Origin of the sequence: Streptomyces sp. NPDC018833 (assembly GCF_044390825.1) — a bacterium.
GTDB lineage: Bacteria > Actinomycetota > Actinomycetes > Streptomycetales > Streptomycetaceae > Streptomyces.
The window spans coordinates 114,023-224,754 of record NZ_JBIRZM010000001.1; the positions used below are offsets into that span (position 1 = coordinate 114,023).

Genomic DNA, 110,732 nt, shown 5'->3' on the forward strand with positions numbered 1-110,732 from the left:
CGGCAAGCTCAACGCCCGCCGCACCCCGGCTCTCGGCATCGCCGTCTCCGTGACCCTGATGGGCATCGGCGTGGTCCTCAACTACATCGTTCCGGAGAAGGCCTTCGGATACGTCGTGTCTGTTGCCACCGCGGCCGGCATCTGGACCTGGATGATGATCCTCGTCAGCCACATCCGCTACCGCTCCGCGGTGGACGCCGGACGGCTGCGCGCCTCGTCCTTCCCTGCACCGGGCGGCGCGCTCTTCAGCTGGGTCGCCCTGCTCTTCCTCGTCGGCGTGACCGGCATGGTCGCGCTCGACGAGGCGGGCCGGATCTCGCTGTACGTGGCGGCCGTCTGGGCCGTCGGCCTGGCCGTCGGCTGGCAGGTGCTGAAGCGGAGCAACCCGCGGATCACCGAGCAGACGCAGCGGGAGTACGCGACGAAGTAGCACTGACGCGGCGGTGGTTTCCACCACCCGTCTCACTTGATGGCCTCCGGATCTCGGATCCGGAGGCCGTCTGCCTATCCTGTGGCCCATGCTGACCATCACCCGGGACCTGTTCGACCAGATCGTCGCCCACGCCCGTGCGGACCACCCCGACGAGGCCTGCGGCGTCGTCGCCGGACCGGAGGGCTCCGGCCGTCCCGAGCGCTTCATCCCGATGCTGAACGCGGCCCGGTCGCCCACGTTCTACGAGTTCGACTCGGCCGACCTCCTCAAGCTCTACCGCGAGCTGGACGACAACGACGAGGAGCCGGTGATCATCTACCACTCGCACACCGCGACCGAGGCGTACCCCTCGCGCACCGACATCAGCTACGCGAACGAGCCCGGCGCCCACTACGTCCTCGTCTCCACCGCCGACACCGACGACGCGGGCCCCTTCCAGTTCCGCTCGTTCCGCATCGTCGATGGCGAGATCACCGAGGAAGAGGTCAAGGTCGTCGAGGCGTACTGAGGTCGGGCCGCCCTGGGTGCGGCGGCCCCTCCTGCGGTGCCGCCGCGGGCCCTGTGCCCGCATTCCGAGCGGAATTCGTCCATCATGCGAGATCACACTCCGGGATCCGGACCGGGAATCGATACGATGACCGCATGGTTCTCCACGACGTGAGCGACAAGACGCCGAGCACCCTGCTGCTCGTTGCGCGGCTGCACGTCGACCTGTGCCGCCTCGCCAGCGCGATGTGTACGGCCCGCGCCGCGTTCTGACGCACGAGCGCACCACGCCAGCAGCACCCCCTCGCGCGGGGGCCACAGCCGCGCGCCCCTACGCCACCTTTCCGACAGGAGCCCACGTCATGGCCATCGAGGTCCGCATCCCGACCATCCTCCGCACCTACACCGGCGGAGCCAAGGCCGTCGAAGGCAACGGAGACACCCTCGCCGAGCTGTTCGCCGACCTCGAGACCCGGCACAACGGCATCAAGGACCGCATCGTCGAAGGCGACCAGCTGCGCCGCTTCGTCAACGTCTACCTGAACGACGAGGACGTCCGCTTCCTGGACGGCATCTCCACCAAGCTGTCCGACGGCGACAACGTGACGATCCTGCCGGCCGTGGCCGGCGGCATGGTCTGATCCCCGTGCGCTACGACTCCCCGCTCGCGGCCGTCGGCAACACGCCGCTGGTCCGGCTCCCGCGGCTGTCCCCCTCCGAGGAAGTCCGCATCTGGGCCAAGCTGGAGGACCGCAACCCGACCGGCTCGATCAAGGACCGTCCCGCGCTCCACATGGTCGAGCAGGCGGAGAAGGACGGCCGGCTCACGCCCGGCTGCACCATCCTGGAGCCCACCAGCGGCAACACCGGCATCTCGCTGGCGATGGCGGCCAAGCTCAAGGGCTACCGCATCGTCTGCGTCATGCCGGAGAACACCTCCCAGGAGCGCCGCGACCTGCTCGCCATGTGGGGTGCCGAGATCATCTCGTCCCCGGCGGCGGGCGGCTCCAACACGGCGGTGCGCGTGGCCAAGGAGCTCGCCGCGCAGAACCCGTCGTGGGTGATGCTCTACCAGTACGGCAACCCGGACAACGCGGGCGCGCACTACGCCACCACCGGGCCCGAGATCCTCGCCGACCTGCCGTCCGTCACCCACTTCGTGGCGGGCCTCGGCACCACCGGCACGCTGATGGGCGTCGGCCGCTACCTGCGCGAGCAGAAGCCGGACATCAAGATCGTCGCCGCCGAGCCGCGCTACGACGACCTCGTATACGGCCTGCGCAACCTCGACGAGGGGTTCGTCCCGGAGCTCTACGACGCGTCGGTCCTGACGACCCGCTTCTCGGTGGGCTCCGCGGACGCGGTCACCCGCACCCGTGAACTCCTCCAGCAGGAGGGCATCTTCGCGGGCGTCTCCACGGGCGCGGCGCTGCACGCCGCGATCGGCGTCGGGAAGAAGGCGGTGAACGCCGGGGAGCAGGCCGACATCGTGTTCGTGGTGGCCGACGGCGGATGGAAGTACCTGTCGACGGGCGTCTACACGGCGAAGACGACGGAAGAGGCGATCGAGACGCTGCAGGGCCAGCTCTGGGCCTGACCCGGGCCCTGGTTCATCCGGTCAGGTGCCTTGTGCAGCCCGGGCCGTGGTGTCCCGGGGCAGGTCCTTGTGCAGCCCGGGCCGTCGTTCACCCGGGCCAGGGCCGTTGACGGTTGCTGCCGGGGGGTGGCTCCTCGGGGTCGGCCGCACGGGGTGGGCTGCCCCGTAAGCCCCCCGGCGTCTGGTGCACCACCCCTGGTCAGGCAGCGAGGTGCCGGACCTGGTCCCAGACCGTCGGGTCCACCGTGCCCACCCTCCGGCGGAATTCGCCCACCCGTACGTCCCGCAGCTCGTCCGTCTCCAGGTAGCTCGGGCGCCCCTGTGCGTCGCCCACGGCGCCCGGCGGCAGCGCGATCACCCCGGGGCGCTCGTCGTGGTACCGGCTGGTGATCTTCGCGACGAGGACCGTCCGGCCCCGTACGGACAGCACCAGGCACGGGCGGTCCTTCGACCCCGGCCCGTCCTCGTAGGGCACATCGGCCCACCAGATCTCGCCCGGCGACGGCAGCCGCTGCGGCCCGCCTCCGCGCCCGCGCTCACCCGGCCGCGCCGGTGGCCGCCTGCGCCCGCCGGGCCGCCGCAGGCCCCGGCCGAGGCCGTCGGAGACCGCGGCGACGAGAGCGAGTGCGACGACGGGGATCACGGCGAGCCACCAGGACGTGTCCATAGCGCAGACGCTACCTCGGCCTCCCGTGCCGCCGCGCAGCCGGACGGCGTCCCACGGCGGTGACCCGCTCCCCGCAGCGGCAGGGTGAGTTCTCCCACAACACACCGCTGCTGAGGAGCGACCTGCCCTTTCGCGCCTTACGCTCGACGGACCGCACGACCTTCCCCCAGCCCTCCTTCGTTCACGGAGGTTCCCGCTCAATGAAGCTCACCGTCGTCGGATGCTCGGGGTCGTTCCCTTCCGCGGATTCGGCCTGTTCGAGCTACCTCGTAGAGGCCGACGGCTTCCGGCTGCTCCTCGACATGGGCAACGGAGCCCTGGGCGAGTTGCAGCGACACTGCGGTCTCTACGACATCGACGCCATCTTCCTCAGCCACCTGCACGCGGACCACTGCATCGACATGTGCGGATACTTCGTGGCCCGTTACTACCGCCACGACGGCGGCCGTTGCGCGCCCATCCCGGTCTACGGCCCCGAGGGCACCGAGCAGCGGCTGACGACGGCCTACGCGGACACGCCCTCGCCGACGTCGATGAGCGAGGTGTTCGACTTCCACACGCTGAAGCCCGGCGCCTTCGAGATCGGCCCGTTCTCCGTGCGCACGGAACGGGTGGCCCATCCGGTCGAGACGTACGGCATCCGGGTGGAGCACGGCGGGAAATCGCTGACGTACTCGGGCGATACGGGCGTGTGCGACGCTCTGGACGAACTCGCCGCCGGTACGGACCTCTTTCTGTGCGAGGCGTCGTTCGTGCACGGCAAGGAGGACATCCCGGGCCTCCACCTCAACGGCCGCGAGGCGGGCGCGTGCGCGCGGCGGGCCGACGTGGGGCGGCTGGTGCTGACCCACATCCCGCCGTGGACGGACGGCGGGCAGAACCTCGCGGACGCGCGCGCGGTGTACGAGGGGCCGTCGGATATCGCGGTAGCGGGCGCGGTCTACGAGCTCTGAGCCGGTGCACGACGAAGCCCCCGCCCTGACAAGGGCGGGGGCTTCGGTGCGGGCGGGGCCTACTTCGCCTCGGCCTTCTGCAGCTCGGCGAGCTCCTCGTCGGACTCGCGGCCCGGCGTCGGAAGGTTGAACTTGGTGATCGCGAAGCGGAAGACCAGGTAGTAGACCGCCGCGAAGCAGAGGCCGACCAGGGCCAGGCCCCACGGGTTGGAGGCGATGCCCAGGTTGAGGAGGAAGTCGATGGCACCGGCGGAGAAGCCGAAGCCGTCCTTCATCCCGAGCGACCAGGTAAGGGCCATCGAGACACCGGTGAGCACCGCGTGGATCGCGTAGAGCACGGGCGCGATGAACATGAACGTGAACTCGATCGGCTCGGTGACACCGGTGACGAAGGAGGTCAGTGCGAGCGAGAGCATCATGCCGCCGACGACCTTGCGGCGCTCGGGCCGGGCGCAGTGGACGATCGCGAGGCAGGCCGCGGGGAGGGCGAACATCATGATCGGGAAGAAGCCGGTCATGAACTGTCCGGCGGTCGGGTCACCGGCGAGGAAGCGGGCGATGTCGCCGCTCTTGCCCTCGTAGGAACCGGCCTGCAGCCAGGGGAAGGAGTTCAGGAGGTGGTGCATGCCCACCGGGATGAGCGCGCGGTTGGCAACACCGAAGATGCCCGCACCGACGGCGCCGGAGCCGACCAGCCACTCACCGAGGTTGTGCAGACCGGCGCCCAGGACCGGCCAGATGTAGCCGAAGACGACGCCGATGATCAGGCCGGCGAAGGCGGAGAGGATCGGGACGAGACGGCGGCCGCCGAAGAAGCCGGCCCAGTCGGGCAGCTTGGTGCGGTAGAAGCGCTGGTAGAGCAGTGCGACGACGATGCCCATGACCACGCCGCCCAGGACACCGGCGTCGACGGCCTTCTCGGCCATGACGATCTTGCCGTCGACGACGGTCGCTTCCTTGGGCAGGCTTCCGTCGGTGAACGTGCCCAGCACGCTCTTGAAGACCAGGTAGCCGGTGACTGCGGCGAGGGCGGTGGATCCGTCGGACTTCTTGGCGAAGCCGATCGCGATACCGACGGCGAAGAGCAGCGCCATGTGGCCGAGGATGGCGTTGCCACCCGCGTACATGAAGCCGGCGATCTTGTTGATGAAGTCCGGGAGGGACTCCTTGCCGAGCATGTCGTTGTTGCCGAGCCGGATGAGCAGCGCGGCAGCCGGCAGCACCGCGACCGGCAGCATCAGGCTGCGGCCGATGCGCTGCATGACAGCCATCGCACCGGCGCCCGTCTTCTTCTTGTCCGCCGCGGGGGCGGCACTGGCCGTGGACATCAACTTCCTCCAGGGGGCAAGGCGCCGCAGGGGAAAAAGCACGGGGGAGGGCGGCGTCTCAAGGGGATGCGGCCGGTGGTACGGACCGCATGGTCTACACCACTCAGTGGTGTAGACCTGTTGTAGCACGGTGAGTGTTGGATAAGGAACCTGCGAATTTCCGGGGCGGGATAACGATCCGGTCAAAGCGAACGGACGGCCTCCGGGACCACAGGTCCCGGAGGCCGTGTCCGACCAGGTCGGCGCCGGTCTACCGCGTCGCTTCGCGCTCGATCTCCTCCTGGACCTCCTCCGGCTCCCGCCCAGGTGTAGGAATGTTGAAGAAGGTGATCAGAAGCCGGAAGAGCACGTAGTAGACCACCGCGAAACAGGCGCCGATCGGCAGGATCAACCACTGCTTCGTGCCCAGGTGCCAGTTGACGACGTAGTCGATCAGGCCGGCCGAGAAGTTGAAGCCCACATGCACCCCCAGCGCCCAGGTGATGGCCATCGAGGCGCCGGTCAGCAGCGCGTGCAGCCCGTACAGCAGGGGTGCCACGAACATGAAGGAGAACTCGAGCGGTTCGGTCACTCCGGTGACGAAGGAGGTCAGGGCGACCGAGAACATGAGTCCTGCCACCCGCTTGCGGTGCTCGGGGCGGGCGCAGTGGGTGATCGCCAGAGCTGCCGCGGGGAGACCGAACATCATGATCGGGTAGAAGCCCGCCATGAACTGGCCGGCCTCCGGGTCCCCGGCGAGGAAGCGCGTGAGGTCGCCCTGCACCACCGTGCCGTCGTCGTTGTACTCGCCCGCCTGGAACCAGAAGAACGTGTTCAGGAACTGGTGCATGCCGATCGGGATCAGCAGCCGGTTCGCGACGCCGAAGATGCCCGCGCCCCATGCGCCCAGATCGATCAGCCGCTTCGAGAAGGCGGTCAGCGCGTCACCGACCGGATCCCACAGGAGCCCGAACAGCACGCCGAGCACGCAGCAGAGGAAGGCCATGATGATCGGGACCAGCCGTCGGCCGTTGAAGAAACCCAGCCAGTCGACGAGCTTGGTGCGGTGGTAGCGCTGCCAGATCACGGCCGTCAGCAGGCCGATCAGGATGCCGCCGAGCACCCCCGGGTTCTGCGGTTGGCCCTCCGGCATGGACTCCGTCACCGAGCCCGCGACCGGGAACGCCTTGAGCGTGCTGAAGTAGACGAGGAAGCCCGCGACCGCCGCGAGCGCGGTCGAACCGTCCGACTTCTTGGCGAAACCGATCGCCACGCCGATGCAGAAGAGCAGTGGCAGGCCGAGGCTGCCGTCGAGAATGCCGCCCCCGCCCTCCATCAGCACCTTGGCCGTCCTGTCCCAGAACGGCCCGTCCAGAGTGGCTTCGAACAGGTTCCCGAGGCTGACCAGGAGGCCGGCCGCAGGCAGTACGGCGACCGGGAGCTGGAGGCTGCGGCCGACCTTCTGGAGTCGCTGGAAGAGGCTGTTCCGCCACGTCTTCCGCGGCGCGGCCGCGCTCTCGGAGCTCATCGGCGTCCTCCTGGAACAGGCCTGGTTTGGCGCATGCTGCAGACTGGTGTAGACCAGTCGCGGTACGGTCTTGGGGCCCGGTCGCACGACAAGGCGCCGGTGATCGTCATCTTTGGGTACAAGACGGTTACTCGCCCGTGAAGATGGGCCAACCGTGCGTTACCGTGACAAGCCGGACCTACGGTGGGCCGAGGCGTGGGCCGAGGCGGTGGGCCGGGACAGCGCTCAACGCTCAGAACGCAGGGAGAACGACATGGCCAGCAAGGCTGAGAAGATCGTCGCCGGGCTCGGCGGGATCGACAACATCGAAGAGATCGAGGGCTGCATCACCCGCCTCCGCACCGAGGTCGCCGACCCCAGCCTGGTCGACGAGGCCGCGCTCAAGGCCGCCGGTGCGCACGGCGTCGTGAAGATGGGTACCGCGATCCAGGTCGTCATCGGCACCGACGCCGACCCCATCGCTGCCGATATCGAAGACATGATGTGAGCGGCGCGCGCGAGGCTGCCGGGCCGCGGGTGCCGGCGATGCCCGGGGCTTCGCCGAGGGGGCGGAGAAGCGAGCCGGAATTGCCGTGAGCGACGCGCGAGGCTGCCGGGCCGCGGGTGCCGGCGACGATGTGAGCTGCTCCCGGCCCGCTCCGGCGCCGACCCCCCGAGGGGCCTGATCCGTACCACCGGAACGGGCCCCTCCCCCATCTGCCGATAGGCTCGTTCCCATGTCACGCATCGACGGCCGAACCCCCGAACAGCTCCGCCCCGTCACGATCGAACGCGGCTGGAGCAAGCACGCCGAGGGCTCCGTCCTCATCTCCTTCGGCGACACCAAGGTCTTCTGCACCGCCTCCTTCACCGAAGGCGTGCCCCGCTGGCGCAAGGGCAGCGGCGAAGGCTGGGTCACCTCCGAGTACTCGATGCTCCCGCGGTCCACCAACACCCGCGGCGACCGCGAATCCGTACGCGGCAAGATCGGCGGACGCACCCACGAGATCAGCCGGCTCATCGGCCGCTCCCTGCGCGCCGTCATCGACTACAAGGCCCTCGGCGAGAACACCGTCGTCCTCGACTGCGACGTCCTCCAGGCCGACGGCGGCACCCGTACCGCCGCCATCACCGGTGCTTACGTCGCCCTCGCCGACGCCGTCGCCTGGGCCCAGGGCAAGAAGCTGATCAAGCCCGGGCGCAAGCCGCTCACCGGCACCGTCGCCGCCGTCAGCGTCGGCATCGTCGACGGCACTCCCCTCCTCGACCTCTGCTACGAGGAGGACGTCCGCGCCGAGACCGACATGAACGTCGTCTGCACCGGCGACGGCCGCTTCGTCGAGGTCCAGGGCACCGCCGAGGCCGAGCCCTTCGACCGCAAGGAGCTCAACGCCCTCCTCGACCTCGCCACCGGAGGCTGCGCCGACCTCGCCGCGCTCCAGACCGAGGCACTCGGAACCGCACTGCCCGCTTAGGTTAGGGGTGTTCGCGGACCCGGGCCGAACACCTGAGGCCGCGCAGCAACCACAGACGCCCGTGGGGCGTCGTTATCGTCACGGGCGCACGGGCCGAACCGTGCGCCCGTCCGTATCCCGGGAGGACCTTCCATGTCTGCGCGCCGCCGCATAGCCCTCACCATCGCCGCAGCCGCCCTGCTGGTGCCCGCAGCCACCGGCTGCGCCGCCCTCGACAAAGCGCTCGACTGCGTCGAAACCGCTGAGGCCATCGCCACCAGCGTCGACAAGCTGCAGCAGGCCGTCTCCACCGCCGCCGACGACCCCACCCAGATGCGCGAGGCCCTCGACGAGATCGACCGCGAGCTGAAGAACCTCGGCGACAAGACCGACAACGCCGACCTCAGCAAGGCCGTCGACGACCTCGCCAGTGGCGTCGACAGCGTCCGCAAGTCCATCGACGGCGGCGACACCACCCCCGACCTCAAGCCGGTCACCGACGCGGCCGGTGAGATCGGCAAGGTCTGCACGCCGTAGATACTGGGGGCCATGACGCGCCTGATCCTCGCCACCCGCAACGCCGGGAAGACCAACGAACTCAAGACCATCCTCGCCGAGGCCGGTATCACGCACGAACTCGTCGGAGCCGACGCCTTCCCCGACGTCCCCGATGTGAAGGAGACCGGTGTCACCTTCGCCGAGAACGCCCTCCTCAAGGCCCACGCGCTCGCCCGTGCCACCGGTCTGCCCGCCGTCGCCGACGACTCCGGCCTCTGTGTCGACGTCCTCGGCGGCGCGCCCGGCATCTTCTCCGCCCGCTGGGCCGGCACGCACGGCGACGACAAGGCCAACCTGGAACTGCTGCTCGCCCAGCTCATCGACATCGACACCCCCCACCGCGGCGCCCACTTCGCCTGCGCGGCGGCGCTCGCCCTCCCTGACGGGACGGAACGCGTCGTCGAAGGCCGGCTCAGCGGCACCCTGCGCCGCTCCCCGCACGGGACGAACGGCTTCGGCTACGACCCGATCCTCCAGCCCGAGGGCGAGATGCGGACCTGCGCGGAGCTGACCCCACAGGAGAAGAACGCGATCAGCCACCGCGGCAAGGCGTTCCGCGCGCTGGTGCCGGTGGTGCGTGAACTCCTGGGCTGACGCCGGGAGTCGATGGTGCGGTCGGAGGGACTCGAACCCTCACGGGAGTTACCCCACTGGGACCTAAACCCAGCGTGACTGCCAGTTCCACCACGACCGCGAGTCGCCCGGCCATGGTACTGGCCGGGCGCCGGGCCTCAGATACCGAGGTCCTTGATGATCTTCGCGACGTGACCGGTGGCCTTGACGTTGTAGAGCGCGCGCTCGACCTTGCCGTCCTCGTCGACGACGACCGTCGCGCGGATGACACCCGTCACCGTCTTGCCGTAGAGCTTCTTCTCGCCGAAGGCGCCGTACGCCTGAAGGACCTCCTTGGAGGGGTCGCCGACCAGCGTGACCTTGAGGGCCTCCTTCTCGCGGAACTTCGCGAGCTTCTCCGGCTTGTCGGGCGACACGCCGATCACGTCGTAGCCCGCGCCGGCCAGCACCTCCAGGTTGTCGGTGAAGTCGCAGGCCTGCTTGGTGCAGCCGGGCGTGAGCGCCGCCGGGTAGAAGTACACGATCACCTTGCGGCCCTTGTGGTCGGCGAGCGACACCTCGTTGCCGTCGGCGTCGGGCAGGGTGAAGGCCGGGGCGGTGTCGCCGGGCTGCAGTCGCTCGCTCATGGTTCTCCTCGAAGGCACGTGGGTGTACGCCGTCGAGCGTAATAGGGGTGCCGTGGGGTGCGGGCGCGGCCGAGCTGACAGACTGTCCATGAAGGATTACCGGACACGACGACGGAGGCGGCGCGGTGTCGGACACCAGGACCCCAGCGCAGATCGAGGCGGATATCGTCCGCCGACGCGAGCAGCTCGCCGAGATGCTCGACGAGATCGGTGTGCGTATGCACCCCAAGACGGTCATCGGCGACGCGAAGGCGAAGGTGGCCTCCAATGTGGACCGGACCGTGGGCCGTGCCTTCGTCGCCGTGAACCGCACGGTGTCGGACGTGAAGGCGCAGTTCGTGTCGGAAGACGGCGCGCCACGGCTGGAGCGGGTCGTTCCGGTGGCGCTGGTGGCCGTGGGGCTGGTGGGGCTGCTGGCCGTCTCGGCGCGCAGGCGACGGGCGTGACCCGGCGGCGCGGGCAGGGCTGAGGGGCAGGTAAGTTCGTCGCGTGAGCACCAGAAGTCATCAGCACAGCACCCAGCACGACAAGCTACCGATCCGGATGCTGCACGACCGCGTGCTGGTCAGGACCGACATCCCCGAGGGCGAGCGGCGCTCCAGCGGCGGCATCGTGATTCCCGCGACCGCTGCGGTGGGCCGGCGGCTGGCCTGGGCCGAAGTCGTCGCGGTGGGGCAGAACGTGCGCACCGTGGAGGCGGGAGACCGGGTCCTGTACGACCCCGAGGACCGGGCCGAGGTCGAGGTGCGGGGCGTGGCGTACGTCCTGATGCGCGAGCGCGATCTGCACGCGGTGGCGGCGGACCGGTTCCAGGGGTCCGAGGACTCCACGGGCCTGTACCTGTAGGCGCCCCGGAGGAGTTGGCAGCAGCCCTGGACGGGCCGCGGGGCTGGTGGCAGAGGTCACCGGCCCTTTTCGCGTCCCGTTTGCTACGTTGGAGAAACCCGACGAGACGCGCCGTACCGGGATACGCGAAGACGACGCACCCCGTGTTGTTCCGCGTCTCGGAGGTGCCGTCATGGCCTGGGTTCTGCTTGTTGTCGCCGGTCTGCTCGAGGTCGGCTGGTCGATCGGGATGAAGTTCACCGACGGGTTCACCAGGCTCTGGCCGAGCGTGTTCACCGGTCTCGGGATCGTCGCCAGCATGATGCTGCTGTCCCACGCCGCGAAGACGCTGCCCATCGGCACCGCGTACGGCGTCTGGGTGGGCATCGGTGCCGCGGGCGCGGCGGTGGTGGGCATGCTGGTGCTGGACGAGCCGGTGACGGCGGCCCGGATCTTCTTCGTGTGTCTGCTGCTGGTGGCCGTGGTGGGCCTGAAGGCGACATCGGGTCACTGAGGTCACAGGCTCAGGTCACACGTCTCTGAGGTCACTTGAGGTCACTGAGGAACGCCGGTGGCGGATGCCGACGGGGGCGGCGTGGCGGCGGGAACGGGTGTACCGCTCGGCGCCCCGCCGGGGCTGCCCGTGGTGCCGCCTGGCGTCCCCTGCACGGTCCCTGCGGTACCGGCCCCGCTGCCCGTCCCTCCGGTTCCTCCCGTTCCGCCCGTTCCTCCGGTTCCGCCCGTTCCTCCGCTGACCGTGGCGGTGGGTGCCGTGGTGACGGGTCCGCCCGTGCCGGGGCCGCCCACCGTGGGTGCGGGCCCGGGGCCCTGCGGCCCGCCCGGCCCGCCCTGTCCTCCCGGCCCTTGCGGTTCCCCGGTGCCGCCCTCGCTCCGGCCGCCCGTGCGGCCGGAGTCGCCGCGGTCCTGGGGCCGCGTCGGGTCCCCGTTCTCCCGCGGGTCGAACGGGAACCGGCCCTCGTCGATGTCCTCCACCACCGAGAGGTCGAAGTCCTTCACCGGGCTGCCCTTCAGCGCGGCCGCCGTGTACCGCGCCCAGATCTCGGCGGGCGCGCCGCCGCCGTTGACCCGGGCCAGCCCCATCGCCCCGTACAGCGGGGTCTGCGCGCCGGTGGCCGGGTTCTGGCCCATCACGGCGACGACGGTCACCAGGTCGGGGGTGTAGCCGGCGAACCAGGCGGCCCGGTCCTCTTCGGCCGTGCCGGTCTTGCCGGCCGCGGGCCGGCCGACCGCACTCGCGGCGGCCCCCGTGCCGCCGTCGACCACGCTGCGCAGGACGGCGGTCGTGGTGTCGGCGGCCTCGCGGGAGACGACACGGCGCATCCGCTGCGCGGGCAGCGCGATCTCCGTGCCGTTCCTGGTGACCTGTTCGACCAGCGTGTACGTGCCGTGCCGGCCGTGGTTGGCGAGGGTGGCGTACGCCTGCGCCATGTCGAGGACGCTGGCGGTGGCCGTGCCGAGCGCGATGGAGGGCGAGGCCGTGAGGTCCGGGGTCTTCGCGGGCAGGCCGAGGGCGACCGCGGTCTGCCGCACCTTGCCCGGACCGACGTCCACGGCCATCTGCGCGTAGACGGCGTTGACGGACTCGTCGGTGGCCCGGCTGACGCTGATGGGGCCGTAGGAGACGTCGTCCTCGTTCGCGGGCGCGTACGGCGCGCCGCTCCAGCCCTGGACGCGCCGCTCGGTGGTGCCGTCGTAGACGGTGTTCGGGGTGATGGGGCTCCCGTCCTGGGTGGTGGAGCCGTGCTCGAGGGCCGAGGTGAAGACGAACGGCTTGAAGGACGAACCGACCTGGTAGTCGCGCCGGGTGGCGTTGTTGACGTACTGCCGGGTGTAGTCGACGCCGCCGTACATGGCGAGGACCTTGCCCGTGGCCGGATCGATGGAGACGCCTCCGACACGGACGTTGCGGTCGACCTTGCGGGTGGCGTCGAGCTGCGAGGTGACCTCCTCGTCGACGGCTTCGGTGAACGCGTCCTGCTTGGCCGGCTCCAGGGTGGTGGTGATCCGGTAGCCGCCGGCGGCGAGGGTGTCCCCGTCGACGATCCCGTTGGCGGCGAGGTACTCCTCGACCGCCTGGACGATGTAGCCGCGCTGGCCGGACAGGCCGCCCGCGGCCTTGGCCGGCCGCGGCGCGGGGAACTCCATGGCGGCGCGCTCGGCCGGGGTCAGCCACCTCTCCTTGACCATGCCGTCGAGCACGTAGGTGAACCGGCCCTGTGCCGCGTCCCGGTTGTCCGGGTGGCCGGCGACGTCGTACGCCCCCGGGGCCTTGAGCAGCGAGGCGAGGTAGGCGCCCTCGGCGGTGTCGAGATCGGTGACGTCCTTGCCGTAGTACGCCTGCGCCGCGGCCTGGATGCCGTAGGCGTTGCGGCCGAAGTAGCTGGTGTTGAGGTAGCCCTCGAGAATCCGGCTCTTGCTCACCTCGCGGCCGAGCTTCACCGCGATGAAGAACTCCTTCACCTTGCGGGTGAGGGTCTGTTCCTGGCCCAGGTAGTAGTTCTTGACGTACTGCTGGGTGATCGTGGAGCCGGACTGCTTGCCCTTGCCGGTGACGGTGTTCCAGGCGCCGCGGAGCATCGCCTGGGGGTCGATCGCGGGCTTGGAGTAGAAGTCGCGGTCCTCGGCGGCGAGGACCGCGCGCTGCACGCCCAGCGGGATCCGGGAGAGGGAGACGTTCTCCCGGTTGACCTCGCCGTCGCGGGCGATCGGCGTGCCGTCCTTGTAGAGGTAGACGTTGCTCTGGGCGATCGCGGAGGCGTTGGCCGGGGGGATGTCGACGAGCAGATAGCCCGCCAGAAACCCGCCGATGAGGACGAGCGCGCCAATTAGTGCGGCACCCAGGGTCATGCGCCATGTGGGGATGACGCGGCGCCAGCCGGTCCGGTTGCGGCGGCCCTTGCCGTCCTTCCTCCCCTCGTCGGCGGGTGCGGCCGACGCCGGAACCGCGGCCGTGGCCGGCGTCGGAACTGTCGCGTCGCGGGGTGTCCAGCCCTGCTGCGAATCGTCACTCATGTCCTACATAGTGCACTTTGTGACCTCATAACCCTTGCATCCCGATACCTCGGCCGGAAAATGCGCTCGCGACCCGGCATCGCGCTCCGTTAGGGTCGTGCGCTTTGGTGCCCGGCCCCGGCCGGACCCAACGTCCGTGTGGGAAGGAGCGGTTGTGCGGCTGTACGCGGTCGTCGCGGCGGGTGGGTTCCGGCGCTATGCGACGTACCGGGTGGCGACGGCGGCGGGGGTGTTCACCAACACCGTCTTCGGCTTCATCGTGGCCTACACCTATATCGCTCTGTGGGACGAGCGTCCTCAGCTCGGCGGATACGACCTCTCCCAGGCCCTCACCTATGTGTGGCTCGGCCAGGCGCTACTGATGACCTGCGCCATGATGGGCGGCGGCTTCGAGGACGAGCTGATCGAACGCATCCGCACCGGCGACATCGCCGTCGACCTCTACCGCCCCGTGGACCTCCAACTGTGGTGGCTCGCGGGCGACCTGGGCCGGGCCGCCTTCCACCTGCTGGGACGCGGCATCGTGCCCATGGTGCTGGGCTCGCTCGCCTTCGACCTGGTGATGCCCGCGTCCCCGCTGACCTGGCTGGCCTTCCTCCTCGCGGTCACGCTGGGTGTGATCGTGAGCTTCGCCGTCCGCTTCCTCGTGGCCCTGTCCGCGTTCTGGCTGATGGACGGGGCGGGGGTCATGCAGATCTGCTGGCTGGCGACGCTCTTCTTCTCCGGGATGCTGCTGCCCCTCAACCTCTTCCCCGGCGTCCTCGGCGAGGTGGCGCGGGCCCTTCCCTGGTCCTCGCTGCTCCAGGTCCCCGCCGACGTCTTCCTCGGCAGGCACACCGGCTGGGACCTGCTGGGCGCGTACGCCTTCCAGGCCGGCTGGGCGATCGCGCTGCTCGCCGCCGGACGCCTGCTGCAGTCGGTCGCGACCCGGCGGGTGGTGGTCCAGGGTGGCTGACGCCCTGCGGGCGTACGGGCTGATCGTCGCGATGTGGATCCGCTCCACCATGACCTACCGGGTGTCGTTCGCCATGACGGCGTTCGGCAACTTCGCCGCCACCGGCTTCGACTTCGTGACGATCCTGCTGATGTTCTCGCACATCGACGCGCTCGGCGGCTACTCGCTGCCCGAGGTCGCGTTCCTGTACGGGACCACCAGCACGGCCTTCGGCCTCGCAGACCTCGTCATGGGGTCCATGGACCGGCTCGGACGGCGGGTGCGCGACGGCACGCTGGACACCCTCCTCGTACGGCCCGTCCCCGTGCTCGCCCAGGTCGCCGCCGACCGGTTCGCGCTGCGCCGGCTCGGCCGCGTCACCCAGGGGCTGCTGGTGCTGAGCTACGGGCTCGCCTGCCTGGACGTCGAATGGACGGCCGTGAAGGTGGCGATGGTGCCGCTGATGGTACTCAGCGGCGGGGCCATCTTCGCGTCGGTGTTCGTGGCGGGCGGGGCGTTCCAGTTCTTCGCACAGGACGCCTCCGAGGTGCAGAACTCCTTCACGTACGGCGGGAACACCCTGCTCCAGTATCCGCCGTCGATCTTCGCGAAGGACCTGGTGCGCGGGGTGACGTTCGTCGTGCCGCTGGCCTTCGTCAACTGGGTGCCCTCGCTGTACGTGCTGGGCCGCGAGGACCCCCTCGGGCTGCCGGGCTGGCTGGCGTTCCTGCCGCCCGTGGTGGCCGCGGGGTGTTGCGCGCTCGCGGGACTGGCGTGGCGGGTCGGCCTTCGTTCGTACCGCAGCACGGGAAACTGAGGGGCTGGTCAGGACATGGATTTCATCGAACTCGACGGGGTCGAGAAGGTCTTCGACGTACGCCGCAGGACCGGGCGGCTGCGTCGCGAGCGGCACCAGGTGCGGGCCGTGGACGGCATCAGCTTCACCGTGCCGCGCGGCGAGATGGTCGGCTACATCGGCCCGAACGGCGCGGGCAAGTCCACCACGATCAAGATGCTGACCGGGATCCTCACCCCGAGCGGCGGCCGGCTGCGGGTCGCGGGCATCGACCCGTCGCGCGAGCGGACCCGGCTTGCGCAGCGCATCGGCGTGGTCTTCGGGCAGCGCACGACCCTGTGGTGGGACCTCCCGCTGCGCGACTCCTACCGGCTGATGCACCGCATGTACCGCGTCCCCGACCCCGTCTTCCGGGAGAACCTGGACCGCTGCGTCGAACTGCTCGACCTGGCCGAGCTGCTGGACGTGCCGGTACGCCAACTGTCCCTCGGACAGCGGATGCGCGGCGACATCGCGGCCGCCCTGCTGCACGACCCCGAGGTCCTCTACCTCGACGAGCCGACCATCGGGCTGGATGTGATCTCCAAGGCGAAGGTGCGCGAGTTCCTGCGCGATCTGAACGCCGAGCGTGGCACGACGGTGCTGCTGACCACGCACGACCTGACCGACATCGAGCAGCTGTGCAAGCGCGTCATGGTCATCGACCACGGGAAGCTGATGTACGACGGCGCGCTCGCCGGACTGCACGAGGTGGGGGAGAGCGAGCGGACGCTGATCGTCGACCTGGAGCGGGAGATCCCGCCCATCGCCCTGGACGCGGCCCGGACGGTGAAGATCGAAGGGCCCAGACAGTGGCTGGCGTTCCCCGCCGCGATGTCCGCGGCCCCGCTGGTCGCGGCGCTGGCGGAGCGGTATCCGCTGGTCGACCTGTCGGTACGGGAGCCGGACATCGAGGCCGTGATCGCGAAGATGTACGCGGATCGATCGGCCTGACTAGGCTGGCGGTATGACCAACGAGCTCCCCGAGATGCGAGCGTCCGACTCCGAACGGGAGCGCGTGGCCGAGCGGCTGCGCGACGCCGTGGCCGAGGGGCGGCTGGACATGGAGGAGTTCGGGCAGCGTCTGGAGGCCGCGTACACCGCCCGTACGCACGGCGAACTGGCACCGCTGGTGCGTGACCTGCCGCCGAGCGGGACGATCGCGCCGGTCGGCGCTCCCGCCCCGGCCCCGGCGGGCCGCTGGGCGGAGCGCATCGGCACGCCGGCGACGTCGAAGGGGGCGTTCGCCTTCTGGGGCGGCTTCGGGCGCAAAGGCACCTGGACGATCGGCCGCCGGTTCACCGCCTTCACCCTGATGGGCGGCGGGGAGATCGATCTCCGCGAGGCGCGCTTCGAGGACCGCGAGACGGTGATCACCTGCGTCGCCGTCATGGGCGGCGTACAGGTCGTCGTACCGCCCGACCTGAACGTCGAGGTCAGGGGCATCGGCCTGATGGGCGGCTTCGGCGAGCACGGCAGTGTCGAGGGCGAGCCGGACCCCTCCGCACCGCGTGTGATCGTCAACGGCGTGGCCCTGATGGGCGGCGTCGGGGTGGAGCGCAAGCGAACCAGGGCCGAGAGGCAGCGCCTGAAGGCGGAGAAGGCGGAGAAGGCGGAGCGGGCGCGGCTGGAGAAGCGGGAGCACTCGGGAAGGAAGGACGGCGACGGCAGCAAGGAGCTGGGCTGAGGGCGGGTGGCCGGCCGCGGGCGCCGGGCTTGCGGGCGGGCCGGGCCCCGGCGGGCGGGTTCGCGGTTGCGGGCGCCGGACCGTCGTGCCCCCGCGGGCAGGTTTGGCGGGCCGTGTCGGGACCCCGGGGCAGGTTGGCGGGTTGCGGAGGCCGGCGGGGCCGGGTCGCGTTGGGCTCCAGGGGACAGGGTGGCGGGCCGGGCCGGGCGGCAGTGGCGGGCTGCCGGGGGCAGGGTGGCCGGCGCACCGAGTGCGGGCCAGGCTGTAGTGGTTGGGCCGCCGACCGCGGGCGGCGGGCTGGTGAGCCCCCGGCGGGGCCGGGTTGGCCGGGTCGCGTTGGGCTCCCCGCGGCAGGTTGGTGTCCGACGGGCTGGCTGGGGCGGTTGCCGGCTGCCGGGGCAGGGTGGCAGGCGCGCCCGGTGTGGAGCCGGCTGTAGTGGTTACGGGCCGTCCGCCGACCGCGGGCGCCGGGCTTCTGGGCCGTGTCGCCCCCGAGGGCAGGGTTGGCGGGTTGCGGCAGGTTGGCGCCGCCGGGCCGGCTGGTCCGGTGGCGGGGCTGCCTGGACAGGGTGGCCGGGCGCCGGTGCGGAGCCGGCTGTAGTGGGTGCGGCGGGCCGCCGGGCAGGGTGGCCAGCGTGCCCGGTGCGGGGCGGGGTGGCCGGAGTGCCGGGTGCGGGGCCGGGGCTGGATGGGGCGGTGGCGGCCCGGACCGGCTGCGAGGCGCGGCGCGCCGCCCGCGCGCTCAGAGCGCCTTTGTGTCGACCGACGCGCCCATCCGGGCGTAGCCCGCGTCGCTCGGGTGCAGATGGTCCCCGGAGTCGTACACCGTACGCAGCCGCTGGGGTGCGTACGGATCGCGCAGCGCCCGGTCGAAATCGACGACCGCGTCGAAGATCCCGCCCGAGCGGATCGCCTCGTTCACCTCGATGCGCTCGGCCTCGACGGCCGGGGTGCAGCGCAGATGTCCGCCGCACGGCAGGAGCGTCGCGCCGACCACGCGCAGCCCGTGCGCACGGGCCCGGTGGCTCAGTTCCGTCAGACCGGTGACGACGCCTTGGCCGGTGGTGGCGTACGGCGCTCGCAGCAGGTCGTTGATGCCGATGGCGACGATCACGGTCCTGACGCCGGAGCGCCCGAGCACGTCGCGGTCGAGGCGGTCGAGCGTGCTGGGGCCGCGGTCGTGGCTGAGGAGCCGGTTGCCGCTGATGCCCTCGTTCAGCACGCCGTAACGGCCGGCGAGCCGGTCGGCGAGGACGTCGGGCCAGCGGCGGTTGGCGTCCGGGGTGGAGGAGCTCCCGTCGGTGATCGAGTCCCCGACGGCGACGACCGCGCCGCGGGCCTCCGAGGTGAGCACGTCGACGGCGGTGATGTGGTGCCAGGAGCGGATCTGCCCGGTGTACGCGTCCCCCGCCTCGTCGCGCGTGTGGTCGCCGTCGGCGAGGTAGGAGGTCTGGCGGGCCTGGGTGTGCGTCGTCACGGGGCCGCCGGGAGCGGGCGTGTGGACGGTGACCAGCAGATCGCCGTCGTACGGGATGCGGAGCACGACCGGGTCGCTGACCAACTGCCCGCCAGGGGCGACGGTGGCGCCCGGTGTCCTGCCGAAGGTGACCTGGCGCAGCGTTCCCCGCACGGCCTCCGGGCCGCTTCCCGCGCGCACGGCGAGGGAGACGGCGGATATGCGCAGCGGCAGGGCTCCGTGGAGGTTGGAGACGGTGACGCGGGCGGCTGTGCCCCCGATGCTGGTGTGCACGACGTTGCGTACGGAACGGCCGTCCCGGCTGGCGGGCGCCCTGGTGGCGGTGGCCGGGGGCACGACGCCGACGGGGCTCGCCGACCAGGTGCCGATCCACACGGGGGCGGCTGCCGGGGGTGTGCGAAGGGCCGGCTTCTCCTTGACGGCGCCGACACCGAGATAGATACCGCCGCAGATCAGGGCGACCGCGGCCATGAGGGCAGCGAGACTCGCATACCCCTGACGCTTGCTCATGGACACATCATCGGGCATGCCGTGGGAACTCGACGTGCCGCCCAGGAGTACACGAGGGAGGGACAATGCGTACGGTACGCAAGCGCGGACGGGTGGAGCGGGATGGAACGCACAGAACCGGATGAGCCGGACCTGCCCTCGGGGACGACGTCCGGCACCACGGGCACCGGTGGCCGCGCGGACACGGTCAGCCGCCCGGACCCCGGCGGGGTCGGGGGCACCGCCGGGAGCAGGGCCGTCGGCCGGGCCGGGGGCGTCGGCACAGGCGCCGGAGCGGCGGTGACGGCCGGCGGAACGGCCCCGGCGCGCGCCCTCACCGGTGCCGCGCTGCCCGGATTCGCGTATACCGAGGCCGACGAGGAAAAGCGGCAGGGCGTACGGCGCATGAAGACCACCGCCACCGGCCTGCTCCTGCTGGTCGCGCTGATCTTCGTCCTCGCCACCTGGGCGAAGAACGCCGGCCTGGGTGCCTGGGCCGGATACGTCGCCGCCGCAGCCGAGGCCGGCATGGTCGGCGCGCTCGCCGACTGGTTCGCCGTCACCGCGCTCTTCCGCCACCCCCTTGGCCTGCCCATCCCGCACACCGCGATCATTCCGAACAAGAAGGACCAGCTCGGCACCTCGCTCGGCTCCTTCGTCGGCGAGAACTTCCTCTCCCAGGGCGTCGTACGCGCCCGCCTGCATGCCCTCGGCATCGGCGGCCGCCTCGGCGCCTGGCTCGCCGAGCCCGCCCACGCCGACCGCGTCACCGCCGAACTGTCCACCGCCCTGCGCGGCGCGCTGACCGTGCTGCGCGATGCCGACGTCCAGGCGGTCGTCGGCGAGGCCATCACGCGCCGCGCGGACGCCGCCGAGATCGCGCCCGGCGTGGGCAAGACGCTGCAGAAGATCGTCGCGGACGGCGCCCACCACCGGGCCGTGGACCTGATCTGCGCCCGCGCCCACGATTGGCTGATCCTGCACTCGGACTCGGTCATGGACGCGATCGAGGGCGGTGCGCCCGGCTGGACGCCGCGGTTCGTGGACCGCAAGGTCGGCGATCGCGTCTATCGCGAGCTGCTGCGCTTCGTCACCGAAATGCGCGACATGCCCGGCCACCCGGCGCGCAGCGCGATCGACCGCTTCCTCGGGGACTTCGCGGCGGACCTCCAGTCGGACAGCCAGACGCGCGAGCGCGTCGAGCGGATGAAGTCGGAGTGGCTCGCGCGCTCGGAGGTGCAGGACGTCATCGCGTCGGCCTGGTCCTCCGTACGCGGCATGATCATCTCTGCGGCGGAGGACGACCGCAGCGAACTGCGACTGCGCGCCCGGGCCTCGCTGCTGTCGCTGGGCGCCAGGCTGGCGACGGACAGCAGGCTGCAGGCGAAGGTGGAGGGTTGGGTCGAGGACGCGGCCGTGTACGTGGTCACCACGTACCGCACCGAGATCACCTCGCTGATCTCGGACACGGTCGCGAGCTGGGACGCGGAGCACACCTCGCGCAAGATCGAGGCGCACATCGGCCGTGACCTGCAGTTCATCAGGATCAACGGCACGGTCGTCGGCGCGCTGGCCGGTCTGCTGATCTACACCGTCGCGCATGCGCTGGGGGCGTGAGGCCCCCGGCCGGGCCAGGGGCGTGCGCTGGAGGTGCTGGCGGCGGCCGGCGGGGGCTTGCGCTGGTGTGATGGCGGGGGCGTGCGCCGGGCCTGACGGCGGCGGCCGGGGCGCTTGCGCTGGTGTGATCGCGGGGGCGTGCGCCGGGCCTGACGGCGGCGGCCGAGCCGGGGGGCGTGCGCTGGGCGCGTGACCGGTCCCTGCCGACGGTCACGCGCCCAGCGCCTCTAGGGGAGGTGTCATGGAATACGTACGGCGGACCCGGAGTGTTCAGCGCCGGCCGGAGGATGCCCGAGGCGGTTGACCACCGCTGAATCGGACGGGCTCAGCGGCTCCGGCGGGTGACCGCGACGGACGCCAGGGCGACGCCGGCCGCCACCGTGAGGACGGCCGGCCACGCGCCCATCTTCTTGGCCAGGGGATGCGACCCGGCGAAGGCGGCGACGTACGCGGCGCTCAGCCCGGCCGCGGCCTTTGGCCCGGCGTCCTGGTGCCACTGACGAGCGGCGACGGCGCCGGCCGCGGCGAGGGCGACCCCGCCGAGGGGGCGCTTCTTGGTGAAGCGGGCGACGGAGTACCCGCCCACGAGTCCGCCTGCCGCCACCGCTGCCGCGGGAATCTTGGCCATGGTGCTGCCGCCTTTCACTGCCGAACGTCGACCTGGTGAGCCGTAACGAGCTGTAACGAACTCCGAAATCAGCCCCGTAACGAGCCTAGAGCGCCGGTGAGCGGCCCCGGCCCTTGCCCCACGCTCCCGTCCCTCGGTGCGCTGAGCGCGCTCAGCGCGCTCAGTGGAAGAGCTGACCGCGCACCGCGCCGTCGGGGAACTTCTTGGTGTGGATGTTCGAGTAGAACCCCCACGGGTTGTGCCGTATCTCCTCCAGCAGCCCCTTGTGCTGGTGCTCCAGCCGCCCGGATACGGCGAAGAGACCCTCGGGTACGGGCTTGTTGAGCAGCCCGAGCACGACGTCGCCGTTCTTCCCGAACCCGCCCTTGTGGATGTGAGCGGCCTGGGGGGCCTGGATGTTGACCCAGGCGAGCGAGAAGTCCACGTTGCGGCCGGCGGGGTGCAGGAAGGTCACCGCGTACCCGTCGTCGTCCCCCACCTTGTGCGCGTCGGTGACCGGGACCTCCTGTTCGCCGCTCGACAGCGCCCGCAGCTTGCCGCCCTTGATGATGTGGAGCGGGTTGATGTTCTTCTTCAGACGTTTCAGTTGCCCGCGTACGGCGCCGCCCGGGAACTCCTTGCTGTGCAGGTTCAGGTAGAAACCGGACGGATGCTCGCGGATGCTGTCGGCGAGCTTGGCATCGGTGAGAACCGTGTGCCCGGCCGCCGAGTGGATGGTGTCGGGCATCTCGGTGCCGAACAGCGGGACCTTCACGTCGCCGTTCTGTCCCGCGGCGCCCTGGTGGATGTGTCCCTGGCTCGGCACGAACCCCTGCCACTGCATCGCGAAGACGACCCGGTCGCCCTTCACCTTGACGAGGGCCACGGCCTTGCCGTCGGGGTCGTTGACGGCGGGCCCGCCCTCCACGGCGACCTCGTGCGCGCCGGTGAGGACGGCGGCGAAGGTGACGGCGTGGCCGTGGGCCGGTTTGGTGAACGTCGTCGCGCCGCCGCTCGCCGCCGTAATGTGCCCCCCTCCGTGGCTGTCGCTCGCGGACGCGGGAACCGCGCCCACCGTGGCGGCGAGCACGACGGCGGCCGACACGGAGACGTGACGAACGGAGACGTGGCGACGCACGGAGACGTGACGCGAGACGTGGCGCTTGTGCATGGCGGATGAACCTCCCGTTGGGGGCCGACCCGGTCGTGGCCGGTCGGCGTCAAGTACGGGCCCTCCCGTCGCCCCGTTCAAAGGAGATTTCCGCGGATCCGGTTGAACGACCGGTCAGTCGGTCCCGTACATCCCGCCGTACGTTGCTTCCCGCCAGACCGGAATCCGAGGGGATCTCACCATGCGCGGCACCCGCACCGCAGCGACCACAGCGACCACGGCGACCACAGCCCGGACCAGAAGCCTCCTCGCGGCCCCGCTGATCGCGCTGGCGCTGCTCACGGTGACGTCGTGCGAGGACTCCGGCGGTTCCGGATCGGGCGGATACGGCGCGGGGCCGGCCTCTCCGAGCGCCGAGCAACCCGCAGCGGGGCAGCCGAAGCAGCCGGAGGCCGAGGCCCCCGCCGATGCCGATGCGCCGGCCGGGGACGCCGCCCCGGAGCCCGCTGCCACGCCCGCGACCGTCACCGTCGCGACGGCGGAGTCCGAACTCGGCACGATCCTCGTCGACGGCAAGGGCCGTACGCTCTACGGCTTCACCAAGGACAAGCCCGGCCAGGCCAACTGCGACGCCGACTGCATCGCGGTCTGGCCGGCCCTCACCTCCGTGAACGACGTGAAGGCAGGGCCGGGCGCGCAGGCCGGGCTGCTGAAGGAGGCGAAGTTCGGCGCGGGCGCGGAGCAGGCGGTCTACGGGGACTGGCCGCTGTACTACTACGTGGGCGATGTGGTGCCCGGGGACGTCAACGGCCAGGGTCTGGACGGCGAGTGGTTCGTGATCGCGGCGGACGGCAAGCTGATCAAGAAGGAGGCGGAGACGGTGGTCTGAGGCTCCTGCGCTGCCTCATCCTCATCGTTCGTCCGTCACTCGCAGCGATGTCGTCGCGATCCCGGTCGAGGTGGCGTCCGTATCCGGGGTCGCCCGCTGGCCGGGTGCGTCCGGGCCGTGCGAGTCCCGGAATCGGCCCCAATAGGATCAGATCCCTGTGGACTCAGGGGGAGTTGTGCACGGGCAGCACGGGAATGGACCGGCTCGGCTGCTGCGTGCCGTGACGGTGGCGGCGGCCTTCGCGGTGGCGCTCGCTCTGCTCGCAGCGATCGTGTGGTTCCTGCCGGGCGTGGTCGTGGACCACGACCTCGCGGGGGCGAACGTGGAGCCGAAGGAGCGGCTGAGCGCGGTCAACAACGTCCGCGCCACCCTGTTGCAGGCCGTGGGCGGACTCGCCATCTTCGCCGGTGCGTACGTCACTTGGCGCCAGATGCGGGTCGGGCAGGAGGGCCTGCACGCCACGCGCGAGGGGCAGATCACCGACCGCTTCGGCCAGGCGGTCGACCAGACCGGGAGCGACAAGCTCGACGTTCGGATCGGCGGCCTCTACTCCTTGTGGCGGGTGGCGGAACACTCCCACCGGGACCGGCAGGCGGTCATCGCCATCATGGCGGCGTTCCTACGGATCCACCTGCCGTGGCCGCCCTCGTCGCCGGACGCGCCTGCCGCCGACGCGCCCATCAACTCCGTACCACCCCTGGAGACCAGGGCCCCCGACGCCCAGGTCGCGTTGACCTGCCTCGGCGTACTGAGCGAGGGCCGCCGCCCGGAGTGGCTCAACCTCATCGCCACCGACCTCCGGCGGGCCGACTGCGACGGCCTCCACCTACAAGGAGTCATCCTCGACCGCGCCTGCATGGCGGCGGCGAGCGTTTTCCGCGTCGACCTGACCCGCGCCTCCCTGGCAGGAGCGATCCTGCGCCAGGCCGAACTGGCGACATCGATCCTCCGCGCCGCCCGCTGCGTGGAGGCTGATCTGCGCGGCGCCCGGCTCGTCGAAACCGACCTGGTGGAGGCCGACTTCAGGAGAAGGTGCCGCGCGTAGTCGGGTGTCTGGAACAGGCCCGGGATCACGGTCGCCTCGTAGCCGCGCATCGTCGCCGTACGCTGATACTCCACGACGTACCGGTCCTGCACCGGCCTGTGCCCGGCGGCGAGTTGCCGTCGCCATGACCGCTGTTGGGACTCCAGCCCGCGCAGGCGGGACTTCAGGTCGCCGGCTTGCCCGGGTGCGCAGACAGCGATGGCCCACGCATCGAGGTCGGCCTCGCTCGCCGTCTGTTTTCCGGTCTCCAGCCGGGACACCTTCGACCGCTGCCAGCCGAGTCGCTCCGCAAGGTCCTTGCCGGTCAGGCCGGTGTCCTCGCGGAGCTCACGCAGGCGTGCGCCGAGGGCGACGCGGGCATTCTGGAAGTCCGTGCTGCTCACACGGACGAACGTACCCGGGCCCAGACCTCGTCAGTAGGGGTGGCTGCTGCCCAGCGGAACGCGGTGTGCTTGAACTCGGTGAACAGGTGGGCAACCTCGGGGAACGGCACCGTGGCATTTGGCTCAGCCTGTGAGGCGAATCGGACGAGGGGGCCGGTGTTTCCTTCAACCTCGTGCAGTCTGGGGCATTGGCCCCGGTCGCTGGTTGCGCCGACGAAACGGAGTGTCATTGCGCCCTCCCTGGTGGATGGTCAGCACTAGCCCGGTGATGCGAGGTCTGGAATCCTGCGGCGGATCGCGAAGAATTGGACGGTCCTGTGACGGTCATGGTCGGCTGCGCACAACCGACCATGACGCGCGCCCGAGGCAGGGCGGTGCGAGCTCAAAACCGGAGAGAGACTCCCTTAACGAAGGTCCGCCAGGCATCGGTCGCCACGGCGACCACCGGTCCCGTCGGCCGCTTCGAGTCGCGTATCAAGACGCCAGCGTCAGCTTGCGCGCACTCCACGCACTCACCGCCTGACCCATTGCTGCGGGAGGACTTGAACCACTGAGGGCCCCCGGAAGAGGTCGGATTTGGCTTGGTCATCGTACGTAGTCCTTCAGCAATGACTTGATCAGTTGGACCGAGCGATGAGGGCTCGCGGCCGCGGCCCTGAGATTGTCGAATGCTCGCGTGTACTCACGCACATCGTCCGCCCCCTCCAAGTAGATGGCGTCGGTGATGCCATCCCGGTACACGATGTCCGGATCCTCGGGGTCAGGGAAGCCCATCAGCGTAAACGAGCCCGTCGCAGGGTAGGGACCGGCGTCGAACGACAGCACCTGCAGCGTGACAGCGGGAAGTTCAACCGCGTCCAGGATGCGTTCGAGCTGCTCACGCATCAATGCCCGATCACCGATCACGTTTCGCAGGGTGCTCTCATGTACGACAAACCAGGCGTCTGGAGCGTCCTCTCGGGAGAGCATTGCCTGACGTTCCATCCGTACATGGACTGCCCGCGCAACATCCTCAGCGGTCATCTGGTTGGTGGCGCGGTGCAGCGCGGTGGCGTAAGCAGGCGTCTGCATCAGCCCTGGTAGGAACTCGCACTGGTACTGCCGGAAGGTTGAGATGTCCTGCTCCAGCCCGATGTAGATCGAGAACCAAGATGGAACGCCACTTCCGTGGGCCTGCCACCAACCTCGTGTCTTGGCCTGCCGTGCCAGCGATTTGAGGAACTCGCGAAGCTCGTCGTCCGTCCCGTAGAAGCGGCACAGCGCCTCAACATCTGAGGGCTGTACGCGTCCGGTGCCAGTCTCCATGCGATTGACCTTGGACCCACTCCAGTCCAGTGCCTCTCCCACCTGCACGCAGGTGAAGCCGTTTGTCTCGCGCAGCTTCTTCAGCTCGATCGACAGACGTCGGCGTCGCGCCGTTGGTGAGCCGGCCATCCCAACCCTCTTTTCAGTAGCGGGTGTTCAGTCTCTGCACCAGGGAGTGTGCTTGCCAATCACTCGATGGTGGGAATCCCTTCGTGCACATTGCATGGAGGGATGTGTAGCGCAATGCTTGCGAGTCGTAGCGTTCCGTCACAGGTGTGGGGCTTGGAGGACTGAAATGAACGAAGACGGGTGCATGATTCGGAAGCCGTGGGAGCTACCCTTCCTGGCTGAGCCGCAAGAAGTGGCCGCGCTTCGGCGCATTGTGCGGCTCCACTTGAAGGCGTGGGGCTTGCTACGACAGACAGACGTAGCTCAGGTCTGTGTCAGCGAACTCATCGCGAACGTCATCCGGCACGTGGGCGCGGGGACGCCGACAGCGCTCCGTCTCTCCATGAGCGGCACACACCTGCGAGTTGAAGTGCGCGATCCCGACGCCCGGGCGCTGCCGACGTTGGTCGCGGTTGGCCCTGACTCGGAGTCTGGACGCGGGATGGCGCTGGTGGACGCGATGGCTGACCGCTGGGGTGTTCTGCTCGGTTCGGATCACAAGGTGACCTGGTGTGAGATCGCAACCGATCTGCCGACGCCGAACGGACACGCCGGAGGCATCCGCGTCACACGGGCGGAAGCGGTGATCTCCCTTTACGGGGCGGTGGCAACTCCTCGCACGGCGAACGAGAGTCCACTGAGCGTTGCCATGGCCAAGGACGCGGCGATCGATGTGATTGTGGATCTCCTTCACTGGATGGTTGCCCACGGGTTCGACGCTGATGATGTGCTGGACATGGCTCAAGCCCGATTCGAGTCGGGCGTGTGAGACACATGCGTGACTTGACCGGATGAGTTGAGACCAGTGTGTGGCGCGTGTACCTGATCTAGATTCTTCTCATGGGGATACGAGACATGCTCAGCGAGGTCGCGAACACATACGACCGCACCGCCGGTTCGAGGCGCGATGTGAAAGGGCAGCAGGTATTGCGTCGGGTCGCGAGCCGTACTGATCTCGCCCTTCCGTCGGGCTTCAGCGCCAAGGGGCACGGGGGACAAACGACTCCCGCGGCGACCCCCTGGATCGGCATCTTCGATGAGCGTGGCCAGAGTGATCCGAAGAAGGGCCTATACCTCGCCTATATCTTCAGCGCCGATCTCAAGAACGTGACTCTAACCTTGCAGCAAGGGATTACCTGGCTGGAAGAGCGCTTGGGCAAGGGCATCGCGCGCGAGGCGCACCTTCGCCGTCACGCGGCCCGGCTCCGCCGGTCTGTGAAGCGGCAGGAACGGCAGGGGTGGGTAGACGAGCCGGAGCTTCGCGACAAGGCGGCGCGACCTCGGGCCTATCAGGCAGCCAGTGTCATCGCCAAGTCCTACGACACGGCCGCCCTGCCGAGTGATGTCACATTGATGGAGGACCTCCTGGTCGCCATTGAGTCACTACGGCGAGCGGAAGAGGCGGACCGTGTCTGGTGGATGAGCGACGACGCGGACGCCCTTGAGATGTCGTACGAGCCTGGCGGCCACGTCCACCCGGTCGCCGACCCGCTCGCCGGCTTCCAGCCGAAGAACAGCAGCGAGTATGTGGCGCAAATCATGGCCCGACAGCAGGTCAAGCAACGAAGCCACGAGAAGCTGATCGAGGACTTCGGCATCTATGTCGCGGACCGCGGATACGCCCCCATCACGCGAGGGCAGCACCCCAAGGACTTGGTGCTGCGGCGTCCCGGAGCCGAGGCGGAGACTGGCGATGAGTGGTTGATCGAAGCGAAGGTCGTTCGTAACGGAAACCCGACCACGGCGGTCCGTGAGGCAGTCGGGCAGCTCTACGAGTATCGCCACTTCCTTTATCAGCAGCAGTCTGAGCCCTTCCTCATAGGGCTGTTCTCCGAGGAGATCGGCGTCTACGCCCCATACCTGGAGGAGCGAGGAATCGCCTCGATCTGGCAGCACGGCGCCGGATGGGGCGGCTCCTTCATGGCCCGGGAATGGGGCATGACTTCGGGGTAGCCCAATTTAGGGCGTCGGACCCCCGTGACACTCCCTGTACACCCGCCCCGACCCGCACCAGCACGCAGCCCCCCGCGCCGGCGGCCACGCCGTCGCCCGGCCGCGTGCCGCCAGGGTTGTCGCGTACTGGGGGAGCAGGGACGCGTTCGACGGGGAAGAGGCCTCCGAGGCGGCGAAGGCCTCGTAGGACGGGACCGTCGCCGTCACGATGCCCAGGTTCTCCGTGCCCGTCGCCGCCAGGTCGCGCAGTGACGACTCGATGGACGCCAGGTGCTCCTTGTGGCTCGGGTACTCGGGGGTCAGCTCGGGGTAGGCCTCCAGGAGTTCGGCGAGCTCCCGTTCCGGCCAGTGCAGGACCGCCACCGGGAACGGGCGCGAAAGGGCCGAGCGGAACGAGCCCAGTTCCGAGCGGAGGCGGGTGATCTCGGCCTTGAGTTCCGCCGGGTTGTCCGAGCCCAGCATCCACAGGCGGTTCGGGTCGTGGAGCTCGTCGAGGCTCACGTCCGGCGTGTGGGCCGCGTGGACCCGGTCGGCGAGGGCGTCGCGGTCGTCATGGGGAAGGCCCAGGAGGCGGCGTACGCGGTGGCGGCCCGTGAGGAGGGACCGGGTCGCGTACGGGACGTCGTCGTCCTCCGACAGCAGCAGGTCCAGCGCCTCGGTGAAGCACTCGAGGGACGCCTCCAACTCGTCGTGGGTCTCCAGCGTCTCGGCGATGATCTCCCACGGCGCGGCCTCCGCCGGGGCCGCGATGCGGATGCCCGCGATCAGGGCGCGTGCCTCCGCCTCGTGGCCGTACTCCCACAGGTTGGCCGCCTGCAGCGCCTTGATCAGCTGCGGGTGGTCCGGCTCGGCTGTCAGCAGGCGGTCGTAGAGGCCGGACGCGCGGCCGCGGTCGCCGGCCAGTTCCAGATGGGCCGCTGCCTGCAGCAGCAGCTGTTCGTCGTCCTCCGGATACTGCGCTGCGGTGCGCAGCAGGCGCTCGGCTTCGGCGGTGTGGTCGGCAGGCGTGTCGGGGCGCATGCACCACACCGTACTGCGGCACGGGGTACGTGCGGGGAGGCCGTATCCCGGCAACCGTACTGAATCGCTTCCGGTACTGGTGAGTTGAGGCGCCGGGTCCTACTCTGCGCCCGTGCGCAGCGGGCGGCGGAAAGGGCACCGGACACGGCGCGGGCGGGCGCGGGCGGCGCTTGCCCGTGGGCTGTGGGCCGTCGCCGAGGTCACCGTCACCCTCGGGCTGATCGTCCTTCTTCTCGTCGTCCACCAGCTGTGGTGGACGAACCGGCAGGCGAGGGAGGGCGCCGAGCGCACGGTCCACGCCCTGGAGCGGACATGGGGGACGGAGCGTACGGCACCGGATGACGTGGCGACGCGTATACCGGATCAAACGGACGAAACGGTTGAACGGGCAGTGGCACCCGCCGCGCCCAGGCCCGCGCCGCCCCGCTGGGAGCAGGCTTACGCGGTCCTCCGCATCCCCCGCCTCGGCGTCGTCGCCCCCGTCGCGCAGGGCATCGGCAGGCGCGGCGTACTCGACAAGGGGTACATCGGGCACTATCCGGGGACGGCGCAGCCCGGTCAGGCCGGGAACTTCGCCGTCGCCGGGCACCGCAACACCCATGGCGAGCCGTTCCGGTACATCGACCGCCTGCGCTCCGGCGACACCGTACGGATCGAGACCCGTGAGGGGATCTTCGTCTACGCGGTGGACAAGACGCTGGCGCAGACAACATCCCGCGACACCGGGGTCATCGCGCCGGTGCCGCGGAGCCTGGTGCTGCCCACCGCCGGGTACGGCGAGCCCGGCCAGTACCTGACCATGACAACCTGCACCCCCGAGTTCAGCTCCCGCTACCGGCTGGTGGTCTGGGCGAGGTTGGCGTCGGTGCAGCCCGCTGAGGGGGCGGGCCGGACATGGGCTGCTCGCCGACCGCATGGCCGGCGGGGGAGTCGTAGAGCACCGTCCGGACCGGTCCGTTCACGCTGCCGGTTCGTTCGCGCTAGCGGTCCGTCCGGGGCCCGTTCGTCCGGCCCGTTCGGACCGGTTCGTTCGCGCCGTCGGCCCGTTCGACCGGCCCGGTCGTGCTGCCGGGCCGGTCCTGCGCCCGTACCCGTGGCGTCAGGTGAGGCCGATCTTCGCGCACGCCGCCGCGTACTTCGGGGTGCAGATCTCCGCGACCGTGAAGATGCCGTCGCTCACGACCGTTTCTTTGATGTTGGCCTTGGTCAGCGGGATGACCGGGACCAGGACCGCCGGGATGTCCCTGGCCGTCGGACTGTCGACGGCCGTCTGGGCAACGGTGTGGAGCGACATCCCCTTGGCGAGCTGGACCGCCATCTCTGCCGCGGCGGCGGCCTCCGGTGCGTACGGCTTGTAGACGCTCATGTACTGCTCCCCCGAGACGATGCGCTGCACGGCGTCGAGTTCGGCGTCCTGACCGGTCACCGGCGGCAGCGGTGTCACGCCCGCGGACTTGAGCGCGGCGATGACCCCGCCCGCCATGCCGTCGTTCGCGGAGTACACGCCCGCGATCCTGTCCGAGCTGAGGGCGGTGATCGCGGTCTGCATGTTGGCCTTGGCGTTCTCCGGCTTCCACTCCTCGGTGTCGTACTCCTTGGCGATGTCCACCTTGCCGTCGAGCTCGGCGTGCGCGCCCCGCTTGAACATCGCCGCGTTCGGGTCCGTGACGGCGCCGTTCATCATGACGATCCGGCTGTCCCCGGCCTGGTCGCCCAGCGCCTTCAGCAGCGCCTTGCCCTGCACGTGGCCGACCTCCTCGTTGTCGAACGAGGTGTAGGCGTCGATCGGGCCCTCGGCGAGGCGGTCGAAGGCGACCACGGGTATGCCCGCGTCCTTCGCCTTCTCGATGCTGCTGGCGATGGCCTTGGAGTCGACCGCGTCCACGATCAGGACGTCGACCTCGTCCTCGATCATGTTCTCGAGCTGCCGGGCCTGCAGTGCGGCGTCCTGGTTGGCGTTGGCGTACACGACCCTGCCCTCGCCGATGGTCAGGCGGTCGACCTTGTCCACGATGACGGGCCGGTCGAACTTCTCGTAGCGGGCTGCCTGCCTCTCCGGGAGCAGCAGACCGACGACGATCTCGTTGCTGATCACCCCTGAGTGGTCCTCGCCGCCGCAGCCGGTCAGCGAGAAGGTCAGTACACAGGCGGAAGCGGCACCGACCGCGCTACGCAGAAGTGTGTTCATTTGTGGAACTCAACCTCCCTGGGGGCCGCATCATTTTCGGCCGAGGTGGCGCAAATCCAACTCTGCTGTGAGCGGAGCGTCAAGACCTTGCCTCTTAACGTGATGGCAACGGTGTTGCCTGTTGAACAAATGGTGAAAGCGCTGTCCGCCGCCCGAGTGCCGGCCGAGTCCGGCCGGGGAGCCGGCCCGCCGGCCGGGGGAACCTATCGGGCTCCGCCGCTCGTGTACAAGGACGAAGCAGTCGAACGCGGGTGCGCGGTAGCGCGGATGCGCAGGAGAGGGGAGGGGCACGTGCTCGGTCGAGTGAGTCGCCTGCTCCGTCCCGCCGTTCTCCTGCTCGTCCTCCTCGTCGAGGTCGTGCTCATCGAGGCCGTCCTCGTCGACGGCGCCGGTCTGACCGCCGCCGTGGCCCTCGCCGCGACCGCCACCGCCGCCGCCGGTTCCGCGCTCGTCGTGTGCGCTGTGATCAGTGCGCGCTGTGCGCCGGTCGTGCCGCGGACGCGTGTGCGGACGGCGATACGCGACCGTGAGAAGCGAACCGCTTTCCTCCCGCAGCGCGACCCCGACGCCCGGGGCCGTACGCGCCCCCGAGCCCCCGGCCGTCTCCTCCTGACGGCCGCGTAGGGATCTCCGCCGGTCCCTCCTGAAGGGCCGTCATGCCGCCATGTCCTTGATTCCGGCACGACGAGACCCTGAAGGGCTCACCCATGTCCGTCTTCGCTGATCTGGTCGCGCGGCTCGCCGACCTGCTCCAGCCGCTGTGCGCCGCCTCGGCCACCGCCGCCGCCATCGTGGTCTTCACCGCGCTCGTACGCCTCGCCGTCCATCCGCTCTCCCGCGCCGCCGCCCGCGGTCAGCAGGCCCGCGCCCGGCTCGCGCCGCAGCTCGCCGAGCTGCACGAGAAGCACGCGAAGGACCGGGAACGGCTGCAGAAGGCCACGATGGAGCTGTACGCGCAGCAGAAGGTGTCGCCGTTGTCCGGCTGCCTGCCGTCCCTTCTCCAGCTGCCCGCGTTCTTCCTCATGTACCACCTGTTCTCCAGTGCGCGGATCGGCGGCGAGCCCAACGGGCTGCTCGATCACACCCTCCTCGACGCCCCGCTCGGCGGGCGCTGGACCGATGCCCTGTCCGACGGCGGCGTGCTCGGCGGCGCCGGGCTCGTCTATCTGGCCCTCTTCACGGTCGTCGCCGCCGTGGCGACGTTCACCTACCGGCGCACCAAGCAGCAGATGGCGGCCGCGCCGCCCATGGCCGGGGAACAGGTGCCGGGCGTGGGCGCGATGCTCAAGGTCATGCCGCTGATGTCGTTCGCGACGCTCGTCACCGTTGCCGTCGTGCCGCTCGCGGCCGCGCTGTACGTCGTCACGAGCACCACCTGGTCCGCGGTCGAGCGCGTGCTCCTCTACCGGGACGTGCCGGTAGAGGCCCGTGGCAATCCATCGCGGGGAGCAACCACCAGCGCCCCCTGATCCGGTCGACAACGACTCCGGTGAGCCCGGCCGCGGGGCGCTTGCTACCGCTCGTAAAGGTCCAGGTTGTGAACAGGGTCTTGCGGGCTGGTCTGCTCTCTTGGAGGATCAGCCAACCCTCCGATCCTCCGACGGCCGCACCTGTCGGGCCGGGTCCGCACTCGAGGCACTCGACCAGGGGAGAGAAACATGAAGCTGCTGCGTGTCGGTACGACAGGCGCCGAGCGCCCCGCTCTGCTCGACGAAGACGGGATGACCCTGCGCGACCTGTCCGGTCTCGTCGGGGACATCGACGGCCCGCTGCTCGCGGACGCCGCCGCCCTCGGCCGGATCCGCGCCGCGGCCGACGCCGGTGACCTGCCCGTCCTGGATGCCGCCGGGCTCCGCATCGGGCCGCCGCTCGCCCGGGTCGGCAAGGTCGTGTGCATCGGGCTGAACTACCACGACCACGCCGCCGAGACCGGTGCCGAGCCTCCGGCCGAGCCCGTCGTCTTCCTCAAGGCTTCGGACACGGTCGTCGGCCCGGACGACACCGTGCTCGTGCCGCGAGGCAGCCGCAAGACCGACTGGGAGGTCGAGCTCGCGGTGGTGATCGGACGTACGGCGCGCTACATCGCCGACGACGAGGACCCGCTGTCGTACGTCGCCGGGTACGCGGTCGCCCACGACGTCTCCGAGCGCGAATTCCAGATCGAGCGCGGCGGCACCTGGGACAAGGGCAAGAACTGCGAGACGTTCAACCCGCTCGGCCCCTGGCTCGTGACCGCCGACGAGGTGGCCGATCCGCAGGCGCTGCGCCTGCGGCTGTGGGTCAACGGCGAGCTCAAGCAGGACGGCAGCACGGCCCACCAGATCTTCCCGGTGGCCGATGTCGTGCGCTACCTCAGCCGGTTCATGACCTTGTACCCGGGCGACATCGTCAACACCGGTACGCCGGCGGGCGTCGCGATGGGCCGGCCGGAACCGAAGCCGTTCCTGCGCGCCGGGGACGTGGTCGAGCTGGAGATCGAGGGCCTCGGGCGGCAGCGGCAGGAGCTCAGCGACGCCTAGCGGCCCGGGGCCGTGGCCGATCAGGCCGGGGGCGTTGGTGGTTGCTGTTGGTGGTGGGTTTCCTCGGGGTTTGGCGGGTTACCGGGGCGGTGGCGGTTCTGGCCGGGGGCGTTGGTGGTTGCTGTTGGTGGTGGGTTTCCTCGGGGCTCGCCCTGCCGGGGCGGGCGCGGAAGCGCTTCTACCGGCCTGCGGCTCCGGGGATACGGCGGGTCAGGAAGGCGGCCCGGCCGTACCGCTCGAACCGTCCGCGTGCGCGGCGAACCGCTCCAGCGCCTCGACCACCATCGCGTGGTCCTCGGCCTGCGGCAGGCCCGAGACCGTCACGGTGCCGACCACACCGACTCCCTCGATGATGATCGGGAAGGAGCCGCCGTGGGCCGCGTAGACGTCCGGGTCCAGCCGCGAGGACTCCTCGAACGTCGTGCCCTTGGCGCGGTGCCGGGCTCCGACGAGGTACGAGCTCTCGCCGTACCGCTCGACGACCCGTCGCTTGCGGTCGATCCACGCGTCGTTGTCGGCGCTGGAGCCCGGCAGGCCGCAGTGGAACAACTGCTGGGCACCGCGGCGGATGTCGATCGCGACAGGCGCGTCGCGCAGATGCGCCATCTCGACGAGCAGGCTGCCCAGCTTCCATGCGTCGTCGTGCGAGAAGTGGTGCAGGGTCAGCCGCCGCTCCTGCTCGAGGATCTCGTCGACGGTGAGGTGCTTGGGGGTGGTGCGCTCGCTCATGCGGTGATCTCCACGGTGACGCCGTCGCGTGCGGAGCGGCGGGCGGCTTCCAGGATGTCCAGGGCGGCGGCCGCCTCCAGCGCGGTCACCGGCGGGGTGCTCTTGTCGCGGACGGCCGCGGCCACCGCCGCGTAGTACGCGGGGTAGTCGCCCGGCACGGTCTCGACCGGGGTGCCCCCGCCGGTGACCGGGGATTCTCCGGAGCCGATACGGCCCCACAGCCCCTCGGGCTCCACGCCCCACGGCTCGCCCGCCGCCGGGCGCCGGCCGTCGCGCAGGTCCGCCTCCTGCGGGTCCAGCCCGTACTTCACGTACCCGGCCCTCGAGCCGAGAACCCGGAAACGGGGGCCGAGCTGGGCGGTGGTCGCGCTCATGTACAGGTGCGAGCGGACACCGCTCGCGTGTGTGACGGCGATGAACGTGTCGTCGTCGGCCGCGGCGCCGGGGCGGCGTACGTCGGATTCCGCGTACACCCGCACGGCAGGGCCGAAGAGGGTCAGTGCCTGGTCGACGACGTGGCTGCCGAGGTCGTACAGCAGGCCGCCGAACTCCGCCGGGTCGCCCGATTCACGCCAGCCGCCCTTGAGCTGGGGGCGCCAGCGCTCGAAGCGGGACTCGAACCGCTGCACCTCTCCCAGCTCGCCGTCCGTGACGAGCCGGCGGAGGGTGAGGAAGTCGTTGTCCCAACGGCGGTTCTGGAAGACGGAGAGCACCAGGCCGCGATCGTCGGCGAGGGCCGCGAGGGCGCGCGCCTCGGCGGCGGTGCCGGCGACCGGCTTGTCCACGACCACGGCGAGACCGGCTTCGAGGGCTGCGGTGGCGATCGGCACGTGCGTCCTGTTCGGCGAGGCGACGACGATCAGGTCGAGCTCGTCCGCCCGCTGCCACAGCTCCTCCGGGGCCGCTGCGAAGCGCACGCCGTCGCCGAGGTCGGCCCCCGCCTGGGCCCGGCGCTCCTCGTTCGAGGTGACGACCGTGTCGATGACGAGGCCCTCGGTCGTGGCGATCAGCGGGGCGTGGAAGACGGAGCCCGCCAGGCCGTAGCCGACGAGTCCGACGCGGAGGGGGGAGCCGGAACCAGTCATGGTTCCACTTAAGCAACGCTGTTGCCAAAGTGCAACCGCTGGGGAGAATGGGAGGGTGACGAGGGTGAGGCGGGCATGAACGAGGGCGGCGCTGGTATGGGCGGGACCGGAGTCGGGGGCGGCCTCGCGGCCGGCAGCGGAGCGGTGGGCGGTGCCGGGACCGGGGTCGGTAGCGGGGCGGTGGGCGGTGCCGGGACCGGGGTCGGTAGCGGGGCGGTGGGCGGTGCCGGGACCGGGGTCGGTCCTGCGCCCGGTGCGAACCTCCCCGCCCTGCGCAGCCACAACGCGGCGCTGGTCCTCGACCTGCTGCGTACGGCGGGGAAAGCCGGCATCAGCCGTATCGAGCTCGCCGAGCGCACGGGCCTGACACCGCAGGCCGTGAGCAAAATCGTCGGGCGGCTGCGCGAGGAGGGCCTCGCGGCGGAGGCCGGCCGGCGAGCCTCCACGGGCGGCAAGCCGCGCACCGTGCTGCGGCTGCTGCCGTCGGCGGGCCACGCGGTGGGCCTGCACCTGGATCGCGACGAGCTGACAGCGGTCCTGCTGGACCTGTCGGGCACGCGCATCGCGACCCGTACCGCCCCGCTGGACCTCGGGGCCGGCGCGGACGCGGTGCTCGCGGGGGCGGCGGCGGAGGTGTGGAAGCTCGTGGCCGCGGCGGGGGGCGGCGGGGGTCCCCGGGTCCTGGGCGTAGGCGTGGCCATGCCCGGGCCGCTCGACCACAGCACCGGTGTGCCGCATCGCGTCACCGGATTCCCCGAATGGGACGGCTACCCGCTGCGCGACGCGCTCGCCACGCGGCTGAGGCTTCCCGTGGTCCTCGACAAGGACACCAACGCCGCCGCACTGGGCCTGGCGCTGCGCGGACCCGGCGACTCCTTCGCCTACCTCCACCTCGGTACGGGACTCGGCGCCGGACTCGTCCTCGGCGGCGAGCTCTACCGCGGCGCGCGCACGGGGGCGGGGGAGTTCGGGCACCAGGTCGTCCAGCTCGACGGGCCCGTGTGCGACTGCGGGAACCGCGGCTGCATCGAGGCGCTGTGCCTGGCCGCCGTCGCCCGCGGCGACATCGCGGGCGCGGCCCGGGTGCTCGGCGTCGGCGCCGCCAACCTGGTCGAGCTGCTCGACATCGACCGCGTCCTGCTCGGGGGGCGGGTCGTGGCCGCGGTGGAGGAGGACTTCGTACGCGGAGTGGCCGCGGTCCTCGCGGTGCGCAGCCGGGTGCCGGTGGCCACGGCCGGGGGCGGGACGCACGCGGTCGCCGAGGGGGCGGCGCAGTTGGTGCTGGCTCCGGTGTTCGGCCGTGCGCGGGCGGCCTTCGCCGCCGACCGGGGTGAATGAGAACGCGCTGACGGGAGGGGTGGTGCGCCGCTGTTCGGCGGTACGCGACCGTACGCCATCGGGCGTCGTGGGAAACGATGACAGGATCCCGCGGCCACGGCCCGGGCGTCCCTCCGGCGGTACGCGAGCCAGCAAAGGCCACTCATGCGACTGCGCAATGCCCTTGCCCTGACAGCCACGACGGCGGCCCTGACGAGCGCCCCCGCCGTGATCCCGCCGGCGCTCGCCGCGCCGGCTCCCCTCGCGGCGGCCGTGGCCGCGCCGGCCGGCCCTGCCGCCCCCGCCCCTCTCGCGCCGCCGCTCGCCGCGCCGGGTTTCGCCCCACCGGTCGCTGCCGTGCGGCCGCGTGCCGCGGCGGCCGTGGCTCCGGCTGCGCCTGCCGCGCCGGGTTTCACGGCACCGCCGCTTGCCGCGCCGGCGGTTTTCGCCGGGCCGCCGTTTGCCGCGCCGGGTTTCACGGCACCGCCGTTTGTTGCCCCGGCGGCTTTCGCCGCGCCGCCGCTCGCCGCGCCTGGTTCGTCCGCCGCGTCCGCGGGCGGCGTCGCCGGCGGGAACGCCGTGCGGTCCATGGCGCCGTGGGCCCTGGGCGGCCCCCCTTCCCTCGCCGCGGCCCATGGTTCCTCCGCCGCGTCCGCGCGCAGCATCCCCGGTGCGGGCCTCGTGGGGTCGGTCGTGCAAGGGGTCCCGGTCGGGAACCCGTCCACCGCCGGAGCGCGTGGCGGTCCCGGCGCCGGCGTGGTCGACCGGTCCACGCACGGCGGTCCCGGCGTTGCACGCCAGTTGCTCGGTGTCTCCGGCGATCCGTTCGCGCGCAGCACTCCCCGCGTGGACGATCGGCCCGAGGAGCCGGTTGGGGAGGTGGTGCCGGCCGATCAGCAGCCGACCTGTGGCAACGCCGCCGATCCCGACTTTCCCATCCGTACCCGGATGCACGGCGGGCCGCGCACCGTCCACCCCGGTGCCGGCTTCCAGAGCGTCGGTCTCGATCTCACCAATACCACCGAGGAGTTGTGCCACCGCATCCACCCCGTGGTCGTCCTCACCGGCCGCCCCGGGCTCGCCGCCGACAAGGTGACCGTCGAGTTCCGCGACGAGGACGCCGGACGCTGGCGGCCCGTCTCCTTGGAGCGGACCAGCGAGGACGAGATCGTCGGCGCCTTCGACGACGGCTTCCGCGGCTTCGTCGTACCGGCGGGCAAGACCCTCACCGTCAAGGTCCGGCTCGCGCTCGCCGCCGGGACCGCGCCCAACACCGTCACCGTCAACGCCGCCGTCGTCCAGCGCAAGGGCAACGACGGCGACTGGGTCGGCGCGTCCGGCGACTACCGCTTCGACGTCACCGAGGCGCCCGAGGACTCGGCCCTCGCCCGTTCCCTCGACGAACTCGCCACCACCGGCACCGGGACCGTGGCCCGCCTCGCTGCCGCGGGGGCCGTGACCGCGGTCGCGACCGGGCTGCTGGTGCTGATGTTCCGCCGTATCGGAGCCCGCCGACGCTGACCGTCCACCCACGTCCGCCGACGCCCTCCGGTGGACTGCCCGAACGACCAGGCCCGGCACCCCGCGCGTGGGCGCGATCGCGCCGTGCACCACGAGGTCCTGACCACACTCCGGTCCTCGCTCCCGCAAGGGACCGGCGAGACCGGCCTCCCTGCCGGGGTCCTAGGCGACTGGTACGTGAGCATCGACGGGGTCGAGATCCAGGCTTCCTGATTAGTCTTGGGGCGTCGCCACAGTGCTGTCGCGGCGCCCCAGCACGCACGTATGCACGGCAGGAGTCCGCCACATGGCAGAGCGCAAGCCGATCGAATCCTGGCTCACCGACATGGACGGTGTGCTCATCCACGAGGGCGTACCGATCCCCGGCGCGGACGCCTTCATCAAGAAACTGCGGGAGACCGGGAGGCCGTTCCTGGTGCTCACCAACAATTCCATCTACACGGCACGCGACCTGCACGCCCGTCTCGCCCGTATGGGGCTCGACGTGCCGGTGGAGAACATCTGGACCTCGGCGCTGGCGACCGCGCAGTTCCTCGACGACCAGCGGCCGGGCGGCACTGCGTACGTGATCGGCGAGGCCGGCCTGACGACGGCGCTGCACGACATCGGCTATGTGCTCACCGACCACGCCCCGGACTACGTCGTGCTCGGCGAGACGCGCACCTACAGCTTCGAGGCGCTGACCAAGGCGATCCGGCTGATCAACGCGGGCGCTCGGTTCATCTGCACCAACCCGGACGAGACCGGCCCTTCCGCCGAGGGCCCGCTGCCCGCGACCGGCTCCGTCGCCGCGCTGATCACCAAGGCGACCGGAAAGGACCCGTACTTCGCGGGCAAGCCCAACCCGCTGATGATGCGCACCGGGCTGAACGCGATCGGCGCCCATTCCGAGACCAGCGCCATGATCGGCGACCGTATGGACACGGACGTGCTCGCGGGCCTGGAGGCCGGTATGGAGACCTTCCTGGTGCTCACCGGTCTCACCACGCCGCGCGACGTCGACCGCTATCCGTTCCGGCCGTCCACGGTCGTCGACTCGATCGCCGATCTCGTGGAACGCATTTAGGGTCCTCTCGTTTTTAGGGTCCTCTCGTTACGACCTTCCCCCTATGGGGGCACTCACTGATCCGGCCTGATCCCCGACGAAAGGCTCCAGGCAGCTCAGCGACCCCTTCGAGGCCTTGGCGGACACCTCTGCGGATGCGGAATCGGCCTGCGCGCGTGACTCTGGCGTATCAGGAGGTTCACGATGCGTGCAGGTTCGATTGCTCTCCGTTCCGCAGGAGTGGCCGCCGTACTGATCCTGGCTCCCGCCACGGCTGCTGCCGCGGACGACTCCGCCAAAGCGGTGCTCGCCCCCTCCACTGCCGCACCCGGCGACGATGTCGGGATCAGTGCCACCGGCTGCATGGCCTCGATCGCCACCGCGAGATCCGACGCCTTCGTGGCCGACGCCCAGCTGACGGCGCGGCGCGGTTCACGCGGTCTGACCGGTGAGGCGAGCCTGCGGTCCGACGTCCTGCCCGGCACGTACGACGTACGCGTCCGGTGCGACGGCCGGGAACACTCCCGCTCCGGCCACCTCGAGGTGGTGCGCGAGCTGACGCATCAGCTCCGGCCCATCGCCTCGGCGCCCGAGTCCCCCGTGGCGCCCGTCCGTGCGGGCGGCGGCGGAACGGTGGTGATCGCCGCCCCCGTCGCCGCCGTCGACCCCGAGGACGCCGGTCCCAGCACCACCCAGACCGTCGTCGGTCTGGTGCTCGCCGGAGCCGCGGCCGTCACGGTCGCCGTCCGCAGCGCACGCCGCCGCCGGGCCGGCTCCGACTGAGATGTCCGGCATACGCGTACGACAGCGCACCCGGCAGCGCACACGCCCGCTCACGTCCGTCCCCGGCGCCGGCCTTGGGGTCGTCGGCGTGCTGTGGGCGTTCCTCGTCATCGTCCTGTGGCTGTGGGGCGGCGGCGCTCCCGGCGGAGCGGTCGGCAGGCCGGCGCTCACCACCGGCGACATGGCGGCGGTCGGCCGTCCGCCCGGCGTCCCGATGCCCGCCGCGCACGCCCCGTTCGACGCCTCTGAACCGCGCCGTGTCGAGATGGCCGCCGTGGGCCTCGCCGCTCCCGTCGTGCGCGGGCTCGACGAGCGTGGCGCCGTCGCTCCGCCGCCCCTGGAGACGCCGGACACCGTCGGCTGGTACGGCGGGGGCTCCCGGCCCGGCGAGCCGGGTGCGGCGCTGCTCGTCGGCCACGTCGGCACCGAGACGCGGCCCGCCGTCTTCTACGACCTGAGCACCGCGAGGCCCGGCCGGCGGATCACGGTGACCGGGGCTGACGGCAGGGTTGCCGAGTTCACCGTGGACGACGTGCGTGTCGTCGGCCGCGAGCGGTTCGACGCGCGGGAGGTCTACGGCCCCGGCGAGGAGGGCCGTGCCGAGCTGCGCCTGATCACCAGTGGCGGCGCCTTCGACAGAGCGAGCGGAAGCTACACGGCGAGCGTCGTCGTCTCCGCGTATCTGACGGGCATGCATCAGGAGGCGCCTGACGGATCGGGGCCGGCCACCCCCTGAACGCGACAGGCCCCCGGCGGCACACGCCGGGAGCCTGCGTTCATGCGTTCAGTGCGTTCATGCGTTCATGCGTTCAGCGCGGTCACGCGTTCATTGCGGTCACGCGGTCACGCGGTCACGCGGTGCGGACGGTGAAGTCGCACCATGCCGTCCACTCGGAGACCGCGGCACCGTCCTGGACCCGTACCCGCCAGCGGTAGGCACCGTCGGCGAGCTGGTTCTCGGGCAGCTGGAGGGCGGCGTTCTGGCTGGTCTCGCTGACGGTCTGCTTGCGCAGCACCTGCTTTCCGTCCGCCTCCTCGACCTCGAAGACGACCTTCCGGCCGGGGGCCGACTGGCCGGGCTTCTCGACGGTCCCCGGCGGGGACACCGACTCCAGGGTCGCGGCGAGCGTCGCGGAGCCAGAGGCGACCAGCGGCGGCTGCGGCGCGCCACAGAACTGGAAGCCCGCGTACGGGCCGTCGGATATGCGCGGGTTGTCAGGAGTGCCCAGCAGGGTGTCGGGCGTACCGGCCGCGGCGGCCGCGGCGGTGGTCCGCGGCTCCGGGTTCGGGTCGGCCATGGACAGGGGCGCCGCGACCGCGGCGGCGGCCAGCGCCGCCACGACCGCTGTGACGAGCCGGGTGGGCCGCAGACCGGACCCTGTGTTGAACAGACGCATCGCTTCCGTCTCCTCCTCGGCTACTTGACGTAGAGCACGTGGTCGGGGCTGGTGGCGGGAGAGACCGCCACACACTGGTACGCGTTCCAGCGGTGCTCGGCCACGAGCCGCTTGCCGGCCGCGTCACAGCCGCCGAGGTTGTGCAGCTCCTCGAACTTCACCCAGTCCGCGGCCGCGTTGGGCTTGAGCTTCGTCGCCGCGACGTGCTCGCCGACCTGCCGGCCGGCGCTGACGCCGTCCGTGCCGTCCCACTGGTAGTGGACACCGAGCCAGACACGGCCGACCGCGTTCTCCTCGGCGGCTGCGGAGAAGCTGCTGAAGGTACGCGTCACACCGAGGGCGTGCGGGTCCTCCGTCGTCGCGGTGAAGGTCATGCTGTCCGTGCCGAACCACTTCTCCATGGCCTTCGCCCAGGCGCCGCCGAACGTGGCGTGACCGGAGACGTAGGCCGGGAAGTTGGGGGAGAAGTGGGTGCCGGTGCGGTCCTGCGAGAGGGGCTGCCAGTTGGGGTCGCCCGTCGTCGCCGCGTTGCCGTCCCCGTCGACCCTGATCGCGGACTCGGGCCTCCACAGGTCGATGTCGGTCCGGTACTTGGCGTCCCAGGCGGTGACACCGGCATCGGACATCGCGAAGGCGGCGAGCGCGAACAGCTTGGCGTTGCCCACTACGGTCAGGCGCTGGTCCCGCGAGAGGATCTGGGTCAGTTCGAAGAGCTGGCCCGGCGGCTTGTAGGTGCCGTCGAGGTCGTTGGCCCAGAACAGCGCCGCCTCGCGCTGGTCGGCGGTGCGGAGCGTGGAGTCGCTCTTGCCGAGATCCTTCACCTCATTGACCTGCGTGGCGTACGCCGAGCTCTTCACCAGGTTGTCCATGACGGTGTGCCCGGCAGGCCCGGCGGGCCGGAACTGCGTACCCGAGGTCAGGGCGAACGGCTTCACCAGGCCCCAGTCGGGCGTGGCCCCGGGCTTGCCGTCCGTCGGACGCCAGTAGCCGGGTGTCTGGCTGCCGGTGTAGGAGGTGGTCGACGCCGCCCCGTCGCCCTGCCGGGCGCTGATCATGGCGGCGGCGGCTTGCTGTCCGACAGACGTGCCGGCCGCGCGCTGCTCCGCCGTCACCGCGGCGGGGATGGTGGAGCGGGCCGTGGCGATCTCGTCGTCGAAGTTCGCCCCGGGGAAGACGTTGCGCAGCACGTCGAAGGCCGCGTGGTCGATGGCGCTGTTGACGTCGGGTACGGCGCCGTTGCTCGCGGTCGCCTTGATCAGGTACGGGGCGCCGAGGCACTTGACCGTACCCTCGGCGCACTTGGCGGAGTTGGCCGCGTCGTAGATCGCGCCGTGCATCATGGCGCCGGCCCGGGCCAGCGGACCCGGGGCGCCGCCGACTTCCCGGAAGGTCTGCTGGAGGACGTCGTTCCAGTACACGACGTGGTCCTTGACCGGGTCGGCCGGGGTCTCGTACGTGACCAGGATCGACGGTGCGTGGGCGGAGTCGTCGGCCGAGGCGAAGATCTTGAACGCCTTGTAGTCGGCCTCGTCCGTGGCGCGCAGACCGACGGTGTCCACCGCCCTGTCCACCTGGGCCCACTGCTTGACGATCGAGGTGATGTCCTGCGAGACCCAGCGCGGCCCGCAGTCGGTGTTGCCATGGGTCGCAGTCGAGGTCGCCGCCCTGGTGCGCCAGGCGGGCTGGCTGCTCCAGCGGGTCGCCGTGGAGACCGTCCCGGTGTCCCAGACCTCCCAGGCGCGGGCCTCGCAGGAGTCGGACCAGGTGGCGAAGAGGTTCAGTTCCGCGTTGAGGACGTCCTGGCCGGTGACCGCGGCGTCGCGCGGGAACTGGATGAACGAGCGCGCCTCGTTCTTCTGCCATTCACGGCCGACGCGCAGCCCGGCGTCGCCTGACAGGTCGGCCGTTCCGCCGTTGACGACGGTCGTGTCGAAGTTCGTGCCGAAGTAGATCGCGGGGTCGATGGTGACCGGGTACTTCGTGTCCTTGTCGGCCAGGAAGCCGCGGTCGGCGGAGACGTCGAGCGTGTACCCGCCCTTGTCGGCGGTGACATCGAGGCCGACCGGCGCCCGGTTGGTCGCGGCCAGGCCGCGCGGGTCGCGCGAGGCGTCCCACATCGCGGGCGTCGGCAGCTTGCCCACGGTCCGGTTCGTGGCCGTGTCCGTGAAGGTGAGCGTCGTGTCGGCGCCCTTCACGGCCTTCAGGCCCTCGGCCCGGAGCGGCATGCTGACGTCCGCGGCGCGCTGGGCCGCCGCTCGGGTCTTGACGACCAGGAACTGCTCGAACCCGGTCCTCGTGGCCTCGATCACGAGGTCGGTGCCGGGCAGTGCGTCGACATAGGTGGCCTTGTTGCCCTTGAGCACCGGACGGGGGAGAGCGCCCTGCCACCCGAGGGCGACGGAGCGGTCCGAGCCGCCGAGGGTGACGAGGGTGCCGCCCTTCTCGCCCGCGCCGCCCGCGAGCCGGAGCCCGCGCGGGTGGGCCTTCGGGCCGACCGAGCCGTCGGCGTTCCTGACGAGTGTGGTGTCCACCGCGATCCAGGCGCCTGCCTTGCGGAAGCGGACGGGTCCGGAGTGGGTCTCCAGCGACATGGTGCCGTCGGGGTTGGCCCACAGCGTGGTGTTCTCGGTGCGGGCGCCGATCACCTCGATCCGGCGGTCCTGGGCCGCCGCGGTGAGCCGTGCCGCGGCCTCTTCGGTGATCGTTGCGTTCTTCTCCGCGGCTGTGGCGGCCGCGGCTTGTGTCCGGGGTGCGGCGGCCCCGGCAGGAGAGACGGTCGTGGCGATCAGCCCCGCCTCGGCGACCAGGAGCAGGGACAGCGGGACGGCGAACCGTCCGCGTCGCGAGGGCGAGCCCGATCGCCGGCCTGATCTGCCGTGGGGCAGGTGGGTCGATCTGTGCACGTGGTTCAGCCTCCAGAACAGTTGCTGCGTGAGAACTGCCTTAGAACTGGCATGCGAATTGTGACAGCCGGCAACGCACCGCGTCCAAGATCTTTCATGAGTTGGGCACGTGATGGTGATCATTGCCGGAATGTGGAACTCCGGTGAGCAGTACGCCGGTTGAAGGTGGATCTCTCTTGGCGGCGGTGGTGTCCCGGAGCCGGCTGCGGCCCCGAGTCGCGCCCCCGAGTCGCACGCCCGGCAGGGCGGAATGCCCGGGAATGCGCGAGGCCCCTCGTCCGTCGGACGGGGGGCCTCGCGTGTGTCTGTGCGCCGCCAGGGACTCGAACCCCGGACCCGCTGATTAAGAGTCAGCTGCTCTAACCAACTGAGCTAGCGGCGCCTGCTGACCTGGAGAACTCTACCGGATCCGGAAGGCTGCTCCGCGCCGGGCCCGTGTCCGCCCAGCGCCGCGCCCGGGTCTCCAGATCATCGCTTTTGGCTGTACATCGGTCAAAATGCGCAATGTACCGATAGTTGAGACACTGGCGCCCGTGAAACAGCGTCAGAAGATCTTCCCGAGTGGTCCTGCGGAGGGGACGCGTATGGACGTGCCGGTCTTCGAGGAGTACGAGCCCGCCGGTGACTGCGACTGCGCCGGATGCGCGCAGCAGCGCCGAGCGCTCGCCGCCCGAGCTCACCCGTCCGCACATGTCTGCCGCCGGGCGCTGGTGCTGGTCACCGCCGCCGGCGTGGTCTTCGGCGGCGGGGGAGCGGGGACGGCGGCGGCCGCCGTCCCCGTGCCCGTGCCCGGGGCCGAACGGGCCGCGCCGGTCCTGGACCCCGATCCGTCGACCGAGCAGGGTGCCGCCGGTCCGCTGCACGGCCCCTCGGGAGGGTCCGACGTGGATCAGTCCGCCCTGCGGCCGTCGACCCGGTCCCAGATCATCAAGCGCGCGAAGAAGTGGGTCCGCGCGAAGGTGCCGTACAGCATGTCGAAGTACTGGACCGACGGCTACCGGCAGGACTGCTCCGGCTATGTGTCGATGGCGTGGAACCTGGCGACCAACGAGTGGACCGGCAGCCTCGCCGAGTTCGGCGACCGGATCCGCCGCGAGGACCTCCAGCCCGGCGACATCCTGCTCTTCCACAACCCCGCCGACCCCACCAAGGGCTCGCACGTCACGATCTTCGGCGGCTGGACCGACTACACGCACACCTCCTACGTCGCGTACGAGCAGACCAAGCCGCACACCCGGAAGCAGGCCACGCCCATGGCCTACTGGAACCACTCCGCGAGCTACGTCGCCTACCGCTACAAGGGCGTCGTCACCTCGGCAGGCGGGCGCGGCGAGAGCAGCGTCACGCCCTACCCGGGGATCGCGCTGTTCGGGCCCGGAGCCGCCAACAAGCACATCACCCGGCTCGGCGAGCTGCTGGTGGCACGCGGCGGCAAACGCTTCTACGCAAACGGCCCCGGACCGCGCTGGTCCGATGCCGACCGGCGCGCCACCAAGGCCTTCCAGCTGGCTCAGGGCTGGCGCAGCACGGAGGCCGACGGGCTGCCCGGGCCCGACACCTGGCGGCTGCTGGTGAAGGGCAAGGGCAAGGACATCCCGGCCGCGGGGACCGGCCGCCGAGCGGCGCCTCGGTCCACGGAGCAGCCGCCCGCCTTCCCCGGTCGCGACCACTTCCGCCCCGGCCGGGCCGGCGACCACATCACCCGGCTCGGCCGGCAGTTGGTCGAGCGCGGCTACGGCAGGTACTACACCTCGGCCCCCTCGCCCCGCTGGAGCGAGGGGGACCGGCTGGCCGTCCAGGCGTTCCAGCGCGCACAGGGCTGGCGGGGCGGCGCGGCGGACGGCTACCCGGGCCCCGAGACGTGGCGGCGGCTCTTCGCCGCCCGCTGACCGGGCGGGCCGGCGGCCCGCCCCCGCATCGCGTCACGAGTACGAGCCGACACGAGCAACGAGCGAGAGACGAGGCGGCATGAACACCACGACGTCGGAGCCGGAGGGCACCGGGCCCTCCGACACCCAGCGGCGCAACGCCGTGATCGCGAGCGAGACGACGGCCGAGATCCCGGTGCACCTGCTCTTCCGGGACGACAACGGGCCCCTCGCGCCGCCCCCGGCCCTGCGGCCCGCAGTCGTCTCCCGGTGGCAGGGCACGGGCGAGCAGCCGAGGATCGGGCCGACCGCCGCGCCGCCGGCGGCCGCCGCCTCCGCGGGGTCGGCGCCGGCCGACCCCGCGCTGATCGAGCGGCCGGCGCCCGTGCTCCCCGGCTGGACCGGGCTCGTCGCCGGGGCCTGCTCGCTGGCCGGGATCGGTGCCCTGGTGTGGGGGACGGGGGCCGTTCCGGACATGGTCGCGGCCCTGTTCCGGGTGACCCCGCCGCCGTACCACGGCATCGGCATCGGACTGTGGTGTCTGCTCGCACTGGGCGTCCTGCTCGCCCTGTTCGGACTCGGCGGACTGGGCCGCGGAACCGTGGGCCACGCCTGGGTCCTCACCCTGTGCGGCGACTACCACGGCAGCGTGCGGCGTACGGGACTGGTGTGGATGAGCCCGCTGGTGCTGCGCCGCCGGGTGGACGTACGGCTACGGCACTGGCGCAGCAAGCCGATGCCCGTCCACGACGCCGAGGGGACGGCCCTGCGGGTGGTCGTGCTCGTGGTGTGGCGGGTCAGGGACACCGCGCGGGCCGTGCTCGGTGTCGAGGACCACGAGGCGTACCTGGGTGAGCAGGTCGAGGCGGCCACGGCCCGGGTGTTCTCGCAACTGCCCGCCGACGGTCCCTCGGTCTTCGACGGTGGGACCCCCGTCGGGGAGTCGCCCCCCACGCTGCGCGACGCCGAGGCGGTGGGCGCCACGCTGACGAAGACACTGGCCGCCGAGTGCGCCGCGGCGGGCATCGAGATCTTCACCGCACAGCCGACGGCACTGGACTACGCGCCCGAGGTGGCGGAGGCCATGCAGCTGCGGCGGCTCGCGGCCCTCGACGCGCGCCATCGCGACAGTGTCCTCACCTCGGTGGTAGACGCGGTGGACGACACGGTGAGCCGGCTGACGGACCGTGGGCTGATCGAGCCGGACGACTACGAGCGCAAGGCGCTGGTGAAGGATCTGACGGTTGCGTTCTACACGGGCCGGGCCGGCGGCGCGGACACGGGGAACCGCTCCTCGTGATTGGTCTGGACATGATGAACTCGCGTCAATACATTGGAGCTTGGTCTAGACCGGAATAGGCACTACCGCACGGGTGCAGCACATCCCACGGAACTCCCCCACGTTCTTCCTGGAGCCAGCATGCGAAAGAAGATAGGTGCGGCCGTGGTCGGCCTCGCCGTGACGGGCGCCACCCTGCTCGCCACCGGCAGCGCCAGCAGCCACGGCTACACCGACTCACCCATCAGCCGCCAGAAGCTCTGTGCCAACGGCACCGTGAGCAACTGCGGCCCCATCCAGTGGGAACCGCAGAGCGTCGAGGGCCCCAAGGGCTTCCCCGCCGCCGGTCCCGCCGACGGCAGGATCTGCTCGGCAGGACTGTCCCAGTTCGCCCAGCTCGACGACCCACGGGGCGGCGCCTGGCCCACGACCAGGGTCGGCTCCGGCCAGAACTACACCTTCCGGTGGCAGTTCACCGCCCGGCACCGCACCACCGACTTCAAGTACTTCATCACCAAGGCGGGTTGGAACCCCAACCAGCCGCTGACCAGGGCCGCGCTGGAGTCGCAGCCCTTCCTGACCGTCCCGTACGGCGGCCAGCAGCCGCCCGCGACGCTCTCGCACTCCGGCCACCTGCCGCAGCGGTCCGGACGTCATCTGATCCTGGCGGTGTGGACCGTCCACGACACGGCCAACGCGTTCTACGCCTGCTCCGACGTCCAGTTCTGACGTTCGCGGATCCCCCAGGCGCGGTTGCGTCCGGCTCGTCCGTCGCGGGCCGGGGCCACACCGGCGGTCGTTCACGGGGGTAGGGCCCGCCCTACCCCCGTACACCCCTCGTCACATGACCGGTGCCGCGCCGCCGCTCCTGCCGTGTGCGCCATGGGCGGCCCGCGACGTAGCGCAGGCCCTCGCCCGGCCGGGCGCGCTGGGGAGTGGGCGGCCCCGGCGGGCCGCCTCTCGGCAACATCCTCGCCCAGCTCGACCTGCCTCGGCCGAGGACGCCCTCCGCGGGGGGTGCCCGCCCCAGTGCTCGCGCACCTCCGCCGAGGCCTCGGCCCAGTCCGTACGCATCCGTCGAACAGCCCTCGAACGAGGGCCCGTCGGGGAAAGTTCACCCTCCGATCGGCGCGCTGACGCTGTGCGGGACGCGCGTCGAGCGGGATTCTGGAGCCGCCGTGGACAGGCCACGTGCGTGCACCAACTCCCCGCTCGAAGCCTGGAGGTTCTGCATGCGTCGCCGACTTGCCCTTCCTCTCGCAGCCGCCGCTCTCGCGCTCCCCGCCGTCCTGGTGCCCGCCGGCATCGCGTCGGCCGTGCCCGCCGACAAGCCCCGGGTCCTCAGCTCCTGGACACGGACCGGCGTCACCAGCCACCACGCCTGGGCGGCCGCCCGCGCGAACCGGAGCGCCTGGAGCGCCTACGGATTCGACTGGTCCACGGACTACTGCTCCTCGTCCCCGGACAATCCGTTCGGCTTCCCGTTCAGGATGTCCTGCGCCCGGCACGACTTCGGCTACCGCAACTACAAGGCGGCCGGCACGTTCGCCGCCAACAAGTCGCGGTTGGACTCGGCGTTCCACGAGGACATGAAACGGGTGTGCGCCCGGTACTCGCGCGGGATGCGCACCTCGTGCAACTACACGGCCTGGACGTACTACCGGGCCGTGGTCGTCTTCGGGGTGAGCGCCCCGGCCGGCACGGCCGCGGCCTGAGCATGACGAAGAAGACCCCCTCGCCGAGGCGAGAGGGTCTTCCCTGCGCGTGCGCCGCCAGGGACTCGAACCCCGGACCCGCTGATTAAGAGTCAGCTGCTCTAACCAACTGAGCTAGCGGCGCCTCTTTGTCTGCCGCTCGGCGGCTGACCCATTAATAGTACCTGGCCCCGGGGGGTGCTCCTGACCACCCGGAACCGGAGGGCCGACAGGGCCCCCGGGGCGTCCGGCGGATCGTGGCCGAGGCCGCGACGTTCCCCCAGTCACTGGGCGACGGCCCTCCCCCGCAGCCCTTCGGGCGCGGGAGGGCGCCATGCCGTGCTGTTGAAATACCCGAAAGCTCCGCTATGGGCACATCTCGGCGCCTTGGAATGCCTCCCCGGACCCTGGCGGGTCCGGGGAGGCCCCGTGCACCAAGGCGGCCGCGGCCTGTCCGCGCCTGATCCGCCGGACGTCCCTAGATCGCCAGCGAGAGCACCACCGGAGCGGCCTTGCGGTTCAGTGTGTCCGCCGCCGCGCGCAGCCGGTGGGCGTGCTCTATCGGCAGGGACAGGGCCAGGCAGCCCACGGCCGAGCCCGCCGTCAGTGGGACCGCGGCGCAGACCGTGCCCACCGCGTACTCCTGCAGGTCCAGGACGGGGACCGTCGGCGGCTGGGCGTCCAGCTTGGAGAACAGCAGCCGCTCGCTGGTGATCGTCCGCGAGGTCAGGCGCGCGATCTTGTGGCGCGAGAGGTGGTCGCGGCGGCCGTTCGCATCGAGCTGGGTCAGCAGGCATTTGCCGACCGCGCTGGCGTGGGCGGCCGAGCGGAAGTCCACCCACTCGTTCACCTTCGGGGCGCGTGGGCCGTCGGCGAACTGGGTGATCTTGACCTCGCCGTCGATGTACCGGCTGATGTAGACGGCGGCGCCCACCGAGTCGCGCAGCTCGGTCAGGGTGTCCTGGAGCTTGGCCTCCAGGGCCTCCTTGCGGGTGGCGCCCGAGCCGAGCAGGACCAGGGAGTCGCCGATCACATAGGCGCCGTCGGCGACCTGCTCCACGTATCCCTCGCGGCGGAGCATGGCGAGCATGGGGGCGAGATGGCCGGTCGGCAGGCCGGTCTCGCGTGCGATCTGGGCGTCGGTGACACCGCCACCGTGCTTGGAGACCGTCTCCAGTACGCGCAAGACGTATTGCACCGAGTGGAACGGCGCGGTCGGCTCGGGCTTCAGCGCCACGGTTTCCCCCTAGCAGGTTGTGACCGCAAGCTTTCGTACCACGATAGCGGCCAAGAGCCGTCTGAAGGCGGGCTGTTGGCGCAAATGACAAAGCGCCCCAGCGGGCTGCGCTGGGGCGCCCCGTCATTGGCATATGCCAAGGACACGCCTGCTCGGCGGAGTGAGTGGTCAGAGCACCGCGCCGAGGAACTCGCGCGTACGTTCGTGCTCCGGGTCGGAGAAGATTTTCTCCGGCGGACCCGACTCGATGACCTTGCCTGAATCGAACATCAAGACATCGTCCGAGATGTCCCGGGCGAAGTTCATCTCGTGCGTGACGCACACCATCGTGATGTCCGTCGTGCGGGCGATGTCCCGCAGCAGGTCCAGCACGCCGGCCACGAGCTCGGGGTCGAGGGCCGAGGTCACCTCGTCCAGCAGCAGCACCTGCGGCCGCATCGCCAGCGCGCGGGCGATCGCCACCCGCTGCTGCTGGCCGCCCGACAGCTGTGTCGGCTTCGCGTCGGCGCGGTCGCCGAGGCCCACCAGGTCCAGCAGCTCCCTGGCCCGGGCGTCGGCCTCGTCCTTGGACAGGCCGAGCACCCGCACCGGCGCCTCGGTGATGTTGCGCAGCACGGTCATGTTGGGGAACAGGTTGAACTGCTGGAAGACCATGCCGATCTTCTTGCGCGCCTCACGGCGCTCCTTCTCGGCGGCCGGGAACAGCCGGTTGCCGTTCACCCGGATCGAGCCCCCGTCGGGCGACTCCAGCGTCATCAGCAGCCGCAGGATCGTCGTCTTCCCCGAGCCCGACGGGCCGATCAGGGTGACGTGCTTGCCGGGCCGCACCGAGAAGCAGAGGTTGTCGAGGACCGTGTTGTCGCCGAATCTCTTGGTGACGTTGTCGAACCGGATCAGGTCCTCGGTCGTGGTGTCGTTGATGTCAGCGGACAAGGCGGCGCTCCAGGGCTCGTACGAGAAGAGAAGCCGGGTAGGCGATGAGGATGAAGGCGAGGCCGATCACGGTCAGCGGCTCGGTGTACTGGAACGTCGACGCGCTCTCCAACCGTGACTGCTGCAGCATCTCCAGCACGCCGATCGCGGCGAGCAGCGGCGTGTCCTTGAGCATGGCGATCACGTAGTTGCCGAGCGCCGGGGTGATCCGGCGGATCGCCTGCGGCAGGATCACGGCGAACCAGGTGCGGTGGGCGGGCAGGCTCAGGGCCGTCGCCGCCTCCCACTGGCCGGGCGGTACGGCCTCGATGCCGGCCCGGTAGACCTGTGCGGTGTACGTCGAGTAGTGCAGCCCGATCGCGATCGTGCCGGTGGTCAGGGCGGAGAACTGGATGCCCCACTCCGGCAGCACGAAGTACAGGAAGAACAGCTGTACCAGCAGCGGGGTGGTGCGGATGAACTCGGTGACGACGTTCACCGGCCACCGCACGAAACGGCTCTGCGCGCGGAAGGCGATGGCCCACACGAGGCCGAGCGTGAAGGAGATCAGCGAACCGAGCACCAGCACCTGAAGGGTGACCAGCACACCGTCCCAGAAGCGCGGCATGAAGTCCGCGACCGCGGACCAGTCCCAGGTCACTTCGACGCACCCCCCGTCACGGTGGTGCCGGCGATCTCCATCGCGGCGCGTCGCCGGGAGCCCATGCCCGCGAACAGCCCGGGCTCTGTCTCGATGCCGACGTTCCGCTTGGTCCTGCGCTCGAGCACCTTCATGGACCGGGTCACGGCGAGCGCGAGCAGGAAGTAGATCACCAGGCTGATCGTGTAGATCTGTGCGCTCTCCTGGGTGGCGAGCCGCACCAGATACGCGGCGAAGGAGACGTCGCCCACACCGAGCAGCGACACCAGCGCGGTGCCCTTGAGCAGCTCGACCAGCAGGTTGCAGAACGGCGGGATCATCTCCGGCACCGCCTGCGGCAGCAGGATCCTCCGCATCCGCTGCCAGGGCGTGAAGCTGAGGGCGACACCCGCCTCACGCTGGGCCTTGGGCACCGAGTTCAGCGCGCCGCGCACGATTTCGGCGCCGTACGCGCCGTACGACAGGCCGAGCGCCAGCACCGCTGCCCACATGGGCACCAGCTGCCAGCCCATGAGCGGGGGCACCACGAAGAACAGCCAGAACATCAGCACCAGCGCCGACGTGCCACGGAAGATCTCGGTGTAGGCGCCCGCCAGGAAGCGGACGGTGCGCGAGCGGTGGGTGCGGGCCATGCCGATGCCGAAGGCGACGGCCGCGGCGAGGGCGGCGCTGTAGACCAGCAGCTGCACGGTGATCCAGATGCCGGGGAGTACCCAGTTCTGCCAGAGTCCGGCTGTCATCGGCACAGCTCCTCGGCAGTGAGTGTGGTCATCTCGTTCTCCGTGAAGCCGAAGGGCTTCAGGATGCGGAAGAGCTCGCCGCTCTTCTTCATCTTGTGGATCTCGACGTTGAAGGCGTCGCGCAGTTCGGTGTCGGTGGGGCGGAAGGCGAAACCGCCCCCGTCTATCTGCTTCTCTCCGTCGACGACGGCGGCGAAGGGCGCGGTCGCCTCCGCCCGCCTGCTCTTGCGCACCACCTCGCGGGTGGTGAGCGCGGTGCCGGCGAAGACGTCGACACGGCCGGACTCGACGGCGTTCAGCCCGGCCACCTGGTCCTGGAGGATCACGATCTCCTTCTCCGGGATGCCGGCGGAGACCGCGTATCCGAACTCCGCGTAGCCCGTGCCGGTCGCGAGCCTCGCCTTGGTCTTCACCACGTCCTCGTAGCTGCGCAGGTTCTTGGGATTGCCCTTGCGCACGATGAACGAGTCGAGCATCTGGTACTCGGGGTCGGCGAAGATGACCTGGGCGCACCGCTCCTTGTTGATGTACATCCCGGCCGAGACCACGTCGAACTGCTGGGAGTTCAGGCCGGGTATGAGGGAGGCGAAGTCGGTGGCCACCGGCTGGACCCGGTCGATGCCCAGCCGCCGGAAGATCACCCGGGCCAGCTCGGGAGCCTCGCCGGTGAACTCGCCCTGGTCGTCGACATAGCCGTACGGCACCTCTCCCGCGATGCCGAGGCGCACCGTGCCCTGGGACTTCAGCCGGGCCAGTGCGTCGCCGGAGGGTACCCTGCCGCATCCGGCGGCGCCGACGGCGGTGAAGGCGCCGGCGGCTGCCGTGCCGAGCAGCAGGGAGCGTCTGCTCATCGATCCTGGTTCTCTTCTACGAGCCATGGGCGCGCGGCTACCCGGGTCCGTCCCGGGTATGCGTACGAAATGGCCGACCGATACCTGACCGTTGCCCTGGACCGGCGCGGGGTGCAGTGCACCGCCCGGCTCCTCACCGACAAGGCGCCGCTGACCTGCGCGGCGGTGTGGGACGCGCTGCCGCTGTCCGCGGACGTGTACCACGCGAAGTATGCGCGCAATGAGATCTATGCCCTGTTCCCGGCTTTCGCCGTGCAGGAGCCGCCGTTGGAGAATCCGACAGTGACGCCGATTCCTGGCGATCTGTGCTATTTCACCTTCAGTGATGTGCAGCTCGGCACATCGTCGTACGGCTACGAGGACCGGGCCGCGGTCGCGTCCCGGTCCGTGACGGTGGATCTGGCGCTGTTCTACGAACGCAACAACCTGCTGCTGAACGGCGATACGGGCTGGGTGCCGGGCATCGTGTGGGGGACGGTGGTGGAGGGCCTGGCGGAGATGGCCGAGGCATGCCAGGACCTCTGGCGCGGCGGTGCGGCGGGGGAGACGCTCTCCTTCCGGAGGGCGTGACGTTTCCCCTCCCCGCCTTTCCCGAAACCGGGCAAGCCCCGGACCCCGTACCGCGCTTCGCGCGGTGTCCTCAAGCTCTCCCACGGCCTGGCGGCCGTGGGAGGGACCCTGGACGGGCTGATTTCGCGCAGCGAAATCCAGCCTTGCCGGCGCTTGAGGCGCGGGGGCTCGGGGGCGTGGCCCGCGGCACGGGTCCGGGCGAAGCCCGGTTCCGGGAAAGGGCGGGAGGGGACAAGCCCGCCGCAGGCGCCACGCCCGCCCCGCCCTACCCCAGCGCCCCCGGCCCCGGGATCCTCGCCGCTCCCACCTCGTACAGCGCGTGCGCCACCCGCAGCACCAGCCCGTCCGCGTACCGCGGGCCCACCAGCTGCACACCGATCGGAAGTCCGTCCGGGTCCGACCCGCAGGGGACCGTCGCCGCCGGCTGCTGCGTCATGTTGAACGGGTACGTGAACGGGGTCCACCCCGTCCAGCGCCGGTGGCCCGAGCCCGCCGGGACCTCGACACCCGCCTCGAACGCGGTGAGCGGCAAGGTCGGGGTGACCAGCAGGTCGTACGTCGTGTGGAACCGCGCCATCCGCCGGCCCAGCTCCGCCCGCACGTCCACCGCCGCCAGGTACTCCAGCGCGCTGCGCCGTGCGCCGATGCCGCAGATCTCCCGCAGCCCCGGGTCCAGTTGCTCCCGCTGCCGCGGGCCGAGGGGCTCCACCAGCCGGGCAGCGCCCGTGAACCACAGGGTGTGGAACGCCTCGACCGGCTCCGTGATGTCGGGGTCGGTCTCCTCGACGTAGGCGCCGAGGTCCGCCAGCGCCCCCACCGCCCGCCGCACCGCCGAGGCGACCGAGGGACGGACCGAGACCTGGCCGCCGAGCGTCGGCGAGTACGCGATCCGCAGGCCCTTCACGCCCTCGCCGAGCCCCTGCCGCACCTCTTGCGCGGGCCCCAGATGGGACCAGTCCCGCCAGTCCTCGCCGCTCATCACGTCCAGCATCAGCGCCGCGTCCGCCGCATCCCTCGCCATCGGCCCGACGTGGGACAGGCTGCCGAAGGGGCTCGACGGATACAGGGCCACGCGTCCGTACGTCGGCTTCAGCCCGAAGATCCCGCAGAACGATGCCGGGATGCGGACCGACCCTCCCCCGTCGGTGCCGACCGACAGGGCGCCCGCGCCGAGTGCCACGGCCGCCGCGCTGCCTCCGCTGGAGCCGCCCGCCGTGCGCGAGGGGTCGTACGGGTTGCGGGTCACACCGTGCCGCGGCGAGTCCGTGACCCCCTTCCAGCCGAACTCGGGCGTCGTCGTCCTGGCGAGGAACACCGCCCCGTGCTCGCGCAGCCGGGCGACCGACGGCGCGTCCTCGTCCCAGGCGCGGTCCGCCCGTACGGTCCAGGAGCCGCGCAGCGTGGGCACGCCGCGCTGGAGGATGAGGTCCTTCACGGTGACGGGCACTCCGTCGAGCAGCCCCTGCGGCTCGCCCCGGCGCCAGCGATCCGCCGAGGCGGCGGCCTCGGCGAGGGCCGGCTCGGCATCGATCCGGACGAAGGCGTTCACCAGCGGCTGCACGCTCTCGGCCCGGTCCAGCGCCGCGCGGGTCGCGTCGACGGGTGAGAAGTCGCCCTGTGCGTAGCCTGCCAGCAGTTGACGTGCGGTGAGGTCAGTCAGGCGAGTGGTCATGCATGGGGACGTACCCACGTTTCTTGTCCACCACGTTCGGCAGCGGCTCTCCGGCCGCCCACAGGTCGTACATCTCGACGAACTGCTCACCCAGCCGGTCGCGCCAGCCGACGGTGTCACCGCTCATGTGCGGGGAGACGATGAGCCCCGGAACGTCCCACACCGGGCTGTCCGGCACGAGCGGCTCCGACTCGAAGACGTCGAGGGCCGCGCCCGCGATCCACCGCTTGCGCAGGGCGTCGACGAGGTCGGCCTCGACGACCAGCGGTCCGCGGCCGACGTTGACGAACCGGGCCGACGGCTGCATCAGCCCGAAGCGGCGCGCGTCGAACATCCCGAGCGTCGTCGTGGTCAGCGGCGCCGCGCACACCACCCAGTCGGCGCGCGCGAGCAGCGGGTCGAGGTCCTGGTCGCCGTGGATGCCGGGCCGGGCCCGACGGCCGACGACCGCTGTGGTGACGCCCAGCGCCCGCAGGGCCCCGGCGACGGCGCGCCCGATGGGGCCGGCGCCGACCACGACACCGCGGCTGCCCGCGACCGGGAGGGTCTCGCGGTGCCGCCATTCGTGCCGGCGCTGCAGGTCCAGCGTCTGAGGCAGGTCCTTCGCCATCGCGAGCACGAGTGCCGCCACGTATTCGGCGATCGGCTGTTCGAAGATTCCGCGGGCGTTGGTCAGGACGGTGTCGGAGGCGGCGAGTTCCGGACAGAGCACGCGGTCGACGCCGGCGCTCGCGGTGTGCACCCACCGCGGCCTCGGGCCCTCGCCGGGCCAGACCCGACGGACGGCGTCGGAGGTGAAGTCCCACACGAGCAGCACGTCGGCACCAGGCAGTCGGTCCGCGAGAGTCACCTCATCGGCGTACTCCACCCGGGCTCGTCCGGTCAGGTGACCGAGGCGTGGCGGGGGGTCCGCGGCCAGCACGAGCACCGTGGGTTCGGACATCGGTCGGAAGCCACCTTGTCACGTCGCAATGTACGGATTGACCCACGCTCGCACTGGAACCTACCGTCGTCAACAAGACGCCAAGGGGGCTGAGTGCATGGACGTTGTCTCCTTTCTCGGCGGGCCGGACCCGGAGCACGGCATCGGTGTGGTGGCCCCCTTCGATTTCGCTCTGGACCGGGAGCTGTGGCGCTGGGTCCCCGACGACGTCTCCCTGCGGCTGACGCGTACTCCGTTCGTGCCCGTGGGTGTCTCCCTCGACCTCGCGCGGGTGGTGAGCGAGCACGAGACACTGGGGGAGGGGGTGCGGGCGCTGATCGCGTCCGAACCGGAGGTCGTCGCCTACGCGTGCGCATCGGGCAGTTTTGTCGGCGGCCTCGCCGGGGAACGCGCCCTGTGCGAGGTGATGCGCACGGCCGGTGACGTGCCGGCCCTGACCACGTCCGGCGCCCTCCTCGACGCGCTCGGCGAGCTGGGGGCCCGGCGGATCGCGCTGCTGACGCCCTACACGGAATCGGTCACCCGGTCATTGGAGGACTTTCTGGCGGAAGCGGGAGTGACGGTGGTCGGACGGGCCTTTCTCGGACTGACCCGGCACATCTGGAAGGTGCCGTACCGCGCGGTGGTCGACATGGCGCGACAGGTGGCGGTGGAGGGCGCCGACGCGCTGTTCATCAGCTGTACCAATCTGCCGACGTACGACGTGATCCCGCAGTTGGAGGCCGAGCTGAGGGTGCCTGTGGTCTCCGCCAACCAGGTCACGATGTGGTCGGCCCTGCGCGCCATCGGCGCCCGTGCGGTCGGCCCCTATCAGGCTCTGCTGATGGACGCCGCGGAGGCGTCGGCCGAGCCGGAAGGACAGGAGGGCGTGACATGACGACGGTGGGCTTGCTGTATCCCGGGCATTCGGCCGAGGACGACTACCCCCGGATCGAGACGCTGCTGACCGGAGTCAATGTGCCGATCGTCCACACCGACATCGGTGAGGACGCGCACCGTGTGGACGCGCTGCGGGAGATGGGATCGGCCGAGCGGCTCGCGGCCGGCGTGGAGCAGCTGCGCCTGTCGGGCGCCGAGTCGGTGGTCTGGGCCTGCACCAGCGGTTCGTTCGTGTACGGGTGGGAGGGCGCCCATGAGCAGACCCGGGCCCTGGCCCTCGCGGCCGGGCTCCCGGCGTCGAGCACGTCGTTCGCGTTCGTCCACGCCGCGCGGGAGGTCGGGGCCACGCGGGTGGCGGTTGCCGCGACGTACCCCGAGGACGTGACGGACCTGTTCGCCGACTTCCTTCGGGCGGCCGGGATCGAGGTGTCGGCCACGCGGGCCGGCGGGATCGTGACGGCGGCCGAGGTGGCGACCTGGGGGCGCGAGCAGGTCCTGGACCTGCTGCGGAAGGCGGACGACCCGCGGGCCGACGCGGTCCTGCTCCCCGACACCGCGCTGCACACGGTGGCCCACCTCCAGGAGCTCGAGGAGGTCGCGGGCAAGCCGGTGCTCACGGCCAACCAGGTGACCGTGTGGGAGGGCCTGCGGCTGGCGGAGCGCAGGGGCGCCTGGTCGGAGGAGCTGGGCACGCTGTTCGCCCGCAAGGACTGACGCAGCGGGGTTCCCCGCGAGGACTGGCGCGGCGGGGTTGCCCGCGAGGCGTGGCGCGGCGGGGTCGCCCGCAAGGACTGACGCAGCGGGGTCGCCCGCGAGGACTGACGCAGTGGTTCGCCCGCAAAACCTGCCGTACCGGGGCGGGGAGGACAGCCGTCGGCGGCCGGGAATAAAGCGGAGATTGCCTCCTGTTGTGGCTCGGCGTACGTACGACTCACCCAGGAGGGCCCCACCCGTGAACGCAGTGGACGAGATCCGAGGCGCGGCGCTCGGCACCGCCCCCGTCCCCCTGTCCGTGCTCGACCTGGTGACCGTCGGCAGCGGACGCACCGCCTCGGACGCCCTGCGCACCAGCGTGGACATCGCCCGCCTGGCCGAGAGCCGCGGCTATCACCGGCACTGGGTCGCCGAGCACCACTCCATGCCCGGCGTCGCCTCGTCCTCCCCGGCCGTCATCCTCGCCCACCTCGCCGCCTACACCGAACGCATCCGCCTCGGCTCCGGCGGCGTGATGCTGCCCAACCACGCCCCCCTGGTCATCGCCGAGCAGTTCGGCACGCTGGAGGCGCTCGCCCCGGGCCGCGTCGACCTCGGCCTCGGCCGCGCGCCCGGGACGGACGGCGCCACGGCAGCGGCCCTGCGCCGCACCGACACCCTCCACGAGGGCGCCGACGACTTCCCCCAGCAGCTCGCCGAGCTGATCCGCTTCCTGGACGACGACTTCCCCCACGGGCACCCCTACTCCCGCATCCACGCCGTGCCCGGACCGGTGCAGGCCACCTCGCCCGGCGGCGTCCAGTCCCCGGCCCGCCCGCCGGTCTGGCTGCTGGGCTCCTCCGGGTTCAGTGCCCGGCTCGCGGGCGCGCTCGGACTGCCGTTCGCCTTCGCCCACCACTTCTCCGCACAGAACACGCTCCCCGCGCTGGATCTCTACCGGGAGAGCTTCCGGCCCTCGGCCGTGCTGGCCACGCCCTACGCCCTGATCGGCGTCTCGGCGCTGGCCGCGGACGACGAGCGGGAGGCCCGCCGTCAGGTGCTGACCGGAGCGCTGTCGATGGTCCGGCTGCGCGGCGGCAGGCCGGGGCTGATCCCGACGCCGAAGGAGGCGGAGGAGTACGCCTTCGGCCCCATGGAGCGGGAGTTCGCCGACGGCTGGCTGAAGAACGTGATCCATGGCACGCCCGACGCGGTCCGGGCGGGCCTGGACGACCTCCACAAGCGCACCGGCGCGGACGAGTTGATGATCACGGCCAACGCGCACGGCGGCGATGTGCGGTTGCGCAGCTACGAGTTGATCGCCGACGCGTACGGCTTGCCCGCCTGAGTGGTTCGCTCGTGAACTTCTCTTCCGTGGCGCATTAAAGAGGGCTTAAGCCGCTCGTCACCCGTGGTGACGGGCGGTTTTTCGCAACATGTGTGGGTCGCTGCCGAGTCGATTCAGGCCGAAATTGGTCTAGTCCTCATTTGGTTCAGACCATTGACGCGGCTTCCCGAGGGCGGCTATCACTGCTCCAACTCCTGTACGTACCCCCCTCGGAGGCCGCACGTGCCCGTCCGCAGAACCTTGCTCGCCGCACTCGCCAGTGCGGCGCTCGCCGCCGGCGCGCTGACCGCCGTCGGTGGCTTCGGCGCCGCCCAGGCGGCCGACACCGCGCCCGCCGCCTCCACCGGGGGTGTGAAGATCGCGTACTACGACCAGTGGAGCGTGTACGGCAACGCCTTCTACCCCAAGCACCTGGACACCCGGGGCATCGCGCGCGAACTGGACGTCCTCAACTACTCGTTCGGCAACATCCACCCGACCGACCACACCTGCTTCATGGCGAACAAGGCCGCCGGTGACGACGCCAACCCCAACGCCGGTGACGGCGCGGGCGATTCGTACGCCGACTACCAGCGCAGCTTCGCCGCGGCCGACAGCGTCGACGGCGTCGGCGACACGTGGAACCAGCCGATCGTGGGCGTCTTCAACCAGTTCAAGGAACTGAAGGCCAAGTACCCCAAGCTGAAAATCAACATCTCGCTGGGCGGCTGGACCTACTCCAAGTTCTTCCACGACGCGGCGAAGACGGACGCGAGCCGCAAGAAGCTGGTGTCCTCCTGCATCAAGCAGTACATTGCCGGTGACCTGCCGGTCGAGGGCGGCTACGGCGGTCCGGGCACCGCGGCCGGCATCTTCGACGGCATCGACATCGACTGGGAGTACCCCGGCTCGCCCGACGGGCACCTCGGCAACCACTACGGCCCCGAGGACAAGCAGAACTTCACTCTGCTGCTCGCCGAGTTCCGCAAGCAGCTCGATGCGTACGGCGCCGCTCACGGCGGCAAGAAGTACCTGCTGACCGCGGCACTTCCGGCCGGTCAGGACAAGATCAAGCACATCGAGACCGACAAGATCGGCGCGTACCTCGACTACGCGAACATCATGACGTACGACATGCACGGCGCCTGGGACGGCGACGGGCCCGCCTACCACCAGTCCCCGCTGCACTCCCCGGCGTCGGACCCGACCGACCCGATCAAGCCGGGTACCGAGAAGTACTCGATCGCGGGCGCCATCGACGCGTGGATCGACGGGAACGCGGCGTACGGCATCACCGGCGGCTTCCCCGCGGGCAAGCTGACGCTCGGCTACGAGTTCTACTACCGCGGCTGGAAGGGCGTCCCGGCCGGGACGAAGAACGGTCTCGGTGGCAGCGCGACCGGCGCCTCCGCCGCCCGTCCCGTCAGCCAGCAGGCGGGAATCGCGCACTACAAGGAACTCGGCGGCATCGTCGACAACCCGGCGACCACCTTCTGGGACGACGAGGCGAAGGCGGCGTACTTCTACAAGGACGGCGAGTTCTTCACCGGACTGGACCGGCGGGCGATCCAGGCGCGGGCCGACTACGCCCACAGCCGGGGTCTCGCGGGCGCGATGATGTACTCCCTGCTCGGACTGGACGCGAACGCCACGCTGTTCAAGGACATCGTCGCGGCGGTCGGCTCCTCGCCGACTGACCCGGCCCCGACGCCCACGCCGACGGACCCGACGCCGGCCCCCACGGAGCCGACGCCCTCGCCGTCGGAGCCGGACACCGGCTGCACGGCCCCGGCCTGGTCCGCGACCCCGGCGTACACCGGCAGCACGCAGGTCTCCCACGAGGGGCACCTGTGGCGGGCCAAGTGGTGGACGCAGGGCGAGGAGCCCGGCACCACGGGTGAGTGGGGCGTCTGGGAGGACCTCGGCGCCTGCTGACCCCTGAGGCGGGGTGCCTTCCCCCACCCCACCCCGCCTCCCCGGGGAACGAGGACCCTCCCCCTCTGCGCCCAGCGGCGTGGGGGAGGGTCGTCGGCGTTTCAACCTCCCCGACAAGGGCCGGGGTTCGCTGCGCGGCACCAGCCGGTCGGGGCGTCTCCCGGGCGAAGCCAGGGGCTCTCAGGCGGTGCTGCCCCGGGGCTTGCTCCGGCCCCGTTTCCGGACGGGCCTCCCGGGGCCGGCAGGCTGGGGAGGCGCGGCAGCGGCGAGCAGCCCGCAGGCGCCACACCCCTCAGCCCGATGCTCCCGCCGGCTGCGCGCGCGGTCCCGCGCCGAGCATCTCCGCGATCCGCTCCGGCGCCACCGCCCGCGAGTACAGCCACCCCTGGCCCGTGTCGCAGCCGATGTGCCGCAGCCGTGATGCCTGTCCCGAGGTCTCGACGCACTCGGCCGTGACCGTGAGCCCCAGCCGGTGCGCGAGTTCGACCAGCGCCTCGACGATCGTCTCGTCGGCAGGGTTGGCGTGCGCCTCGTCCTGGAAACCGCGGACAAACGTTCCGTCGAGCTTCAGTGCGGACACCGGCAGCCGGCTCAGGTACGCGAGGTTCGAATAACCGGTGCCGAAGTCGTCGATCGCGATCTGCACACCCATCTCGCTGAGCGCCCTCAGCGCCTGGAGCGGCCGGCCCGCCGAGCCCATCACCGCCGACTCCGTGAGCTCCAACTGCAGCAGATGCGGCGGCAGTCCCGTCTCGGCCAGGATGTCGGCGACATCCGCCACCAGGTCGGAGTCCCACACCTGGCGTACGGCGACATTGACGCTCACGAACAGCGGTTCCACGCCCGGGTGGTCGAGCTGCCAGCGGCGCGCCTGGCGGCACGCGGTGCGCAGCACCCACCGCCCGAGCTGCACGATCGAGCCGTCCTCCTCGGCGATGGCGACGAACCGATTCGGCGTCAGCGTGCCGAACTGCGGGTGATTCCAGCGCACCAGCGCCTCCACACCGCGTGTCACCCCGTCCGCGAGCCCCACGAGCGGCTGGTACTCCAGCGTGAACTCACCGCGCTCCACGGCCGGGCGGAGCGTGGAGGAGAGCGCCTGGCGCGTCATCCGGTGCGCGTTGCGCTCGGGGTCGAAGAGCGTCCAGCGGGCACGGCCGTCCTCCTTCGCCCAGTACAGCGTGGTGTCCGCGGCCTGCATCAGCCCGGTCGCGCTCGTCCCGGCCGCCGCGCGCTCGACCACGCCGATGGACGCGGACACCGACAGTCGCTGGCCGGCCAGGTCGAACGGCTGCTGCAGCGCCGCCAGTACGGACCGCGCCAGGTCCGCCAGTTGCTCGGTGCCCGTCGATTCCTCGACCAGGATGGCGAACTCGTCCCCGCCGAGGCGGGCGACGAGATGACCGCAGCCCTGCGCCCCGCTGTTGTCGGCACACTCGGTCAGCCGGGTCGCGACGGCGGCGAGGAGCCGGTCGCCGATCCGGTGCCCCAGGGTGTCGTTGACGGCCTTGAAGCCGTCGAGGTCCAGGTAGCACAGGCCGATCCGCCCGGTGGAGCCGTCATCGTACGGCGAGGACTCCAGTGCGGCGGTGAGCCGTTCGAAGAACAGCGTCCGATTGGGCAGCCGGGTCACCGGGTCGTGCAGCTGGAGATGGCGCAGCCGCGCATGGAGCTCGCGCCGGTCGCTGATGTCGGCCACGGACAGCAGCACGTCGCCGGTGCCGGGCACGGGCGCGACGGTGACCTCGGCCCACAGGGGGCGCCCGTCCGGGTGTTTGAGGCGGCGGGTGCAGCGGAAGCGGGAGCGGCGGCCGCGCAGGACCTCGCGGTAGGCGTGCCAGGTGCGGGCGTCCGAGGCGAGGTCGATGAGGTCGGCGGCGCAGTGCGCGCGCAGGTCGGCGGCGCCGGTGCCGAGCAGCGTGGCGAGGGCGTCGTTGGCGCTGACGACGAGCCCTTCATGGTCCACGACCGCCATGGCGAGCTGGGCGGCGTTGAACGCGGCGCGGTAGTCGCGCAGGTCGGCGGAGCTCGGGCCCATGCCGTCACGTTCAGTGACGGACGGTCGGACGTTTCCGGGGACTGCGACGCCCGCGGGCCCTTGTCCTTCGGAGGTTCCGCTCACCGCTCACTCCCGCATGCAGTGTGTCGATTCAGGTCGTGCAAATGTGGTCGGGGGGTGGCCGCCCGAGACATTCACCGAAGAAATCCCGCAAGAACTCGGGGAAAGTGTGCCGATCATAGAGGCAGGCGCGGCGGCCGTTCCAGCGTCACCGACCCGGGGTGGGCCGCCCGTGCACCAAGGTCGATCGTTTCTGCGCGGGTGGCGTCCGGGGTCGCATCCAAGCTGACCGGATGTGACGTTCCGTGAGCCTTCGGAGTGTCGCCGCATCTCGGGTCGGCATCGGGTCGGTGTCGACCCGGTCACCCGAGTGGGGCACCGGAACAGTGCAAACCACTGCAAAGCATCACAGGGTGGGTGGGGCATCCGTCATTCCCGAGCCGGAGGTCCACGTGGAGGGTCAGCAGTCGCCCGAGGGAACACCCGGGAGAGTGGAACGCGTGCGCCCGCGCAGCGCCGCCGCCGCGTTCACCTCCCTCATGGCGTTCGCGGCGACGTCCCTCGTGGCCGGGCCGGCCGTGGCCGACCCCCCCGGCGGACCGTGCGCCCTGCCGCGGACCGCGGCCCACCACTCGCTCGGCCTGGACTCCTGGAACTCCGCCTACCCCCGGCCCGGGAACCGGCTCGACGCCGTCATGGTCTTCCTGTCGTTCCCGGACTCCGTCCCGATGAACAGCCCGCGGGAGCTCGCCGCCGACCACTTCCCCGCCACCAGCGACTTCTTCCGGCGCGCCTCCTACGGCGCGTTCGTGCTGCGCGCGCACCCGCAGACGGAGTGGGTGCGGATGCCCCGTGCCTCCGTCACCTACGACATAAGGCGTGACTGGGATCCCGAACGGCGCCTGGTCTACCTCAGGGACGCGATCGACGCGGCCGACGACGACGTCGACTTCTCGCGCTACGACGTGGTCTATCTGGTCGCGGACCCGGACGCCCCCGGAGTCGATTCCGACGCCACCAAGGTCGTCAACTTCGACCGCCCGCTGACCGCCGACGGCGCCGAGATCCGGCGTGTCGTCACCGTCTTCGAACGCCATCCGCCGGACCGCAATGTCCTGGCCCACGAGACCGGCCACGTCTTCGACCTCCCGGACCTCTACCACCGGCCCGAGGACGGCAACGGCGACTGGGACACCCACGTCGGCGACTGGGACGTCATGGGCAGCCAGTTCGGCCTCGCGCCCGATCTGTTCGGCTGGCACAAGTGGAAGCTCGGCTGGCTCGGTCCCGCCGAGGTCCGGTGCGTGAACGGCGGCGGCCGGTCGCCCGTCTCGGCCGGCCCACCGGGCGGCGGGGAGCTCGTCACCCTGGAACCGCTCGCCGCCGCGCCCGTCCGCGGCGGCAGCGTCGGTACGCGGCTGGCGGTGGTGCGCACCGGGCACAACAGCGTGCTCGCGATCGAGGCGCGCGGTGCCACCGGCAACGACGCGTCCACCTGCACCGAGGGCGTGCTGCTCTACCGCGTCCAGGGGGAGGCTGCCTCCGGGGAGGGGCCGATCGAGGTGGTGGACACGCATCCGGAGACGGAGGCGTGCGCGGACGAGTCGGTCTATCCGCCGCTCGCGGACGCGCCGCTGCAGGTGGGGGAGACGTTCACGGTGCCCGGCCCGCCAGGTGGGCGGACGCGGGTGGAGGTGGCGGACCGTACGGCCACAGGGGCGTGGACGGTCAAGATCACGACGGCATGACGGGCCATTTCGGGCGGGCGTGCGGCGGGGATGCGGTGGGGATGCGGCGGGCACGGAAAAGCCCCCTCGCTGTCGCGAGGGGGCTTTTCCCGTCTGTGCGCCGCCAGGGACTCGAACCCCGGACCCGCTGATTAAGAGTCAGCTGCTCTAACCAACTGAGCTAGCGGCGCCTGCTGACGTCGTAGACCTTAGCACCCTGATCCGGGGGAGGAAAAATCGATATGCGGACACCTGGACGGACCTGGTCGCGGGCGGCCCGCACACAGGCCCACAGCAGCACCTCGGGTGCCGGCAGCCAGGGGTGACGTGTGTCGGGGGCCACAAGCCAGCGGGGCGCCGAGGTGGTGTCCGAGGGGGTCAGGGGCGGGACGGTCACGGCGTCGCCGCTGCCGTGGCAGATGAGCGGCGGGACGGCCTCACCCCTTCCCCGAGGACTTCGTCCTGGGCGGACCCCCACCTCCCACTCGAGCAGTGACGGCAGGCGCTGGGCGGCGCCCCGGGCGGCGAAGAGCATCATGCGCCCGCGGTGCATGGCGACGGGCCCCGAGCCAGGCCCCTCGCTCCAGAGCCGGTCGAGCATCCGGCGCCCGAAGACGGTGGGCACGTTCACCACGTCGAAGACGGTGCCGCAGGGGAGTACGGCGGGGGCGGTGGGCCGGTCCTTCCACTGGGACAGCGCCGACCTCGGATGTGCCTGGGCCGACGCGAGCCACTCGGCGCCGGGGGGAGTGACCTCGGCGACGCGATCACGGCTCTCCTCGCCCAGGGGGGTGACGATGTCCGCGGTGTGCTCTCGGTCTCGCAGCCATGCACTCATGCGCCCAAGGTCTACCGGCAGTAACGATTCGGTTTCCCAGGGTTGGCGAAAATGCGCACGTGGCGGGGCGGAGGGGAGTATCTTGCGCCGGCCACGTGTGGTCGGCATATGCGGGGCCCTTGAGCGGGCGGCGTACCGGGTCACGTCTCGGGGGGCCGCCGATCCGGTGCGCGCAATGCCCCTCGTGCCGGCCGGGTTCCTCGGGTTGGATCGCCCCCGCCGCGCGGCACCGTGCCTCTCGGGCCGGGTCCGGGCGCGTGGCACCGGGCTCCTCGGGCCCGTCGGTCGCGGCGCGTGGCACCGGGCTCCTCGGGCCCGTCGGTCCCGGCGCGTGGCACCGGGCCTCCGGTGCCGTATCGGGGACTGCTTCCTGGCTGCCGGGCCGGTCCCTGTCCCGCCACGCCTTACGTCCCGAAAACGACTCCTGCGCGTCCCTGCCCGGACTCGCCCCCTGCTGACGTGCATGGGCACCCAGCACCCGGCACCACTCACCCCCGCGCGCCCGCCTCGGATTGCCTGCCTCGATGGCCGACGCCATTGCCGCCGGATTCGCTTGACCAGAGAGGACAACCCGCCATGTCTGCCCGTGGGTGCCTCCACTCCGTGATGCGGATCTTCCCGGTTCAGGTCGGCACCCACTGCGACCGGCACGGACGTACCAAGCACGCCGCCATGTGCACCGCCGACCGCTGTGGCTGGTCCTCGCACTACACAGGGCCCGGTAGGCGAGCGTCAGCCAGCCCCGCGCATGAGGTCGCGGCCGAAGTCGATCATCTTCTTCGCGTAGTCCTCGGTCCAGCCCGCGCGCTCGCCGATGTCGGCCGGCGTCAGCCGGTCGAAGCGGCGCGGGTCGGCCAGCTGGGCCGCCGCGATCGCCTGGAACTCCACCGCGCGGTCCGTCGCCGCCCGGAAGGCCAGCGTCAGCTCCGTCGCACGGGCCAGCAGCTCCTGAGGGTCTTCCATGGACTCCAGGTCGAAGAAGTGCTCGGGATCGGCGGCAGCCTCCGACGGCTCGAAGAGCAGCGGGGCCGGCCGCATCCTGCGCTCGGTCGTCCGCTCCGGTTCTGCCATGTCCGTTCTCCTCCTCGCACCCCGGTCCGGCCCGGACCGTCATCCATTGTCCCGCGCGCCGCAAGAGGGCCTCACGGCCGCCAGCTCACCCGGTGCTCGGCCAGGTGGGCGAGGACCGCGTGGTTCGCCTCCCAGCCGTCCGGGAACTTCACCGTCACGCCGAGCTGGACCGGATCCGTCGAGGGGTGCTCGTCCAGCAGATCGCCCACGCCCGCGCGGCACACCACGATGCAGGCGTGCCGGTGGCGCGACGCCAGGACGCACAGGCGGCCCGTCTCCAGGTGGAAGGCCGTCGCGTCCGGGCGGCCCGACAGCGGGTGCAGCACGACGGTCACGTCGTACTCACGGCCCTGCAGCCGGTTCGCCGTGTCGACCGTGACGCCCGCGACCCCCAGGTCCGCCAGCGCAGCCCGGACCGCCGCCGCCTGGTCGCGGTGGGCCGTGCCGACCGCGATCCGGTCGGCGGTCAGGGGCGCCGGCTCCGCCGAGCGCTCCGAGACCGCGGCCCCGCCCCGGTCCAGCAGCCGCCGTACCACCAGTGCCACCGCTCCGACCGCCTCCGGGTCCGTACGCGGCGTGCGCCGTGCGGGCAGCTCCAGCAGCCCCCACCCCGACTCGGCCGCCTCGTCCAGCACCCGGTCGGGGCCCGAGCCGTCGGACGGGACGCCGAACGTCAGCCGCCGGTCGGCCGCACCCGTGCCGCTGCGGAAGGGGGTGTACGGGTAGAACGCGTCGGACACCAGCGGCGCCGCCGAGGCCGGGAGCCGCCACGAGACGGGCAGCCGGTGCTGCGGCAGATCCGGATTGTGGGCCAGCAGCGTCGAGACCGCGCTCGCCGACGGGTCGTACGAGAGCCCCGCCCACTGCTCCGAGCCGACGATCGAGAACGGGTCGAGCTGCCCCGGATCCCCCACGAACAGCGCCCGCTCGAACAGCCCGGCGACGGCCAGCAGCGCGTCGGAACGCATCTGGTACGCCTCGTCGACGATCGCGTGCCGCCACGGCTCCACGTTCTGCACATGGGCCCACTTCGCCGCCGTCGAGACGACGACGTCCAGACCGGCGAGATCACCGGCCTTGGCCGACGTACGCACGTTGTCCAGGACGTCGAGCGCCTTGTCGTACGGGTCGGAGTCGTTGGAGTGCAGACGGCCGACGGGCAGCTCCGGCTCCTTCTCGGCGAGACGGAGCACGAGGTCGTCCACCTGCGCGTTGGTCTGCGCGACGACCATCAACGGGCGTCCCGCTGCCGCCAGTTCCAAGGCGGCGCGCACCACGAGCGTCGACTTGCCCGCGCCGGGCGGCGAGTCGACGACGACGCCCCGGGCGCCCCCGTGGAGGGTGTCGTGCAGGATGCCGGCGGTGGCGCGCGCGGCCTCCGCCGAGGGGTCGAACGTCACAGGAGGTCCTCCGGGGTGACGGGATCGGGGCTCTCGGCGGTGTCGGAGCCGGGGGTCCCCCCGGCGAAGCCAGAGGGAGGGCCGCCGTGTGTCCACGGCGTCTCCTCGGGGTCGGGCAGCTTCGGGCCGCCCCGCTGGTCGTGCTCGAACAGGGTCCAGTCGATCAGGTCACCCTTGTCCGGCACCGACCCCTCGGCGGGCTCCTTGGCCCGGCCCATACGGTCGGTGATGCGCAGGACCAGGACCCCGTCCCCCTCGTACCGCACGAACTCGGCCGTCTGCGGCTTGCCTTCGAGCGAGCGGTACACCTTCGCCCTCTCGCCCAGGTGCGGGCGGTCCTCCGTACGCACGGTGACCAGCGGGCGCGGGCTCGGGCGCTTGGACTCGGACCAGGCCATCTCCACGTCGAGCACCTCGGCGGTGAACGCCTGGCCCGCGAGCCTGAACCCCGCCAGCACCAGTGGATCGTCCAGCGCCTCATGGGCGTCCAGCTGCGCCTGGGCGCTCTCCCGCGCGGCGAGCTTCTGCGCGGCCGTGACCGCGTCGTCGCGCCGGGGCTGCGGCGGCTCCCCGGCCCGCACCCGGTCCCGGTGCGCGGTGAACGACCAGCGGTCCCTGGTCCAGCGGTCGGCGACCCGGGAGCCCTCGGGCTGCTCACGCATCAGCGCGACCGTCCGCCACACCGCCTCCCAGGTGGGCCGCAGCACGCCCGCGACGAGGCGGCGGATCTCCCGCTCGGCACCGTGCAGTTCGCCCAGGCGCTCGTCCGCGCTCGCCCCGTCCTCCGCGGCCGCCAGCAGCTGACGCGCCCTGTCGAACCGCTCCATCGCGGGCGCCAGCAGCCGGTTGTCGAAGGCCGGGTCGGTCGCGGGACCGGCCGGCGGGCACAGCAGCTGCCCGTCCCGGCCGCGCGCCAGCTCCGTGCGCAGCGCCGCCTCCGCGCCCGACTCGCCTTCCTGGGCGTCGATCCAGGCGAGCAGGGCGCCCAGGTGCTGGTCCTCCAGTGACGACTGCCCCGTCGCCCAGTGCCGGTTCAACAGGTCGGTCGCCGACAGCAGCAGCGAGGAACCGGGCACGCGCGCCCGCTCCCCGTAGTGCGTGAGCCAGCGACCGAGCAGCGGGACGCGCGGCGGTGCGGGGTAGGGAGTGTCGGGGTCCTGCTCGACGGTGCGCCGGAAGCGCATCGAGCGGCCCAGCAGCCGTACGTACTCGATGCCCGCGCGGCTCGGCACGATCAACTGGGGGGCGTCCGCGCACAGTTCGACCTCGACGGTGACCTTCCTTCCGGTCTCCGCGTCCGTTTCCTTGCGTTCGACATGCTCGATGTCGTCGCCGTATGCGTCGATGTGGGGCAGGACGGCGTCCGCCAGCTCCGCGAGGAACGCCGAGCGAAGATCGCGGTCACGCGGCTGGGCCACGACCAGCAGTCTGGGCTCGTCGGGAGCCGAGCCGACCAGCGCGCCGAGCGGCGCTCCGGCCTCGCCCGCGGTCGTCAGCGGCAGGAACACCAGGGGCCGGTCCGACAGATGGCGGTGGCGCACCGTGGCGAGCGGCTGCGCGCGCCCCGATTCGACGGCCTCGAGCCGCGCGAGGGTGGAGATCAACGACATCCGGCCGCCTCCGCTGCCTCGTGCGGGACAGACCCGCGGACCTGGTCGTGGCCGTGGGCGTCCGCCGTCTGCGGGGCGTCGTGGCCGTGGGCGTCCGCCGTCTGCGGGGCGTCGTGGCCGTGGGCGTCCGCCGTCTGCGGGGCGTCGTGGCTGTCCGCCCGGTCGGTCCCGGCTCGCGGAACGGCGTCTTGCGCGTCTCGGCGGTCGGTCCCGGTTCGCAGCGTGGAGTCCTGCTGGGTCGTCGCACTGTCCGCCCCGGTGCCGGGGGCGTGTTGCTCGCCGCCGTCCGTCCCGGCCGGCGGCGAGGGGTCCTGTGCGGCACCGTCCCGGCCGGCGGGCTGGAGTCCCTGCCGGTCTTCCCGGTCCGTCCCGGCTTGCGGCGCGGGGTCCCCGCAGTCCGTTCCGACGCGGGGCGGCGGGACCGGGCCGCCCGTGCGAAGTGCCTCGGCCCGCAGGGCCGCCGCCCGGCGCAGGGCGTCGACCGCCGGGTCGTCCGGGTCGCCCGCCTCGCCGCGCGCGGCGGCGAGGACGTCGCCGATGGTCGTCAGTCCGCCGAGCTCGCCCCGCACCGACCGGCCCAGCGCCTCCACCGCGCCCGCGAGACGGGCCCGGTCGCGGCAGTGGAAGGCCAGCTCGCAGGCGGCCAGGCACTCGGGGGCGTACGCGTGCGGCACCTGTTCGACCGCGTCGGCCAACTCCTCGGCCGAGCACGACTCCACGTCGAAGGTCACGCCCTCCGGCAGCGTGGCCGCGATCTCCTCGAGCCGGGTCAGCCGGGCCAGTTGGCGCCGGGTCACCGACAACTGCTTGCGCACGTCCACCACCGACGCGGTCGGCATGTTCGTGAAGTCCTTCGGGCAGACCAGCAGGATGTGGTCCGCCACGGACGCGCCGTCGGTCAGGGACGCGACCCGCTCCAGAGCCAGGACGTACACCGCGGCCTGCCGGGCCGCGGCGCCCACCTTCGCCGCGTCCGCCGACGCGTCGATCACCGGGAACGACTTGATCTCCACGACCGTCCACCGGCCGTCGGGGTGCACGACAACCGCGTCCGGCTCCAGATACGCGGGCGAGCCCGCGACGTCCAGCGCCAGCATCGGGTGGTCGAGCAGCGTGAAGGCGCCGGCCCCGGTCGCCCCGCGCAGCGCCAGCGCCGTGCGGGCCGCGCGGCCCTCGGGCCCGACCGCCGCCAGGTCGGGGACACGGACCTCACCCGGGTCGTCGAGCCCCAGCAGCCGCATCAGCTCCTTGCCGCCGTCGGCCTTGACCTTGGCCTCGAAGGCATTGCCCCGCATGAAGGCGAACTGCGACTGACCGAACGACGCCGGAGAGCCGAGCGCCGTGGCCAGCGCCGCCTTGTCCACGCCCGCTCCGTCCAGCAGGGCGCGCCGCTTGCAGCCGGGGTTGGCGGCAAGGGCCGCGAGCGCGCGGGCGTCCAGCGGATGGGGCTGCGTGGCGGGGCCGCGGAGCTCAGCGAGCCGCTGCCTGAGTACTGTCGTCGGCGCCTTCGGAGGAGGTGCGCTGTCCGGGGATTCGCTCACCCGCCGAAGTCTCGCATCCGCCACCGACAACGGGGGCCGTTACAGCTGCGGTCCGTCGGCCGAAGCGGGCCTCCAGCCGGTCGGCGAGCCGCATCGCGCCCGGCGCGAGCAGCGCGCCGACGCCCATCACGGCGGCCCCGGCGACGGCGTCGAGGAAGTAGTGGTTCGCGGTGCCCATGACCACGAGGGTGGTCAGCAGCGGGTAGGCGACGCCGAGGGCCTTCATCAGCGGCGTACGGCCGTGCTGCCACAGCATCACACCGCACCACAGGGCCCAGCCGACATGGAGGCTGGGCATCGCCGCGTACTGGTTGGTCATGCTGCCGAGCCCACGCGGGGCGCTCGCCTCCCCGCCCCACCAGCCGTACGAGCTGTACTGCGCCATCGTGTCGACGAATCCGTGGGTGGCGTCCAGCAGTCGCGGCGGGCAGGTCGGCATCAGCGTGAAGCCGATCAGGCCGAGGAGTGTGGAGAGCATCAGCCACGTGCGGGCGGCGCGGTAACGGGCGGGACGGCGGCGGAAGAGCCACACCAGGATCGCCGGGGTCACCAGGTAATGCAGGGTCGCGTAGGCGAAGTCGGCGGGTATGCCTATCACCGGGGTGTCGGTGAAGAGACGGTTCAGCGGATGCTCGGCGTTGAGAAGGAGGGCCTTCTCCGCGCGCAGGATCGCCAGTCCGTGGTCCACGGCCGTCGCCACGTCACCGCGAGCGAGGAGCCGCCCGGCCGAGTACGCCGCGTACACGAAGCCGATCAGCATCAGTTCGGTCCACCAGCGGGGCCGAGGGTGCTGCGCGGGGAGCGGCATCCGGTCAGTCTCCGTCTTCAGTTCGAGGGATCACCCGTCCTGGAAGGTGACGCCGAGATCGCCGCGGAGGTTGCCTGCCGACGAGGTACGGGATGATGGAGCGGCACGCAATCGTGAACATCAGGGAGAGGCCCCATGGCACCGCGGATCCTGCTCGCTCGGCACGGCCAGACCGAATGGTCGCTGAGCGGCCGGCACACCGGCAGGACGGACATCCCGTTGCTGGACGAGGGCAAGCGCGGCGCGAAGCTCCTCGGCGAGCGGCTGCACCGGGCGCCGTGGTCCGGCCTCCCCGGTGTCGAGGTCCGCACCAGCCCGCTCGTGCGGGCGAGCGAGACGTGCGCGCTCGCCGGCTTCGGCGACCGGGCGCAGCCGTGGGACGCGCTGATGGAGTTCGACTACGGGGCGTACGAAGGCCTGACCCCACCGGAGATCCACGCCCTGCGGCCGGGCTGGCTCCTGTGGCGTGACGGCGTCCCGGACGGCGAGACGCTCGCGGAGGTCTCGGCCCGCGCGGACGAGGTCGTCGAGTGGGCGCTCTCGGCCGACCGCGACGTGCTCGTCTTCGCGCACGGCCACATCCTGCGTGCGATCGGCGCGCGGTGGCTGGGCCAGGACATCTCGTTCGGTGCGCGTATCCGGCTCGACCCGACGAGCCTGTCGGTCCTTTCTTGGGCGTACGGGGACCCGGCGGTCGAGCGCTGGAACGACACGGGCCACATGGAGGTCTGAGCCGGGGCCGACCGCTGGGCCTGGGCGGGCGACGGCGGGGCCGGCGGACGCGATGCCCGGCGGGGGATCGCATCCCGGCGGATGTGACGGTGCGCGTGGGTGATCGGGTTCCGGCGGACGCTACGCCCGGCGCGGGATCGCATCCCGGCGGATGACCGGGTCCCGGCGGACGCGACGCCCGGCGCGGGATCGCATCCCGGCGGATGACCGGGTCCCGGCGGACGCGACGCCCGGCGCGGGCGGATCAGGCGGAGTGCGAGGTCGCCGCGTGGTGGTTCAGGAAGGCCGCGACGCCCTCGGCCCGGCGGTGCGGCACCAGCACCCGCGCGGTGTCCGCCAGCATCGTCCGGATACGCGACGACCGGACGTCGCCGAGCAGCTGGAGCACCTGCTCACCCACCGCGGCCGCCTCGTCCGGGGCGCCCGCGCGCGCCAGGTCGCCTGCGAGCTCCGCGCGATAGAGCGCCAGGTTGCGGGTGAAGCGGTGGTCCTGCAACATCGCGGCTCGCCGTGCGTGGCGGGCGGCGCGCGCGAAGTCGCCGAGCGCCGCCCAGCACTGCGCCTGGAGCGCCTGGAGTTCGGGTTCCGCGAAGAACGACATCCACTCCGGGTCGTCCGGCGCCGGCCCCTGCTCGAAGTACGTGTGCGCGCGGGCGAGCGACTGCTCGCAGTCCGTACGGTCCCCGAGCCCGGCCCAGCCGCCCGCCTCCCGCAGCGCCAGCAGCGACAACAGCCGCGGCGAGCCCACCTGTCGGGCCGCGTGCCGGCCCGCCTGTGCGGTACGCACCGCCTCCCGGTACCGGCCCGCGTCCCTGGCCAGGAACGACGTGTTGCAGAACGCGTGCGCCTCCAGGGCGGGGTCGCCCGCCACGCGCGCGGTGGCCAGCGCCTCCGCGTAGTGCGAGCGCGCGTCGTCGAAGCGCCCCGAGTCATGGGCCAGCCAGCCGACGGAGACGGCCAGTTCACCCGCACCGGCGTGCAGCCGGTCCGACGTCGACCTGCGGGACCAGGTCCCCGCGTCGAGCAGCGCGTAGGCGGCACGCAACGGCTGGGCGGCCTGCCGGTAGAGCCCGTCGGCGCCGTGCCGGTCGTCGAGGAGGCGGATGCGGCGTACGGCGTCCTCCACCGCGGCGACCTCGGCCTCGCCGACCCGGCGCTGGGCGGGCACGGAACCGGATGCGAACCCGAGTCCCAGGGACGCGGCCGCCACTGTGGCGGAGCCGCTTGTCATGAATGCGCGACGCAGCACGTCGCTCTCCTCGTCGATGTCGCTGTCGATGTCGCTGTCGTTGCGGGACCGGCCGCCGTCGAAGGGGCAGCACGGCTGGGACGGGGGTGCCGGGCGTCCGGCACCCGGTGCCCCGGCGGCCGTGAGACGGCCGCGCCCGCGCACGTTCTCCCGGGCGGTGAAGCCCAGGTCGGTCAGTGTGAGACCGGGGAACATGTGCAGGAACACCCGCTCGTAGGCGTAGTTGGGGCAGCGGATCTCGCCCGCCTCGACCCGGCCGATGTACCGGGCGTCGCACGAGACGTGCTCGCCGATCTCGCGGGCGGCCTTGCGGACCGCCGTCGCGAACTCGCCCGGGGAGCGCGATCCGCGCAGTCGGCGGAAGGCCAGGTTGGGGTGCGCGGGGCGCGCCCTCGATGCCTGTGACGGTGACGCCATGGCCGAGCCCTCTCTTGTGCAGCCGTGTTCCGGCGGAGCAAGAACGTACCTGCTGTGACAGGGAGCACACACAGGGTTTGCCTACAAAGGGGACATCTCGCCGGTGATCTGCCATGAACTGCCATCCTTTGCGGCGGCGTGCCGCCGTAGCCCTTGACGCCGACGGGCGTTGAACCATGCGGAGACGGGCCATGTGTCTCCAGTCGAGCGAGGTAGGGGGATCCCCTTGTTGGAGGTCGGCATGGAGACCGGTGCGACGCCCTCGACCACCGTGGGCCACGGGCCCACCCCGGACAGCAGCCTGCCGCCTGCCGTGCCGTGCGACCTGGTGACGGTTCCCGCACGCCAGGGCCTGGAGGCCGTCGACATCCTTCGCCGGGCGGCCGCCGCCCCGGCCGTGGGCCCGGTGCTGCACGACGGCGAGTGCGACACGCTGGGCTTCCTGGTACCGCCGGGTACGGCGGACGGGTGGGACGTGCCGGGGAGCGCGTGTACGCAGACGTCGGGGAAGGGTCTGCGGATCCCCGGCCTCCCGCCGGAGCCGCCGGTACGTGGCTCGGGCTGGCTGCTGCCACCGGACGGTACGGAGCCGGTGACGGATCCGGCGGTGCTGAGGGAGGCGCTGGGGGAGGCGGCGCGGCTGATCGAGGCGGCGGACAACTGCCGGTGAGCCGGGGGACGTTGAGAGGGGGGGATTTTCCCCACCCCGCCCCTCCCCGAAACTCTGACGAGACCTTGGGGACTCCGCCCCCGGCCCCCCCGCCGCGCCCGCTTCGCGGCGCGAGGGTCAAGCCCCGGTGCGGGGCTGTATCCGGCCGCCGATGCGCCGACTTCGTGGCGAGTGGCTTGCGGACCGGGGGCTGTGTTCCGGCCCCGCGGCGGGGCCCGCTTCGCGGCGCGAGGGTCAAGCCCCGTGCGGAAAGGCTGTACCGCCCGCGGATGCGCCGACTTCGTGGCGAGTGGCTTGCGGACCGGGGATGCGTTCCGGCCCTCTGTCGCGCCCGTTTCGGGACCTGAGCGGCATGCGCCCCGGCGTCGGGGACTCGATCTCCGTCCGCGTCTGTGGGGCGAGGGCTTGCGTACCGAGGCCCGCGCACGGCCACTATCGACCGTGAAGGGCATGCTCCGGTGAGGGGCTGTACCCGGGCCTCCGCTGGGCCGGGCTCGTGCGGGACCTGGCTGCGCCCCCGCCGCGCCCGCGAGGACATGCCCGGTGCGGATGCTCGGCCGCGCCCCCGGCTGCGTCCGCCGCGTGGCGATCGGCCGGCGGACCGGAGGCTCGCCCCGGCGCACCCGCCCCCGCTGGGGCGCCCGCGGCACCCGCCCCCGCTGGGGCGCCGATCGTGCGGGTCCGGGGAGGCACTCGCGGGTGGGCCCCCTCGATCACCCGGGCCGGGCCGCGGCGCGAGCGTGCGCGACCCACTCGCACGGTGAGTGCCACGCACGCGCACCGGGACCGCCCTCCACGCCCCCGGCCGCCCCCGCGACCGCCCGCGGCGATAATGGGGGTGTGGGCAGGCGCAGGCAGCGGGAGCGGGTGGGCGGGAGCCTTGTCGAGCACGTCGACGGGGGTGTCGCCGAACTCGTCGGCGACCGGGAGCGGCCCCGCGGGTGGACCCTCCTCATCGACGGCGCCCCCCAGTCGCACGTCGACCTCGACGACCCCGGGTACCTCTCGTTCGAATACCAGCGCAGGCTCGGCCACGTCGTCGACCTGGCCGCACCGCCCGGCCGGCCCCTCCAGGTCGTGCACCTCGGCGGCGGAGCCTTCACACTCGCCCGGTACGTCGCCGCCACCCGGCCCCGTTCCACACAGCAGATCGTCGAGGTCGACGCCGCCCTCGTGCAACTGGTCCGCACACGTCTCCCGTTGGACCCCGGTGCCCGCATCCGCGTCAGGGCCGCCGACGCCCGTGCCGGTCTGGCGAAGGTGCCGGACGGCTGGGCGGACCTGGTCATAGCCGACGTGTTCAGCGGTGCCCGCACACCCGCCCATCTGACCAGTAGGGAGTTCCTCACCGAGGTGAAGAGGGCGCTGCGCCCGGGGGCGTACTACGCGGCCAACCTCGCCGACGGTCCCCCGCTAGCCCATCTGCGCGCCCAGATCGCGACCGCCTCCGCCGTCTTCCCCGAGCTCGCGGTCGCCGCCGACCCGGCCGTGCTGCGCGGCCGCCGTTTCGGCAACGCCGTACTGCTCGCCTCGGACTCCGAACTGCCCGTGGCCGAGTTGACCCGCCGCGTCGCCGGCGACCCCTTCGCGGGGCGCGTCGAACACGGCCGCGCGCTCGCCGACTTCACGGGAGGCGCCGCGCCGGTCACGGACGCCCGGGCCAAGGACTCGCCCGCACCGCCGCCCGACGTGTTCAAGGACTAACGCTCGTCGAACTGCACCATCGGCGGATGGCCGTTCCAGGTGCAGAACACCGATACCTCGTGCCCGTCCTGCGTGAACGTCACCCGGATCCACGTCGGCTGCTTCCACACCTGCATCTGCCAGCCCGACGCCGGTGTCGCCGAGACCAGCTCGGCCGAGCTCTCGCCGATGTCGAAGACGACCCGCCCGCCCTTGACCGTGTAGCCCTTCACGTTCCCCGCCGAGGGGGAGGCCGACTTCGCAGGTGCGGCCGGGGAGGGGCGGGACGGCGGGGGAGCGACCGACGGCTTCTTCGGGGACGGCGTGGGGGACGGGCTCGCCGGACGCCGCGTCGAGGACGCCTGCGGTGTCTGCGGCGTCCGAGGGGCCGAGGTCTGCGCCGTGATCGGCAGCGCGCGGGGACGGTCGTAGGCGGTTCCGGCCATGACCGTGTGGACGCCCCACCAGGACAGCGTCACCGCCGCTCCGGTGGACAGCGACCACGCCAGGGCGTGCACCAGTCCTCTGCTCATCCGGGCCATAGTGCACCACGCGGTCCCCGGCTGTCCCGCCTCCCCGTCCCCAAGCATCCATGGGACCATGGTCCTTCGGATGGCGTACGGTGCCGCCCATGGCAAGTGTGCTCGTGGTCGAGGACGACCAGTTCGTGCGCTCCGCCCTCATCAGGCACCTGACCGATGCGTCCCACACGGTACGGAGCGTCGGTACGGCCCTGGAGGCACTGCGCGAGGTCGCCCATTTCCGCTTCGACGTGGTCATTCTGGACCTCGGCCTGCCCGATCTGGACGGCGCCGAGGCGCTGAAGATGCTGCGCGGCATCACCGACGTACCAGTGATCATCGCGACCGCCCGGGACGACGAGGCCGAGGTCGTACGGTTGCTCAACGACGGTGCCGACGACTACCTCACCAAGCCGTTCTCGGTGGAGCACCTGTCCGCGCGGATGGCCGCAGTGCTCCGCCGGGCGCGCTCCGGCGCCGGTGACGCCCCGCCGAGCCGCGTCCTCCAGGTCGGCGGGCTGTCCATCGACCCGCTGCGCCGCCAGGCGGAGTTGGACGGGGCCCCGCTCGACCTGACCCGCCGCGAGTTCGACCTTCTGGCCTTCCTCGCCGGCCGGCCCGGTGTCGTCGTCCCCCGCAAGGAGCTGCTGGCCGAGGTGTGGCAGCAGAGTTACGGCGACGACCAGACCATCGACGTCCACCTGAGCTGGCTGCGTCGCAAGCTCGGTGAGACGGCCGCCCGGCCGCGGTATCTGCACACCCTGCGGGGCGTGGGAGTGAAGCTCGAGCCGCCCAAGGCCGTCCGGCCATGAGATGGGCTCTCGTCAAAGTCTCCCTCGCCGTCACGGTGATGGTCGTGCTCGCCTTCGCGCTGCCCCTCGGCATGGTCATCAAGGAGATGGCCCGCGACCGCGCGTTCTCCAACGCCGAGCGGCAGGCCGCCACCATCGGCCCTACGCTCACCGTCACCACGGAACGCAGGCCGCTGGAACGGGCCGTGGAGTCCACCCCGGCCGGCGCGGCCGGCCGGATGGCCGTGCACATCCCCGCCTCCGGCGAACTCGGCAAAGTGCCGCTGGAGATCGGCACCCGGCGCGCCGCCGCCAAGGACCTCGACACCGTGCAGCGCATCGGCCGTGCCTCGATCACCGAGGTGCCCGGCGGCTCCGCGCTGCTCCAGCCCACCGCCATCGGCACCGGCCAGATCGCCGTCGTCGAGATCTTCGTGCCGGAGGGCGAGGTGTCCAACGGCGTCGACACGGCCTGGCTCGTCCTCGCGGGCGTCGGCGCCGCGCTCATCGTCGGGTCGGTCGCGGTCGCCGACCGGCTCGGCGTCCGCATGGTGCAGCCCGCCCAGCGGCTCGCGGGCGCGGCGCAGGAACTGGGAGAGGGCAGACTCGGGGCCCGCGTCCCCGAGGAGGGTCCGCCCGAACTGCGCTCCGCCGCCGTCGCGTTCAACTCCATGGCCGACCAGGTCGTCCAGCTGCTCGCCAACGAGCGTGAGCTCGCCGCCGACCTCTCGCACCGGCTGCGCACCCCGCTGACCGTGCTGCGTCTCAACGCGGCCTCGCTCGGCGACAGCGCCGCCGCCGAACAGACCAGGGCGGCCGTCGCCCAGCTCGAACGCGAGGTGGACACCATCATCCGCACGGCGCGCGAGGCGAAGCCGCAGACCGCGGCGAGCGGTCCTGGCGCCGGCTGCGACGCCTCCGAAGTGGTGTGCGAGCGGATGGAGTTCTGGTCGGCGCTCGCCGAGGACGAGGGCCGCAAGGTACGGCTCGCCGGTGTGGACCGGCCCGTACGCATCCCCGTCGCCCGTCCCGAACTGGCCGCGGCCCTCGACGCGCTGCTCGGCAACGTCTTCCGGCACACTCCGGAGGGGACCGCGTTCTCCGTCGATGTCCACAACAGCGACGACGCCGTCATCGTGCTCGTCTCGGACGCGGGTCCCGGCATCGCCGACCCGGCAGCCGCGCTCGCCCGCGGCAACAGCGGGGCCAGGGACGGCTCGACCGGTCTCGGCCTGGACATCGTGCGCCGGGTCGCGGAGTCGACGGGCGGGGACGTACGCATCGGCCGCTCGGTCCTCGGCGGCACGGAGGTACGCATCTGGATCGGGCTCGACCGGCGCGAGGCGGTGCGCGGGGAGCGCCGGCGCGGTCATCGCTCAGGAGTGCAGCGCCGCCGCAGGGCGACGGTCTGAGAGACCACCGCCCCGCCGCAGGGCGGCGGTCCGAGAGACCGCCGCGCGAGGCCCGCCGTCCATCATTAATCCGTCCCGATGCCTTCCTTAAGCGCGTCCTAAGGAACCCGAGGCCCGCCCACGATCGGATGTTTGTCCGTTTCGCGGTCGCTAGCGTGCTGCCGCATCAACCCCCACTTCCGAGGCACAGAGGCAGGACGCGATGGGCAGCAGGACGCACCGGCGCAGGGCGAGCGTCAGGACCAAGGCGGTCGGCGCGGTCGTCGTCGCGGCCGTGATCGGCGGCGCGGCAGTCGCCCTCACGGGCACCGCGCAGGCCGCGGCGGTCGGCGCCGCGTACACCAGGACCAGCTCCTGGGAGGGCGGTTACACCGGTCAGTACGTCATCACCAACGAGACCGGCAGCGCCCGCTCGGGCTGGACGCTGGAATTCGACCTGCCCGCGGGCACCACGGTCGGCTCGCTGTGGAACGGCGAGTACACAATCGACGGACGGCACATCACCGTGAAGCCCGCGAGCTGGAACAAGGAGCTCGCGCCCGGAGCCTCTGTCACGGTCGGCTTCGTGGCCTCCGCGACCGGCAAGGCGGCCGATCCGACGTCCTGCCTCATCGACGAGGCCAAGTGCTCGGCCGACGGGGGCCCCACCCCGCAGCCCAGCGGCCGGCCCACCGAGCAGCCCACGACGGCCCCCACTCCCACCCCCACCACTCCCACCACTTCCGCCCCCACCCCGACGCCGAGCACTCCCACCCCGACCCCGACACCCACGCAGACCGCGACCCCCAAGCCGGGTGCGCCCACGCGGTACGCCCCGTACATCGACACCTCGCTGTACCCGGCGTACGACATGCTGGACACCGCCGCCAAGACCGGCGTCAAGGAGTTCAATCTCGCCTTCATCACCGCCGGCGGCGGCTGCACCCCGCTGTGGGGCGGGGTCACCGGCCTCGGCGACGACAAGGTCGCGGCGCAGATCGGGGACCTCCGTGCCAAGGGTGGTGACGTCCGCGTCTCCTTCGGCGGTGCGGCCGGCCGCGAACTGGCACTGAACTGCTCGTCGGCGGACGAGCTGGCGGCGGCGTACGGCAAGGTCGTCGACGCCTACAAGCTGACCAAGGTCGACTTCGACGTGGAAGGCGCCGCGCTGCCGGACACCGCGGCCAACTCCCGCCGCTCCCAGGCCATCGCGAAGCTCCAGAAGACCCACCCGGACCTGGACGTGTCCTTCACCCTGCCGGTGATGCCCGAAGGCCTGACCCAGCCCGGCGTGGACCTGATCGCCGACGCCGAGAAGAACGGTGTGCGCATCGCCGCGGTCAACATCATGGCGATGGACTACGGGCCGGCGTACAGCGACGACATGGGCCAGTACGCGATCCAGGCCGCCACCGCCACGCAGGCGCAGATCAAGGGCGTCCTCGGGCTGTCGGACGCCGACGCGTGGCGGACCGTCGCGGTCACGCCGATGATCGGTGTCAACGACGTGGTCACCGAGATCTTCACGGTGGAGGACGCCGGACAGCTGGTGCGGTTCGCCGAGTCGAAGAACCTGGGGTGGCTGTCCATGTGGTCCTCGACCCGTGACAAGCAGTGCGCCGGCGGGGAGAAGCCGGCGGCGGACGCGACATGCAGCTCGATCCTCCAGGAGCCGCTGGCGTTCACGAAGGCGTTCGCCGCGTACAAGTAGCGCCACAGGCAGCGCCCCTCGACGTCCTCGCCCCTACGGCGCGGCCCGGCCGGCTCACCCCCCATCCGGCCGGGCCGCGCCGCGGTGCGGTCCGCTCAGGAGCGCATTTGTCAGCGCAGGACAGCGATAGCCCGGTCGAACGCCGAGTCCAGCCCGCGCGCGAACTCCTCCTCCGAGAAGACTCCTCGCGCAGCTGCGGCGGGATCCCGGTGCCGTCGAACGTATGGCCGCCGTGCGTGTGGAACTCCTCGTTCGGCAGCCAGACCTGCCAACCGGCGTCGGCCGGCAGATCGCGCCGCATCACGTCGGAGAACACCCCTTGCGTGTGCTCGCCGATCCGGAGCGCGGCATTCGTGGCGTGCCAGGGACGGATCGACCGACAGCGGAAGGACCTGACCAGCAAGGGAGTTGACAGTCTGAACACACGCGCGACAGCATCCCGCCGATGGAGATCACCGACCTGACACCAGCGGAACACCGCGTCTGGCAGGCGTTTGCGCTCGGCGAAGGCGTCGACTTCCGCGAGAGCGCGGACGATGACCCTCGGACCGGTGCGTCCTGGGGGTCCCGGCGGACAGTACGCGCCGAGGTGCTGCGGGTGCTGCTGCTCAACGGGCCAACGCGGGACGGTGAGATACCGGGCCTGAAGCTGACGGGTGCGCGCATAACGGGAAAGTTGCACCTCATGTACGGGACGGTGGAGCACGCCGTACGGCTGAGGTCCTGCCACTTCGAGCAGGCCCCGAACCTGTACGGGGCGCAGATCCGCGCCCTCGTGCTGAGCGACTCGGTACTTCCGGGGCTCACTGCCGGCACACTCCGTGTCGACGGCGTGCTGCGGATGACCAGCTGCCGAATAGCGGGCCCTGTGCGGCTCGCGGGAGCGCAAGTCTCCGGCGCCTTCTTCCTCGATAGGGCGTGTCTGGGCACCCCAGCCGCACCTGAGAACCCGGATACGCCGGACACCGCGGACCACGAAGTAGCCGAGGAACCTGTTCTGCAGCTCAACCACGCGGTCATCGGTACCGACGTATGGGCCGTTGGCCTCCTCGCCCACGGCCAGATCCGGCTCAATGGGGCCACCGTCGGAGGCCAGGTGAACCTCGACGATGCCGAACTCCATGCCACCGGTGACACTGCCCTGCACGCCGAGACATTGTCGGTCGGCACTGACCTGCGGGCCATGCGGCTGCGCGCACAGGGCAGCGTCAACCTGAGCGGCACCAGAATCCCCCGCCAGCTCAACCTCGCCTACGCCCAGCTGTCCCACCCCGAAGGGCAGGCGCTGCGCGCCAGCAGTTGCGTCATCGGCGAGATGTGGCTGCGCGAGGCCGCTCCGATCCAGGGCACCGTGAATCTGCGCCGCTCCCAGCTTGAACTGCTGCACATCCCCCCGGAAGTGTGGCCCGACCAGGTCAGGCTCGACGGCCTCAGCTATCGCAGCCTTGCCCCGCACCTCGCCGCCGAGCAGCGACTGCCGCTGCTGGAACGTGAGGAAGACGGCTATCTTCCGCACCTATACGAGCAGCTGACCGCCGCGTATCGCACTGTGGGCGACGAGGCCGCCGCCCGCACCGTCCAGCTGGCCAAACTCCGCCGGCACCGGCGCACCCTGCCCCGGTACGCCCGGATCTGGGGCCAACTCCAGGACGTGACCGTCGGCTACGGATTCCGCCCAATGCGCGCCGCAGGGTGGCTGCTGGTTCTGCTGATCACTGGCGCTCTCGCCTTCGCGCTGGACCATCCGCGCCCGCTGAAGTCCAACGAGGCTCCTGACTTCAACCCCGTCTTCTACACCCTTGATCTGCTGCTGCCGATCATCGGCTTCGGACAGGAGGGAGCCTTCGCGCCGCAGGGCTGGCATCAGTGGCTCTCGTATCTACTGATCGCCACCGGCTGGGTCTTGGTCACCACGGTTGCGGCGGGCATCACCCGCTCCCTGAGCCGACAGTAGGCGGGGTCGACTCAATCTCTTGGTTGATCCATGGGGTTCCCTGAAAGCGATCCATGCCTGAATGGTCCAGAGAAGGTGTGCCTGACCGCTCTCCGACCTTGTACGCGAATGAGCCCCGGCCGGCCGGGACGGTGGCCGGCCGGGGTGGCCGGGGTGCCCTACGCTCTGCTGGGGGAGCGACGGGTGAGGCGGCCCTTACCGGTCGCTCCGCCGCAGTCCTCGCACGAGACCATGACGACTCCCCGTAGATCAGGGCGCTGGTGTTCCGGCCCGAGCATTCGCGGCACGGCGTGCGCGAATACCTCTGCTCAGCCCACGCGAACACGCGGGTGACCTGAGCGGCATCCATGGTCAGGCGGCCACGACGACGGCGGCCTCCTCCATCTCTTCGTCGGTGGCCATGAGGTCGTCGAACTCGCCGGCCTTCACACCCTCGAAGAACTTCCGGATCTCCGCGCGGCTGAAGTACAGGACCGGGCTGGAGGGGTCCTTGTCGTCCGAGAGGGCGACCATGCGGGTGCCGTCCGGGATGCTGAAGTGCGGGTGCCCCTGCGCGTCGTCGGCCTCGGCCACGATCACGCAGTCCTTGAGGATCGGGTCCAGGTCCGTCCGGCTGGACTTGCGCCAGTCCAGGCCGGGGGCGTTCGTGTTCTCGTAGGGCTTGCCGGCAAGCCCATTGCTGATGGTGCCCATCGTGGTGTGTCCTTTCAGTCGGGACGTGACTGTCCTTGCAACCGCCCCGGCTGCGGTCCTGCCAGGGAATTCGGCCGGGGCGGGTCAGTGGGGCCTCGGAGGGCAGGTGCCCTTGTGTACGACCAATGCGATGCCCGCGTTCGAGGCGGAGAGCTTTGTCCCCTCCTCGTAGTCCTCGCCTGGCGCGACGGCCCGGTGGAGGCCGGCACCCGTCACGGCGTCACCTCGGCGTAGGGGTTGCCCGGCGCGGGCGTGACACGCCAGAACGACGTGGCGGTTGAGCGGAAGGACCAGTGCCCGGGGCGCTCGCCGGTGTGCTTGATCGCCCACGTCTCGGCGGGCAGCCGTCGCCCTTCGGTCGCTCCGGACTTGGCGTGGCAGGTGGTGCACTCCACCTCGTGCAGCGGCTTCTCGGGTGCGCCTTCCTCGGTGTCGAGGCCCAGGTGCCAATCGGCCGCTTTGATGATCGTGCCCCTCATGACGCCCGAACCCTTCCGGTGACGGGTCCAAGGAGTCCTCGATGGCAGCCCGCAGGGCAGTGGCGGAAGTGGTCCATGAACCGTCGCCAGGGCAAATACGCCAATGCGGCCCGGGCCCCTGGGTGTGTCGGGGTGGGGGAACGACGACGTACGATCCGCGACCCGGCGCCATGGTGTTGGTGACGTCCCAGCTTCTGCTGTACCTGGTGCGACGAACCAGTAGTTCGTTGTGCGCAGCTGCGGCTCGGCGTCCACGGTGGCCTGCACGATACGGTAGGCCTGTGGCGGAACTCCCACAAGCCAAGGGCCCCGGTCCGAAGGCCGGGGCCCTTGATCCCACTGCCCTGGTCAGCGTGGGTGCGGCGTACCCCTTCCGACCTCGTCCGCACATGAGCCGGCCGGCCTGCGACGCGGGACGCGGACCGACCGTGGCGTCGGGGAATCAGGCGTGTGTATGTCCACGAGCTCGCTCGGCGACAGCTCCTCTCCAGGCTGCTGGCCGCTGGCGGCGAGGAACGCTGCTGCCTGCCCGACGATGCGGCGGGCGGTGTCCGGCGCGATGTCGGGCTGGTCCTTGACGATGCGGGCGGTGAGCCGCTGCATCGTGTCGTCCGCACGAGGGTCGCCGGGTCGGTGGTGCACACGGGACGGTCGAGCGCGATGGTCATGCTTCCTCCTGTGTGGACGGTGCCCCGGGTTGGGGCTGGGCCCGTCCGCGTTGGGTGACGGGGTGCACCAGCGCGGACGGGAGTCTGGGAACCGCGGTCAGCGGGGTGTGGGGCAGGTGCGGTGGAGGCGGAGCGTGGTTCCGGCGCCCGAGCCGGACGGCTTGTCGACCACCTCGTAGTCCTCGCCGACGAGGATTGGTTTGTCGCAGCGGGCGCAGATCATCCGGTCAGCTCCGGGTGGCGACGGCAGACACGGGGGAACCACTGGGTGTTCCAGTCGCCTTTGCGGAGCGGACGCGGTCCGAGGTCGATGACGGTGCCGGCGCTGAGGACGATGCCGCAGAAGACGCAGTCGATGCCGCGCTGCTGCCGCTGCGTGAGGGTCCCGATCGGCGGTAGCGCCTCGGTAAGAGCGGCTGAGCTGTTCACATTGGCGTTCACGCAGCGGGCTCCTTCTACTACGCTGAGTTGCTCGTCGTTGCTGATTACGACGGTAGAAAGAGGCGCTTGCCGGAAGTAGTGACTGCGGGTACGGGTAGCGGCCGGGACACACCCGGCCAAGGGGAACACCATGGGCAGCAGTTGTCGATCCACCCTGACCGATGGTCAGGGAAGTCTCCTGCGCAGCCGCGGAGGCATCGTGTCCGGGTACGTTTTCCGGTGCACCCGGGAGCAGCTTGGTCACACCCAAGAGACGCTGGCCGAGCACATGCGAGTCGCTGCCGACACCATCGCTGGGTGGGAGTCCGGACGCCGCCCCCTTACCTCGATCCCCGTAGGCCAGATGCTCGTGCACCGCCACCGGCTTCTCCAACTTGGTGCCCCGCCTGCGCTACTTCTGGCCCTGGAACGGGCCATGGAGGCAGACGTGTTGCTCTCCAGCGCACTGGAGGACGACACACCTGCGGATGCCGATCCGATCGGCGCCTGGGTGATGCAGCGCGATCTCGTCGAGGTACTCGCCTGGCCTCTCAACGGGGCGCCGCCCACGCCTCTACGGAACCTGCCTGCCCCGCCACGCCCTCGCCGAGGTCCCGCGCCAAAGGGCCCCGAGCTGGCCGCTGCTGACCGCAAGCGGTTCTTTGCACGCATGCGACGCACCGCCGAGACCGCTCGTGGCACCGACCACTTCCTGCTACGCCGGCAGGCTCTGTACCTCGCTGGGGACGACTCGGCGGAAGACACGGCCGAGTGGCTGGCCTACCAGCAGCGCACCGAGCGCCCGGACGACTGGCTGACCCAGTGGCTCAACGCCCGCTCCGTGGCAGCCGTCGCAGCGAGACAAGGTGATCGGGACCAGATGGCGCACTTCATCACCACGCTCGACGGCGATGACGCCAGTGAGGCAGCGAACCTGAACTACTGGGCCTACTGGATCGGCGAGGCACCGCACGTACAACTTTCCGACGACTTCATCGCGACGGAGGACCCCCGTAACTGGCCCGGCCACAAGCTACTGGGCCATCTCGTGCGCGGGCTCGCCCTCGAGCACGGCTTCTTCGACCTCAACGTTCACACCTTGTGGGCCCTGCTTGCCGTCCGGCCCAACCTCCTCCGCGCCAACAGTGCGGGCCAGGCGTTACGCGATCAACTCCCTGTTGGATGACTCCGAGCTGTCGGCGCGGGCTCGCCGTGAGCTTGAGAGCATCCGATACGCGATCCGCCTCTCCGAGGCGTGAGAGGAGACGAGCGGTGGCTGACGATCTGTCCGCAGTGGCGCACTTCCTGTACGAGGCGGGCACACTCAAACACGCTCGGCGCACCGGCTGGTGGATGGCCGGCGTGCGTGACCCTGAGAGCGTTGCCGAGCACGCCTGGCGAACGTCGCTCATCGCGTCGGTCATCGCCAAGCTGGAAGGCGCCGACCCCGCCCGCGCGGCGTACCTCGCCGTGTGGCACGACACCCAGGAAACGCGCACCGGTGATGTGAACTACCTCGGGAAGAAGTATTCGACCGAGGCCGATCCGCAGGCTGTAACCGCCGATCAGGTCGCGGGTATGCCGGAGCTGCTGGCCGTGACGGTACGCGAGCTGATTGCCGAGTACGAGGCCAAGGAGTCACCCGAGTCGATCTGTGCGCGCGACGCGGACAAGCTGGAGTGCATGCTGCAGGGCATCGAGTACAAGGCGCAGGGCTACGAGAACGCCCAGCGATGGATCGACAACAGCCGCGCGAGGGTCGTGACCGAGACGGGGAAGCGCCTGGCCGACGAGCTCCTCTCGCAGGGGTCGCTGGACTGGCTGCGCACCGCCCTAGGGGAAAAGCAGCGCTGAGGCCGCACATGACGAAGCGCCCCCGTCTAAGCCGTGTAGGCCAGGACGGGGGGCGTGGTCTCCGCTGGGCTGATCTGCACGCCCGGGTCCTGCGCGGTCACCGCAGCCTGTTCCCGCCCAGCCCTGCCTGGATCGTGTCCGTCGGCGGCGTGGGCTTGCTGTACTCGGGCGCCCGGCCCCAGCCGAGGCCCCCGTGGGGCCCCAAGCTCGGGGCATGACGAAGGCCCGGCCTGTTTTCGCAGGCCGGGCCTTGATCATTCAGGGTGAGTGACGGGACTTGAACCCGCGACATCCTGGACCACAACCAGGTGCTCTACCAGCTGAGCTACACCCACCACGACCGGTCTTTCTTCTGACCGGCCGAGAAAAAGTGTACAGGGTCCGGGAGGGTGCTCGCGCCAGGGTTTCGTGGGGCGAGCCGCGGGGGGCTAGTCCGCAGGGGGCGGCGGCTCCGCGGGGAGCACGTGCTTCGCCGCGATGGCCCGCGCCGTGTCCGAGTCGGGGCCGGGCTGGGGGACGAAGACCGCCTCGCGGTAGTAGCGCAGCTCGGCGATCGACTCGCGGATGTCGGCGAGCGCCCGGTGGTTGCCGCTCTTCTCCGGACTGTTGAAGTACGCCCTCGGGTACCAGCGGCGGGCCAGTTCCTTGATCGAGGAGACATCGACGATCCGGTAGTGGAGGTATTCCTCGAGGGTCGGCATGTCGCGGGAGAGGAACCCCCGGTCGGTGCCGACCGAGTTTCCGCACAGCGGGGCCTTGCCGGGCTCCTTGACATGCTTGCGGACGTACGCGAGGACCTGCTCCTCGGCGGCCGCCAGCGTGGTGCCGCCGGCGAGCTCGTCGAGGAGGCCCGAGGCGGTGTGCATCTGGCGCACGACCTCGGGCATCGTCTCCAGCGCCGCGTCCGGCGGGCGGATCACGATGTCCACGCCGTCGCCGAGCACGTTCAGTTCCGAGTCGGTGACCAGTGCGGCCACCTCGATGAGTGCGTCGTCCGTCAGCGAGAGCCCGGTCATCTCGCAGTCGATCCACACCATGCGATCGTTCATGCGCCCTACCTTATGGGGCGCATGAACGATCGGTCCCCGGCCGGGCGCGTACGCGACCGGGCCGGACGCTCAAAGCGTCCGGCCCGGTGCGACCGATCGGGGTGCTACCCCAAGCTGCGCTGGCCCGGCAGGCTCGCGCGGCCGTACATCTCGCCCGCGGCTCTGACCGCCTCGGGCGGGGCGGAGGCCGTGGCCGTCGGGCCCGGCAGACCCGCGGCCGCTGCGGCGGTGCGGCGCACCCCGGCCGTGGCCTGGGGCGGCAGGACCGCGTCCATCATCGACGGCGGGCCCGGATCACCCTGGGGCCGGCGGGCCCGGTACGCGGCCCGGTAGGCGGCAGGGGAGGACCCCAGCTGCCGCCGGAAGTGGCCGCGCAGCGCCACGGGTGAGCGGAAGCCGCAGCGGCCCGCGACCTCGTCGACCGAGTAGTCGGAGGTCTCGAGCAGTCGCTGTGCCTGCAGCACCCGCTGGGTGATCAGCCACTGGAGCGGTGCCGAGCCCGTCAGCGAACGGAAGCGGCGGTCGAACGTGCGGCGGCTCATGTACGCCCGCGCGGCCAGGGTCTCCACGTCGAACTGTTCGTGGAGGTGCTCCAGCGCCCAGGAGACGACCTCGGCCAGTGGGTCGGAGCCGATTTCCTCTGGTAAAGACCGGTCGAGGTAGCGCTCCTGACCGCCGCTGCGGCGCGGCGGCACGACCAGTCGGCGGGCGAGCGCTCCTGCTGCCTCGGCGCCGTGGTCGGTGCGCACTATGTGCAGACACAGGTCGATGCCCGCAGCCGTGCCCGCCGAGGTGAGCACGTCACCGTCGTCGACGAACAGCTCCCGCGGATCCACATGGACGGACGGATAGCGCTTGGCCAGCGTCGGCGCGTACATCCAGTGGGTGGTCGCCGGGCGGCCGTCGAGCAGACCGGCCGCGGCGAGGACGAACGCCCCGGTGCACAGTCCGACGATGCGGGCGCCCTCTTCATGCGCCCGGCGCAGCGCGTCGAGCGCCTCGGGCGGTGGTGGGGAGGTGATCGAGCGCCAGGCGGGCACCACGACGGTGCCCGCCCTGCTGATCGCCTCCAAGCCGTACGGCGCGGTCAGTTCCAGGCCGCCGGTGGTCCGCAGCGGCCCCTCCTCCCCACCGCACACCAGCAGGCGGTAGCGGGGAACTCCGGCGTCCTGACGGTCAATTCCGAACACCGAGAGCGGGATGGAACTCTCGAATATGGGGCCGCCGCTGAACAGCAGCACCGCGACGACTTCCCGGCGCCGGCGGCCGGAGAGCTTCCGGGCTGCCTCCGGTGCGGCGGAGTCCTGACTCATGACGCTAAGCCCCCCTCGAAGTGCGCGTCTCCCCGTTCTTTTCGGGCCTTTCGCTCCTGCACGTTTCCCCTCGGTTCTGCACGAGTCCCCCGGCCTTCGATACTCATGATCGAATCTACTGCGTTCCGCGGTGCCGCCGTGACAGGTTCGGCATGCCCCGCTATGTCGACTTGGCAACTTGGCGCGATGCTGTCGATCACGAAGCGTTCCACTCGACGGGCCCGCAGGGAAGTGCGCGTTCCGGGCATGGCCCGTCCCCGTAGGGTGCGGGAGCCGCCTGCGGTCCTTTCTTGCCTGGTGACAAGCGGGTTGGCAGGCCATTTCCACAAGGTGGGGCGGGTGTCGGGAAGTTGGCTGAAAACCGATGGGTGTGAGCGTGCGAACTCGTCAGATCCCAGGCGCACTTCCCGGACTCCGACGCGCGCCCCGATGCGCCCCCTCCGGCGTACGGGCCCGTCGGCCCCCCTGTGATGCGCCGCACCGGGCGTGGGCGTGCGCCGCCGCGCGCTCCGAGTGGCGCAGCAGTACCCGGCACGCGGTCGTCATGGCCGCCAGACCGAGCGCTGTGGCCGCCGCCCCGCCGACGGACGTGCCGTAGACCACGAGCACGACCGGGACCAGCAGGCAGGTGAACGCCGCCCAGCGCACGACGTCGGTCGCCGCGGCGGCACCGCCGGCCGCCGGGCCGGGGGAGAAGGGCAGGGGTGTTGGTGTGGCGCAGCCGGAGGTCGCGGGGGCGGCGGCGTACTCGGCGGGAACGGCGGTCGGACGCGCGGCCCGGCGTTTTCCGCGCCGCAGGGCCGAGGGGTGCGCGGGGGGAGAGGCGGGCGGACGTGGGGGCACTCGGGGCTCCTCGGACGCGGCGGGCGATCTGGGGTCTGTCCCGGCGGGACTCGGCCGGGACCCCCGGCCAACGACGAGCGCAGTCGTCCGGTCACTGTGCGCAGCGGAAGACGGCTGTAGTGGCCAACCGGCATTGCCATGGAGGAGCGGCCTGGGGCATGCTCCCTGGAACGCCTTGCAGGGCACCGCGGGGCCTGGGCAGGAGAGGAGTGCCGCCGTACCCTTGGGGGTATGGGCTTGGGAAGACGATTCCTGGACACGGCTCCACAACCACCCCAACCGACGCACTTCTCAGACTCCCTCCCAAGAGGACGTTCTTCGCCGAGACATCGATGGCCGGTCACGAATTCCCTGATCCCGCGGACCGCAAGCAGGTAGCCGATCCACTGTCGGACCTGCAGGCGGCCGAAGAGGCATGCCATTCCTGCGATCCCGCCTTCCGGCACGGAGTCGTCGTCGGATTCGACGGGTCGACCTCCAGTGAGAGGGCGCTCGCCTATGCCATCGGAATGGCCAGCAGGTCGGGTTCCGGCCTGATCATCGTCCACGTCGCCAACAGGCTGCCCACCACGGTCTGGGCCGGCTGTGAGCCGCCCGTCTTCGTGGACGTCCCCGACCACCGCACCGAGGTGCTGGGCCTGGAGCTGGCCTGCGCGGACTACCTGACCGAGGTCCCGTGGATCCTGGTCGAGCGCGGCGGCGACATCTGTCATGAACTGGAAGAGGTCGGCCGTGAGTACTCGGCCGACGCGATCGTGGTCGGCTCCACGCACGGCCTCGTCGGCCGGATCTTCGGCTCGGTCGCGGGGCGGCTGGCCCGTCGCGCGCGGCGCCCGGTGATCGTCATCCCGTAGCCCCGCGCCGGGCGTTCCGCCGTGACTCGGTGCGAGCGTATTTTCGCTGTGGCCCGCGCCCACACGTTTCGCTGTGGCCCGTACCGGGCGTTCCGCCCATGGCCCCCGCACCGGCACGTCGTGCCGTGGCCGTGCGCCGCACGTTCGGACCGCAGCCCGTACCGGCGTTCAGTAGTGGCCCCGCGCGGGCGGGCGTTCCGTCCATGGGCTCGCGCCCGCACGTTCCGCCGCCGGGCCCCCGCCGGGTGCTCCGCCTGTAGGTCCGTACCGGCGTTCCGTCGTGCCCCGCGCCGGGCGTTCCGCCGTGACTCGGTGTGCGCATGCTTCGGCCGTGGCCGTCGCCCGCACGTTCCGTCGCCGGGCCCCGCCGGGTGCTCCGCCTGTAGGCCCGTGCCGGCCCGTCCCGCGGTGCCCCGGCGGCGCGTTCCACCGTATCCCCGCGCCGGGCGCCCCATCGGGGCCCCCGCCGGGAGTCCCGCGCGTCACTTCCGGCTCCCTGTTCCGCAGGGGTCTCCGCAGGTGACCTGTCGTCAACTTCCGCTCGCCACACGGAAATCTACCCGTCCGTAGCAGGTGGATTGTGCGCTTGTGAAGGGTACATAACGGTCGCTGGGTCCGCAGCACAGGGCAGCACCACTGCAGCACAACTGCACAGACAGACAGGAAGGGAGCCCGCCGTGGACAACGGAGTCTCTGCGGGAAGCGCCGGATCGACCAACACCCTCGGCCGTCTCGCGCTCGGACTGACCCTGCTGGCGTTCGGCGTCGGCAACACCCAAGTGATCGACAACGTCACCGCGGCCGATGCCGCGGCCCTCGCCACCTGGGTCGGCGGCGTCGCACTCTTCGTCGTCGGACTGCTCGCGTACCGGGCGGGCGACAGCGGTTCGGGCACGGCCTTCGCCGGTCTCGGAGCGTTCTGGTTCACCTGGGGCACCGGTGTGGGCAGCGAGGTCTCGGCCGAGGCGGCGGGCCTGTTCATGCTGTTGTGGGCGCTGCTCGCGCTGACGCTGACGGCTGCCTCCGCCGGCAGTGGGGTCTTCGGCCAGGGCGTGTACGGCCTGTTGTGCCTGTCACTGCTGCTCGGCGGCATAGGCGCCTTCGCGGGCAGTGCGGGGCTCGCGAAGGCGGGCGGCTGGCTCGGCGCGGTCGCGGGCCTCGTCGCGTGGTACGGGGCGACGGCGGCGCTCGCCAAGTGGCCCACGTTCAGCGGACGCGCTGCCGGCCGGGGAGTGACGGCCACCGGCTGAGCGGCCGGCGGGGGTCCGTGCGACACGGCCTCCGTGAAGAGGCCGGCGTGACGGGTTGCGCGTCGGCCGCACCGCAGAACGCCCCCTGTGTGCTGGTGGCACACACAGGGGGCGTTTTCATGCCGCCGGGCGGCGAACTGCCGACTGCCGCTCTCCTACTCGACGGTGACGGACTTCGCGAGGTTGCGCGGCTTGTCGATGTCCCGGCCGAGCGCCAGCGCCGTGTGGTAGGCGAGGAGTTGGAGCGGGATGCCCATCAGGATCGGGTCGAGCTCGTCCTCGTTCTTCGGAACGACGATCGTGTGGTCGGCCTTCTCCTGCTCGCGGTGGGCGACGGCCAGTATGCGGCCGGAGCGGGCCTTGATCTCCTCCAGCGCGGCGCGGTTCTTCTCCAGCAGCTCGTCGTCGGGCACGATCGCGACCGTGGGCAGCGCGGGCTCGATCAGCGCGAGCGGGCCGTGCTTGAGCTCGGAGGCGGGGTAGGCCTCGGCGTGGATGTAAGAGATCTCCTTGAGCTTCAGGGAGGCCTCCAGGGCCACCGGGTAGCCGCGCACCCGGCCGATGAACATCATCGACTTGGCGTCGGCGTAGCTCTCGGCCAGCTTCTTGATTTCGTCCTCGGACTCGAGGATCTCGCTGATCTGCGCGGGCAGCTTGCGCAGGCCCTCGATGATCCGCTTGCCCTCGGCGACGGACAGGTCGCGGATGCGGCCCAGGTGCAGGGCGAGCAGGGCGAAGGCGACGACCGTGTTGGTGAAGCACTTGGTGGAGACGACGCAGACCTCGGGGCCGGCGTGGACGTACGTGCCGCCGTCGGCCTCGCGGGCGATCGCCGAGCCGACGACGTTCACGACGCCGAGGACGCGGGCGCCCTTGCGCTTGAGCTCCTGGACGGCGGCGAGCACGTCGTACGTCTCACCGGACTGCGAAACGGCGATGTAGAGCGTGTCGGGGTCCACGACCGGGTTGCGGTAGCGGAACTCCGAGGCCGGCTCGGCGTCCGCCGGGATACGGGCGAGGGACTCGATCAGTCCGGCGCCGATCAGGCCCGCGTGGTACGAGGTGCCGCAGCCGAGGATCTTCACGCGGCGGATGCCGCGCGCCTCGCGGGCGTCCAGGTTGAGGCCGCCGAGGTGCACCGTGTTGAACCGGTCGTCGATCCGGCCGCGCAGCACGCGGTCGACCGCGTCGGGCTGCTCGGAGATCTCCTTGTGCATGTACGTGTCGTGGCCGCCCATGTCGTAGGAGGCGGCCTCCCACTCCACGGTCTCCGGGGTGGCGGTCGTGGACGCGCCCGAGGTCGTGTACGTGCGGAAGTCGTCGGCCTTGAGGGTGGCCATCTCGCCGTCGTCGAGGGTGACGATCTGGCGGGTGTGGGCGACCAGGGCGGCGACGTCGGAGGCGACGAACATCTCCTTCTCGCCGATGCCGAGGACGACGGGGGAGCCGTTGCGGGCGACCACGATGCGGTCGGCGAACTCGGCGTGCATGACGGCGATGCCGTACGTGCCCTCGATCACCTTGACGGCCTCGCGGACCTTCTCCTCCAGGCTGGTGGCCTGGGAGCGGGCGATCAGGTGGGTGATGACCTCGGTGTCGGTCTCCGAGGCGAAGACGACGCCGTCGGCCTCCAGCTTGGCGCGCAGCTCGGCCGCGTTGTCCACGATGCCGTTGTGGACGACGGCGACCTTGTTCTCGGGGTCCAGGTGCGGGTGCGAGTTGATGTCGCTCGGGGCGCCGTGCGTGGCCCAGCGGGTGTGGGCGATGCCGGTGGTGCCGGCGAAGCGCTTGGGGACGCGGGCCTCGAGGTCGCGGACACGGCCCTTGGCCTTCACCATCTTCAGGGCCGCGGCCTTGGGGCTGTTGATCACCACGCCCGCCGAGTCGTACCCCCGGTACTCCAGCCGCTGCAGGCCTTCCAGCAGCAGCGGAGCCACATCACGCTTGCCGATGTAGCCGACAATTCCGCACATAAAGTTCTGCCCCTCCGTAGATCAGGTGTGTGCTCGGTGCTGACGGCCGACCGTCATCCGTAGACCATGCGGCGCAGCTGGCGGAGCGAGAGCTCCGGCGGCGCCACGGCGCGGTGCGGCAGCTCGGCCGCGATGCGCTCGAAGATGTCCGCGTTCACGGCGCCGCCCGACTGAAGCTCACGGTGGCGTCGGCGAACGAATTCCTCGGTCGTCTCGTCGAAGTACGCCAGCACGTCGAGCACCACCCGGACCGCTTCACCACGCCGGAGCGCGGTGCTGCGCACCAGATGGTCGACGAGGTCGTCGTGGGACGACAGGCGTTGTTCGAGCACCCGTAGATATTGAGGGGTGGAGGAGTCGCTTTGCAAGAATCCTGCCCGATCCCGGGCAGGAGGCCGCCTGTGCGGCATCCCGGCCGCCCTGGGGGTGTGAGGTCGAACACAAGGGCCCATCATTCCGGATGATTTCCGCCGGGAAGGGATTCTTCCCCCCGCGGGGCGAGTAAGTGGTCTACACCTTGACCGCAGTTGAGGCGCGAGGTACGCATGGTGACAGTCCGGTTGCTCTGCGCACAGTCGAGACCCCCGTTGAAGGGACCCCTGTGAGTCAGCCCAGACCGATTCCCCGACTGCTCGGTTCGCTGTTGCTTCTCGCGGCGGCCACCTTGTCGGGCGTCGCGGCCTCCGCGCTCGCGGCCACGCCCGCCCAGGCCGCCGAGCCCGTCCGTCCGCTAGGCCAGACCGTTCCCGTACCCGCCTCCGTCGTGCCGGGCGGTGCGCCCTTCACGCTCACCGCCCAGACCCGCATCCGCACCGACAACTCCGACGAGGTGCGCGCCATCGGCGACCGCCTCGCCGAGGTGCTGCGCCCCTCCACCGGCTACGCGCTGCCCGTCACCGACCGTCCCTCGCCCGGCGCCATCAGGCTGCGGCTGAGCGGAGGGGACAGCGCGCTCGGCGAGGAGGGCTACCGGCTGCAGTCCTCGCCCGGCGCGCTCACCATCACCGCGCACCGCCCCGCGGGCCTCTTCCGCGGCGTGCAGACCCTGCGCCAGCTGCTGCCCTCGCGGGTGGAGGAGGACACCCGTCAGCCCGGTCCCTGGCGGGTCGCGGGCGGCACGGTCACCGACAGCCCGCGCTTCGCCCACCGCGGCGCCATGCTCGACGTCTCACGGCACTTCCTCACCGTGGACCAGGTCAAGCGTTACCTCGACCACATCTCCCTCTACAAGATCAACAAGCTGCATCTCCATCTCTCCGACGACCAGGGCTGGCGCATCGCCATCGACTCCTGGCCGCGGCTGGCCACCTACGGCGGCTCCACCCAGGTCGGCGGCGGCCCGGGCGGCTACTACACGAAGGCCCAGTACAAGGAGATCGTGCGCTACGCGGCCGCCCGCTATGTCGAGGTCGTGCCGGAGATCGACATGCCCGGCCACACCAACGCGGCCCTCGCCTCGTACGCCGAGCTCAACTGCGACGGCGTGGCGCCGCCCCTCTACACGGGCACGGCGGTCGGCTTCAGCTCCCTGTGCGTCCCGAAGGCCGTCACCTACGACTTCGTCGACGACGTCGTCCGGGAGATCGCCGCGCTCACGCCCGGCAGGTACATCCACATCGGCGGGGACGAGGCGCACTCCACCAGTCGCGCCGACTACGTGGCGTTCATGAACCGCGTACAGCCGATCGTGGCCAGGTACGGCAAGACCGTCATCGGCTGGCACCAGCTGACCGGCGCCACACCGGCCAAGGGCGCAATCGCCCAGTACTGGGGCTTGGACGGCACCAGCCAGGCCGAGAAGGCGCAGGTCGTCAGGGCCGCGAAGAACGGCACCCGGCTGATCCTGTCGCCCGCCGACCGGATCTACCTCGACATGAAGTACAACAAGGACACGAAGCTGGGCCTGTCCTGGGCCGGTTACGTCGAGGTCCGGCGCTCCTACGACTGGGACCCGGGCGCCTATCTGGCAGGCGCACCCGCGAGCGCGATCGCGGGTGTCGAGGCGCCGCTGTGGACGGAGACCATCTCCAGCAACGAGCACATCGACCACATGGCGTTCCCGCGCCTGCCCGGTGTCGCCGAACTCGGCTGGTCGCCCGCGGCGACCCACGACTGGGAGGACTACAAGGTCCGGCTCGCGGCGCAGGGCCCGCGGATGGACGCGCTGGGCATCGACTACTACCGCTCGGCGCAGGTTCCCTGGCCTGCGACACGGTGATCTGATGACGGGCCCCCCGTGGGACCGTCCTCGGGGCGCCCGCCGTTTCAGGGGCCGGATCCGTGTCCGGTGTCTCCCGGCGGGGGCTCCGCCCCCGCGCCCCTGCTCCTCAATCGCCGGAGGGGCTTGAATGCCCACGCCGTCGGCGGCCGGTCGCAGGCCGATGCGGCCCGTGGTCCGAGGCGATCGGCGCCTACGCGGAATCGGGCTGCCCGCGCAGACCGTCCTCGCTCAGGCCCTGCTTCCAGTAGCCGACGAACGTCCCCCGCCGGCGGTCCAGCCCGCGGTCGTCCACCAGGTGGCGCCGCAGGGACTTCACGCTGCCCGCCTCGCCCGCGAGCCACGCGTACGCAGCGCCCTCGGGCAACTCGGCGGCGGCGACGGACTCCAGCGCGGGCGGAGCGTTCTCCTCCCGCACCAGCCAGGTGATGTCGGCGTCCGCGTCGGTGGCGAGCGGCATACGGTCGCCGGCGTGCGCCACCTCCAGCCACACCTTGGCCTTCATGCCCGCGCGGGATGACCTGGCCGGCCGAGCCGCCGGAGCCGTGCCATACGTGCGGCCGGCGGACGGCACACGAACGCGCGCGACCGCCCTCAAGCAGATCGCGCGCGCGTGTGCCGGATGCGTCAGCCGGTGAGGCCCAACTCCCGTGAGATCAGCATCCTCTGGACCTCACTCGTGCCCTCGCCGATCTCAAGGATCTTGGAGTCGCGCCACATCCGGGCGACCGGATACTCGTTCATGAAGCCGTAGCCGCCGTGGATCTGAGTCGCCTCACGGGCGTTGTCCACCGCCACCGTCGAGGAGTACAGCTTGGCGATCGCCGCCTCCTTCTTGAACGGCTCGCCCGTCACCAGCCGGGATGCCGCGTCGCGCCAGCCGACCCGCGCCATGTGCGCGCGCATCTCCATGTCCGCGATCTTGAACTGGATGGCCTGGTTGTCGCCGATCGGCCGACCGAAGGCGTGACGTTCCTTCGCGTACTTCACGGACTCGTCCACACAGCCCTGCGCCAGACCCGTCGCCAGCGCCGAGATCGCGATCCGGCCCTCGTCGAGGATGCGCAGGAACTGGGCGTAGCCCCGGCCCTCCTCGCCCAGCAGGTTGGCGAGCGGGACGCGGACGTCGGAGAACGACAGCTCACGGGTGTCCGAGGCGTTCCACCCCACCTTGGAGTAGGGGGCGGCGACCGTGAAGCCCGGCGTACCGGACGGGACGATGATGGCGGAGATCTCCGGGCGGCCGTCGGCCTTGCGGTCCGTCACCGCCGTCACCGTCACCAGGCCCGTGATGTCCGTGCCGGAGTTGGTGATGAAGCACTTGGAGCCGTTGATGACCCACTCGTCGCCGTCGCGCACGGCCGTCGTCCTCGTGCCGCCCGCGTCCGAACCGCAGTCCGGCTCGGTCAGCCCGAACGCGCCCAGCAGCTCGCCCGAGCACAGCCGGGGCAGCCACTGTCGCTTCTGCTCCTCGGTGCCGAAGCGGTAGACGGGCATCGCACCCAGCGAGACCCCGGCCTCCAGGGTGATGGCCACGGAGGAGTCGACGCGGGCCAGCTCCTCCAGGGCGATGCCGAGGGCGAGGTAGTCACCGCCCATGCCGCCGTACTCCTCCGGGAACGGCAGCCCGAACAGGCCCATGCGGCCCATCTCGCGGACGATCTCGTAGGGGAACTCGTGGCGCTCGTAGAAGTCGCCGATCTTCGGCGCTATCACATCGTGCGCGAACTCCTCGACCGTGCGGCGGAGTTCCTCGTGCTCGGCGGAGAGCCGGTGGTCCAGGGACATCGGGGTGTCACTCCTTGTGGGAGAGGGCGCGGACGGTACGGGACGGGCTGGGACGGCCCAGCTGTTCGGCCATCCACACGCTGGTGGCGGTGAGCCGGCCGAGGTCGACCCCGGTCTCGATGCCGAGGCCGTCGAGCATCCACACGAGGTCTTCGGTGGCGAGATTTCCGGTGGCGCTCTTCGCGTACGGGCAGCCGCCGAGGCCGCCGGCGGAGGCGTCCACCGTGCTCACGCCGCACTGGAGTGCGGCGAGGGTGTTGGCCAGTGCCTGGCCGTAGGTGTCGTGGAAGTGGACCGCGATCCTGCTGCTCGGCACGCCCTTGTCGTGCAGCGCGGTGAGCAGCGCGCGCACATGGCCGGCCGTGGCCACGCCGATCGTGTCGCCGAGGCTGAGCTCGTCGCAGCCCATGTCGATCAGGCGCCGGCACACCGTGACGACCTGCTCGACGGGAACCGGTCCCTCCCACGGGTCGCCGAAGCACATCGACAGGTAGCCGCGCACCCGCAGGCCGTGCTCGACGGCCCTGGTGACGACCGGTGCGAACATGGCGAGCGCCTCGTCGACCGTGCGGTTGAGATTGGCCTTGGCGAACGACTCCGTGGCGCTGGCGAACACGGCGATCTCACGGGCCCCGAGCCCCAGGGCCCGGTCCAGGCCGCGGTCGTTGGGCACGAGAACCGGCAGCCGCACGCCGGGCAGGTCGCCGACCATCGGGAACAACTGCTCGGCGTCCGCCAGTTGGGGAACCCACTTCGGGTGGACGAAGCTGGTCGCCTCCACGGTGGTGAGCCCGGCGGCGGCCAGCCGGCGGATGAACTCCGCCTTGACCTCCACAGGCACCACCGACTTCTCGTTCTGCAGGCCGTCGCGGGGGCCGACCTCATGGATGCGCACGCGCGGAGGGAGGCCGGGGGCCCGCACCGTCATGGGCAGCCCTTCGGTGCCGGTCATGCCTGCGTCTCCTCGCCGGTCTCGTCCGGGGTGACCACGGCGAGAACCTGGTCCATGGCGACGGTCGAGCCCGCGGTGACGTCGAGCTCGGTGACCGTGCCGGCGTGCGGGGCGGAGATGACGTGCTCCATCTTCATCGCCTCCACCACCAGCAGGCTCTGGCCCGCCGTCACCACATCGCCGACGGCCACCTTGACGACGGTGACGGTGCCGGGCATCGGCGCGGCCAGGGTGTCCACGCCGCTGTGCGCGGTCCCGCTGAGGGCCGCCTCGACGGGGTCGTGGTCCAGCACGTGCCAGGAGTCGCCGTCCCGGCCGAGCCAGTCGCCCGCGCGGTGGAAGGTGTGTGTGACGCCGTGCACCTCGACGGCGACCGTGTCCTTTTCGACCCGGGGCGCCGCCTGGCGCCTCACGGTGTGGGTGACGGGATCACCTCCCGGCACGCGCAGGGAGAAGACGAGCGGGGCCGCTTCGCCGCCCATCCGCCAGCCGCTCGGCACCGAGAAGGGGTCCGTCCAGCCCTTGGCGCGGCCGTGGTCGGCCGGGCCGGGGGGCGTTGGCGGCTGATCTCCGGTGGTGGGTTTCCACGGGGCCGACGTCTGCCCCGTGGCCGGGGGCGCCAGCTCGGCAGCCCGCACGGCCGCCGCCGCCTCGTACACCTCGTCCGGCACCCCGCCGGGAACGAGCGCGTCCGCCTCCCGCTCCACGAGACCCGTGTCCATCTCCCCCGAGACGACCGCCGGATGGGCGAGCAGGCGGCGCAGGAACCCGGCGTTCGTCGGGACGCCCAGCGTCACCGTCTCCGCGAGGGCCGCCCGCAGCTTGCGCAGGGCGGTGGCGCGGTCGGGGCCGTACGCGATGACCTTGGAGAGCATCGGGTCGTACAGGCTGCTGACCTCCAGGCCCTCGGTCAGGCCCGAATCCGTGCGCACCCCGTCGCCCTGGGGCTCGTGGAGGCGCAGGACCGTGCCGCCGGAGGGCAGGAAGCCACGCGAGGGGTCCTCGGCGCAGACACGGGCCTCGACCGCGTGGCCCGTGAGGGTGATGTCGTCCTGCCCGAAGGACAGGTGCTCGCCCGCCGCGACCCGCAGCTGCCACTCCACCAGGTCGACACCGGTGATGAACTCGGTGACGGGATGCTCGACCTGGAGACGGGTGTTCATCTCCATGAAGTAGTACTGCGAAGGGTCGGTGCCCGGGACGATGAACTCCACCGTGCCCGCGCCCCGGTAGCCGCAGGAACGGGCCGCCTGCACGGCCGCCTCGCCCATCGCGGCACGCGTCGCCTCGTCCAGCAGGACGGACGGCGCCTCCTCGATGATCTTCTGGTGGCGGCGCTGGAGAGAGCACTCGCGCTCGCCGAGGTGCACCACATTGCCGTGACCGTCGGCCAGTACCTGGATCTCGATGTGCCGGGGCCGGTCGATCCAGCGCTCGACGAGCAGCGTGTCGTCGCCGAAGGAGGCACGGGCCTCGCGCCGCGCGGCCGCGATCTCGTCGAGGAGCGCCGACTCGACGCGGGTGAGGCGCATGCCCTTGCCGCCGCCGCCCGCCGACGGCTTGAGCAGGACCGGCATGCCGATCTCGCGGGCGGCCGCGGCCAGTTCGTCGTCGCTGAGACCGCTGCCCGAGGAGCCGGGGACGACCGGGACGCCGGCTCCCTTCACGGTCTCCTTGGCCCGGATCTTGTCGCCCATCAGGGAGATCGCGGACGCCGGCGGGCCGATGAACACGAGGCCGGCCTCGGCGCACGCCTGGGCGAAGCCCGCGTTCTCCGCGAGGAAGCCGTAGCCGGGGTGGACGGCCTGGGCGCCGGTGCGCGCGGCGGCGTCCAGCAGGCGGTCGATCGAGAGGTAGCTCTCGGCGGCCGGCGCGGGTCCGATACGGACCGCGGTGTCCGCCTCGCGCACATGGCGGGCACCGGCGTCCGCATCGCTGAAGACGGCCACGGAGCGCACGCCGAGGGCCCGCAGGGTGCGGATGACCCGTACCGCGATCTCGCCGCGGTTGGCGACCAGAACGGTGTCGAACATCGTCATCGTGAAGGTCCCTCACATCCGGAAGACACCGAAGCCGGCGTCCCCCAACGGCGCGTTGGCGCAGGCGGTCAGGGCCAGACCCAGCACCTGCCGGGTGTCCATCGGGTCGATCACGCCGTCGTCCCACAGGCGGGCCGTCGCGTAGTAGGCGTTGCCCTGCTGCTCGTACTGGGCGCGGATCGGGTCCTTGAAGGCCTCTTCCTCCGCGGCGGACCACTGCTCGCCGCGGCCCTCCAGCTGGTCCCGCTTGACCGTGGCCAGGACGGACGCGGCCTGTTCGCCGCCCATGACCGAGATCTTCGCGTTCGGCCACATCCACAGGAAGCGCGGGCCGTAGGCCCGGCCGCACATCGAGTAGTTGCCCGCGCCGTAGGAACCGCCGACGACGACCGTCAGCTTCGGCACCCGCGTGCACGCCACGGCCGTGACCATCTTGGCTCCGTGCTTGGCGATGCCGCCGGCCTCGTAGTCCTTGCCGACCATGAAGCCGGAGATGTTCTGCAGGAAGAGCAGGGGGATACCGCGCTGGTCGCACAGCTCGATGAAGTGCGCGCCCTTCTGCGCGGACTCGGCGAACAGGATGCCGTTGTTGGCGACGATGCCGACCGGGTGGCCGTGGATCCGGGCGAAGCCGGTGACCAGCGTCTGCCCGAACTCCGACTTGAACTCGGCGAACCGGGAGCCGTCCGTGATCCGGGCGATGACCTCCCGCACGTCGTACGGCGTGCGGGAGTCGACCGGGACGGCGCCGTACAACCCGGCGGGGTCGACCTTGGGCTCCTCGGCCGGCTCCACGGACCAGGGGAGCGGGCCGCGCTCGGGGAGGGTCGCGACGATGGTGCGCACGATCCGCAGCGCGTGGGCGTCGTCCTCGGCGAGATGGTCGGTGACGCCGGAGACGCGGGAGTGGACCTCGCCGCCGCCGAGCTCCTCGGCGGTGACGACCTCGCCGGTCGCCGCCTTCACCAGTGGCGGGCCGCCGAGGAAGATGGTGCCCTGGTTGCGCACGATCACGGCCTCGTCGCTCATGGCGGGCACATATGCCCCGCCCGCGGTGCAGGAACCGAGCACCGCCGCGATCTGGGGGATGCCGGCGCCGGACATCCGGGCCTGGTTGTAGAAGATCCGGCCGAAGTGCTCACGGTCGGGGAAGACCTCGTCCTGCATCGGCAGGAACGCGCCGCCGGAGTCCACGAGGTACACGCAGGGCAGCCGGTTCTCCAGCGCCACTTCCTGTGCGCGCAAGTGCTTCTTGACCGTCATCGGGTAGTAAGTGCCGCCCTTGACGGTGGCGTCATTGGCCACGACCACGACCTCACGGCCGCTGACCCGCCCGATCCCGGCGATCACCCCGGCCGCCGGGGCCTGTCCGTCGTACATTCCCTCGGCCGCCAGCGGAGCGAGCTCCAGGAACGGCGAGCCGGGGTCGAGAAGGGTGTCCACGCGGTCCCGCGGAAGCAGCTTCCCGCGCGCCGTGTGGCGGGCGCGCGCCTTCTCGCCGCCGCCGAGGCGGGCTGCCGCCAGGCGAGAGCGCAGACCGTCGGCGAGCTCCTGGTGTGCCGCCTCGTTGGCCTGCCAGGCCTCGGACGCCGGGTCTGCGGCGCTCGCCAGCACTGGTGCCTGCTGCATTGCTCGAGCTCCCTTGCTCGGTTAATGAGCGTTAACGTGTTTCCTCAAGGTTAACGACCGCTAACGGCCCTGTCTAGAATGAATTCCCATGAGCACCAGGACCTCGGCCCCGACGCGCCGCGAGCAGATCCTCAAGGAGGCCGCGCGCCTCTTCGCCGAGCGCGGCTTCCACGGCGTGGGAGTCGACGAGATAGGGGCCGCGGTGGGCATCAGCGGCCCCGGCCTCTACCGCCACTTCCCCGGCAAGGATGCGATGCTCGCGGAGCTGCTCGTGGGCATCAGCGAGCGTCTCCTGAGCGGTGGCCGACTGCGGGTCGAGGAGGCGTCGGCGAGCCCGGACGCGGTCCTGGAGTCCCTGATCGACGGCCACATCGACTTCGCGCTCGACGACCGCCCGCTGATCACTCTGCACGACCGGGAGCTGGACCGCCTGCGGGACAGCGACCGCAAGCTGGTGCGCCAGTTGCAGCGCCAGTACGTGGAGCTGTGGGTCACGGTGGTGCGAGAGCTGCACCCGGAGGTGGTGGAGTCGGAGGCGAGGACGGCCGTGCACGCGGTGTTCGGCCTGCTCAACTCGACGCCCCACCTTGGTGCGAACGGAGGCGGCCCCCTGGGCCGCGCGGCGACGGAGTCCCTGCTCAGGCGGCTGGCGCACGGGGCGTTCGCGGCGCTGGGGCCGCTGGGGGCGCGGTAGCGCGGGCGGCGGGGGTCTCGGTGGTGCCGGGCGGCAGCTCTGCGGGGCCGTAGAGGCGGCCGTAGCGGAATCGGGGGATCCGGTCGGGGGCGCACTGTGAGGGTGTAGGCGGAGTCGGAGAGTCCGGTCCGCGGCATGTCCGTGGTACGGGCGTAGCGGAATCGGAGGGTCCGTCCGGGGCATGTCCCTGGGGGCGTAGCGGAGTCCGAGAGTCCGTTGCGCCGCACGTCCGGCGGACGAGACGGTGGGTCCTCTCCTCGCACGCCACGGCAGAATGGGGCCCATGCCGATACCCAGCCGCGCCGCTCTTGTCGACCATCTCGTCCGCTCACGTATCGCCGGAGACGTCGCCACCCCTCGCGACAACAATCTCTCCCACTACCGCAGACTCGCCAACGGCGACCGGCACTACTGGCTCGGCCTGGAGCTCGGCGACCGCTGGAGCGACGAGCAGGACGTGCTGGCGGTCATGGCCGAGCGGTGCGGCGTCAGCGACGACCCCCAGCACCGGCAGGGCCAGGACACCATCGACCCCGAGCTGACCGTCGATGCCCTGGAGCGCATGGCCGCCCGCCTGCGCAAGGCCGCCGACGCCCACGAGCGCGTGCTGTTCGCGACCGGTCACCCCGGCGGCCTGCTCGACGTCCACCGGCAGACCGCCGCCGCGCTGCGGGCCGCGGGCTGCGACATCGTACGGATCCCGGGCGGGCTGATGGCCGACGAGGGCATGGTGTTCCAGTTCGCCGACGTCGCCATGCTGGAGCGCGGCGCGACCCTGTGGCACACCCACTCGCCGGCGCCGATGGCGGCGATCCTCGACGGTCTGGCGCGCGAGGGCCGGCCGCTGCCCGACCTGGTGGTGGCCGACCACGGCTGGGCGGGCTGCGCGGGCCAGCGCGGCATCGACGCCGTCGGCTACGCGGACTGCAACGACCCGGCGCTGTTCATCGCCGAGGCCGAGGGCACGCTCCAGGTGACGGTTCCGCTCGACGACCATGTGACCGACCCGCGGTTCTACGACCCGATGACGGCCTACCTGCTGGACGCGGCGGGGCTCGAGCCGGCCGCCTGAACCCCGGGCGCGGGGCCGCGGGGGCACGAGGTCGTGGGGTGGCGGGCTTGTGGGGTGGCGGGGCGGTGGGGCCCCGGGGCTTCAGGGCCTCGGGGTCTCAGTCACGCCACGTGCCGCGTACGACGCCGTAGGTGCCGACGAGCAGCATCAGCGTCAGTGCGCCCCGCAGCGCGAGCCCGAGGCCGTAACGCACGCCCCCGGTGTGGCCGATCCACCAGTCGCGGGCGACGATCAGCAGCAGCACACTGCCGACGATCAGCGCGCCACCGCCGACGGCCCACAGCGCCCGCGCGGCGGGCGACGCCCTCGCCCAGGCGCCGGTCCCGGCCGCGTCGTGCGACGACGGGTCGTCGTACGACGGTTCCTCCTCGGCCGGTGGCGGCGCGCTCACTGCTATCCGTTCCCTTCGTGGGCCGACTCGGCGGCCCGACTCGGTGTCCGGGGCAGCGTTGGCCCGGGGGCTGGTCGACCCCCGGGGATCCGGGCGGTCGCTTGTGGCGTCCTAGGATCTGCAACCAGGCTCGCAGCAGCGGCCGCTGCATCGCTCAGACTCCAGGACGACCTTTGCCCTACGACTTGAGGCCGGTGCGTGTCCTCGTCGTCGACGACGAGGAGCTCGTACGCACCGCACTCCAGCAGGTTCTCGGCTCGGCCGACGGCGTGACCGTCGTCGGGACCTGCGACGGCCCCGACGCCGTCGACGCCGTACGCGACCTCGCACCCGATCTCGTCCTGCTGGACATCGACATGCCTTCCGTGCCCGGCTTCGACGTGCTGCGCACGCTCAGGGGCGTGTCCCGGCCGCCCGCCGTCGCGATGCTCACCGCCCTCGACACGGCGGACCACGTGGAACGCGCCCTGCGCGAGGGCGCGGCCGGCTTCCTGCTCAAGACCACCGAGCCGCGGGTCTTCGTCGAGGCAGTGCGCCTGCTCGCCGTGGGCGGCGTGGTCTGCACACCGCCCGGCAGCGCGGAGGCACTCTCCCGGTACGCGGCCTCGGCCCCCGTGCCGCCGGTCCCGGACCGCGTCGATGCTCTCGATCACCTCACTGCCCGCGAACGGGACGTCCTCGCGCTGATCGCCGCCGGCCTGTCCAACGCGGACATCGCGGCCCACCTCGGCATGGGCGTGACGACGGTCAAGACCCACATCGGCGCACTGAAGCGGAAACTGGCGGTCGGCAGCCGGGTCGCGCTGGCGTCCGTGGTGCACCGGTCGGCCGCGCCGTGAGACCCGGCCTGCCGCCCCCTGGCCGCCGAGACGGCGCCGTCGGCCCGGGGGTCGCCCGCCCGCGCTTCGGCCGTTCGTGGCTCACCCGCCCGCGCCCAGGTCGTCCGAGCCTCGGCTGTCGGCTCGGCCGGCTGGGCGGCGCCACGGTGGCCGTGGAGGGCCTGGTCGTGGCCGCCGCCCTCGCCGAAGCGCTGGCCACCCGTCACTGGCTCACCGGCTGGATGGTCTGGATCGCGTCGGCGGTGGCCGTGGCGCTTCCGCTGCGGCGGCGTTTCCCCCGTCCCTTCATGCTGCTCGCCCTGCCGACGCTGGCCACCGGTGTGCTGTGGATCCCGGCGATGGCTGCCCTGCATGCCGTCGCCGCGTCCGAACGGCGCCGCATCGAGGTGGTCGCCTCGGCGGGTGCGGTTGCCGTCGTGTCCTTCGTGCCGTGGCAGCACATGGACGACTACTCCTGGTCCCTGCCCGACGTCACGCTCGGCATCCTGCTCTCGGGACTGCTGGCCGTCGCGCCCGCCGCCCTCGGCCTGCTCGGCCGTGCGCGCGCCGAACTCGCCTGCCGCCTCGCCGAACTGGCCCTCTCCCGTGAGCGTGAGCGCCGGTACGCCGCCGAACAGGCCACGCAGCGGGAACGCGAACGGCTGGCCCGCGACGTGCACGACACCGCCGCCCACCACCTGAGCCTGATCAGCCTGCGCTGCAGCGGACTCGCCGCGGCCGCCGACACCGTCCGGTACCGGGAGGAGGCCGCCGCGCTCGGCGAACTCAGCCGCCGGGCCGCGACCGACCTGCGCCGGGCCATCCGCCACGAAGGCCCCGGCTTCGCACAGCTGCCGGAACTGCTCGATGCGGCACGCGACCTGGTGGACTCGGTGCACCTGGATCCCGGCGACTGCGCTCCGGCGGTCCAGCACGCCGCCTACCGCATCGTCCAGGAGGGCCTCACCAACATCCGCCGCCACGCCCCCGGCGCCCGGGCCAGGGTGACGGTGCGCCGCACCGGCCACTCCCTGCTGGTCTGCGTCCACAACGGCCCGCCGCCCGCAGCCTGCGCACCCCCCGACCCCGGCGGCCACGGCCTGACGGGCCTGCGCACCCGCGCGGCGGCCCTCGGCGGCACATTCACGTCCGGCCCGACCCCCGAAGGCGGCTTCGCCCTCGCCGCGACGCTGCCGGTGCCGGCGGCGCTCTGTTCCGGAGCTGAGCCGCCCGTGATGGGGCGGGAGTAGTCAACCGGTGACGCATCCTGCGTCGTGGAGCCCGGTGGCACCGGGGTCGACGCTGCCGCTGTTCGCCCGCCTCGCGCCGGTTCTCGACGCGGCGCTCGGCGTTGAGCTGAAGGTGACACCTCCGCGTGTGCCCTTCACGGCCCACACCCCGGTCCACAGCCCCGTTTCACAGCCCACACCCCGGCGGCCTGCGCGCCTCGTCAGTGCGGGACGCGGACCACGCCCTCCTGGATGACGGAGATCGCCAGCCGCCCGTCCTGGGTCCAGATGCGGGCCTGGCCCAGGCCCCGGCCGCCAGACGCGGACGGGGACTCCTGGTCGTACAGCAGCCACTCGTCGGCGCGGAAGGGGCGGTGGAACCACATCGCGTGGTCCAGTGACGCGCCGACGACGTCGCCGACCGCCCAGCCGCCGCGCCCGTGCGCGAGCAGCACCGAGTCGAGCAGCGTCATGTCGGAGACGTACGTGGCGAGTACGACATGCAGGAGCGGGTCGTCGGCCAGCTTGCCGTTGGTGCGGAACCAAACCTGGGAGTGCGGTTCGCGGGGCTCGCCGAACTTGCCGTACGGCGGCTCGTCGACATAGCGCAGGTCGACCGCCTGGCGTGCCTCTAGGAACCTCTCGACGACCGCCGGGTCGAGATGGTCGTACCCGCGCAGGCGCTCCGGCGAGGTGGGAAGCGTCTCCGGGTCGGGCGCGGGCGGCATCGGGGTCTGGTGGTCCAGGCCCTCCTCGTATGTCTGGAAGGACGCCGACAGGGCGAAGATCGGCTTGCCGTGCTGGACCGCGACGACGCGGCGCGTGGTGAAGGAGCGGCCGTCGCGCATGCGGTCGACGCTGTAGACGATGGGCGCGCCCGGGTCGCCCATGCGCAGGAAGTACGCGTGGAGGGAGTGGGCGTGGCGGTCCTCGGGGGCCGTACGCCCGGCGGCGACCAGCGCCTGGGCCGCGACCTGACCGCCGAAGACGCGCGGGACGACGGCGGAGCGGGACTGGCCGCGAAAGATGTTCTCCTCGATCTGCTCCAGGTCGAGCAGATCGAGGAGACCCTGTAGTGCCTCGTTCATGGCACCTTTTCTACTGTGCGGATTTCCGGGACTTACAGGCCCATGTCCTTCGCGATGATCGACTTCATGATCTCGCTGGTACCGCCGTAGATGCGGTTGACGCGGTTGTCCGCGTACAGGCGGGCGATCGGGTACTCGTTCATGAAGCCGTAGCCGCCGTGCAGCTGCAGGCAGCGGTCGATCACCCGGTGCGCGACCTCGGTGCAGAAGAGCTTCGCGGACGCGGCCTCGGCCGGGGTCAGCTCGCCCGCGTCGAGGGCCTCCAGCGCGCGGTCGGCGACGGCCTCGGCGGCGTCCACCTCGGCCTGGCAGGCGGCCAGCTCGAACTTGGTGTTCTGGAAGGCGGCGACCGGCTTGCCGAAGACCGTGCGCTCCTGGACGTACTCCTTGGCGAACCGCACGGCGGCCTTGGCCTGCGCGTAGGCGCCGAAGGCGATGCCCCAGCGCTCGGAGGCCAGGTTGTGGCCGAGGTAGTAGAAGCCCTTGTTCTCCTCGCCGAGCAGGTCCTCGACCGGAACCTTCACGTCGACGAACGCCAGCTCGGCGGTGTCGGAGGTCTTCAGGCCGAGCTTGTCGAGCTTGCGGCCGACGGAGTAGCCCTCGGACTTGGTGTCCACGGCGAAGAGGGAGATGCCGTGGCGGCGGTCCTCGGCGCTGGGCGCGTCCGTGCGGGCGCAGACGATCACGCGGTCGGCGTGCACGCCGCCGGTGATGAAGGTCTTGGCACCGTTGAGGACGTAGTGGGTGCCGTCCTCGGAGAGCTTGGCGGTGGTCTTCATGCCCGCGAGGTCGGAGCCGGTGCCCGGCTCGGTCATCGCCAGTGCCCACATCTCCTCACCGGAGACGAACTTCGGCAGGAACCGCTTCTTCTGCTCGTCGGTGGCGAGCATCTTGATGTACGGCAGGCCGAGCAGCACATGCACGCCGGAGCCACCGAACTGGACGCCGGCACGGGAGG

General features: G+C 71.4%; 104 protein-coding genes, 5 tRNA genes, 6 pseudogenes and 1 riboswitch (2 of these 116 running past the window's edge). Of the genes and pseudogenes, 58 read left to right on the forward strand and 57 right to left on the reverse strand.

Annotated elements, in window-relative coordinates; translation table 11 throughout:
- The 5 genes from ACH5AF_RS00450 to ACH5AF_RS00470 form a co-directional block, all read left to right on the forward strand.
- Positions 1–430, forward strand: partial view of an amino acid permease gene (locus ACH5AF_RS00450; RefSeq protein ID WP_398899064.1) — the 3' portion only. 1,013 nt of this gene lie to the left of the window's left edge; the window shows 430 of its 1,443 coding nt (coding positions 1,014–1,443); the start codon falls outside the window, past its left edge; the stop codon is at positions 428–430.
- Between the two features lie 88 nt (positions 431–518).
- The gene (locus tag ACH5AF_RS00455) at positions 519–941 is read left to right on the forward strand and encodes a Mov34/MPN/PAD-1 family protein (RefSeq protein ID WP_398899065.1); all 423 of its coding nucleotides are present in this window, start codon (positions 519–521) and stop codon (positions 939–941) included.
- Positions 942–1,075: 134 nt separating this feature from the next.
- Positions 1,076–1,192: a putative leader peptide gene (locus ACH5AF_RS00460; RefSeq protein WP_374196289.1), complete on the forward strand. Its 117-nt coding sequence runs from the start codon at positions 1,076–1,078 to the stop codon at positions 1,190–1,192.
- An 89-nt stretch (positions 1,193–1,281) separates the two neighbouring features.
- Positions 1,282–1,560: a MoaD/ThiS family protein gene (locus tag ACH5AF_RS00465; protein ID WP_398899066.1), complete on the forward strand. Its 279-nt coding sequence runs from the start codon at positions 1,282–1,284 to the stop codon at positions 1,558–1,560.
- A gap of 5 nt (positions 1,561–1,565) precedes the next feature.
- Positions 1,566–2,516, forward strand: a complete 951-nt coding sequence (locus ACH5AF_RS00470) for a PLP-dependent cysteine synthase family protein (protein WP_398899067.1) — start codon at positions 1,566–1,568, stop codon at positions 2,514–2,516.
- Positions 2,517–2,715: 199 nt separating this feature from the next.
- Here the strand turns inward: ACH5AF_RS00470 and ACH5AF_RS00475 are convergent, their stop codons facing one another.
- On the reverse strand, positions 2,716–3,183 hold the full coding sequence (locus tag ACH5AF_RS00475) for a type II toxin-antitoxin system PemK/MazF family toxin (protein ID WP_398899068.1): 468 nt from the start codon (positions 3,181–3,183) through the stop codon (positions 2,716–2,718).
- Between the two features lie 200 nt (positions 3,184–3,383).
- On the opposite strand from ACH5AF_RS00475, the gene ACH5AF_RS00480 reads away from it, so the two are divergent.
- Positions 3,384–4,136, forward strand: a complete 753-nt coding sequence (locus ACH5AF_RS00480; protein WP_398899069.1) for an MBL fold metallo-hydrolase — start codon at positions 3,384–3,386, stop codon at positions 4,134–4,136.
- Positions 4,137–4,195: 59 nt separating this feature from the next.
- Here the strand turns inward: ACH5AF_RS00480 and ACH5AF_RS00485 are convergent, their stop codons facing one another.
- Positions 4,196–5,464 (reverse strand): PTS transporter subunit EIIC, encoded by a 1,269-nt coding sequence (locus ACH5AF_RS00485; protein WP_398899070.1) that lies wholly within the window; start codon positions 5,462–5,464, stop codon positions 4,196–4,198.
- 250 nt (positions 5,465–5,714) lie between these two features.
- Entirely contained in the window at positions 5,715–6,971 is a 1,257-nt protein-coding gene (locus ACH5AF_RS00490) for a PTS transporter subunit EIIC (protein ID WP_398899071.1), read from the reverse strand.
- Between the two features lie 208 nt (positions 6,972–7,179).
- Between ACH5AF_RS00490 and ACH5AF_RS00495 the strand changes: the two genes are divergently transcribed.
- From ACH5AF_RS00495 to rdgB, 4 genes are all read left to right on the forward strand, one after another.
- Entirely contained in the window at positions 7,180–7,458 is a 279-nt protein-coding gene (locus ACH5AF_RS00495; protein ID WP_398899752.1) for a glucose PTS transporter subunit EIIB, read from the forward strand.
- Between the two features lie 229 nt (positions 7,459–7,687).
- On the forward strand, positions 7,688–8,425 hold the full coding sequence (gene rph, locus ACH5AF_RS00500) for a ribonuclease PH (protein WP_215181918.1): 738 nt from the start codon (positions 7,688–7,690) through the stop codon (positions 8,423–8,425).
- 132 nt (positions 8,426–8,557) lie between these two features.
- Positions 8,558–8,941 carry a hypothetical protein gene (locus ACH5AF_RS00505; protein WP_398899072.1) on the forward strand — a complete coding sequence of 128 codons (384 nt, stop codon included), beginning with the start codon at positions 8,558–8,560 and terminating at the stop codon, positions 8,939–8,941.
- A 12-nt stretch (positions 8,942–8,953) separates the two neighbouring features.
- A complete protein-coding gene (rdgB, locus tag ACH5AF_RS00510) occupies positions 8,954–9,556 on the forward strand; it encodes an RdgB/HAM1 family non-canonical purine NTP pyrophosphatase (RefSeq protein WP_398899074.1) in 603 nt (200 codons plus the stop codon).
- Positions 9,557–9,569: 13 nt separating this feature from the next.
- Here rdgB and ACH5AF_RS00515 read toward each other — a convergent pair.
- Both ACH5AF_RS00515 and bcp read right to left on the reverse strand, forming a co-directional pair.
- Positions 9,570–9,656, reverse strand: a tRNA-Leu gene (locus ACH5AF_RS00515).
- Between the two features lie 37 nt (positions 9,657–9,693).
- Positions 9,694–10,161 carry a thioredoxin-dependent thiol peroxidase gene (gene bcp / locus ACH5AF_RS00520; RefSeq protein WP_398899075.1) on the reverse strand — a complete coding sequence of 156 codons (468 nt, stop codon included), beginning with the start codon at positions 10,159–10,161 and terminating at the stop codon, positions 9,694–9,696.
- A 125-nt stretch (positions 10,162–10,286) separates the two neighbouring features.
- Here bcp and ACH5AF_RS00525 point away from each other — a divergent pair, with 125 nt between their 5' ends.
- From ACH5AF_RS00525 to ACH5AF_RS00535, 3 genes are all read left to right on the forward strand, one after another.
- Positions 10,287–10,607, forward strand: a complete 321-nt coding sequence (locus ACH5AF_RS00525; RefSeq protein WP_398899077.1) for a DUF3618 domain-containing protein — start codon at positions 10,287–10,289, stop codon at positions 10,605–10,607.
- 43 nt (positions 10,608–10,650) lie between these two features.
- Positions 10,651–11,007 (forward strand): GroES family chaperonin, encoded by a 357-nt coding sequence (locus ACH5AF_RS00530; RefSeq protein ID WP_398899078.1) that lies wholly within the window; start codon positions 10,651–10,653, stop codon positions 11,005–11,007.
- A gap of 78 nt (positions 11,008–11,085) precedes the next feature.
- Positions 11,086–11,148, forward strand: a riboswitch (guanidine-III (ykkC-III) riboswitch).
- Between the two features lie 31 nt (positions 11,149–11,179).
- On the forward strand, positions 11,180–11,500 hold the full coding sequence (locus tag ACH5AF_RS00535) for a DMT family transporter (protein WP_398899079.1): 321 nt from the start codon (positions 11,180–11,182) through the stop codon (positions 11,498–11,500).
- Between the two features lie 41 nt (positions 11,501–11,541).
- Here ACH5AF_RS00535 and ACH5AF_RS00540 read toward each other — a convergent pair whose 3' ends face one another.
- On the reverse strand, positions 11,542–14,019 hold the full coding sequence (locus ACH5AF_RS00540; protein WP_398899080.1) for a transglycosylase domain-containing protein: 2,478 nt from the start codon (positions 14,017–14,019) through the stop codon (positions 11,542–11,544).
- A 154-nt stretch (positions 14,020–14,173) separates the two neighbouring features.
- Between ACH5AF_RS00540 and ACH5AF_RS00545 the strand changes: the two genes are divergently transcribed.
- Genes ACH5AF_RS00545 through ACH5AF_RS00560 form a run of 4 tightly spaced genes read left to right on the forward strand, consistent with a single transcriptional unit; the run spans position 14,174 to position 17,475 of the window.
- The gene (locus tag ACH5AF_RS00545) at positions 14,174–14,974 is read left to right on the forward strand and encodes an ABC transporter permease (RefSeq protein WP_398899081.1); all 801 of its coding nucleotides are present in this window, start codon (positions 14,174–14,176) and stop codon (positions 14,972–14,974) included.
- On the forward strand, positions 14,967–15,770 hold the full coding sequence (locus ACH5AF_RS00550; protein ID WP_398899082.1) for an ABC transporter permease: 804 nt from the start codon (positions 14,967–14,969) through the stop codon (positions 15,768–15,770). The genes ACH5AF_RS00545 and ACH5AF_RS00550 overlap by 8 nt, the downstream gene beginning before the upstream one ends.
- Before the next feature lie 15 nt (positions 15,771–15,785).
- On the forward strand, positions 15,786–16,742 hold the full coding sequence (locus tag ACH5AF_RS00555) for an ATP-binding cassette domain-containing protein (protein WP_398899083.1): 957 nt from the start codon (positions 15,786–15,788) through the stop codon (positions 16,740–16,742).
- A 13-nt stretch (positions 16,743–16,755) separates the two neighbouring features.
- Positions 16,756–17,475 carry a DUF1707 domain-containing protein gene (locus tag ACH5AF_RS00560; RefSeq protein ID WP_398899084.1) on the forward strand — a complete coding sequence of 240 codons (720 nt, stop codon included), beginning with the start codon at positions 16,756–16,758 and terminating at the stop codon, positions 17,473–17,475.
- 742 nt (positions 17,476–18,217) lie between these two features.
- On the opposite strand, the gene ACH5AF_RS00565 is transcribed toward ACH5AF_RS00560, so the two are convergent.
- A complete protein-coding gene (locus ACH5AF_RS00565; RefSeq protein ID WP_398899085.1) occupies positions 18,218–19,462 on the reverse strand; it encodes an SGNH/GDSL hydrolase family protein in 1,245 nt (414 codons plus the stop codon).
- Between the two features lie 102 nt (positions 19,463–19,564).
- Here ACH5AF_RS00565 and ACH5AF_RS00570 point away from each other — a divergent pair, with 102 nt between their 5' ends.
- Positions 19,565–21,058, forward strand: coding sequence for a DUF445 domain-containing protein (locus ACH5AF_RS00570; protein WP_398899086.1), 1,494 nt, complete (start codon positions 19,565–19,567; stop codon positions 21,056–21,058).
- 325 nt (positions 21,059–21,383) lie between these two features.
- Here ACH5AF_RS00570 and ACH5AF_RS00575 read toward each other — a convergent pair whose 3' ends face one another.
- Entirely contained in the window at positions 21,384–21,686 is a 303-nt protein-coding gene (locus tag ACH5AF_RS00575; RefSeq protein ID WP_398899087.1) for a hypothetical protein, read from the reverse strand.
- Between the two features lie 160 nt (positions 21,687–21,846).
- Positions 21,847–22,836: a CHRD domain-containing protein gene (locus ACH5AF_RS00580; protein WP_398899088.1), complete on the reverse strand. Its 990-nt coding sequence runs from the start codon at positions 22,834–22,836 to the stop codon at positions 21,847–21,849.
- Between the two features lie 181 nt (positions 22,837–23,017).
- Between ACH5AF_RS00580 and ACH5AF_RS00585 the strand changes: the two genes are divergently transcribed.
- Together ACH5AF_RS00585 and ACH5AF_RS00590 are read left to right on the forward strand one after the other, a co-directional pair.
- Complete coding sequence (locus tag ACH5AF_RS00585; RefSeq protein ID WP_398899089.1) at positions 23,018–23,665, forward strand: hypothetical protein; 648 nt, start codon at positions 23,018–23,020, stop codon at positions 23,663–23,665.
- Between the two features lie 856 nt (positions 23,666–24,521).
- The gene (locus tag ACH5AF_RS00590; protein ID WP_398899753.1) at positions 24,522–24,710 is read left to right on the forward strand and encodes a pentapeptide repeat-containing protein; all 189 of its coding nucleotides are present in this window, start codon (positions 24,522–24,524) and stop codon (positions 24,708–24,710) included.
- On the opposite strand, the pseudogene ACH5AF_RS00595 reads toward ACH5AF_RS00590, so the two are convergent.
- The 3 genes and pseudogenes from ACH5AF_RS00595 to ACH5AF_RS00605 form a co-directional block, all read right to left on the reverse strand.
- Positions 24,680–25,093 (reverse strand): annotated as a pseudogene (locus tag ACH5AF_RS00595) (Scr1 family TA system antitoxin-like transcriptional regulator); the annotation flags it as partial. The gene ACH5AF_RS00590 and the pseudogene ACH5AF_RS00595 overlap by 31 nt on opposite strands.
- A 382-nt stretch (positions 25,094–25,475) precedes the next feature.
- Positions 25,476–25,682 carry a DUF397 domain-containing protein gene (locus ACH5AF_RS00600; RefSeq protein WP_398899090.1) on the reverse strand — a complete coding sequence of 69 codons (207 nt, stop codon included), beginning with the start codon at positions 25,680–25,682 and terminating at the stop codon, positions 25,476–25,478.
- Entirely contained in the window at positions 25,679–26,527 is an 849-nt protein-coding gene (locus ACH5AF_RS00605; protein ID WP_398899091.1) for a helix-turn-helix domain-containing protein, read from the reverse strand. The genes ACH5AF_RS00600 and ACH5AF_RS00605 overlap by 4 nt, the downstream gene beginning before the upstream one ends.
- Before the next feature lie 166 nt (positions 26,528–26,693).
- Here ACH5AF_RS00605 and ACH5AF_RS00610 point away from each other — a divergent pair, with 166 nt between their 5' ends.
- A complete protein-coding gene (locus tag ACH5AF_RS00610) occupies positions 26,694–27,335 on the forward strand; it encodes an ATP-binding protein (protein ID WP_398899092.1) in 642 nt (213 codons plus the stop codon).
- 86 nt (positions 27,336–27,421) lie between these two features.
- Positions 27,422–28,519, forward strand: a complete 1,098-nt coding sequence (locus tag ACH5AF_RS00615; RefSeq protein WP_398899093.1) for an MrcB family domain-containing protein — start codon at positions 27,422–27,424, stop codon at positions 28,517–28,519.
- A gap of 6 nt (positions 28,520–28,525) precedes the next feature.
- On the opposite strand, the gene ACH5AF_RS00620 is transcribed toward ACH5AF_RS00615, so the two are convergent.
- Positions 28,526–29,539 carry a YecA family protein gene (locus ACH5AF_RS00620; protein WP_398899094.1) on the reverse strand — a complete coding sequence of 338 codons (1,014 nt, stop codon included), beginning with the start codon at positions 29,537–29,539 and terminating at the stop codon, positions 28,526–28,528.
- Between the two features lie 112 nt (positions 29,540–29,651).
- Here ACH5AF_RS00620 and ACH5AF_RS00625 point away from each other — a divergent pair.
- Positions 29,652–30,413 (forward strand): annotated as a pseudogene (locus ACH5AF_RS00625) (class E sortase); the annotation flags it as partial.
- A gap of 225 nt (positions 30,414–30,638) precedes the next feature.
- Here the strand turns inward: ACH5AF_RS00625 and ACH5AF_RS00630 are convergent.
- Entirely contained in the window at positions 30,639–31,727 is a 1,089-nt protein-coding gene (locus ACH5AF_RS00630; RefSeq protein ID WP_398899096.1) for a sugar ABC transporter substrate-binding protein, read from the reverse strand.
- A gap of 267 nt (positions 31,728–31,994) precedes the next feature.
- Between ACH5AF_RS00630 and ACH5AF_RS00635 the strand changes: the two genes are divergently transcribed.
- The 3 genes from ACH5AF_RS00635 to ACH5AF_RS00645 all read left to right on the forward strand — a co-directional run bounded on the left by ACH5AF_RS00635 (position 31,995) and on the right by ACH5AF_RS00645 (position 34,246).
- Complete coding sequence (locus tag ACH5AF_RS00635; protein WP_398899097.1) at positions 31,995–32,351, forward strand: DUF6412 domain-containing protein; 357 nt, start codon at positions 31,995–31,997, stop codon at positions 32,349–32,351.
- Positions 32,352–32,434: 83 nt separating this feature from the next.
- Positions 32,435–33,196: a YidC/Oxa1 family membrane protein insertase gene (locus ACH5AF_RS00640; protein ID WP_398899098.1), complete on the forward strand. Its 762-nt coding sequence runs from the start codon at positions 32,435–32,437 to the stop codon at positions 33,194–33,196.
- A gap of 189 nt (positions 33,197–33,385) precedes the next feature.
- Positions 33,386–34,246, forward strand: a complete 861-nt coding sequence (locus ACH5AF_RS00645) for a fumarylacetoacetate hydrolase family protein (protein WP_398899099.1) — start codon at positions 33,386–33,388, stop codon at positions 34,244–34,246.
- Between the two features lie 210 nt (positions 34,247–34,456).
- On the opposite strand, the gene ACH5AF_RS00650 is transcribed toward ACH5AF_RS00645, so the two are convergent.
- Together ACH5AF_RS00650 and ACH5AF_RS00655 are read right to left on the reverse strand one after the other, a co-directional pair.
- Positions 34,457–34,975 carry a heme-degrading domain-containing protein gene (locus ACH5AF_RS00650; protein WP_398899100.1) on the reverse strand — a complete coding sequence of 173 codons (519 nt, stop codon included), beginning with the start codon at positions 34,973–34,975 and terminating at the stop codon, positions 34,457–34,459.
- Positions 34,972–36,060: a Gfo/Idh/MocA family oxidoreductase gene (locus ACH5AF_RS00655; protein WP_398899101.1), complete on the reverse strand. Its 1,089-nt coding sequence runs from the start codon at positions 36,058–36,060 to the stop codon at positions 34,972–34,974. Before ACH5AF_RS00655 ends, ACH5AF_RS00650 begins: the two co-directional genes overlap by 4 nt.
- 96 nt (positions 36,061–36,156) lie before the next feature.
- On the opposite strand from ACH5AF_RS00655, the gene ACH5AF_RS00660 reads away from it, so the two are divergent.
- The 5 genes from ACH5AF_RS00660 to ACH5AF_RS00680 all read left to right on the forward strand — a co-directional run bounded on the left by ACH5AF_RS00660 (position 36,157) and on the right by ACH5AF_RS00680 (position 41,462).
- Positions 36,157–37,398, forward strand: a complete 1,242-nt coding sequence (locus ACH5AF_RS00660; protein ID WP_398899754.1) for an ROK family protein — start codon at positions 36,157–36,159, stop codon at positions 37,396–37,398.
- Positions 37,399–37,542: 144 nt separating this feature from the next.
- On the forward strand, positions 37,543–38,898 hold the full coding sequence (locus ACH5AF_RS00665) for a hypothetical protein (RefSeq protein ID WP_398899102.1): 1,356 nt from the start codon (positions 37,543–37,545) through the stop codon (positions 38,896–38,898).
- A 286-nt stretch (positions 38,899–39,184) separates the two neighbouring features.
- Complete coding sequence (locus tag ACH5AF_RS00670; RefSeq protein ID WP_398899103.1) at positions 39,185–39,964, forward strand: HAD-IIA family hydrolase; 780 nt, start codon at positions 39,185–39,187, stop codon at positions 39,962–39,964.
- A gap of 183 nt (positions 39,965–40,147) precedes the next feature.
- On the forward strand, positions 40,148–40,726 hold the full coding sequence (locus tag ACH5AF_RS00675; RefSeq protein ID WP_398899104.1) for a hypothetical protein: 579 nt from the start codon (positions 40,148–40,150) through the stop codon (positions 40,724–40,726).
- A 1-nt stretch (position 40,727) separates the two neighbouring features.
- Positions 40,728–41,462 carry a class F sortase gene (locus tag ACH5AF_RS00680; RefSeq protein ID WP_398899105.1) on the forward strand — a complete coding sequence of 245 codons (735 nt, stop codon included), beginning with the start codon at positions 40,728–40,730 and terminating at the stop codon, positions 41,460–41,462.
- 115 nt (positions 41,463–41,577) lie between these two features.
- Here the strand turns inward: ACH5AF_RS00680 and ACH5AF_RS00685 are convergent, their stop codons facing one another.
- From ACH5AF_RS00685 to ACH5AF_RS00695, 3 genes are all read right to left on the reverse strand, one after another.
- On the reverse strand, positions 41,578–42,123 hold the full coding sequence (locus ACH5AF_RS00685; protein ID WP_398899106.1) for a hypothetical protein: 546 nt from the start codon (positions 42,121–42,123) through the stop codon (positions 41,578–41,580).
- Positions 42,124–42,143: 20 nt separating this feature from the next.
- Positions 42,144–45,026 (reverse strand): DNRLRE domain-containing protein, encoded by a 2,883-nt coding sequence (locus tag ACH5AF_RS00690; protein WP_398899107.1) that lies wholly within the window; start codon positions 45,024–45,026, stop codon positions 42,144–42,146.
- Between the two features lie 308 nt (positions 45,027–45,334).
- Positions 45,335–45,408: transfer RNA gene (locus ACH5AF_RS00695), tRNA-Lys, on the reverse strand.
- 202 nt (positions 45,409–45,610) lie between these two features.
- Here ACH5AF_RS00695 and ACH5AF_RS00700 point away from each other — a divergent pair.
- The 4 genes from ACH5AF_RS00700 (at position 45,611) to ACH5AF_RS00715 (ending at position 49,888) form a co-directional block, all read left to right on the forward strand.
- A complete protein-coding gene (locus ACH5AF_RS00700; protein WP_398899755.1) occupies positions 45,611–46,915 on the forward strand; it encodes a peptidoglycan-binding protein in 1,305 nt (434 codons plus the stop codon).
- 79 nt (positions 46,916–46,994) lie between these two features.
- Positions 46,995–48,194 carry an SPFH domain-containing protein gene (locus ACH5AF_RS00705; RefSeq protein WP_398899108.1) on the forward strand — a complete coding sequence of 400 codons (1,200 nt, stop codon included), beginning with the start codon at positions 46,995–46,997 and terminating at the stop codon, positions 48,192–48,194.
- Between the two features lie 120 nt (positions 48,195–48,314).
- The gene (locus ACH5AF_RS00710; RefSeq protein ID WP_398899109.1) at positions 48,315–48,902 is read left to right on the forward strand and encodes a lytic polysaccharide monooxygenase; all 588 of its coding nucleotides are present in this window, start codon (positions 48,315–48,317) and stop codon (positions 48,900–48,902) included.
- A 503-nt stretch (positions 48,903–49,405) separates the two neighbouring features.
- Complete coding sequence (locus tag ACH5AF_RS00715; protein WP_398899110.1) at positions 49,406–49,888, forward strand: phospholipase; 483 nt, start codon at positions 49,406–49,408, stop codon at positions 49,886–49,888.
- 50 nt (positions 49,889–49,938) lie between these two features.
- Here ACH5AF_RS00715 and ACH5AF_RS00720 read toward each other — a convergent pair.
- The 6 genes from ACH5AF_RS00720 to ehuB form a co-directional block, all read right to left on the reverse strand.
- Positions 49,939–50,012 (reverse strand) — tRNA-Lys (locus ACH5AF_RS00720).
- A gap of 333 nt (positions 50,013–50,345) precedes the next feature.
- Positions 50,346–51,104, reverse strand: a complete 759-nt coding sequence (locus ACH5AF_RS00725; protein ID WP_398899111.1) for an IclR family transcriptional regulator — start codon at positions 51,102–51,104, stop codon at positions 50,346–50,348.
- A gap of 168 nt (positions 51,105–51,272) precedes the next feature.
- Entirely contained in the window at positions 51,273–52,037 is a 765-nt protein-coding gene (locus ACH5AF_RS00730; protein WP_398899112.1) for an amino acid ABC transporter ATP-binding protein, read from the reverse strand.
- Positions 52,027–52,677, reverse strand: coding sequence for an ectoine/hydroxyectoine ABC transporter permease subunit EhuD (gene ehuD / locus ACH5AF_RS00735; protein WP_398899113.1), 651 nt, complete (start codon positions 52,675–52,677; stop codon positions 52,027–52,029). Before ehuD ends, ACH5AF_RS00730 begins: the two co-directional genes overlap by 11 nt.
- Positions 52,674–53,417, reverse strand: a complete 744-nt coding sequence (ehuC, locus tag ACH5AF_RS00740) for an ectoine/hydroxyectoine ABC transporter permease subunit EhuC (RefSeq protein ID WP_398899114.1) — start codon at positions 53,415–53,417, stop codon at positions 52,674–52,676. The genes ehuD and ehuC overlap by 4 nt, the downstream gene beginning before the upstream one ends.
- On the reverse strand, positions 53,414–54,268 hold the full coding sequence (gene ehuB, locus ACH5AF_RS00745; protein WP_398899115.1) for an ectoine/hydroxyectoine ABC transporter substrate-binding protein EhuB: 855 nt from the start codon (positions 54,266–54,268) through the stop codon (positions 53,414–53,416). Before ehuB ends, ehuC begins: the two co-directional genes overlap by 4 nt.
- Positions 54,269–54,337: 69 nt before the next feature.
- Here ehuB and ACH5AF_RS00750 point away from each other — a divergent pair, with 69 nt between their 5' ends.
- Positions 54,338–54,838, forward strand: a complete 501-nt coding sequence (locus ACH5AF_RS00750) for a DUF3830 family protein (protein ID WP_398899116.1) — start codon at positions 54,338–54,340, stop codon at positions 54,836–54,838.
- A gap of 265 nt (positions 54,839–55,103) precedes the next feature.
- On the opposite strand, the gene ACH5AF_RS00755 is transcribed toward ACH5AF_RS00750, so the two are convergent.
- Both ACH5AF_RS00755 and ACH5AF_RS00760 read right to left on the reverse strand, forming a co-directional pair.
- Positions 55,104–56,510, reverse strand: a complete 1,407-nt coding sequence (locus tag ACH5AF_RS00755; protein WP_398899117.1) for an amidase — start codon at positions 56,508–56,510, stop codon at positions 55,104–55,106.
- Entirely contained in the window at positions 56,491–57,453 is a 963-nt protein-coding gene (locus tag ACH5AF_RS00760; RefSeq protein ID WP_398899118.1) for a D-2-hydroxyacid dehydrogenase, read from the reverse strand. Before ACH5AF_RS00760 ends, ACH5AF_RS00755 begins: the two co-directional genes overlap by 20 nt.
- A gap of 97 nt (positions 57,454–57,550) precedes the next feature.
- On the opposite strand from ACH5AF_RS00760, the gene ACH5AF_RS00765 reads away from it, so the two are divergent.
- The 4 genes from ACH5AF_RS00765 (at position 57,551) to ACH5AF_RS00780 (ending at position 62,287) form a co-directional block, all read left to right on the forward strand.
- On the forward strand, positions 57,551–58,330 hold the full coding sequence (locus ACH5AF_RS00765; RefSeq protein ID WP_398899119.1) for an aspartate/glutamate racemase family protein: 780 nt from the start codon (positions 57,551–57,553) through the stop codon (positions 58,328–58,330).
- Entirely contained in the window at positions 58,327–59,046 is a 720-nt protein-coding gene (locus tag ACH5AF_RS00770; RefSeq protein WP_398899120.1) for an aspartate/glutamate racemase family protein, read from the forward strand. Before ACH5AF_RS00765 ends, ACH5AF_RS00770 begins: the two co-directional genes overlap by 4 nt.
- Positions 59,047–59,284: 238 nt before the next feature.
- On the forward strand, positions 59,285–60,373 hold the full coding sequence (locus ACH5AF_RS00775) for an LLM class flavin-dependent oxidoreductase (protein ID WP_398899121.1): 1,089 nt from the start codon (positions 59,285–59,287) through the stop codon (positions 60,371–60,373).
- Between the two features lie 222 nt (positions 60,374–60,595).
- The gene (locus ACH5AF_RS00780) at positions 60,596–62,287 is read left to right on the forward strand and encodes a glycosyl hydrolase family 18 protein (protein WP_398899122.1); all 1,692 of its coding nucleotides are present in this window, start codon (positions 60,596–60,598) and stop codon (positions 62,285–62,287) included.
- Between the two features lie 292 nt (positions 62,288–62,579).
- On the opposite strand, the gene ACH5AF_RS00785 is transcribed toward ACH5AF_RS00780, so the two are convergent.
- On the reverse strand, positions 62,580–64,409 hold the full coding sequence (locus tag ACH5AF_RS00785; RefSeq protein ID WP_398899124.1) for a putative bifunctional diguanylate cyclase/phosphodiesterase: 1,830 nt from the start codon (positions 64,407–64,409) through the stop codon (positions 62,580–62,582).
- 428 nt (positions 64,410–64,837) lie between these two features.
- Here ACH5AF_RS00785 and ACH5AF_RS00790 point away from each other — a divergent pair, with 428 nt between their 5' ends.
- The gene (locus ACH5AF_RS00790; RefSeq protein WP_398899125.1) at positions 64,838–66,094 is read left to right on the forward strand and encodes a M6 family metalloprotease domain-containing protein; all 1,257 of its coding nucleotides are present in this window, start codon (positions 64,838–64,840) and stop codon (positions 66,092–66,094) included.
- 96 nt (positions 66,095–66,190) lie between these two features.
- On the opposite strand, the gene ACH5AF_RS00795 is transcribed toward ACH5AF_RS00790, so the two are convergent.
- Together ACH5AF_RS00795 and ACH5AF_RS00800 are read right to left on the reverse strand one after the other, a co-directional pair.
- Positions 66,191–66,264, reverse strand: a tRNA-Lys gene (locus tag ACH5AF_RS00795).
- A complete protein-coding gene (locus tag ACH5AF_RS00800; protein ID WP_398899126.1) occupies positions 66,255–66,911 on the reverse strand; it encodes a bifunctional DNA primase/polymerase in 657 nt (218 codons plus the stop codon). The genes ACH5AF_RS00795 and ACH5AF_RS00800 overlap by 10 nt, the downstream gene beginning before the upstream one ends.
- Positions 66,912–67,487: 576 nt before the next feature.
- Between ACH5AF_RS00800 and ACH5AF_RS00805 the strand changes: the two are divergent.
- Positions 67,488–67,661, forward strand: a pseudogene (locus tag ACH5AF_RS00805) (mobile element transfer protein); the annotation flags it as partial.
- Here the strand turns inward: ACH5AF_RS00805 and ACH5AF_RS00810 are convergent.
- The 5 genes and pseudogenes from ACH5AF_RS00810 to ACH5AF_RS00830 all read right to left on the reverse strand — a co-directional run bounded on the left by ACH5AF_RS00810 (position 67,644) and on the right by ACH5AF_RS00830 (position 73,341).
- On the reverse strand, positions 67,644–67,982 hold the full coding sequence (locus tag ACH5AF_RS00810; protein ID WP_398899127.1) for a hypothetical protein: 339 nt from the start codon (positions 67,980–67,982) through the stop codon (positions 67,644–67,646). The pseudogene ACH5AF_RS00805 and the gene ACH5AF_RS00810 sit on opposite strands and share 18 nt — an antisense overlap.
- A gap of 71 nt (positions 67,983–68,053) precedes the next feature.
- Positions 68,054–69,382, reverse strand: coding sequence for an AAA family ATPase (locus ACH5AF_RS00815; protein ID WP_398899128.1), 1,329 nt, complete (start codon positions 69,380–69,382; stop codon positions 68,054–68,056).
- Positions 69,379–70,992: a hypothetical protein gene (locus ACH5AF_RS00820; protein ID WP_398899129.1), complete on the reverse strand. Its 1,614-nt coding sequence runs from the start codon at positions 70,990–70,992 to the stop codon at positions 69,379–69,381. The genes ACH5AF_RS00815 and ACH5AF_RS00820 overlap by 4 nt, the downstream gene beginning before the upstream one ends.
- Before the next feature lie 422 nt (positions 70,993–71,414).
- Positions 71,415–72,533 (reverse strand): annotated as a pseudogene (locus tag ACH5AF_RS00825) (hypothetical protein); the annotation flags it as partial.
- Positions 72,463–73,341: a phosphatase PAP2 family protein gene (locus ACH5AF_RS00830; RefSeq protein WP_398899130.1), complete on the reverse strand. Its 879-nt coding sequence runs from the start codon at positions 73,339–73,341 to the stop codon at positions 72,463–72,465. The gene ACH5AF_RS00830 and the pseudogene ACH5AF_RS00825, both read right to left, overlap by 71 nt.
- Before the next feature lie 135 nt (positions 73,342–73,476).
- Between ACH5AF_RS00830 and ACH5AF_RS00835 the strand changes: the two genes are divergently transcribed.
- Positions 73,477–74,073 carry a histidine phosphatase family protein gene (locus tag ACH5AF_RS00835; protein WP_398899131.1) on the forward strand — a complete coding sequence of 199 codons (597 nt, stop codon included), beginning with the start codon at positions 73,477–73,479 and terminating at the stop codon, positions 74,071–74,073.
- Positions 74,074–74,317: 244 nt separating this feature from the next.
- Here the strand turns inward: ACH5AF_RS00835 and ACH5AF_RS00840 are convergent, their stop codons facing one another.
- Positions 74,318–75,739, reverse strand: a complete 1,422-nt coding sequence (locus ACH5AF_RS00840; RefSeq protein WP_398899132.1) for a tetratricopeptide repeat protein — start codon at positions 75,737–75,739, stop codon at positions 74,318–74,320.
- Between the two features lie 241 nt (positions 75,740–75,980).
- Here ACH5AF_RS00840 and ACH5AF_RS00845 point away from each other — a divergent pair, with 241 nt between their 5' ends.
- Both ACH5AF_RS00845 and ACH5AF_RS00850 read left to right on the forward strand, forming a co-directional pair.
- On the forward strand, positions 75,981–76,409 hold the full coding sequence (locus tag ACH5AF_RS00845) for a hypothetical protein (protein WP_398899133.1): 429 nt from the start codon (positions 75,981–75,983) through the stop codon (positions 76,407–76,409).
- A gap of 840 nt (positions 76,410–77,249) precedes the next feature.
- Positions 77,250–78,113, forward strand: a complete 864-nt coding sequence (locus tag ACH5AF_RS00850) for a spermidine synthase (protein ID WP_398899134.1) — start codon at positions 77,250–77,252, stop codon at positions 78,111–78,113.
- Here the strand turns inward: ACH5AF_RS00850 and ACH5AF_RS00855 are convergent.
- On the reverse strand, positions 78,110–78,634 hold the full coding sequence (locus tag ACH5AF_RS00855) for a hypothetical protein (RefSeq protein ID WP_398899135.1): 525 nt from the start codon (positions 78,632–78,634) through the stop codon (positions 78,110–78,112). The genes ACH5AF_RS00850 and ACH5AF_RS00855 overlap by 4 nt on opposite strands.
- An 89-nt stretch (positions 78,635–78,723) precedes the next feature.
- Between ACH5AF_RS00855 and ACH5AF_RS00860 the strand changes: the two genes are divergently transcribed.
- The 3 genes from ACH5AF_RS00860 to ACH5AF_RS00870 all read left to right on the forward strand — a co-directional run bounded on the left by ACH5AF_RS00860 (position 78,724) and on the right by ACH5AF_RS00870 (position 82,506).
- Positions 78,724–79,425 (forward strand): response regulator transcription factor, encoded by a 702-nt coding sequence (locus ACH5AF_RS00860; RefSeq protein ID WP_398899136.1) that lies wholly within the window; start codon positions 78,724–78,726, stop codon positions 79,423–79,425.
- A complete protein-coding gene (locus ACH5AF_RS00865) occupies positions 79,422–80,816 on the forward strand; it encodes a sensor histidine kinase (protein WP_398899137.1) in 1,395 nt (464 codons plus the stop codon). Before ACH5AF_RS00860 ends, ACH5AF_RS00865 begins: the two co-directional genes overlap by 4 nt.
- Before the next feature lie 202 nt (positions 80,817–81,018).
- Positions 81,019–82,506: a cellulose binding domain-containing protein gene (locus ACH5AF_RS00870; protein ID WP_398899138.1), complete on the forward strand. Its 1,488-nt coding sequence runs from the start codon at positions 81,019–81,021 to the stop codon at positions 82,504–82,506.
- Between the two features lie 110 nt (positions 82,507–82,616).
- On the opposite strand, the pseudogene ACH5AF_RS00875 reads toward ACH5AF_RS00870, so the two are convergent.
- A pseudogene (locus ACH5AF_RS00875) lies at positions 82,617–82,849 on the reverse strand (protease); the annotation flags it as partial.
- 102 nt (positions 82,850–82,951) lie between these two features.
- Here ACH5AF_RS00875 and ACH5AF_RS00880 point away from each other — a divergent pair.
- The gene (locus tag ACH5AF_RS00880; protein WP_398899139.1) at positions 82,952–84,460 is read left to right on the forward strand and encodes a membrane-associated oxidoreductase; all 1,509 of its coding nucleotides are present in this window, start codon (positions 82,952–82,954) and stop codon (positions 84,458–84,460) included.
- A gap of 351 nt (positions 84,461–84,811) precedes the next feature.
- Here the strand turns inward: ACH5AF_RS00880 and ACH5AF_RS00885 are convergent, their stop codons facing one another.
- The 5 genes from ACH5AF_RS00885 to ACH5AF_RS00905 form a co-directional block, all read right to left on the reverse strand.
- A complete protein-coding gene (locus ACH5AF_RS00885; RefSeq protein WP_398899140.1) occupies positions 84,812–85,153 on the reverse strand; it encodes a DUF397 domain-containing protein in 342 nt (113 codons plus the stop codon).
- Between the two features lie 212 nt (positions 85,154–85,365).
- On the reverse strand, positions 85,366–85,632 hold the full coding sequence (locus ACH5AF_RS00890; RefSeq protein WP_398899141.1) for a hypothetical protein: 267 nt from the start codon (positions 85,630–85,632) through the stop codon (positions 85,366–85,368).
- A 348-nt stretch (positions 85,633–85,980) separates the two neighbouring features.
- A complete protein-coding gene (locus ACH5AF_RS00895) occupies positions 85,981–86,274 on the reverse strand; it encodes a hypothetical protein (protein WP_398899142.1) in 294 nt (97 codons plus the stop codon).
- Positions 86,275–86,397: 123 nt separating this feature from the next.
- Positions 86,398–86,523 (reverse strand): hypothetical protein, encoded by a 126-nt coding sequence (locus ACH5AF_RS00900; protein ID WP_398899143.1) that lies wholly within the window; start codon positions 86,521–86,523, stop codon positions 86,398–86,400.
- On the reverse strand, positions 86,520–86,741 hold the full coding sequence (locus ACH5AF_RS00905; RefSeq protein ID WP_398899144.1) for a hypothetical protein: 222 nt from the start codon (positions 86,739–86,741) through the stop codon (positions 86,520–86,522). The genes ACH5AF_RS00900 and ACH5AF_RS00905 overlap by 4 nt, the downstream gene beginning before the upstream one ends.
- 130 nt (positions 86,742–86,871) lie before the next feature.
- Between ACH5AF_RS00905 and ACH5AF_RS00910 the strand changes: the two are divergent.
- Together ACH5AF_RS00910 and ACH5AF_RS00915 are read left to right on the forward strand one after the other, a co-directional pair.
- Positions 86,872–87,979 (forward strand): annotated as a pseudogene (locus ACH5AF_RS00910) (helix-turn-helix domain-containing protein).
- Between the two features lie 13 nt (positions 87,980–87,992).
- A complete protein-coding gene (locus ACH5AF_RS00915; protein ID WP_398899145.1) occupies positions 87,993–88,574 on the forward strand; it encodes an HD family hydrolase in 582 nt (193 codons plus the stop codon).
- A gap of 262 nt (positions 88,575–88,836) precedes the next feature.
- Here the strand turns inward: ACH5AF_RS00915 and ACH5AF_RS00920 are convergent.
- From ACH5AF_RS00920 to ACH5AF_RS00935, 4 genes are all read right to left on the reverse strand, one after another.
- Positions 88,837–88,909: transfer RNA gene (locus ACH5AF_RS00920), tRNA-His, on the reverse strand.
- A 93-nt stretch (positions 88,910–89,002) separates the two neighbouring features.
- On the reverse strand, positions 89,003–89,623 hold the full coding sequence (gene orn / locus ACH5AF_RS00925) for an oligoribonuclease (protein ID WP_398899146.1): 621 nt from the start codon (positions 89,621–89,623) through the stop codon (positions 89,003–89,005).
- Between the two features lie 104 nt (positions 89,624–89,727).
- The gene (locus tag ACH5AF_RS00930; RefSeq protein ID WP_398899147.1) at positions 89,728–90,936 is read right to left on the reverse strand and encodes a helix-turn-helix domain-containing protein; all 1,209 of its coding nucleotides are present in this window, start codon (positions 90,934–90,936) and stop codon (positions 89,728–89,730) included.
- Positions 90,937–91,323: 387 nt separating this feature from the next.
- On the reverse strand, positions 91,324–91,779 hold the full coding sequence (locus tag ACH5AF_RS00935; RefSeq protein ID WP_398899148.1) for a hypothetical protein: 456 nt from the start codon (positions 91,777–91,779) through the stop codon (positions 91,324–91,326).
- 332 nt (positions 91,780–92,111) lie between these two features.
- Between ACH5AF_RS00935 and ACH5AF_RS00940 the strand changes: the two genes are divergently transcribed.
- On the forward strand, positions 92,112–92,633 hold the full coding sequence (locus tag ACH5AF_RS00940; RefSeq protein ID WP_398899150.1) for a universal stress protein: 522 nt from the start codon (positions 92,112–92,114) through the stop codon (positions 92,631–92,633).
- Between the two features lie 677 nt (positions 92,634–93,310).
- Complete coding sequence (locus ACH5AF_RS00945; protein ID WP_398899151.1) at positions 93,311–93,883, forward strand: GPR1/FUN34/YaaH family transporter; 573 nt, start codon at positions 93,311–93,313, stop codon at positions 93,881–93,883.
- Positions 93,884–94,038: 155 nt separating this feature from the next.
- Here ACH5AF_RS00945 and glmS read toward each other — a convergent pair whose 3' ends face one another.
- Together glmS and ACH5AF_RS00955 are read right to left on the reverse strand one after the other, a co-directional pair.
- On the reverse strand, positions 94,039–95,856 hold the full coding sequence (gene glmS, locus ACH5AF_RS00950) for a glutamine--fructose-6-phosphate transaminase (isomerizing) (protein WP_398899152.1): 1,818 nt from the start codon (positions 95,854–95,856) through the stop codon (positions 94,039–94,041).
- Positions 95,857–95,909: 53 nt separating this feature from the next.
- Positions 95,910–96,188, reverse strand: coding sequence for a hypothetical protein (locus ACH5AF_RS00955; protein ID WP_398899153.1), 279 nt, complete (start codon positions 96,186–96,188; stop codon positions 95,910–95,912).
- 269 nt (positions 96,189–96,457) lie between these two features.
- Between ACH5AF_RS00955 and ACH5AF_RS00960 the strand changes: the two genes are divergently transcribed.
- Complete coding sequence (locus ACH5AF_RS00960) at positions 96,458–98,074, forward strand: beta-N-acetylhexosaminidase (RefSeq protein WP_398899154.1); 1,617 nt, start codon at positions 96,458–96,460, stop codon at positions 98,072–98,074.
- 193 nt (positions 98,075–98,267) lie between these two features.
- Here the strand turns inward: ACH5AF_RS00960 and ACH5AF_RS00965 are convergent, their stop codons facing one another.
- From ACH5AF_RS00965 to ACH5AF_RS00985, 5 genes are read right to left on the reverse strand one after another with little or no spacing between them, the layout of a single operon-like run.
- Positions 98,268–98,648, reverse strand: coding sequence for a siderophore-interacting protein (locus ACH5AF_RS00965; protein WP_398899155.1), 381 nt, complete (start codon positions 98,646–98,648; stop codon positions 98,268–98,270).
- 53 nt (positions 98,649–98,701) lie between these two features.
- Positions 98,702–99,862 (reverse strand): acyl-CoA dehydrogenase family protein, encoded by a 1,161-nt coding sequence (locus ACH5AF_RS00970; RefSeq protein ID WP_398899156.1) that lies wholly within the window; start codon positions 99,860–99,862, stop codon positions 98,702–98,704.
- 7 nt (positions 99,863–99,869) lie between these two features.
- The gene (locus ACH5AF_RS00975) at positions 99,870–100,814 is read right to left on the reverse strand and encodes a hydroxymethylglutaryl-CoA lyase (RefSeq protein WP_398899157.1); all 945 of its coding nucleotides are present in this window, start codon (positions 100,812–100,814) and stop codon (positions 99,870–99,872) included.
- Positions 100,811–102,847, reverse strand: coding sequence for an acetyl-CoA carboxylase biotin carboxylase subunit (locus ACH5AF_RS00980; protein WP_398899756.1), 2,037 nt, complete (start codon positions 102,845–102,847; stop codon positions 100,811–100,813). Before ACH5AF_RS00980 ends, ACH5AF_RS00975 begins: the two co-directional genes overlap by 4 nt.
- A gap of 18 nt (positions 102,848–102,865) precedes the next feature.
- Entirely contained in the window at positions 102,866–104,482 is a 1,617-nt protein-coding gene (locus tag ACH5AF_RS00985; RefSeq protein WP_398899158.1) for a carboxyl transferase domain-containing protein, read from the reverse strand.
- A gap of 88 nt (positions 104,483–104,570) precedes the next feature.
- Between ACH5AF_RS00985 and ACH5AF_RS00990 the strand changes: the two genes are divergently transcribed.
- Positions 104,571–105,176 carry a TetR/AcrR family transcriptional regulator gene (locus tag ACH5AF_RS00990; RefSeq protein WP_398899159.1) on the forward strand — a complete coding sequence of 202 codons (606 nt, stop codon included), beginning with the start codon at positions 104,571–104,573 and terminating at the stop codon, positions 105,174–105,176.
- Between the two features lie 283 nt (positions 105,177–105,459).
- Positions 105,460–106,248, forward strand: a complete 789-nt coding sequence (locus tag ACH5AF_RS00995) for a phosphatase (protein WP_398899160.1) — start codon at positions 105,460–105,462, stop codon at positions 106,246–106,248.
- 97 nt (positions 106,249–106,345) lie between these two features.
- On the opposite strand, the gene ACH5AF_RS01000 is transcribed toward ACH5AF_RS00995, so the two are convergent.
- Complete coding sequence (locus ACH5AF_RS01000) at positions 106,346–106,639, reverse strand: hypothetical protein (RefSeq protein ID WP_398899161.1); 294 nt, start codon at positions 106,637–106,639, stop codon at positions 106,346–106,348.
- A 173-nt stretch (positions 106,640–106,812) separates the two neighbouring features.
- Here ACH5AF_RS01000 and ACH5AF_RS01005 point away from each other — a divergent pair, with 173 nt between their 5' ends.
- Positions 106,813–107,478, forward strand: a complete 666-nt coding sequence (locus ACH5AF_RS01005) for a response regulator (protein ID WP_398899162.1) — start codon at positions 106,813–106,815, stop codon at positions 107,476–107,478.
- 146 nt (positions 107,479–107,624) lie between these two features.
- Positions 107,625–108,707: a sensor histidine kinase gene (locus tag ACH5AF_RS01010; protein WP_398899163.1), complete on the forward strand. Its 1,083-nt coding sequence runs from the start codon at positions 107,625–107,627 to the stop codon at positions 108,705–108,707.
- 200 nt (positions 108,708–108,907) lie between these two features.
- Here the strand turns inward: ACH5AF_RS01010 and tesB are convergent, their stop codons facing one another.
- Both tesB and ACH5AF_RS01020 read right to left on the reverse strand, forming a co-directional pair.
- The gene (tesB, locus tag ACH5AF_RS01015) at positions 108,908–109,774 is read right to left on the reverse strand and encodes an acyl-CoA thioesterase II (RefSeq protein ID WP_398899164.1); all 867 of its coding nucleotides are present in this window, start codon (positions 109,772–109,774) and stop codon (positions 108,908–108,910) included.
- 32 nt (positions 109,775–109,806) lie between these two features.
- Positions 109,807–110,732, reverse strand: the 3' portion of a protein-coding gene (locus tag ACH5AF_RS01020; protein ID WP_398899165.1) for an acyl-CoA dehydrogenase family protein. The gene runs 232 nt beyond the window's last position; 926 of the gene's 1,158 nt are visible here — the last part of the coding sequence; the start codon falls outside the window, past its right edge; its stop codon occupies positions 109,807–109,809.

Bases quoted from the DNA above. Each gene is read 5' to 3' on its own strand.
- ACH5AF_RS00455 (WP_398899065.1), top strand. From the start codon at position 519: ATGCTGACCATCACCCGGGACCTGTTCGACCAGATCGTCGCCCACGCC.
- ACH5AF_RS00460 (WP_374196289.1), top strand. From the start codon at position 1,076: ATGGTTCTCCACGACGTGAGCGACAAGACGCCGAGCACCCTGCTGCTC.
- ACH5AF_RS00465 (WP_398899066.1), top strand. From the start codon at position 1,282: ATGGCCATCGAGGTCCGCATCCCGACCATCCTCCGCACCTACACCGGC.
- ACH5AF_RS00475 (WP_398899068.1), bottom strand. From the start codon at position 3,183: ATGGACACGTCCTGGTGGCTCGCCGTGATCCCCGTCGTCGCACTCGCT.
- ACH5AF_RS00480 (WP_398899069.1), top strand. From the start codon at position 3,384: ATGAAGCTCACCGTCGTCGGATGCTCGGGGTCGTTCCCTTCCGCGGAT.
- ACH5AF_RS00485 (WP_398899070.1), bottom strand. From the start codon at position 5,464: ATGTCCACGGCCAGTGCCGCCCCCGCGGCGGACAAGAAGAAGACGGGC.
- ACH5AF_RS00490 (WP_398899071.1), bottom strand. From the start codon at position 6,971: ATGAGCTCCGAGAGCGCGGCCGCGCCGCGGAAGACGTGGCGGAACAGC.
- rph (WP_215181918.1), top strand. From the start codon at position 7,688: ATGTCACGCATCGACGGCCGAACCCCCGAACAGCTCCGCCCCGTCACG.
- ACH5AF_RS00505 (WP_398899072.1), top strand. From the start codon at position 8,558: ATGTCTGCGCGCCGCCGCATAGCCCTCACCATCGCCGCAGCCGCCCTG.
- rdgB (WP_398899074.1), top strand. From the start codon at position 8,954: ATGACGCGCCTGATCCTCGCCACCCGCAACGCCGGGAAGACCAACGAA.
- bcp (WP_398899075.1), bottom strand. From the start codon at position 10,161: ATGAGCGAGCGACTGCAGCCCGGCGACACCGCCCCGGCCTTCACCCTG.
- ACH5AF_RS00535 (WP_398899079.1), top strand. From the start codon at position 11,180: ATGGCCTGGGTTCTGCTTGTTGTCGCCGGTCTGCTCGAGGTCGGCTGG.
- ACH5AF_RS00540 (WP_398899080.1), bottom strand. From the start codon at position 14,019: ATGAGTGACGATTCGCAGCAGGGCTGGACACCCCGCGACGCGACAGTT.
- ACH5AF_RS00555 (WP_398899083.1), top strand. From the start codon at position 15,786: ATGGATTTCATCGAACTCGACGGGGTCGAGAAGGTCTTCGACGTACGC.
- ACH5AF_RS00560 (WP_398899084.1), top strand. From the start codon at position 16,756: ATGACCAACGAGCTCCCCGAGATGCGAGCGTCCGACTCCGAACGGGAG.
- ACH5AF_RS00565 (WP_398899085.1), bottom strand. From the start codon at position 19,462: ATGAGCAAGCGTCAGGGGTATGCGAGTCTCGCTGCCCTCATGGCCGCG.
- ACH5AF_RS00570 (WP_398899086.1), top strand. From the start codon at position 19,565: ATGGAACGCACAGAACCGGATGAGCCGGACCTGCCCTCGGGGACGACG.
- ACH5AF_RS00575 (WP_398899087.1), bottom strand. From the start codon at position 21,686: ATGGCCAAGATTCCCGCGGCAGCGGTGGCGGCAGGCGGACTCGTGGGC.
- ACH5AF_RS00580 (WP_398899088.1), bottom strand. From the start codon at position 22,836: ATGCACAAGCGCCACGTCTCGCGTCACGTCTCCGTGCGTCGCCACGTC.
- ACH5AF_RS00585 (WP_398899089.1), top strand. From the start codon at position 23,018: ATGCGCGGCACCCGCACCGCAGCGACCACAGCGACCACGGCGACCACA.
- ACH5AF_RS00590 (WP_398899753.1), top strand. From the start codon at position 24,522: ATGGCGGCGGCGAGCGTTTTCCGCGTCGACCTGACCCGCGCCTCCCTG.
- ACH5AF_RS00600 (WP_398899090.1), bottom strand. From the start codon at position 25,682: ATGACCAAGCCAAATCCGACCTCTTCCGGGGGCCCTCAGTGGTTCAAG.
- ACH5AF_RS00605 (WP_398899091.1), bottom strand. From the start codon at position 26,527: ATGGCCGGCTCACCAACGGCGCGACGCCGACGTCTGTCGATCGAGCTG.
- ACH5AF_RS00610 (WP_398899092.1), top strand. From the start codon at position 26,694: ATGAACGAAGACGGGTGCATGATTCGGAAGCCGTGGGAGCTACCCTTC.
- ACH5AF_RS00615 (WP_398899093.1), top strand. From the start codon at position 27,422: ATGCTCAGCGAGGTCGCGAACACATACGACCGCACCGCCGGTTCGAGG.
- ACH5AF_RS00620 (WP_398899094.1), bottom strand. From the start codon at position 29,539: ATGCGCCCCGACACGCCTGCCGACCACACCGCCGAAGCCGAGCGCCTG.
- ACH5AF_RS00630 (WP_398899096.1), bottom strand. From the start codon at position 31,727: ATGAACACACTTCTGCGTAGCGCGGTCGGTGCCGCTTCCGCCTGTGTA.
- ACH5AF_RS00635 (WP_398899097.1), top strand. From the start codon at position 31,995: ATGCGCAGGAGAGGGGAGGGGCACGTGCTCGGTCGAGTGAGTCGCCTG.
- ACH5AF_RS00640 (WP_398899098.1), top strand. From the start codon at position 32,435: ATGTCCGTCTTCGCTGATCTGGTCGCGCGGCTCGCCGACCTGCTCCAG.
- ACH5AF_RS00645 (WP_398899099.1), top strand. From the start codon at position 33,386: ATGAAGCTGCTGCGTGTCGGTACGACAGGCGCCGAGCGCCCCGCTCTG.
- ACH5AF_RS00650 (WP_398899100.1), bottom strand. From the start codon at position 34,975: ATGAGCGAGCGCACCACCCCCAAGCACCTCACCGTCGACGAGATCCTC.
- ACH5AF_RS00655 (WP_398899101.1), bottom strand. From the start codon at position 36,060: ATGACTGGTTCCGGCTCCCCCCTCCGCGTCGGACTCGTCGGCTACGGC.
- ACH5AF_RS00660 (WP_398899754.1), top strand. From the start codon at position 36,157: ATGGGCGGGACCGGAGTCGGGGGCGGCCTCGCGGCCGGCAGCGGAGCG.
- ACH5AF_RS00665 (WP_398899102.1), top strand. From the start codon at position 37,543: ATGCGACTGCGCAATGCCCTTGCCCTGACAGCCACGACGGCGGCCCTG.
- ACH5AF_RS00670 (WP_398899103.1), top strand. From the start codon at position 39,185: ATGGCAGAGCGCAAGCCGATCGAATCCTGGCTCACCGACATGGACGGT.
- ACH5AF_RS00675 (WP_398899104.1), top strand. From the start codon at position 40,148: ATGCGTGCAGGTTCGATTGCTCTCCGTTCCGCAGGAGTGGCCGCCGTA.
- ACH5AF_RS00680 (WP_398899105.1), top strand. From the start codon at position 40,728: ATGTCCGGCATACGCGTACGACAGCGCACCCGGCAGCGCACACGCCCG.
- ACH5AF_RS00685 (WP_398899106.1), bottom strand. From the start codon at position 42,123: ATGCGTCTGTTCAACACAGGGTCCGGTCTGCGGCCCACCCGGCTCGTC.
- ACH5AF_RS00700 (WP_398899755.1), top strand. From the start codon at position 45,611: ATGGACGTGCCGGTCTTCGAGGAGTACGAGCCCGCCGGTGACTGCGAC.
- ACH5AF_RS00705 (WP_398899108.1), top strand. From the start codon at position 46,995: ATGAACACCACGACGTCGGAGCCGGAGGGCACCGGGCCCTCCGACACC.
- ACH5AF_RS00710 (WP_398899109.1), top strand. From the start codon at position 48,315: ATGCGAAAGAAGATAGGTGCGGCCGTGGTCGGCCTCGCCGTGACGGGC.
- ACH5AF_RS00715 (WP_398899110.1), top strand. From the start codon at position 49,406: ATGCGTCGCCGACTTGCCCTTCCTCTCGCAGCCGCCGCTCTCGCGCTC.
- ehuC (WP_398899114.1), bottom strand. From the start codon at position 53,417: ATGACAGCCGGACTCTGGCAGAACTGGGTACTCCCCGGCATCTGGATC.
- ehuB (WP_398899115.1), bottom strand. From the start codon at position 54,268: ATGAGCAGACGCTCCCTGCTGCTCGGCACGGCAGCCGCCGGCGCCTTC.
- ACH5AF_RS00750 (WP_398899116.1), top strand. From the start codon at position 54,338: ATGGCCGACCGATACCTGACCGTTGCCCTGGACCGGCGCGGGGTGCAG.
- ACH5AF_RS00755 (WP_398899117.1), bottom strand. From the start codon at position 56,510: ATGACCACTCGCCTGACTGACCTCACCGCACGTCAACTGCTGGCAGGC.
- ACH5AF_RS00760 (WP_398899118.1), bottom strand. From the start codon at position 57,453: ATGTCCGAACCCACGGTGCTCGTGCTGGCCGCGGACCCCCCGCCACGC.
- ACH5AF_RS00765 (WP_398899119.1), top strand. From the start codon at position 57,551: ATGGACGTTGTCTCCTTTCTCGGCGGGCCGGACCCGGAGCACGGCATC.
- ACH5AF_RS00770 (WP_398899120.1), top strand. From the start codon at position 58,327: ATGACGACGGTGGGCTTGCTGTATCCCGGGCATTCGGCCGAGGACGAC.
- ACH5AF_RS00800 (WP_398899126.1), bottom strand. From the start codon at position 66,911: ATGAGTGCATGGCTGCGAGACCGAGAGCACACCGCGGACATCGTCACC.
- ACH5AF_RS00810 (WP_398899127.1), bottom strand. From the start codon at position 67,982: ATGGCAGAACCGGAGCGGACGACCGAGCGCAGGATGCGGCCGGCCCCG.
- ACH5AF_RS00820 (WP_398899129.1), bottom strand. From the start codon at position 70,992: ATGTCGTTGATCTCCACCCTCGCGCGGCTCGAGGCCGTCGAATCGGGG.
- ACH5AF_RS00830 (WP_398899130.1), bottom strand. From the start codon at position 73,341: ATGCCGCTCCCCGCGCAGCACCCTCGGCCCCGCTGGTGGACCGAACTG.
- ACH5AF_RS00835 (WP_398899131.1), top strand. From the start codon at position 73,477: ATGGCACCGCGGATCCTGCTCGCTCGGCACGGCCAGACCGAATGGTCG.
- ACH5AF_RS00840 (WP_398899132.1), bottom strand. From the start codon at position 75,739: ATGGCGTCACCGTCACAGGCATCGAGGGCGCGCCCCGCGCACCCCAAC.
- ACH5AF_RS00845 (WP_398899133.1), top strand. From the start codon at position 75,981: ATGGAGACCGGTGCGACGCCCTCGACCACCGTGGGCCACGGGCCCACC.
- ACH5AF_RS00855 (WP_398899135.1), bottom strand. From the start codon at position 78,634: ATGGCCCGGATGAGCAGAGGACTGGTGCACGCCCTGGCGTGGTCGCTG.
- ACH5AF_RS00860 (WP_398899136.1), top strand. From the start codon at position 78,724: ATGGCAAGTGTGCTCGTGGTCGAGGACGACCAGTTCGTGCGCTCCGCC.
- ACH5AF_RS00865 (WP_398899137.1), top strand. From the start codon at position 79,422: ATGAGATGGGCTCTCGTCAAAGTCTCCCTCGCCGTCACGGTGATGGTC.
- ACH5AF_RS00870 (WP_398899138.1), top strand. From the start codon at position 81,019: ATGGGCAGCAGGACGCACCGGCGCAGGGCGAGCGTCAGGACCAAGGCG.
- ACH5AF_RS00880 (WP_398899139.1), top strand. From the start codon at position 82,952: ATGGAGATCACCGACCTGACACCAGCGGAACACCGCGTCTGGCAGGCG.
- ACH5AF_RS00885 (WP_398899140.1), bottom strand. From the start codon at position 85,153: ATGGGCACCATCAGCAATGGGCTTGCCGGCAAGCCCTACGAGAACACG.
- ACH5AF_RS00890 (WP_398899141.1), bottom strand. From the start codon at position 85,632: ATGAGGGGCACGATCATCAAAGCGGCCGATTGGCACCTGGGCCTCGAC.
- ACH5AF_RS00900 (WP_398899143.1), bottom strand. From the start codon at position 86,523: ATGATCTGCGCCCGCTGCGACAAACCAATCCTCGTCGGCGAGGACTAC.
- orn (WP_398899146.1), bottom strand. From the start codon at position 89,623: ATGAACGATCGCATGGTGTGGATCGACTGCGAGATGACCGGGCTCTCG.
- ACH5AF_RS00930 (WP_398899147.1), bottom strand. From the start codon at position 90,936: ATGAGTCAGGACTCCGCCGCACCGGAGGCAGCCCGGAAGCTCTCCGGC.
- ACH5AF_RS00940 (WP_398899150.1), top strand. From the start codon at position 92,112: ATGGCCGGTCACGAATTCCCTGATCCCGCGGACCGCAAGCAGGTAGCC.
- glmS (WP_398899152.1), bottom strand. From the start codon at position 95,856: ATGTGCGGAATTGTCGGCTACATCGGCAAGCGTGATGTGGCTCCGCTG.
- ACH5AF_RS00970 (WP_398899156.1), bottom strand. From the start codon at position 99,862: ATGTCCCTGGACCACCGGCTCTCCGCCGAGCACGAGGAACTCCGCCGC.
- ACH5AF_RS00975 (WP_398899157.1), bottom strand. From the start codon at position 100,814: ATGACCGGCACCGAAGGGCTGCCCATGACGGTGCGGGCCCCCGGCCTC.
- ACH5AF_RS00980 (WP_398899756.1), bottom strand. From the start codon at position 102,847: ATGTTCGACACCGTTCTGGTCGCCAACCGCGGCGAGATCGCGGTACGG.
- ACH5AF_RS00985 (WP_398899158.1), bottom strand. From the start codon at position 104,482: ATGCAGCAGGCACCAGTGCTGGCGAGCGCCGCAGACCCGGCGTCCGAG.
- ACH5AF_RS00990 (WP_398899159.1), top strand. From the start codon at position 104,571: ATGAGCACCAGGACCTCGGCCCCGACGCGCCGCGAGCAGATCCTCAAG.
- ACH5AF_RS00995 (WP_398899160.1), top strand. From the start codon at position 105,460: ATGCCGATACCCAGCCGCGCCGCTCTTGTCGACCATCTCGTCCGCTCA.
- tesB (WP_398899164.1), bottom strand. From the start codon at position 109,774: ATGAACGAGGCACTACAGGGTCTCCTCGATCTGCTCGACCTGGAGCAG.